Genomic DNA, 95925 nt, shown 5'->3' on the forward strand with positions numbered 1-95925 from the left:
TCCGCCACGCCGACGCCGGCTACGACCGCGCCCTCGAAGTCGCCAACGAACGAGGCGTCCGCATCCCCATGAACGAGGGCTCCCTGAAAGCAAGCCAATGAGCGTTTCCACCAGCACCGCACGGGTGCACGCCTCAACAGACCCCGATTCGTCGGCAGTCAAGATGGAGCGGCCGGACTCGGTCCCGCAGGAACGGATTCCGGTCCGGCCCCCCAAGGTTTGGAATCCCGTCCGTATTGCGCCTGAAACCGACTAGCTGGCAGGTGTGGTGGTTGTCGAACAGCCACCACACCTGCCAGCCATTGGCGAGTACAACGTCGGCCCCGGATGAAAGGATCGCTCAATGATTGAGATCGACGGCCGGAACCTGGCCTTGGCAGATATTGCAGCCGTTGCCGACGGCGCTTCAGTTCACCTCTCACCCGGTGCGTTGATTCGTATGGCCGCCTCGCAGGAGTCAGCCGTTGCGACAGCCTCAAAGCGGCCCGTCTACGGCCGTTCAACCGGAGTTGGCGCGAATCGGACCGTGGCTTTGGCCGAGGCCGGCGGGAGTGACACCCACGGGCTCAAACTGTTGCGGAGCCATGCCGTCGATGCTGGCAGGCCGCTGGATCGCCGGACAGTCCGCGCAATGATGGTGGTCAGGCTGTCACAGTTGGCAGCCGGTGGATCGGGGATCGACCCCGGCATCGCAGCGGCCCTCTCTGACCTGATCAACGCGAATGTCGTCCCTGAAATCCGGGAGTTCGGCGGCATCGGCACGGCGGATCTGCAGGCCCTGGCCGGTACTGCGCTCACGATGCTCGGGGAGCGCGAGCCCTTGGGCGGGGGAGGGGCGCGACGCAGCGTGGACGGTTGGGCCACCGCGGACGCCCTGCCCTTCATCAGTTCCAGCGCGCTGACCATTGCGCAAGCTGTTCTTGCTCATCAGGAATTGTCGGGTCTCTTGAAAAACGCAGAGTCGGTGGCCGCGTTGTCCTTCGTGGCGATGTCCGGCAATGCGGAGGCGCTCAGCCCGGCGGTGGCTGCGGCGGCGGATACTCCTGCCGTGGCAGAAGCTGCGAACACCTTCCATGGCTTGGTTCAAGGAAGCGGTGAGCCCTCGCGGATTCAGGACCCCTACTGCTTGCGGACCCTGCCACAGATCTTCGGATCCCAGACAGAGGAGCTGCAGGCTCTGGGCGCTTTGTTGAGCCGTCTGGTGACAGCCGGCAACGAGAATCCACTGGTCCATGGGTCGGCGTCCGATGGCTCGCACGACGTTGCGCACCACGGGCTTTTCCAGATGACCAACCTGGCCCGCCGCGTGGATACCTTGCAGCTGGCTATAGGTGCAGCCTGCGCGACGCATCTTCGAAGGGTTGATCTCCTCTGCGACCCCACCTACACCGGCTTGCATCCCTTCCTGGCTGAAGATGGGACAGGACAGTCCGGCGTCATGATGCTGGAGTACGTGGCTGCTGCCGCGGTGGGGCGGATCCGCGCCAATGGTCAACCGGCAAGCTTGCAGACAGTCGTGTTGTCGTTGGGCGCGGAGGAAGACGCAAGCTTCGCCAGCCTGGCCACGGCCCAGTTGCAGTCCACCGTCGAAGCCTTGGCGACTGTCACCGCCGTCGAACTTGTTTGTGCCTCGCGCGCCCTGCGATTGCAGGGCCGGCGGCCCGAAGAGTTAGGCAGCACCAGGTTGCGCGCCATGCTGGAGGCCGGCCTGACGTTGCCGTACGACGTCACTGACCGCGACCTGCGTGGCGACCTCGAGCAAGCACAGCAGCTGGTTCGGGCTTTGCACTAAAGTCCGTGCAACAGCACAAGAACGGCAGGCGGTCCGAAGGCCGCCTGCCGTTCCTGGGTGTTGCGTGAACTAAAGCCCGACGCGTGAATCTAGTGCGCGGGGACCGATTCCTTGGCTGCTGCCTGGGGATCCGTGAGCTTCTTGTTGGGCAACGCGAAGCTGATCAGGAATGCAATGAGCATCAGCCCCGCAGCCGTGAGCATGACGATGTCGATTGCCTGGGCGAAGCCCTCTGTTATCGGCCTGGTGAGCGTGCTGTTGGCCGTGTGAAGCCAGCTGGTGTCGTTCAGGGACTCGTTGTTGGCGCCGTTCTTGAAGAAGTCGAAGAGCTTGGCGTTTGCGGGATCGGAAGCCACAGCCGGGTCCTTCATGACTGCTTGGTAATCCGGGCTGGAGGCAGCAGTTTTCATGCCCTCGGCGATCTTGTCGGCCGCCGTGCTGAACAGCATGGAGATGAACACTGCCGTGCCCACCGCTCCGCCCATGGAACGGAAGAACGCAGCAGTAGAGGTGCCGACGCCCATGTCCTTGGGCGGGACGGAAACCTGCATGGCGAGCGTGAGCGGCTGCATGCAGAAGCCCAGTCCGACGCCGAAGAACACTGCTATCAGGCCGGGAACCCACAGTCCGGTATCGACGCCGAGGACGAAGCCCATGACGGTGGCTGCAGCAGCCAGCACAGCCGTACCCATGATCGGGAAGATCCGGTACACGCCTGATGAGGAGATGGTTCGGCCGGCAGAGATCGAGCCGAAGAGGATGCCCACAGTGAAGGTGATCATCATCAGGCCAGCCTCCGTAGGAGTCAGCCCCTTCACGAGTTGCAGGTACATGGGCAGCATTGCAATGGCTCCGAACATGCCGATGCCGATGATGAAGTTCAACAGCGATGACAAACCGAACGTCATGTTCTTGAACAAGCGCAACGGAATCAGCGCGTAGTCTCCAGCACGTTTCTCAGCGAGCAGGAATGCCACGATACCGATCACGCCAAGTCCGTAGCAGAGCCAGGATGCGCCCGAGGCCCAGCCCCAGGTGCGGCCCTGTTCTGCAACCAGCAGCAGAGGAACAATCGCCAGGGTGATCGCGGCGGCGCCCCAGTAGTCGATCTTTTGCTTCACATGCCGCGCCGGAAGGTGCAGGTACATGAACACCACCACAAGGGCAGCGAGCCCTATGGGGAGGTTGATGAAGAAGACCCAGCGCCAGCCGTCAAAGCCCAGGATGTTGGCCGAGCCTGCGAAGGCACCGCCAATCACCGGACCGAGGACGGAAGAAATACCGAAGACGGACATGAAGTAGCCCTGGTATTTTGCCCTGTCCTTCAGCGCCACGATGTCGCCGATGATGGTCAGCGCCAACGCCAGCAGGCCACCGGCGCCGAGGCCCTGGATGCCGCGGGCAATGGCCAGCTCCGTCATGGAGTGGACTGATCCCGCGTAGAGGGAACCCACCAAAAAGATCACGATCGCCACGAGGTACAGCGGGCGGCGCCCGAAGATGTCACTGAGCTTGCCGTAGAGCGGGGTGCTCACAGTTGAGGTGATGAGATACGCCGTGGTGGCCCACGCTTGCAGCGACAGGCCATCGAGATCGTTGGCGATTGTGTAGATGGACGTGGACACGATGGTCTGGTCCAGCGAGGACAGGAACATGCCGAGCATGAGTCCCACCATGACGGTGAGGGTCTGACGATGGGTCAGGACCTCGCCGGCGGCCCGAACGGGCGCGGTTTTGGACATATCTTCTCCAGAGGTGGCAGAAAAGGGGAATAAGCAGGATAGTTGCTTTCAGTAACTATCTTACTGCCCGGTTGATTCCCGTTGGGAGAATGTTTCTTCCGCTCTTCTTCTAAGACGACGCCCCCGGAAGGACTAGCGCTCTATCAAGATGCCGTCAGCGTCGCAGAAAATCATCACGCCGGGCTGGATCCGGACGCGATCGATCACCAGCTGAACATCTACTTCGCCCACGCCTGTCTTGGCGCTCTTCTTCGGGTTGCTGCCGAGTGCCTTGACGCCCAGGGGCAAGCGGGCGATGGCTTCGCGGTCGCGAATGGCACCGTTGATGACTACGCCAGCCCAGCCGTTGGCTACGGCACTTTCCGCGATCATGTCTCCCATGAGTGCGGTCCTCAGTGACCCCTGCCCATCGATGACCAGAACGGCTCCGTCCCCAGGGGTGCTGAGGACAGTCTTCACCAGCGCGTTGTCCTCGAAGCACCGGATAGTGCGGACTGGCCCGCTGAAGTGTGTATGCCCACCCAGGTTTTGAAACTGGATGGCAATGGATTCCAGTTCCTCGCCGCGGTCGTCGTAAAGATCGGCGGTATTTACTCGCTCACTCACAGTGCTGCTCCTCTATCGCTTTGAGGCCACACTAACGCGCGCGTCGGCGCTGTGGCAGGACATGCTTCGGCCTATGTGGATAAAAAGCCCGACGGCGGTTCAGTGTCGCTCCGCCGCGCTAGGCTGAATCCAAACATTGAATGAGGGGGAACCTGCTATGAGCTTGTCCGATCTACCGGGCCCGGTGCCGGATCCAGCCGTAGTCCGCGGTGGAACCACCACGGCGCTGGCTGAGCCTGTTGCCCGGGTCCGGCCGATCTGGGTCACGGGCGTGGTGCTGGTTAACCTGGGCATCAACGCAGCGTTCTTTGGCCCCCTCCAAGTACTCCTGGGCCTGCAGGCAGCTCACTTTGACGAAGGTCAGAAGGAAGCGATCCTTGCTTTAGTCACGGGCTGCGGTGCAGCCGTTTCCATGGTGGCAAACCCGCTCTTCGGGGCATTCAGTGACCGCACTACGTCCCGGTTTGGCCGCCGTGTTCCCTGGGTCCTGATGGGCGCCGTCCTTGGAGCTGTTGCGCTCGTAGCTTTGGCCGGTGCTCCCAACGTTGCAGCAATGACTTTGCTGTGGTGCCTTGTTCAGGCCGGAGCCAACGCCATGTACGCCGCTATCACGGCCGCTATACCTGACCGTGTCCCGGTTCTTCAGCGCGGAACTGTAGGTGGACTTGCCGCCATGGGGCAGACTGTCGGAATTCTCATCGGAGCCGTGATCGCTGCGGTTGTTGTTGGAAACTTTGCCGCAGGTTACTGGCTGTGCGCAGCAGCCTTGCTCGCCGGCGTCGTGCTTTACCTCTTCAAGAATGACGATCAGCAGCTTCCACCAACAGAACGTCCGCCCTTCAACTTGGCGGACTTCCTCAAAGGCTTCTGGGTTTCGCCTAAACGCTATCCGGATTTCGCGTGGGCTTGGTTGACTCGCCTGCTGGTAAGCACCGGTAACCACATGGTCACGCTCTACTTGTTGTTCTTCCTCAGCGATGCTGTGCGTCTCAAGGAAACTGAGGGAATCGAGCCGTCGTTTGGTGTCCTCATTCTTACCGGGCTGTATGCGGTCTCGGTCATCATCACCAGCGTGCTCGGGGGCAGACTGAGCGACAGGATGGGCAAACGGAAGCCTCTTGTGATCGCTTCGTCGGTCATCATTGCGCTGGCGTCGCTGATTCTTGCCTTTGCACCGACGTGGATTGGCGGGCTCGCCGGTGCGGTGGTACTGGGGATCGGCTTTGGAGCGTATCTCGCCGTTGACTTCGCGCTCATCACGCAGGTCCTTCCAACGGGGATGGACCGCGGCCGGGATCTGGGCGTTATCAACATTGCCAATTCCTTGCCGCAGGTGATCGCCCCCTTGATCGCCTCCCCGTTTGTACTTTTCTGGGGCGGCTACGTCTCGCTGTACGTAGCCGCCGCAGTCATTGGGCTCTTGGGCGCCGTGTTCGTGGTGAAGATCAAGAGCGTGGCTTAGGCCTAAAACACCGCGTTCATGACGTTCCAGCCGCTACCGACAACCGGCTGGCCCTTCCATTTGAAGCCGTAGATGCCCCATGAGCTGAAGCCTGAAGGGTCGGCGAGGTACATTGTCAGCTGACCGTTTGGACTAATGCCGTAAACGTCGTTGTAGCCGTCTCCGTTGAAGTCACCGGCCACCCCAAAGCGACTGAGGACCTCCCAGCCTCTGCCGAGGGTTCCGTCGTAAATGTCGGGATGGCCGTAATCATAGAAATAGCCGTTGCGCGTAGAGGAGCGGGCCTGTAAGTCGCCCCACCAGGTGCGGCTCAGGACGACAGCCTCGGAAGTGCCATAGAAATGCCCCGCTCCGGCAGAATCCAATCCCTGCCAGCCCGTAGTGACCTTGCTCGGTGCCAGCCAACCGCCCCGTCCGTTGCCGGGGTAAAGGAAGACGTTACCCGCAGCATCCTGGGCAAGGATGTCGTTGGTGCCGTCACCGTTGAAGTCGCCGGGTGCGATGAGGTTGACGAACCCCTGCCATCCCTGACCAATCTGGAAGGCTTGTTTCCAAGCCCCGGCGCCATTTCCTTGGTACAGAAAGAGCCGTCCATAGCCATCGCGGCCCATGACGTCTACTGTTCCATCGCCGTCGAAGTCTCCTGGCGAAACCAAGAGGTTGTAAATGTGCCAGCCGTTACCGATCACTTGCGGTGCCCGCCAGTTGCCTCTGCCGTCAGTGGGGTAGAGCAGCAGACGGCCGGCTGCGTCGCGGGCGAACAGATCGAAGGTGCCATCGCCATCGAAACCCCTTGAGCGCGGGGCTGCTTCAATGGGAAGGCCCTGGGCGGTTTCCTTGCCGGGCACCGCATCTTTTGTGAGGGAGGCCGTAGTGTCCACCGCTTCATCGGCGGCGGAAGCAGGGACAGCCGAGACCAGGAGGCAAGTGGCTAAAGCCGGAGCAGTGATGAGTGCAAGAAGTCGTCGAGGACTGCGGCGGCGCGCAGGCGCGCGAAGGGCAGAGGTGAAGCCCAAGGATTCCCCCAGAGAAATAAGGCGGCACAGAGTTGGCCGAAGAGATCAATTGGGATGACACTACTGCCTGCCGAACCGCTGGCAAATAGCTGGTCCTTTTATTGCGAGAACCCCGTCCGGATCGCTCCGAACGGGGTTCTCAACAACGAACAAGCAAGCCGAGTTAGAACAGGTCCGTGAACCCGCTCCAGCCCCAGCCGACAACAGCGGCTCCAGCCCAGCCGGCGTTGCCGTTGCCGTAGTAGGCGCGCAGTTGGCCTGAGCCGTCCACAGCGAAGACGTCGTGGTGGCCGTCGGCGTTGATGTCGCCGGCGCTGCCGATCTTGCTCATGCCGGTCCAGCCCTGGCCAACAACGGTCATTCCGTTCCAGCCGCCGGAACCGTCGCCACTGTAGAGCCGCAAGAACCCGGAAGAATCGCGAGCCAAGACGTCAACGTTGGTGTCGCCGTCGAAATCGCCGGGGGTGATGATCGCGTTCAGTGCGTTCCAGCCCTGGCCCGCCACGGACCTGGGCAACCATCCGCCCTCACCGTCGCCGGGGTAAAGGTAGAGGATCCCGTTGGCATCGCGGGCCAGGATGTCGTTGGTGCCATCGCTGTTGAAGTCCCCGGGGGCTACCAGCGACGTGAAGATGTTCCAGCCGATGCCCACTCTCTGCGGGCCGTTCCAGCCGCCTGAACCGTTACCGCTGTAGAGGTATAAACCGCCGGACGAGTCCCTGCCCAGGACATCGTTGATGCCGTCGCCGTCGAAGTCGCCAGGGGAGAGCACGGTGGGGAAGATGTTCCAGCCTGCCCCGACGGTCTTCGCTGGTTCCCAAGTGTTCTGAACCCGCGGGTACATGAGCAGCGCGCCGTCGGAACGGCGGGCCAAGAGCTCAAATGCGCCGCGGCCGGTGAATCCATTCGGCCGGTTGGAGGCGGAAATCGGCGCGGTTTCTTCGCTGGCGACTTCCAGGCCTTCGCAGGGATGGTTGGCCACAAGGTGCGCGGCTATGGTTTTACCGCGGTCCTCTTCAGTGAGGACATAGTTGGGCCATGTGGGGTGGTCTGTTGCTACCTCGCCGTCCCGCGTCCAGTAGATGCGGGTATCCGGACCCGATGCCTGCGCGCAGCCCTTGTACGCATAGGGGTCCCAGGTAACCGTGAGCGTGGAACCAACGTATGGCGCGCCGGTAATCACTGGAGGTTCGGGGTCCATGGTGGCCATGGCGGGGGCGGGGGCCAGAACAACTGCCGCAAAGATCGCAGCCCCGATTCCGGCAATTGCCCGGCGCACGCCAGACGCAGGGCGTGATGAAGCAAACATTGTGTCCTCCCCAGACTTTATGCGGTTAATGGTACCGCGTCTGGGATCTTCCTAGAAGATTGCTGTGAACCATCCGAATCCGGCTCCAACAGCTTCGGAACCTTTCCAGCCGGTTTTCCCGTCGCTGTAGTAGGCAATCAGGCGGCCCTGTTGGTCCACACCATAAACATCGGGGAAGCCGTCGCTGTTGAAGTCGCCGGCAGCGCCTACGAATTTGAGGGCGTTCCAGCCGACGCCGATCATCCAGGACCGTGACCAGCCGCCTGCGCCGTTGCCCCCGTAAAAGTACAGGTAGCCGCTGCGGTCGCGCGCCAGGATGTCCACATTTCCGTCGCCATTGAAGTCGCCGGGCGTCACCATGGAGTCCATGACGTTCCAGCCCGTCCCGACGGCGGTTCGCGCCAACCAGCCCCCGGCACCATTGCCCGGGTAGAGATAAAGGGCTCCGCCGGGTTCCCTGGCGAGGACGTCGTTGTGGCCGTCGCCGTTGAAGTCGCCCGGACTGACGATGGAGTCGAATACGTTCCAACCGTTGCCGATGGACTTGGCGGGCTTCCAACCACCGGCGCCATCTCCACCGAAGAGGTAGAGTCCTCCGACGGAGTCGCGCACCATCATGTCGCTTTTGCCATCACCATCGAAGTCACCGGGGGAGAACACGGTATTGAAGATGTTGAACCCATAACCCACGGTTCGGGCAGGATCCCAGGCGCTGCCATTTCGGCCGTACAGCACCAATGAGCCGTCATTGGCGCGGGTTAAAAGCTCCAAGCTGCGGCCGGTGAAACCAGCCGCCCGATTCACGGCACCCACCGGCTTGGTTTCGTTGCTGTGCAGGGACTCTCCGCCGCAGGCCGTTTTGCTGGCAGTGACGTGCACTGCCATCCGCGCTCCGGTGTCATCCTGCTCCAGCACGTAACTGCGCGCTGTCTCCCCGGCCACCAAGAAGCCATCCCGGGTCCAGTAGACCGTGAAGTCGGGGCCTTTGCCGCCTCCGCAGCCGTAGAACGTGTACGGGCCGATGTCAGCGGTCAGCTTTTCGCCAACAAACGCTTCGCCGTTGAGGATGGGGTCCGGCCCGTTGCTGGGTGCGGCCGACGCCGGCAGGGGATTAAGTGCCATGGCCGCCGCGGTGACGGTCAGCAGCGCCGCTGCCATCCGGCGTCGTAATGTCCCCATGTGTGTTCCTCCCGGTTGGGTTCCAAGCCTGCATGAAGTGTATGTGGGCGGAACCCTCAGGCGGGAACAGCCTTGGTTCAGGGCGCAGGGCGAGCTCTCAGGAAACGGTCATTTTGCTCCCGTATCATTGATGCGATCGGCCAGCCGCGGTCCTTGACCCAGCCGGCCGTTTCCTTGTCAGCCTGCCAAGAGATCGCCGGAAATGCCCGCATCAAACTCACTGGAACCCTACTCCCTTGACCTGACCACGGGACTGCCCCGTATGGCTGCCGCGCCAACCACCCCGCGGCAGCAGCTGCGCTATGCCCGCATCCTGAAGACCGCCGCCGGCTTTGCCCAGCGACAGTTTGATACCTTGAGTCTTTCCGACGTTGCGGCCCGGGCTGACATCCCGCTCGGCACGCTCTACCGCTACTTTCCCTCCACAGCCCACCTCATGCTGGCCGTCTATCGTCAGCAGCTGCGGGAACTCCGTGATGGTGTCCGGCTGCGTGAAGGCAAAGGGCATGCCCTCGCGGGTTTGATGATGGAAATCTTCCACTTGCGGGTCATGCAGCCGGGCGTAGAGCACTGCCTCATCCGGCCGGCGGGCAAGGACGATGACACTGCCCAGCTGTTGCGAGAAATCGATGCATTGTCCGAGGAAGTGGTTGGTTCGCTGAGCAAGGACTCCGGGAGGGATACCGTCAGGGCCAGGATCTTGTTGCACCTGGTGAGCGGCTTGGTGCAGGCGGTTCGTTGTCGCCGATTGTCGTTGTTCGAGGCAGAGAAGGATCTTAAGAGAGCCTGCACGCTGCTCACGGGTGAGTAGGGAGCCGCTGGTCTAGACCGGAAGGCCCCCAGAACACGTTTTTTGGCATGACGTGAATCACATTTGGGCTTGGTTGAACGTTTTACTCTCGAATCGTCTCTCTTGGTATTGAATCTTGTACCTTCACCGTTTCCCTAGGCTGGAGACACCGAAGCGGCTAGCAGCCCCCTATCTGCAGAAGCAATGCCGGACCAGTCACCCTTGGCCCGCACCAGCAGTTCTGTTCCTGCCCGAAACGTGCCGTGGGTTCACGGCTAGCCTGAGGAGACAAAGACGTGTCCATTGAGACAATTGCAACTGATAACGACGCCCTGGTACTGACCGAAGAAGAGATCTTCGCAGCCCACGAAGGCGGCAAGCTGACCATCTCCAGCACCGTTCCCCTGAACGACAAGCGCGATCTCTCCATCGCCTACACCCCCGGAGTTGCGCAGGTCAGCCGCGCAATCCACGCAAACCCCGAGCTTGCCCGCACACACACCTGGGCCGAGCGCCTGGTTGTTGTGGTCAGCGATGGCACCGCCGTTCTGGGTCTCGGCAACATTGGCCCGAGCGCCTCCTTGCCGGTTATGGAGGGCAAGTCGGCCCTCTTCAAGTCCTTCGGCGACCTTGACTCCATCCCGCTGGTGCTCAACACCACGGACGTGGATGAAATCATCGAAACCCTGGTCCGCCTCCGCCCGAGCTTCGGCGCCGTGAACCTTGAGGACATCTCGGCTCCGCGTTGCTTCGAACTCGAAGAGCGGCTCATTGAGGCCCTCGACTGCCCCGTCATGCACGATGACCAGCACGGCACAGCCGTCGTGGTTCTCGCAGCCCTGACCAACGCTGCCAAGGTGACACAGCGCGAACTGGCGGGCCTCAAGGTTGTTGTGTCCGGCGCTGGTGCCGCAGGCATTGCCATCGCCGAGATTCTTCTTGCCGTTGGCATCAAGGACGTCATCCTGCTCGACTCCAAGGGTGTAGTCAACGCTGAGCGTGCCGATCTTGCGGCCGATCCCGGCAGCGTCAAGGCTCGCATGGCCCAGCGCACCAACCCCCGCGGCATCACAGGTGGTCCGGGCGAAGGCCTGACGGGTGCCGACGTCTTTGTGGGCGTCTCCTCTTCCAAGCTGGACGAAGAGCACCTGAAGCTCATGAACGATCAGTCAATCGTGTTCGCCCTGTCCAACCCGGACCCGGAAGTTCTGCCCGAGGTTGCCCAGAAGTACGCAGCTGTTGTGGCCACCGGCCGCAGCGACTTCCCGAACCAGATCAACAATGTGTTGGCCTTCCCCGGCATCTTCCGCGGCGCGCTCGATGCCAAGGCCCGCCGCATCACGCCCGCCATGAAGATCGCCGCTGCCAACGCCATCGCTGAACTGGCCGCAGAAGACCTGTCCGCCGACTACATCGTGCCGAGCCCGCTGGACGCCCGCGTCGCGCCGGCCGTCACCGCGGCAGTTGCTGCAGCCGTCACCGAGTAGCGGTTACTAACGCAAGACCGACGACGGCGACGCCTCCCGTGCTGGGGAGCGTCGCCGTCGTTCTTTGCTTAAGGCGCGTGACTGATTAGCGGTCCAGAGTTACCTGGTCCACCGTCCAGAAGGCGCTGTTGGTGCCGGTGTAACGGAAGCTGATCTTTGCCTTCTTGGCCCCCTTGGGGACCTCCAGTGCCAAGGATTCGAAGCCGTTGAAGTTGGCGGTGTAAGACTTCGCCAGCTGCGGGGTGCCGCCGTCGTAGCTGACGAACACCTCGCCGCTTTGGGGCCCATCAATCCTGTAGTTGGAAGCGAAGGAGAGAGTTGCGGTCTTGCCGCCCTTCACCTTGAACTCTGGGCTGACAAGCGTTGAGTCGAACTGTCCGGCAGCATGCGCCTTGTCATCCCATTCATCCGAGTCGGCAACTGCGAAGACGTTTCGGTTGCGGACGGAGGTTTCACGGCCCTGGTTGCGGTCCACGTTGGTCCAGAACTCATCCGTGGCAAAGGACCAACCCCGCCATTCGGTGACGCCCCCGGCGGGCATCGCGGAGTTGTCTATGCTCCAGCCTTCGGGAGCCGTGGTGGTCCAGCCCTTCACATCGGCGGCGGGGGCTGTTTCGTCACCGCGCGTCTTCAGGCTGGTCCGGAGGGAATCGAAGGCGTCCGCTTCGATGTCCGGGAACGCCTGCCCGTCCAGGTTCCAGGCCGCCTCAGGCGTGATGCCTTCATGCTTCAAAACAGACGGGGCGATGTCAGTGATCTTGACGTCGTTTCTGATGCTGCCGGACTCGATGCCCTTGCCTTGGGCGATGACGAAGGTCTGACGCTCGGCGGCAGTGCTCCCGCCGTGGCCGCCGGTGGGGGTGTGGCCGTGGTCCGAGGTGAGGACCACGAGCCAGTCCTCGGACGTATAGCCGGGGCGGTTCTTCACAGCGTTGAGGATCTCACCCACCTGGCCGTCCACCCTGCGCAGGGCGGCAAGGTATTCCTCGCGCTCGGTGCCGTAGGAGTGTCCGGCCCCGTCCACTTCATCCAGGTGGATGAAAGTGCTGTCCGGGTTGCCGTTGGCCAGGTATTCCACTGCCTTCGCCGTGGTGCCGGCATCGTTGCCGCCGGCGATCCTCAGGTCCACTTTCTCGCCGAACACTTTTTGGGGGATAGGGGACCAGGTGCCCACCACCAGTGTGGACGCTTTCGGCTGCGACGTTTCGAGGCGGCTCAGGTAGTCCGGGTACTGGCCGTAGTTGGGTGCCGCGAAGTTGTTGTCCACCACGTTGTGCTTGTCCGGCCACACTCCCGTGGCAATGCTCGACCATCCTGCACCTGACACCGTGGGGGCCATCGGGTTGGCGAACAGGTTGCTTGTGGCGGTCATGCCGCCGTCCATGAGGCCCTGCACGTTGGGCATGCCGGCGGTGCCGAATTTGGCGATCGCTGCTCCGTCGAGGCCGATCACCAGAGTCTTTTTGCGCTTGCTGCCGTCGGGGAGACCGGCGTAGCTGGCGTTCGTTGAGTTGCCGGTTGCGGCATCGTTCGGTGTTTCGGGTGCAGCTACCGCGGCGGACGGGAGTACGACTGCGGCCGCCAGGGTTAGTGCGGCCGTTGCCAAAGCTGCGCGGAAGGGACGGGCGTTGTCCAAGGGTTTCTCCATTTTCGGGTCCGAATGAAAGCTGCCGACCACTGGTTGCCGACAGCCTGACCCTTCAACCCTGCCGCTTTGGCCTAAGCCAAAACAAGGCTAATCGCTAGTTGTATAGACAAGTTATCCTGCCGTTAAGATACTGTTTTCCAACCCATACTCATCATTCGAGGACTCCAATTCAGCTCCAAGGGTCCAGTTGTTCATACAGCCATCCGTTCTCGGAGCGCCGTCGTGGTGGACGCCAACTGTTGACGCACCACACCTAGACTGAGGGTCATGAACGCCGAACTTATCGTGACCATCCTCTGCGGCCTGGCCATAGCAGTCGGCGTGGCCGGAACCATCATCCCCGTCCTTCCGGGCAGTATCCTCATCGGCGCGAGCCTGCTGGCCTGGGCCATTTGGGGAGGTGCAGGTCCACTCGGCTGGGTGATCTTCGCCGTCGGAATGGTGTTTGTGGTGGCTGGAATGGCCGCCAGCGCCGTCCTCACCGGACGCAAGCTCAAGCAGCACGGCATTCCCAACCGGTCCGTGCTGATAGGCGTCGTGCTGGGTGTTGTGGGAATGTTCGTCATTCCCGTGGTGGGGCTCTTTGTCGGCTTCGCTGTGGGGCTCCTTCTCAGCGAAGTGCAGCGAACCCGTGACTTCCGCACGGCCGTCCGGTCCAGCGGTGCTGCACTGAAAGCGACCGGCATCGGCATTCTGGTGGAGTTCGGTCTAGCCTGCGCGGCAGCCAGTACGTGGATCATCGGCGTGTGGATCAACGCGGTGAACGGCTAAGCCCTTAAATGCCAATTCGATGGTTCCCTGCACACACCGCCGTTCGCCACAGCGTAAGCGCCAAGGAACCATCGAAATGGGTGCTTGCAAGCCCTACTTCAACACGATCGTCCTGTTCCCATTCAGGATGATCCGTCCCTCGCAGTGCCAGCGAACGGCGTTGCTGAGGGCCTTGCATTCTGTGTCCCGACCGGCGGCTACGAGATCGTCCGGTCCGAACGTGTGGTCCACTTCCACTACCTGCTGGGCGATGATGGGACCTTCGTCCAACTCGCCGTTCACGTAGTGGGCTGTGGCGCCCACAGTTTTCACACCACGCGCGTAGGCCTGGTGGTAGGGCTTGGCACCCTTGAAACTTGGCAGGAACGAGTGGTGGATGTTGATGGCGCGGCCGTCCAGCTTGCGGGCCAGGTCGTCACTGAGTACCTGCATGTAACGCGCCAACACAATGAGTTCCACGTCCAGTTCGTCGATGATTTCCAGCAAGCGCCCCTCGGCTGCAGGCTTGGTGGCAGCGGTGACGGGGACATGGAAGAACGGAATCCCGTGCCACTCCGCCAAACCCTGGTGATCGGTGTGGTTGGACACAACACCCACCACGTCGATGGGCAGCTCACCGATCCTGGCGCGGAACAGCAGGTCGTTGAGGCAGTGCCCAAACTTGGAGACCATGATCAGCACGCGGCGTTTGTAGCCCTGACGCTCAAGCTGCCAGTTCATGCTGTATTTCTCCCCTACGGGGGCGAAGGCGTTCCGCAGCTGATCAACAGTGGAGTCATCGCCGTCGGACGCGAAATGCACCCGCATGAAGAAGTGGCCTTCGGCACGATCACCGAACTGCTTGTTGTCGATGATGTCGCAGCCGTGGTCCAACAGGAACCCGGACACAGCATGCACAATTCCGGGACCTTCGGGGCAGTCGAGGGTAAGGACGTGTTCCACAGTGGTCTCCGCGGAGGAGGCGGCAGTGGTTTCGGTTTGGATGGCAGTCATGGCTAGCACTCCACTACGTTGACGGCGAGGCCCCCACGGGAGGTCTCCTTGTACTTGGATTTCATGTCTGCGCCTGTCTCGCGCATGGTTTTGATGGCTTTGTCGAGGGAAACTTTGTGGCTGCCATCGCCGTGCAGGGCAAGACGGGCGGCGTTGATGGCTTTGACGCTGGCGATCGCGTTGCGTTCGATGCAGGGGATCTGCACCAGCCCGCCCACGGGATCGCAAGTGAGGCCCAGGTTGTGTTCAATGCCAACTTCGGCGGCATTTTCCACTTGCTCGGGCGTTCCACCCAGGACTTCGCAGAGGCCGGCCGCCGCCATGGAGCAGGCGGAACCCACTTCACCCTGGCAGCCCACCTCGGCACCGGAAATGGACGCGTTGATTTTGAACAGGATTCCGACGGCGGCCGCCGCCAGCAGGAACCGCACGACACCGTCGTCGTTGGCTCCTGGAACAAACTTTGTGTAATAGTGCAGCACTGCCGGGACAATTCCGGCGGCACCATTGGTTGGGGCGGTGACGATCCTGCCGCCCGCGGCGTTTTCCTCGTTCACGGCCAAGGCGAACAGGTTCACCCATTCCATGGCGAGGAGCGGATCGGCAGAGTGCGCACCATTCAGGTCCGCGTCGGTTTCGGAAAGCTTTTTGAACAACGACGGCGCCCGTCGCCTGACCTTCATGCCTCCCGGCAGGATTCCCTCGGCAGAGCAGCCGTTGTCCACGCATTCCTGCATGACAGCCCAGATGCCCAGCAATTTCTCACGCAGTTCCTCCTCGGAGCGCCACACGAGTTCGTTGGCCAGCATGATGTCCGAGATCGACTTGCCTTCGCGGAGGCAGATGGCAAGGAGCTCGTCTGCAGTGGTGAAGGGGTAGGGCAGAACGGTGTCGTCGGCTACCACTTTGTCTGCGCCGGAGACGTCACCGTCCACCACGAAGCCGCCACCGATGGAGTAGTAGCTGCGTTCCCGGAGCACGCCGCCCGTGTGGTCCAACGCGCGGAACGTCATGCCGTTGGGGTGTGCAGGCAGCGACTTGCGACGGTGCAGGACCACGTCCTCGTCCCAGTTGAAGTCCACCCGGTGGTTGCCGCCCAGGCGCAGTTCGGCGTCGAGTGCCGCCGCCGCTACTTGGTCGTCGGCCGTTGTGGTGTCCACAGTCTCGGGGGAGTGGCCTTGCAGCCCCAGCACCACGGCTTTGTCTGAGCCGTGGCCCCGGCCGGTGGCGCCCAGGGAGCCGAAAAGCTCAGCCTGGACGCGCACCGTAGCCGGAAGCTGGCCGGACGATTCGAGACCGTCCGTGAACTGCTTTGCCGCGCGCATGGGGCCAACCGTGTGTGAAGACGACGGCCCGATGCCAACAGAAAACAGATCAAGCACACTCAGTGCCATTAGGGGACCTCAGGTGAGGCGTACTCCCGCATGGCGTCCAGGAGCCAACGTCCCAGGAAATCGGCAAACGAGGCCCGGGGAAAGATCTTGTAGGACTCCTCCGAGGTCTTCCAGAGCATCACCGGGATGTGGGCGAGTTCCGTGGACACAGCCGTGCCTGCCTTGAAGACGCGCGGGTGCAAGTCCAAAGCGCAGGTCTTCTCCAGCACTGCGCGGGCGTGGCTTCCGGAGAGTTCGAACGTGGTGCGGTTGGCGGACAGGTCCACCACCTGGCCTGCGTCGCCGCCGAGAGCTGTGGTCAGGTCGCTGACTAGGGATCCGCCCAGTGAATCGTGGGCCTCCTCCGGCGCTACCACCATGAACTCGGTGGGGCCCAGCCACAGGGTGTTGACGGAATCCTTGCCGGGTACCGCACTGCCCGTCACTTCACCGCAAGCGGCAGGCAAGCCGCCGGTTACGGACGCAACGCGGGCACCGGCGTCGGACGTTCGGTCAACCCGAACCCCCACCATGGCTTGGTACGGGATTTCGGTGAGCGTCACCGTGCCCGGCACGGAGCCGGAGGTGAAGGCATCAGCCAGGTGCTCGGCCGGGCTGCGGCGGGCACCCCGGACGCGATCGACGTGTGCGGTTTCTGCTGGTGTTGCTGTTTCAGCCATCTTTGCGGGTCCCTTCAGCATCGAAAAGTACGGTTTCGCCAACAACCACGTCCACCAATTGGTCTCCCAGTGAGGCCACCAGGGTCTCGCCGATGCGGTTGCGGCCGTTTTGAATGAGAGCCAGGGCGAAGGAGCGGCCCAGCGCGGCGCTGTGGTAGCTGGAGGTCACGAAGCCCTCCATGGGGACGGGTCCGTTGGCCGGGTTGACCGGGATGCCCTTTTCCACCAGCTGCGTGCCTTCCGGCAACCGCAGCGAGTGGTCCACGGGAAGGACGCTCACCAAGTGCTTGCGGTCCTCGCGGCTTGCGTCCTGGCGGAGGTAGGAACGCTTGCCGATGAAGTCTTTGGCCTTGGAAACGATCCAATCCATGCCTGCGTCCTGCGGGGTGACCGTGCCGTCGGTGTCCTGCCCGACAATCGGGTAGCCCTTCTCGGCGCGGAGCACGTGCATGGTTTCCGTGCCGTACGGGGTGATGTTGAACTCGGCACCCGCGGCAGCAACTGCTTCCCAGGTGTTGAGGCCGTACCAGGACGGGATGTTGATTTCGTAGGCCAGTTCGCCGGAGAAGGAGATACGGCAAATGCGGGCCTGAACTCCGGACGCCAACGTGGTTTCGCGGAATGTCATGAAGGGGAACGCTTCAGCATCCAGCCCGCCGTTTTCGGCCAGTTCCGGAGCTACCTTGGCGATCACGGCGCGGGACTTCGGGCCGACAACGGCGATGGTGCTCCACTGCTCGGTCACGGACGTGCAGACCACGTCGAGTTCCGGCCACTCCGTCTGGTGCCACTCTTCCAGCCAGTCCAACACCTTGGCAGCGCCGCCGGTGGTGGTGGTCATGAAGTAGCGGTCATCATCCAAGCGGAGGGTCACGCCGTCGTCGAAGATCATGCCGTCCAAGGTGCACATCACGCCGTAGCGGGCGGACCCCGGCGCGAGCTTCTTGAACGCGTTGGTGTACACGCGGTTCAGGAATTCGCCGGCATCCTTGCCACGGATTTCGATCTTGCCCAGCGTGGTGGCGTCCATGAAACCCACGGAATCGCGGACCGCAGCGCATTCACGCAGGACGGCCGTGTCCATGTCTTCACTGCCCTGCGGGTAGTACCAGGGACGCTTCCACTGTCCAACATCTTCGAACAGTGCGCCCTGGGCAACGTGCCACGGGTGGATGGAGGTCACGCGGGCGGGGTCGAACAGCTCGCCGCGCTGGCGGCCGGCCAGGGCTGCGAAAGCTACGGGCGTGAACGGAGCGCGGTACGCCGTTGTTCCGATCTCGCCGACGCCGGGAATGCTCTCTGCGCCGCCGAACTTCAGCGCAGCGGCAATGACGCCGATCGCGTTGACACCGGACGTCTTGCCCTGATCGTTGGCCGTGCTGATGGAGGTGTACCGCTTGACGTGCTCCACGGAACGCATGCCCGCTCCGGTGGAGCGGAGGACGTCGGCCACGGACTGGTCGCGCTGGAAGTCCACGAAGTGGTGGTGCCACTCGCCGGGCTCACCGGTCTGGCCGGGAACCAGCCAAAGCTGGCGGCTCGGAGCGCTCGCCACAGGAGCCTGCAGTTCCGCCGGGGTGGTTGCGGACTCGAAGCCAGCAGCGATGGACGCTGCCGCTCCCGCCGAGATGCCCTCTGCCAGGCAGTCCTGGAGTTCGTAGCTGCCACGGCCTGCGCCAACAACCTGCTGGTCGCGGACAGGCTTGGTGGGGATGAAGGCAGCGAGCTCGTCGTCCCAACGCAGCTTGCCCTGGCGCTGGCTGTGGAGGTGGACCACCGGGCTCCAACCACCGGAAACTGCCAGCAGATCGGCAGCCAACTGTTCGACGCCCGAGGTGAGTTCGCCGTCGTCGTTAATGCTGCGGACGGTGACACCGCTCAGGCGGCCATTCTCATCTGCGGAGGTGTCCGCCACGGCGCTGCCAACGAGTACCCGGATACCGGACTCGACGGCGGCAGCGGCCTTCGCGCTGATCTGCGGACGGGCATCGACGACGGCGGCAACCGCCACGCCTGCTGCCTTTAGGTCCGCGGCAAGAGCGTAAGCGGAATCGTTGGTGGTGCTGATGACCACGCGGGATCCTGCTGCCACGGCGTAGCGGTTCAGGTAGGTACGGGCGGCCGAAGCGAGCATGATGCCCGGACGGTCGTTGTTCTCGAAGACCAGCGGACGCTCGTGGGCGCCCGGAGCCAGGACAACCTGCTTGGCACGGATGTGCCAAATACGCTGGCGGGAGACACCCGATGCTGCCGGAACGCTCAAGTGGTCCGTGCGGTTCTGGGCCGCGATGAAGTAGTTGGAGTCGTAGGAGCCGAAAGCCGTGGTGCGGTTCAGCACCGTGCATTCTGCAGCGGAAACCAGCTCGGCTTCCACATCAGCAACCCATTCAAGGGCCGGCTTGCCTTCAATCTGCTCGGCGAGGCCCTCGGCGGTTGAACCGGAGAGCAAGGAGCCACCAAGTTCGGGCTGGTCGTCGATCAGGATGACGCGGGCACCGGTGCGGACAGCTTCGCGGGCCGCTGCCAGGCCGGCGATGCCGCCGCCGACAATCAGTACATCCGTGTGGACGTACTTCTTGTCGTACTCGGCCTTGTCCTCGTTCGGGTCAAGCTTGCCCAGGCCGGACAGGAGCTCAATGTTCATGCCGTCCACCAAGGAAACAGCGGTGGCGGGAAGCATGGATTCAGCAACGTGTCCGCGGAAGCGGGGAGCGATCTTGACCAAGGCGTTGGACTCTTCCACGCCGGCGGCCATGATGCCGCGGGGTCGGTCCTCGTACAGGGAGTTGCCGGCGTTGATGTGGCCGTTCGCCAGCAGTGCCGAGGCGATGGTGTCTCCGGGGTGACCGGTGAATTCCTGGCCGTCCACGGTGAAGCGCCAAGAGATGCTGCGATCGATGCGTCCGCCGGTGGCGAGGCGTGCGTTCTTGCTGGTCACTTCTAGACTCCTTCCGAGGAGATGGGGGTGGTGGCCGTGGGGGAGGCGGCGCCGGGGGCGAGGCCGGGTTCGCCCGCTTGGCCGAAGTCACCGGCCTGGGTGAACTCACCCGGCTGGGTGGGTTCGCTGCTTTGGCCGGAGGTGTTCAGGTCCGGCCGGGGCTGGCCCATCGCGTAGATCGAGTGGATGTCGTAGCTCACGGTGTCGCGGAGCATGTTGAACCACTGCCGGCATCCGGTGCTGTGAACCCAGCGCTCGGCGAAGGTGCCCTTGGTGTTCTCGCGGTAGAACAGGTATTCAGCCCATTCACGGTCCGTGAGGTCGTTGGGGCTCTCCGGGTAGGCGATGTGCGCCTGGCCGCCGTAGTGAAATTCGGTTTCGTCGCGTGGCCCGCAGTTGGGGCATGAAATGAGGAGCATGTCTTTCCTGTCCTGGCTAGTGGGCCACGGCTGCGGCGCCGTGTTCGTCGATCAAGGCACCGGTCTCGAAGCGTTCCAGTGCGAACGGCTTGTTAAGCTTGTGCGGTGCGCCGGTGGCAATGGTGTGCGCGAACGTCAGGCCGGCCGCGGGAGTGCCCTTGAAGCCGCCGGTGCCCCAACCACAGTTGACGAACATGTTCTCCACCGGGGAGAGGCCCACAATCGGGGAAGCATCCAGCGTGGTGTCCACAATGCCGCCCCAGGTCCGGAGCACGTGTGCCCGGGCGAAGATCGGGAAGAGCTCAACGGCTGCTGCCATCTGCTCCTCGATCACGTGGAACGAGCCGCGCTGGCCATAGCCGTTGTAGGAGTCCACGCCGGCGCCCATCACCAGTTCGCCCTTGTGCGCTTGGGAGACGTACACGTGGACGTGGTTGGACATGACCACCGTGGGGTGGACCGGCTCGTGCAGTTCGGACACCAGAGCCTGTAGCGGGTGGCTCTGGATCGGCAGGCGGAAGCCGGCCATTTCTGCCAGGACTGAGCTGTGGCCGGCGGCGCACAGGCCCACCTTTTCGGTGTTGATGGTGCCGCGGGTGGTCTGGACGCCGGTCACCCGGTTGCCGTCCTTGATGAAACCCGTGACTTCGCAGTTCTGGATGATGTCCACGCCCAGTTCATCGCACTTGCGGGCGAAGGCCCACGCCACGTGGTCGTGCTTGGCGATACCTGCACGCGGCTGGTACGTGGCGCCCATGACGGGGTAGCGGATGTTGTCGCTGATGTTCAGGATGGGGCAAAGTTCCTTAACCTGCTGCGGGTCCAGCCACTCGGCGTCCACGCCGTTGAGGCGGTTGGCGCCCACACGGCGAACGCTCTCGCGGACATCGCCCAGGGTGTGGGCCAGGTTCATGACACCGCGTTGGCTGAACAGGAAGTCGTACTCCAGCTCTTCCGGGAGGATTTCCCAGAGCTTGAGCGCGTGCTCGTAAATGGCAGCGCTCTCGTCCCAGAGGTAGTTGGAACGGATGATGGTGGTGTTGCGGGCCATGTTGCCACCGGCCAGCCAGCCCTTTTCCAGGATGGCGATGTTGGTCATGCCGTGGTTCTTCGCAAGGAAGTACGCGGTGGCCAGGCCGTGCCCGCCGCCGCCCACAATCACGGCGTCATAGCTCTTCTTCGGATCCGGGTTGCGCCAGAGGAAGTCCGGGTGCTCGGGGAGGTGGTCTGCACTCACTGGGCTGCTCCAATCAGTTCTGCTTCGGTTGCGGCGCCATTGCCGTTGTTGTTCAGGTGGGGATAGAGGGGGAACTTCTCCGCCAGCGCGGTCACGCGGCGGCGGAGCTCGACGGCGGTGGCGTCGTCCAGGGCGACGTCACCTTCGGTGCCTGCTTCGGTGCCACTGTTCGCTGCGGCGATCAACGCCGTCGCAATGATGTCCGAGACTTCGGTGAAGTCCTCGGCGCCGAAGCCGCGGGCGGCGAGGGCTGGTGTGCCGATGCGCAGTCCGGACGAGACCATCGGCGGGCGGGGGTCGAAGGGGACCGCGTTCCGGTTGACCGTGATGCCGATGCGGTGCAGGGTGTCTTCGGCCTGCTGACCGTTAAGTACTGAGTGGCGGAGGTCGGCGAGGACCAGGTGGACGTCGGTTCCACCGCTGACCACGGAGATGCCGGCTGCGGCAACATCGTCCTGCAGGAGGCGCTGGGCCAGAATCTTGGAGCCCTCGAGGACGCGGACCTGGCGTTCCTGGAATTCCGGCTCCGCTGCCATCTTGAACGCGACAGCCTTGGCTGCGATGACGTGCTCCAGCGGACCACCCTGCTGACCGGGAAAGACGGCGGAGTTAACCTTCTTGGCGATGTCGGCGTCGTTGGTCAGGATCACGCCGCCGCGGGGACCGCCGAGGGTCTTGTGGGTTGTGCTGGTGACGATGTGGGCGTGCGGCACCGGGCTGGGGTGAAGTCCTGCCGCGACGAGACCTGCGAAGTGGGCCATGTCCACCATGAGGTAGGCGCCTACCAGGTCCGCGATGCGGCGGAATTCAGCGAAGTCCAGCTGGCGGGAGTACGCGGACCAGCCGGCGACAATCAGCTGCGGCTTGCTCTCGAGGGCCAGGCGTTCAACTTCCGCCATGTCTACGGTGTGGGTGTCCTCGCGGACACCGTACGGGACAACCTTGTACAACTTGCCGGAGAAGTTGATCCGCATGCCGTGGGTCAGGTGGCCGCCGTGGGCCAGGTTCAGGCCCATGATCGTGTCGCCGGGAGTGATCAGTGCGTGCATGGCCGAAGCGTTTGCCTGTGCTCCGGAGTGGGGCTGAACGTTGGCGAATTCCGCGCCGAACAAGGACTTCAGACGGTCAATGGCAAGCTGTTCGATCACATCAACGTGTTCGCAGCCGCCATAGTACCGCTTGCCCGGGTAGCCCTCGGCGTACTTGTTGGTCAGCACCGATCCCTGGGCTTCCATGACGGCCGTGGGGGCGAAGTTCTCAGAGGCGATCATTTCCAGCGTGGACTGCTGGCGGATGAGTTCCTGGGCGATCGCCTGATCGACCTCCGGGTCCGCCTGTGCGAGCGGGCGGATCAGCGGTTCAACCATGGTGTTCTCCTTCTGAAGTACTTGAAGCGGCCATCTGTTAGGCAACTGATATATTAGAACTATTGCCATAGTATGTTGGAGATCACATAGTCGTCAACAGGTCTTCGGTAACTCATCCAACAGACTGGGATTACGACAACGGGAGAGAGCAATGAGCGCAGCATTGGAAGCACTGGAAACAGCTCCGCAGGGCACGTCCCTCGCGGAGAACGCATACCTGCTGCTGCGTGACAGGCTCATCATGCTGGATATCAAACCCGGCGATCCCATCAACGACGGTCAGATCGCCAGCGAACTTGGCATAGGGCGCACTCCCGTCCGCGAAGCCATCAAACGCCTGGAGAGTGACCACCTGGTGGTCTCCTACCCCCGGCGCGGAACGTTCGCCACCGGTGTGGACATCACCCAGCTCGCCGAGGTCTCCGAAATCCGCGAGCTCCTGGAACCTTTGGCCTCCAGGAAAGCTGCCCGCATGGCCAGCCCGGCCATGCGTTCGGAACTCCGCACTGTGGCTGCTGCCATTCGTGACCTTGAAGGCCAGGACAACTCCTCCCAAGAACTCATGCGCTACGACATCCAAGTGCACCGGCTCATCTACAAGGCCTCCGCCAACGCGCACCTGGAAGACGTTCTGATCCGGTACGACAACCTCGCCACCCGCATCTGGTGCCACATGCTCGAGAAGATGCCCTCCGTGTCCGGGCATATCTCCGAACACGCCGACCTCCTCACGGCCATTGCCGACGGTGACGAAGACCGCGCCGCCGAGCTCGCCCTGCACCACGTAGTCAGCTTCGAAGAGACCATCCGCAAGGTCCTGTGACCCTCTCTCACATCCCTCGTGTTTGAGCCCAACGCTCTCTCACATCCCGCGTGCTTGAGCCGTGCCGCCTTCCGGTGGCGGTGTTATCCCCTGCGCGCTCGCTCGATCCTCGCTTAGATGCGCGCTGCCGGATAACCCCACCCCTCCCGACCCTCTCTCATATCCCTCGGGTTTGAGGCGGACCCTCTCTCACGTCCCTCGCGGTTGGGGTGGACCCTCTCTCACGTCCCGCATTGTTCTTCTGGATGCAGTCCCCCTCGGGCCCATGGGGCCAATCTGCTCCGACCCTTCGGCTCCCGTCGCCTGACCGAGGGAGCGTACGCAGCCGCTAAGGGTGGAAGGCTCGACGTCGATGCCGACTTGAGTGCCGACGTCGCCTCCACTTCACCTTGCTGAGAGAGCGTTCGTGATGTGGGGGTGGGATGTGAGAGAGCGTTCGTGATGTGGGTGTGGGATGTGAGAGAGCGTCGGTGGGTGTAGGGGCGGCCTCGTTGGCCGCTACTTCCCATTTGATGCAACCGGGTTGGAGCTGACGCAACAATTTCGTTTCGCGCCGCTAGCTCGCGCGGCCCCTTGCCGAAGCAGTCATGCTGGTCGTTGATCCAAAAAATTAACTCTTGACCGTGACGTCACTCACACATATCCTGTTGCAACAGCGTTGCGTTCAATGCAACCCCAAAAGATTTTGGTGGACACATGAGCAATGAATCCTCTGTGGCAGCCGAGCAAGGCCTTTCATCAGCCGCCGGCTCCGACCACGCTCCAAGCCTCAACAACAAAGTCAGCAAGGACACTCGACGGCGAGTGGTCACTGCCAGCTTCATCGGCAACTTTGTGGAATGGTTCGACTACGCCGTTTACGGCTACCTGGCTGGCATCATCTCGACTGTTTTCTTCCCCGAGTCCGACCGGCAAACCGCCCTGCTGGCGACGTTCGGCGTCTTCGCGATCTCCTTCTTCGTGAGGCCTCTCGGTGGTTTCATCTGGGGCCATATCGGTGATCGTCTTGGACGGAAGCAGGCACTCTCCCTCTCGATTGTGCTGATGTCAGTGGCCACGTTCTGCATCGCCTTGATTCCCGGCTACGCCACCATCGGCGTGATGGCCCCCATCCTGCTCTTGGTCGTAAGAGTTGTCCAAGGCTTCTCCGCAGCAGGTGAGTACGCAGGGGCGTCCGCCTTCCTGGTGGAATATGCGCCGGCGAATCGCCGCGGACTCTACGCCGCCGTCGTGCCTGCCAGTACCGCAGCGGGACTGCTGCTGGGATCCTTGCTTGCCGCCCTGCTGAGTTCAGTCCTGACCGCGGAGCAGCTCAACGAATGGGGCTGGCGTCTGCCCTTCCTGCTGGCCGCGCCTATGGGCTTGATCGGCCGGTACATCCGCACCAAGCTCGAGGACACACCGGCATTCCGGGAATTGGCCGAAAAGGACAATGCGGTGAAGGCTCCGGCGTTCGCAATGTTCCGGACCTATCGGAAGCAGCTCGTCATCGCCACGGGTGCGGTGCTGCTCAATGCGGTGGGCTTCTACGTCATCCTCAGTTATATGCCCACGTACTTATCGGAGGAGCTGGGCTTTGGTGCAACAGAGTCGTTCCTGGCCACCACCATTGCCTTGGCCAGCTACATAGGCTTCATCTTCCTGACGGGCATCGCCTCGGACAAGTTCGGTCGCAAGCGCATGCTTATCACCGCGTCAGTCCTTTTCATTCTGCTGACAGTGCCTGCGTTCATGCTTCTGGACACCCGCAATTTCCTGGTGATCGTGCTGGTTCAGATCCTGCTGGGCGGCATGCTCACCCTCAACGACGGCACCCTACCGAGTTTCCTCGCCGAACTCTTTCCCACGAAGGTCCGGTACACCGGTTTTGCTGTCAGCTTCAACCTTTCCAACGCCTTGTTCGGCGGCACGGCGCCGTTCATGGCCACGCTCCTGATCGGTATGACGGCCAGCAAACTGGCCCCCGGCTGGTACCTCGTGGCCGCCGCCGTAGTTTCCCTCATCGCAGTCCTGTTCGCCGCCGAGACTTCCAAGAAGCCTCTGCTTCAGGACTAGACAACCAAACCCATTGAAAGGAACCGCATGACCATCACCCAGAACGAGTCCGTCAACGATGTCGCCAAGCTCGAGCGCACCAAGGTCCTCAACAACGGCGAAAAAGTATCGCTGACCTTCTCCGATGCTGAGTTCGAGCGCCGCCTCGCCGGCCTACGCCGCATCATGGCCGAGAAAGACCTGGACGCCGTCATCCTCACCAGCTACCACTCCATCAAGTACTACTCCGACTTCCTCTTCACCTACTTCGGCCGCTCCTACGGCATGGTGGTCACCAAGGATGACACGGTCACCATTACGGCGAATATCGACGCCGGTATGCCTTGGCGCCGCAGCTACGGGGACAACCTGGTGTACACGGACTGGCGCCGTGACAACTACATCCACGCAATCCAGGAAGTCCTACGCACCCGCGGTATCAACCCGCGCCGCATCGGCGTCGAAGACGACTCGCTGCCGCTGGACAACCGCAACAAGATCCAAGCCGCGTTCTCCGGTGCGACTCTGGTGGATGTCGCACAGGCGGCAATGCGCCAGCGCATGATCAAATCGGACGAGGAAATCGCAGTCATCAAGCATGGCGCCCGCATTGGCGACCTCGGTGGTGAGGCCATCCGCAACGCCATCACGGCCGGCATCACCGAATACGAGGTTGCCCTGATCGGCACCGAGGCCATGGTCCACGAGATCGCCCGCACTTTCCCGGACTCGGAAATTCGCGATACTTGGGTGTGGTTCCAGTCCGGCATCAACACCGACGGCGCCCACAACTGGGCCACCACCCGGAAGATCCAAGAACACGACATCCTGTCCCTGAACTGTTTCCCCATGACCAGCGGTTACTACACGGCCCTGGAACGTACCTTGTTCTACGGCGAACCTGATGCCCGGTCCCTTGAGCTGTGGAACATCAACGTTGAGGTGCACAAGCGCGGCCTCGAGCTGATCAAACCCGGTGCCGTCTGCAAGGACATCGCCGCAGAGCTCAATGAGATCTACATCAGCCACGGTTTGCTGGCCAATCGCACGTTCGGATACGGCCACTCGTTCGGTGTCCTGAGCCACTACTACGGACGCGAAGCGGGCCTCGAACTTCGCGAAGACATCGATACAGTGCTTGAACCCGGCATGGTGGTCTCCATGGAACCCATGATCACAGTGCTGGACGGCCAGCCGGGTGCCGGCGGATACCGCGAGCACGACATCCTTGTGGTCGGCGAAGACAGCGCGGAGAACATCACCAAGTTCCCGTTCGGGCCCGAGTACAACATCATCGGAGCCTAGGCGGCTCGGCCGGTGGGTGCCCGGTGCGGTGTCCACCGGCCGCGTCCGGTCCGGCGAGCTGGCCGCCGTCGAAATATAGTGAACCCATGACTCCCTCGGAATCCAGCGACGCTTCCAGCAATGGCGACAACAAAAGCACCTCGGTCATCGTTAACGCCATCGCAGTGCTGCGGAGCTTCACGGCTGACGAACCACTTCTGGGAGTCACCGAAATCGCGGGCCGAATCGGCCTTCACAAGAGCACGGTCTCCCGGATCCTCGCGACCCTGGAACAGGAAAACCTTGTAGAGCGCGACGTCGATTCACGCAGGTTCCGCTTGGGGCTGGGAATGATCGCCATGGCGGGCCCGCTCCTGGCGGAACTCGAAGAGCGCCGCGTTGCCTACCCGGTGCTGCGTGAACTCACCGAGCGGACAGGGGAGACGAGTGCGCTCATGGTGTGGAACGGTAACGAATCCATGTGCGTGGAACAGATCCCCAGCCGGCATCAGGTAAAACACCTCACTCCGCTGGGTGCGCGGTACAACGAGGCCCTGAGTTCGTCAGTGCAGGTGTTCCTTGGCGCAGAGAATGAGGATAGGGTGCGTCAGCTGCTGCGTAGCGGTTCAATCACCCTTCCTGGTCTGGACGAGGAGGCAATTGAGGCCTATCTGGCCCGGGTGGGGGAGTCCATTAAGCGCGGCTGGGCAGTGAATTTCGGGGAGACGTCCATTGAGGAAGTCGGTGTGGCCTCGCCCGTTTACGACCATCGTGGCGACATCGTGGCGTCCGTCCTGATTCCGGCGCCGAAATTCCGTGTCTCACAAGACACCTTGGACAGCCTCGGTGAAGCCTGCGCAGCAGCCGCGGCCAAGGTCACCACACGGCTGGGTGGCCGCGCGCCGCGCTGAGCCGCAAACCGCCGTCGAGTTGGCATGTGATGACAATCCCGGGCGCGAACATTGTCATCAAGTGGCATCTCGGCGTCATCCGTGCCTCCCAAGGGATGAATCTGCTGGCTTCGAGGTGGAGATCACCCACGCCGAGGACTTATCGCCCGATTCCGATATGAGCCGTGGATAGTCTGGCTGGCATGGAACGAACACTGAGAGTTGTCCGGCATTGGGGCGCCCCCGCGGCGGCTGCCATCTTCTGTGTGCTGTGGTGCGTAGGGGAAGCGGGTCGGATGGGGCCTTGGCCCGGGTTCTACTGGCCGGGTCTCATACCTCTGCTCGTGATGACGGCAGTGATCGCAACTGCGACGTGGAAACCTTACCTTTCCTTGGGGCTGACGGCTGCCTTGCTGATCGGACAGCTTGTGCACGTCGTGCCCGCCATGTTGGCTAACCACTGGGCCATCTACCTGGGGTCCTTCATCTCCCTGGGATTCATCATGTGGACTGGCAATAAGAGGCAGAGGATGTGGACGGTCGCCTCTAATGTGGTCTTCGCGATGTTGATGACGTTCATGATGATCTCCTGGCGCTACGGCAATGGAGTTGGCTGGTTCATGCCGCTTTATAACGGAGACTCATTTGCATTTCGGATTTATGGTTGGCAGCTGCTGAGCACCCTGCTGCTGGTGGCCGCGGCTTGTGGAACACTGGGTATTTTGGCGGCTCTCTATGAAGATCGAAGGTTCCAGTCGAAGGCCCGCGCCCAGGCGCAAGCCAGCCTTAAGGAAACAGAAATCGAACTGATCGTTGAGCAGGAACGGACCAGGATCGCCCGGGACCTGCATGATGTTCTTGCCCATTCCTTGGCCGTCATCGCTGCACAAGCAGACGGTACGAGGTATATGAGCAGCGGTCAGCCGAAACCCGTTCTCAATGCCCTGGAGAACATCGCAGTATCTGCCAGGCATGCGTTGGTTGATGCGCAACGTGTCATCGAAGGCGTCCGGGAAGATGGCCTGATGACACCTCAGCCCCTGATCGGCGACATCGAACCGCTCATGGAGCGAATGCGGCAGGGCAGCCTGGAGATTGAGCACAGCGAAAGCGGAGCTCCTGTTGACTTGGGAGCGGGTCAGCAACTCGCAGTATTCAGGATTGTCCAGGAGTGCCTCACCAACGCACTGAAACACGGTGGCCGAGGCACAGCCGTCCGGGTGCATTTCGATTGGAGCGGCCCAGGTCTGACACTGCATGCTTCCTCCGCGCTGCCGGCGTCCGTTCCATTGGGGGAAACGGACGCCGGGCTGGCCCGAGATCGCGGTGGGCGAGGCATACCTGGCATGCGTGAACGCGCGCATCTGGCTGGTGGCTGGTTGACGGTGGGCCCTGACGGTGAGCAGTTCCGGGTGACTGCATTCCTTCCCTATGGAGCAACCACCGGGAGCGTGGAGGTCAGCCGTCAGCCTTCCGGGGAATTGGTGGACTTGGGAGAACGGGCCCCGGCAGAAGGGGCGGCTGACCTTGGCTGATTCTTCGGCGCACATTTCTGTGGCCCTGGTTGATGACCAGCCCTTGTTCCGGGCCGGTATCCGGATGCTGGTAGAGAGTCAGCCTGACATGCTGCTGGCGTGGGAGGCTGACGAAGGCATCCAAGCGGTCGGGCTCGCGGCAGCACAGCCGCCGGACGTCATCTTGATGGATCTCCGTATGCCCGTCATGGATGGCGTAACTGCCACCAGGCAAATCTGGGATGCGGCCGTGCGGGACGGTGTTGAAAAACCGAAGATCATCGCCTTGACCACCTTCAACCGCGACCAGGCTGTAGTGGAGGCCGTCCAGGCGGGAGCAAGCGGATATTTGCTCAAAAGTGCAGAGCCGGAGTTTCTGTTGGCGGCAATCAGGACAGTACACTCCGGGTACTCGGTCATCGCACCCGGATCAGTGCATGACCTGTTTCAGCACGCTGCACGGACAGTCCCGGTCGCAGGTCCGGATCTTTCGGTACTGGAGCCGTTGTCTGCCCGGGAACGGGATGTCTTCTTGTTGGCGTCCAAGGGGTTGAGCAACAGTGCCATGGCCGAAAGCCTGTTCGTGTCCGAAGCAACCGTCAAGACGCATCTGCGCAGTGTCCTCACGAAGTTGGGTGTCGGGACGCGTCTTCAGCTCGTGTCGTTCGCGTACGAGCACCGGCTGCTCGGATAGCGGCGGAGGGGGACGCCGAAGAAAAACGGCGACCGTCCCCTCAAAGGGGACAGCCGCCGTCGTTGTTCTGCACGACGTGCCTAAGGGCGTTACATCTTCCGTCGCTCTGTGGTTGTTTCGTCCATGGCATCCCTGCCCAGCCAGGCGCCCAAGCCGATCATGGCAACGCCGAGGATCAGGTGCAGCCAGTTGTCAGCCGTGTTGAACGGGACAAAGTTGGCAGCTGTTTCCTGGTTGATGACCAGGCCGTAGATCCAAAGAACGATGTACACGGCGCCGCCGCCCAAGAGGAACAGGCGGGCCATGCGTGCGTTCCGAGCCATGGCCAAGCCGGCCACGCCAAACAGCAGGTGAACGATGTTATGGAGTATGGACACTTGGAAGACTCCAAGCAGCATGGCGCCTGACTCATGTCCAGCAAAGGTCATGGCGCCGAAATTGGTGGTGATTCCCGGGATGAACCCCAGGACGCCTACCAGCAGAAATACAATGCCAACGCCCATGGCGGTGTTGCGAAGCGTCAACCCCATCATGTGGTGGTGTTCGGCGGGGTGCGAAGCGGTGGTCATCAAGTCCTCCCTTTCACGCGGTTACCCGGCTCTTCTCATGGAGAGCCGACCTGCGGCAAGGGGTGTGGCAAAACCTTGCCGACGCCGCCATAATACTCCTGAAATGCCTCCGATAGCAGGGGATGTGCCCAGTTCAGCGGCGGTTAGCATGGATTTATGAGCCAAGCTCCGAATGGACGTGTGCACACGATCTTCCATGACACCCGTGACCTCACGCCCTTCCGCGAGGGTTACGTCCGTACCCCGGTCCGTGGCCTGGCCGACGGTGTGAACGATGTACTCTCCGGCGTCCTCAGTGGCCGCGACCACGCGAGGCTGACAGTTGTGGGAAATGTCCCAAGGCTGAAGATGCTGTCCTCCAAGACGGCGAAGGCAATGCATGAGGCCGTTTTCACGTCCACGGAGCCGGATCGGCTCCTCGCTTTTGGCCGCATGAACCCGGGATGGGCCGGCCTGTGCCACGTCATGGCCGGTCTGCTCGCGTACAAACATGGCGGGTTCTTGAGGGCGAGCGAGCTGCTGCAGCGCGGTTTGACAACAAGGATCGACGACGACGCCAGCCAGTTCTCGGCTACGTACCTCGGGCAGGTGGTCACCAAAGTTGAGGTCGCCGAACGCATTGAGGTTCCGGTCCTGTTCAGCGAGGAATCCGTGTTTCTGGCCTTGTCTCACTGTCTCCGGGAAATGGGGATGACCGAGTCGGCGTTGGAAGCAGTGGTGAGTTTGCCGCCGTCGTTGCCTTCTGCGTTGGCGCGCTGCACGGCGGCGTACTCGCTGGAACGCCACCGCGACGTGGTGCTGTGGACTGAAGGTTTGCTGAACACGGACGACCTCTCGGCCGCGCTCTTGCTGATCCGGGCGCGGTCGCAGCGGGCGAGGGGCGATTTCGAGTCGGCCCAGGCTGCATTGAAAGAAGTCCTTCGCCGCAGGAAGACTAATCTGGCCTTGAAGAATGATGCGGTGACAGACAGGGCACTGCTCGCGGTCGATCAAGGCCGCCGCACCCTCACCCCGCGATCCAAGCGGCCGGCCCCTCCCGCGGAGCTTGAGACCATGGAAGTCATCCGCAAGGATGCTGAGATGCGTCGCCTGTGGGAGAACGATTTCAGGCAGCTGGGCGGCGAGTAAAAAACCATTGTGCCTTCCGGGGCAGAAGCGTAGTCTTGTAATCAACCAAAGAGTTGATCAATGATTTGGTTGATTATGGGGTGGCTGATGACGAAAGGTTGATGCGGCAATGGAAGAAGACGCTCTCGACAGGGCCTTCATGGCCCTGGCGGATCCGGTGAGGCGGGCCATGGTGGCCCGGTTGTCCCGGGGAGACGCCACTGTCAACGAGCTCGCGGAACCATTTGCCATCACCAAGCAGGCGGTTTCCAAACATATTCAGGTCTTGGAGCACGCAGGCTTGGTAACCCGTTCCCGCGATGCCCAACGGAGGCCGGTTCATTTGGACGCAGCAGCCTTGGAGCGATTGACCGCCTGGATTGACCGGTACCGGCTGATCGCCGAGTCCCGTTTCCGGCAGCTGGACGAGCTGCTTGGTGCCGGCGTCTCCCACCAACAACAAGAAAACACACCAGCAAAGAAGAAAGAGGAACTGAAATGAGCAATCCAACAACAATCACCGCTGATCCTGGCGTGCCGTTCATTGATACGGTCCGCGAATTCGATGCCCCGGTCAGTGCAGTTTTCAAAGCCCACGTTGACCCGGATCTCTTGGCCAAATGGCTGGGCCCACGCAGCACGGTGACCAAAATTACCGAGTACAACGCCACCACCGGCGGTAGCTGGCGCTACGAAAGTGGCGACGACAGCGGGACGTATGGCTTCCGCGGCGTCTTCCACACCGTCGAAGCCGACTCGTTGATCATCCAGACAGTCGAGTTCGAAGGCGCACCCAACCAAGTAGTCATCAGCACCACCGCCTTCGAGGAAATCGACGGCAGGACCCGGATGTCCGCGCACGAGGTCTACCCTTCCGTGGAAGCCCGTGACATGGCCCTGTCCACCGGCATGGACTACGGCGTGATCGAAGGATACGAGCGCCTGGATGAGCTGCTTGCCGGCTAGATGCTTGGGCGTCCAGCAATACTGGCACTGACGTCAATGCCAGTATTGCTGTCAGTCTTGCCCTTGTAACGTCAGATTCCGATCATTTGGCAGTGTTTGTAGGAATCGGCTCCGGTCACCATTGACGTGCTGGTTGCCCAGCCGATGGTGCGCCCGGTCCGAGGTCCATAAGTGTCACCTACTTCGATGCGGGGAGCGTGACGTGCTTGAGTCGCTCGCAGGGCGGCTAGAGTCCTAGGCCCAAAGTCGCCGTCTTCCTCAATGTTCTGGCCGTGGCACTTGTTCATTGCACGCTGGAGAAAGCGGACGGCAATGCCTTTGTCTCCTTGAGTCAGGAGACAGCTCCTTGTGTAGATCCCGTTCCCCTTATAGACGGGAAAGTACAGCTGCTGGCCGTTCGGGTATTGGTAGGTCTCGCCCGTGTTGCAGTGCTGGATCGTCAGGGCAACAGCTGACGCTGCTGTCGTGGGGGGCGGTGCCGCATTGGCGGCTGTGCCCATTGTGGCCAAGCTGAGCCCCAGAGTCAGGGCCGTGGCTAATGAACGTGAGAAGCGCATGTCAATCTCCTATCTGCAGGTACCAGTCGGAGCTTCGCCCCCACTGCTTCTGTGGAGGACGTCCTCAAAGCCGCTGCAGGCTACAGGTCCCGGAGCCGCTTGATGCCGCCGCCACAATGATGAAGTGAGCCTCGACGGGGATCCATGACGCTCATCTCAGAAATTGGGAAAGCAAACTGCCAGCGCCTGTGGGGAGGAACTAGTTGCTTGCCGACTGAATCTCCGGCAGGAGCGGAAGGAGTTGCTCCGATAGCAGCACTGTCCCCAGCCCGATCATGATGATCCCACTGACCAGCGTCACCACCCGGGCGGCACCCGGCCGGGAGGCCAGCAGCTTCCGTGAGGTCAACGCGACGCCGGTGTAAACCATCCCGGCGAGGATCACGAAGGTTAGGCCCAGTAAGCCCGACTGGACCGGAACGGGCAGTGCTGCCTCGGGGCTGACAAACTGCGGAACCAATGCCACGAAGAAGAGCAGGCCCTTCGGGTTGATGCCGCTGGTGCCCATGCCCTGAAGGAAGGTGCGGAGCTGGTTTCCGGACTGCGCGGTGCCGCCTTCCGCGCTGAAGCTCGCGCCTCGCCACGAGCGGATGGTAGCGACGCCGAGCCACAGCAAGTAAGCGGCGCCGGCAATGGTCAGCCATCCCAGCAGCCCCGGAACACCGGCCAGAAGGGCCGCCAAGCCTGCGGCCATCAGCAGTGTGTGGATGACGTAACCGCTGCACAGGCCAGCAACGGCCGGGACGAAGCTGCGTTGCTTGAGGCCTGCCGATATTGAGTACGCCCAGTCGACGCCGGGTGTGCACGCCAGGCTGACGGCGACGAGCATGAAGGCGAGGAACAGCTGCGGATTCACGGGTCTCTCCAGAGTTAGGTGGTAGGAAAACTCTAGGGAAAGTCAGCCCATAAGTGTTCCCATTTTTAGCCCCGCGGGACCCGTTCTGGGTAAGATAATTGCGTGATTGATGGAATCGATAGAAGTATTTTGCGCCACCTCAAAGATGATGGCCGAATGACTGCCACTGCCCTTGCTTCGAAGGTGGGTTTGACCGTGGCTCCCTGCCATCGGCGGCTCCGCGATTTGGAGTCAACGGGGGTGATACGCGGCTACCGTGCAGACATCGATCCTGCCGCGGTGGGCCTGGGCTTTGAAGCGATTGTTTTTGTCACGCTCAAGCAGGTGGAACGCACCATCATGGCGGAGTTCGAAGAGCGCGTGACTGCCAGCCCCAACATTGTGGAGGCTCAGCGACTCTTCGGATCCCCTGATTACCTGCTCAAGGTCATTGCCGCTGACCTGCCCGCGTATCAGCGCTTCTACGACGACGAACTCGCGGCCCTTCCCGCGGTGGAACGCCTCACGTCAACGCTGGTCATGAAGAACCTGAAAACCAACATAGGACCGCCGGTCTAGCCTTGCTTACTCCGCCAGCAAGCCCGTGGTCCGGTACGGAATAACTTCACGGAGGAACATGCTGGTGGACGTGCGCACAATTCCGGGACACAGGCGAATTTCTTCGGATACCCGGTAGAGATCATCGGGGCTCTTCGCCACCACCCTGATGATGAGGTCCGTATCACCGGCGGGAGCGTGGCATTCAAGGACTTCAGGGATCTCCCTCAGTGCAGCGATGGCCTCGTTCAAATGGCTTTGATCGAGTTCGGCACTAACTGCGGCAGCCACGCCACGTCCCAAAGCCGACGGCAGGACGCGGCTGCTGTTGGCTCGGAGGGCCCCGGACGCCGTCATCCGCTCCAGGCGCGACTGAACTGTCCCGCGGGCGAGGTGCAACTTCTGGGCCAACACCATGATGGGCACGCGGGGGTCGTCATCCAAAGCGGCGAGGATCCGGCGGTCCGTGGCGTCGAGTTCCTGCAAAGTGACCACTCCCTGACTAAGTTTTCGCAACAGACTGGTCAGATCGACCAATCATTATGATGTCCGTTGCACCAACTGTACGTCTCCTGCTGAAATGGTGACAACGAAACAGGGCGAGGCTACCGCCGAACCCCGCAGGCACCAGGACCCCGGAACACCACCCGGAGCCCTGCACAGGTTTCCCGCAAGGAAACAGCCGCTGATTGACTCTTGTTCACAGCATTGTCATTCCGCACCCGCCCTATCACCCGGGCGCCACAGCAAGAGCCCCTGAGCTACCGGATCGTTGCGGTAGCTGAGGGGCTCTTGTGGTTGGCTTGGATCATGACTTCTGCTGGCCGCTTCGCCCCGAGCCCCTCCGGCGAACTGCACGTCGGCAACCTTCGCACCGCAATTCTCGCTTGGCTGTTCGCTAAGTCCAGCGGCCGGAATTTTCTGCTGCGCGTCGAGGATCTGGACCGCGCCCGCTCCGGCGCTGAAGAGGAGCAGCTCCGCGACCTGCAGGCCGTAGGCGTTGGTTGGGACGCCGCCGTCGTACGCCAGACTGAGCGCGCGGAGCTGTACCACCAGGCGATTGGAAGCCTAACGGCCGAAGGCCGGACCTATGAATGCTTCTGCACGCGACGCGAAATCCAAGAGGCGCCGTCCGCGCCGCACGCGCCGCAGGGCGCCTACCCGGGGACATGCAGGCGGCTTTCGCACGCCGAACGCGAGATCAGGCGTGCGACGCGGCCTGCTTCCATTCGCTTGCGGGCAGAGGTCTCGGAATGGGGTGTTGAGGACCAGTTGCACGGACACTATGTGGGTGTTGTGGATGACTTTGTGCTTCGCCGCAACGACGGGGTCACCGCTTACAACCTCGCGGTAGTTGTTGACGACGCCCAGCAGGGAATCGACCAAGTAGTGCGCGGCGACGACCTCCTCTCATCCACCCCGCGGCAGGCGTATCTGGCGACGCTCCTGGGGCTGCCCGTGCCCGAATACGCCCACGTTCCGCTGGTGGTAAACCACGACGGCGTCAGGCTGGCGAAGCGCGACGGTGCGGTCACGCTGGGCGACCTCGCCGCCGTCGGAATTCCTGCCGAGCGGGTGCGCGACCTGATATTGGAGTCCCTGCAATTGCCTGCCGCGCCGTTGCTGGATGCACTGCCGCACTTCACCCCCCAGAATGTGCCGAAGACGCCTTGGGTGTGGACAACTCCCCGGGCCTGACCCGCCCACCGCGTAGGCTGTCTGGATGCATTCACAGGTGATCGCCCCAGGTTTCGAACCCGTCGCCGAACTCTTCGGCGTCTTCCTTGAGCAGGATCCGGACTACTCTGCGCAAGTGGCCGCGTATCACCGTGGCGTCAAAGTGCTGGACCTCAGCGGCGGCCCCCACATCCGCCCGGATTCAGTCACCGGCGTCTTCTCGTGTTCCAAAGGCATGGCCGGTTTGGTCATGGCGTTGCTCGTTCAGGACGGCGAACTGGACCTTGAAGCCGAGGTGGTCAAGTACTGGCCCGAGTTCGGCGTTGAAGGCAAGTCCTCCATCACGGTTGCGCAGCTGCTTTCGCACCGAGCGGGGCTCTTGGGAGTGGAAGGCGGCCTGACGCTCCACGAAGTCAACAACTCTGAGCTCGCAGCAGCCAAACTCGCCGAGCTGCCGCCCCTATGGAAGCCCGGTACCGCGTTCGGTTACCACGCGCTGACCATTGGCATCTTCATGGAAGAGCTGTGCCGGCGCATCACCGGCTCCACGCTGCAGGAGGTCTTCGAGCAGCGCATCCGTGCGGTGACTGGTGCGAACTTCTACCTTGGTTTGCCCGAGTCCGAAGAGTCCCGCTTCGCGCAGTTCCGCTGGGCGGCCGATCCGTCATGGCCTTGGGTAGACCCGGCCAGCCACTTTGGCCTGGCTGCCAACGCGGCAGTGGGCGACATCCTGGATCTGCCCAACATCCGGGAAGTCCGGGCTGCGGGCCTGAGCTCGGCGGCCGGCGTGGCCAGCGCGGAAGGCATGGCGCGGATCTACGCGGCGGCATTGACTGGCTTGGAGGGTAAATCCGCCATGCCGCCCCTCCTGACCGAGGAGACTATCCGGACGGTGTCGGCTGAGCAGGTGTTCGGAATCGATCGCGTTTTTGGTGAGACCGGATGCTTCGGCACCGTTTTCATGAAGTCCCACACCAGGATGCCGTTCGGCAGTTACCGCGCGTTCGGGCACGACGGCGCCAGCGCATCGTTGGGGTTCGCCGACCCTGTGTATGAACTCGGCTTTGGATATGTCCCGCAGACGGCTGAGCCTGGAGGGGTGGGCTGCCGTAACTTCCAGCTGAGCTCGGCAGTAAGGGAAGTTATCGCCGGTTTCGCGGCTTAGCTGAGCTGAGCGGCGCTGAGCTGCGCGGCGCTGAGCTGCGCGGCGCTGAGCTGGGCGGCGCTTAGTTGCGCTGCGCGGCCGGGACTCCGGCCGCCATGCCTGCCCACAGGGTATCGGTGGTGGCGGTGATGACGTCCTCCACTGACTTCCCGTCCAGCTGCCCGCCCGCTGCCAGAAGAGCCGCGCCGTGAAGGCTCACAAAGCACACCGTGGCCAGTTTTTCGGGGTCGCCGGCGGCCAGCGCGCCGGCTTTTTGCGCCTCGGCGATCATGGCTTGGGCCAGGTGTATTCCTTGCTCGCCGGTGCTTCGCAGTTCAACGCTGGAATCGGGGTGGTGCTTGGTGGAGTACATCACGGTCAGCAGGGCGGGATGCGCCACGGCAAAGTGGACGTAGGCCTTGCCAACACTCACGAAACGGCCTCTGAGGTCATCGCCGGATTGGGCGGCATTCTGGATGAGGCGGTTCATCGACTCAAAGCCGGCCAGTGCCATGGCATCGACCAGTGCCTGCTTGTCGCGGAAGTGCTTGGCCGGGGCGCCGTGACTGACATTAACATCGCGGGCCAGTTGCCGCAGGGAGAGTCCGTCCACGCCAGCTTCTTCAATGATTTCCATGGCGCGTTCCAGGAGGGCTTCCCTGAGTTTGCCGTGGTGGTAGGGCTGGTCAGTCATGCCATCAGTCTAGGTCAATGTAGTCATTGACAACAATGTAGTCACTGCCTACCATGTAGACAGCGACTACATTAGTCCCCGCCTCAACCGATGGGATTCAGCCATGACCATGACCTACGCAGGTACCACTGCCCTCATTACGGGTGCCAGCTCCGGCCTCGGCGCTGAGTTTGCAGGACAATTTGCTGCCCGTGGCTCCAACCTTGTTCTGGTGGCAAGGCGTGGAGACCGTCTGGAGGAGTTGGCTCAGGAATTGCGTTCCCGGCACGGTGTCACAGTGACCGTGCTCCCCAAGGACCTTGGCCTTGCAGGAGTGGGACGCGAGCTCTTCGACGAACTGGCCGGCCGCGGAATCTCCGTGGACACCTTGATCAACAACGCAGGCTTTGGCACCCACGGTCCCTTGATTGAGGAAGACCCGGAGACCATTGCGTCTGAGATTTCCTTGAACGTGGCCGCCCTCGTGGACATTACCCGGGCCTTCCTGCCGGAACTGCTCGCCTCCGGGAAGGGAGCATTGGTGAACGTAGCCAGCACTGCCGCGTTCCAACCCATTCCCGGCATGGCCGTTTACGGCGCAACCAAGGCCTTCGTCCTCAGCTTCACCGAAGCCGTGGCCCACGAAACCAAAAAGTCCGGACTTAACGTCCTGGCCCTTTGCCCCGGTGCAACAAGAACAGAATTCTTCGATGTGCTCGGCGGTGACTCCGCAGCAGTGGGCAAGATGCAGACCTCTGCACAGGTTGTGGGCACTGCTCTCAAGGCCCTCGACCGCAAGGACACACCCGGCAGCGTGGTCTCGGGCTGGGTTAACCGCGTTGCGGCCGGATTCGCGCAGCGTCTGCCCAGGGCCGTCACCGTCGCCATCGCTGCACGCGCTGTACAGGACTGGTAGGACGGGCAGGAAAGGTAGCTCGGTGCCGAGGCTCCGAAACAGCGGATAGCCTGAAGGTGAGGACCGATCCCCGTCGGTCCCTCTTCAAGCCGGAGGCCAGCATGACCCAACCACGCTTTACCGTAGAGACAGCCCAGGTTTTGGCCGAGGTGGCTCACAACCGGCAGAAGGACAAGCTCAAACGACCCTATCGGGAGCACGTTCTGGCCGTGGGGGATGCGCTCGCCGACTTTGACGAAGACATCCAGATCGCTGGCTACCTTCACGACATCGCTGAAGACACGCCCATCACCCGGCAAGCCCTGCTGGAAATGGGGGTGTCCGAACGGGCGGTAGACATCATCGAACGTGTCACCCGCCGCTTCCACGAGGACCCGGACGATTACGACGCCGGCATCCGTTTCGTTGCGGAGGACCACGACGCAACGTTGGTGAAGATCGCCGACAACGCCCACAACTCGCTGCCCGAGAGGGTCAAAGCGCTGGCCGAGAAGTGGCCGGACAAGCCGCCGGTAACCCGCTACGCCGATGCCCGCCCGGTGCTGTACACGGCCGTTCCCCGCGAAGAGGTCCGGATGATCCTGGAACGGATCAACCCATACTTGCTCCGGGAACTGGACGAGATCGTCCCTGAGTAGACCTCGCAACGCAAGGGGTTGCCTCTTTAGCCAGCGGCGGTTTCCAAACGCCGGAGAGCAGCTGCGCGGCCTTTGTGCCCGCGTCGTTCGTCGTACGCGATGGACAAACCCATCACCAGCATCATGACTAGCATGCAGATCGGTACGGATGCACCTGCCGCGGCCAGCGCAATGGTCGCAGCCAGGCCAAGGACCACCAGTGCGGAACTCCAGATAAGGTCGCGATCCGGACCCAACATGATGCAGTAAAGGGTGGTGAGCGAGGCCTTGAACAGGATGACCGGGACGGCGATGGAGGCCACGGCAGCGGCCGCCGGGATATGTGTCTCATGATCGATGAAGTACGCAGCGACGTGAAGTCCCGCCCCTGTAGCCGCGATGGCTGCGAAGACCGGCATGTGGCCATAGCCAAACACCCATGAGCGATGCCGCTGGACGTGGAGCGCCGGGCCTGAGGGCAGGATGAAGTAGATCCACCACATAGCGAAGGCGAGCCCGGTTCCACTCAAGCCCACCAGGGCGGCGTCCAAGGACCAACTGTGTGTGGCAACAATCGCCCGGAGTGTTTCGATGGCACCAATCAAGCATTCACCCAAGGCGATGATGGCAAGCAGGCCGTAGCGCTCTGCGATGTGGTGCGCATGCCAGGGCGTGCGGATCTTGCGTTCCGCGAAGTAGGGAGTCGCCATCTCCAGGATGAACAGCGGAGCAGCCAGGAGGAACGTTGTGAGGACATCGGTTTCGATCACCAACGCGATGACCCAGCCAACCTGCACAATTGCCAGGTACTTCGCGTAACGGAGGCATGTCTCGCGGCGTTCCGGGTCTTGGCGGGCGGCGCGCAGCCACTGGAAGATTAGAGCTACGCGCATGATGATGTAGCCGATGAGGATGGCCACGTTGTTGACATGATCCCCTTCCACAATCGAGTGGAACATCGGCTCAATGCCCATGGCCAGGATGAGGACGCCAACCATCTGGATCATGGTGACCACCCTGAACACCCAGTCATCGGTGTCGTAGGCGCTGGCGAACCAGGTGAAGTTAATCCAGGCCCAAATCACCGCGAACATGGCGAAGCCAAAGCCCAGAAGGCCCGCCCCGAAATGCGCTTCCGCCACAGCGTGCGCGAACTGGCTGCCGGCAACACCGAAGGCAATAACGAACGTCAGGTCGAAGAACAGTTCAAGCGGGGTGGCGGTGCGGTGTTTTTCGTGGGGATCGCGGCCGCCCATGCGGGAGAGCGCATGGCGAAGGGGATTCGAGGACATGGCTCAAAGATTACCGCCGCCGCCGAGATCGCCGGAATATGTCCAGATCGACTGGAACGTTCCGGCGATCGCGCAGGGTTCCAGCGACCCCGCACGGTTCCAGCGAGTTCAGGGAAAAACTACACGCGCCCCAGCACGTCGATGTCTTCCAGGAAATCCTGGTGCACTTCGGGGCTCACCGTCGTGCGGGTGTCACCGATTGCGTCGAGGTAATCCTGGGTGACCGGCCCCTTACGCCCGTCGGACGCAAGACCGGAGCCGTCGTCGTCGTACACTGCTTTTTCCAGAGCCCGCTGGGAGGCGCTGCGGGCAGCGAACTCGATGTCCGCCGGCGAGAAGCCCTCGGTCCGTTCCACCAGCTGGGCGATATCAACCGAGTCCACCACCGTGGCGGGGATAAACCGCTGCCACATTGCTTCGCGGGCGTGCACGTCGGGGAGCCCGATGGGGATGACGTAGTCGAATCGGCCGTGGCGCAGGAACGCGGTATCCAGGGCGCGGATGAAGTTGGTGGCGCACACCAGCAACCGGCCGGGCTGTTCACGGAAGGCCGGGATGATCTTGAGGAGTTCATTGGTGACGCCCTGCAGCGGCGACGGCGGATCACCGGCACGCTGCGACGCGATCTCCTCTACTTCGTCGATGAACACCACAGCATGTTCCAGCTCGGCGATTTCCAGGAACGTTTCGCGGAGCGCACCGGCCAAGCCCTTGGGGTCGGAGGCCAATCGGGACGGGAAGACCTCCACGAACGGCCACTCCAGGCGCGACGCGATGGCCTTGGCGAAGGTGGTTTTGCCGGTGCCCGGAGGACCGAAAAGTACCACGGCCCTGGGCGGTACAACTCCGTATTCGTCGGCGAGGTCGGCCTCAGCCAGCGGGAGAACCAGCCGCCGTTCCAGCAGCTCCTTCTCACGACGCATGCCGGCCACGTTCTCCCATAGATCCCGAGCCAGGATGCGCCCGCCCAACAGCCCCAATGCGCCAAGCTCCTGCCGCTGCACGGGGATGGTCCGCTCAAAGTAGCGGAGGTTCTTCTTCACCACGAACCCGCGCCCCAGGAACGCTTCCACCCTCGTTTCGGTTTCCGGCATCAGTGCGGAGAGTTTGTTGAGCCCGTGTGGGGCCATGCGGTTCTCGACGGCGGACAGCAGCGAAGTGCCGATGCCGCGGCCGCGGAACTCCGTCAGCGTCGCCAGAAAAACGATCCAGCCTTGATCGTGCGCTGCTCGACCGACGGCGGCACCCACTACCTGGTCACCTTGGACCGCCACCACGGCGTGGTCCTTCTCGCAGGACGCCAGGACCTCGGACAACGCGTACACCGGTTCCACGCCGTCAGCCTTGAGTGACTCCCAGAGGTGCAGGATGCCGTCCAAGTCGGACGAGTGGAAGTCCCTGATGCGCCAGTTGGTCATGGCTGTATCTCCTGAGTCTGCTAAGTGAGTCGCCGTTGATTCCTTGGAGTTGAGCATAGGCGAACGACCGCTGCCGGACGTTGCGGGCCCGTTGCGTTACGAAGCAACGCACGACGGCGGCCTGTCGGCGCGCGCGTTCGCTCCGGCGTCGTACCTCCCACCTAAGATGAGCGCAACACCGGTTGTGGTGCACCGTGAAGGAGAGTTGTGGGCTGGTTTTCCGGGAAGTCGATGGTCACGAGCAGTGCCGCGGGGGTGCTCGCGGCAATGCTTTTGAGCACCACGCTGATGCCGTCCGCGCATGCGGTGGATGGGGAGGACTTCAGCATCCAAGGCCCGGCATTTGTGGGCTCTGGGCTGTCAGTCAAGGGTGCCTACGAGTACTTCTCCGCGTGTGACCCGAATGCGCAGCCGAGCTACTCCGTCCAGTGGCTTCGTGATGGACAGCCGGTATACCCCGAGCCGAACTTCTCGCAGTTTTATGACCTGGACATCGAAGACGTTGGGAGCCGCATCTCTGCCGTGGTGACGGGATCGAATGCCTGTGAACCTGCGCAAGTTGTTGTCCCGGAGTCCGACGTCGTCCGGAGCCAACCGATGCGTGCCGAGGGGTTCACCGGGAGGGGTGTCTTTGAGTTGCTGGGACGCCGCCATGATGGAGCCCTGCTGCTGTACCCGGGCCAGGATGGTGCACAGGGCTGGAAGCCACCACAGCTCATCGGCCCGAATTGGGGCTCGTACACGCGGATTATCGGCGGCGGGGACCTCACCAGCGACGGTAAGACCGAGCTCCTGACCACTGACGGATCAGGGAGGCTGTGGATGTTCTGGGGTCGCGGCGATGGCACGTTTCCGTCCAATGCCTATCCATCCGAGATCGGCTGGGGGTGGAATGCGATGGACAAAGTGGTGGGGCCCGGAGACTTCGACGGCGATGGATATAACGACCTCCTGGCAACCGAGCCCAACGGGAACCTCTACCTGTATCCGAAGGCCGCACGGGGTTGGACTCCCCGGGTACACGTTGGCCAGGGCTGGAACGTGATGGACCTGCTCATCACTCCAGGCGATTTCAACGGTGACGGCACAGTGGACATCCTCGCCAAGGACAAGGTAGGCAGACTGTTCCTGTACGGCGGGAACGGCAGGGGCGGGTGGCTGTCTCCCCGACTCGTTGGCCAGGGCTGGAATGCCCTGAGCAAGATCGGAAGCGCCGGGGACTTCAACCGTGATGGCTTCAATGATGTCCACGGCGTCAACAGCGCCGGTGAGCTGCTGATGTACTACGGCGATGGACGCGGTGGTTGGAAAGGCGTCGAAACCGTCGGATGGGGCTGGAACATCTTCAACGCGCTCTACTGATCCAGCCCCTCACCCGTCCCTACGGAACTGGCTCCCTACTGAACTGGCCCCCTACGGAACTGGCCCCCTACGGAACTGGCCGCAACCGCAGTCCCTGCATGCCGCCGTCGACCGCCAGCGAGGTTCCCGTCGTCGACCCGGACAGCGGGCTCGCCAGGTAGGCGACGGCGCCGGCTACTTCAGCGGGGTCCACCATCCGGCCGTGCGGTTGGCGGGCGTTGAGTGCAGCGCGCTCGCCAGCGGGGTCAACGGCTGAATCGAGCAACCGACCAACCCACGGAGTGTCTACGGTGCCGGGGTTCACGCAGTTCACGCGGATGCCCTCCCGGACGTGGTCCGCTGCCATGGCGAGTGTCAGCGACAAGACTGCACCCTTCGACGCCGAGTACAGAGCACGCTGCGGGAGTCCGGCCGTCGCCGCGATGGAACAGGTGTTCACTATCGCGGCCGCCGGAGACTCGCGGAGGTGCGGCAGTGCTGCGCGGCTGACGCGGGCGATTCCCACCACGTTGACGTTGAGGACACGCAGCCACTCGTCGTCGTCGTTCGCGGCAATGTCACCCTGCGCGCCGATGCCTGCGTTGTTGATCACGATGTCCAGACGGCCGAACTGCTGTACAACGCGCTCGACGGCGGTACGCACCGAGGCGTCGTCGGCAACGTTGCACTGCACTCCAAAGTGCGGGCTGGTTTCGGGAGCCAGGTCCAGGACCGCCACCTTCGCGCCCCCGGCCGCGAGACGGTCTGCGATGGCTGCCCCGATGCCGGAGGCACCGCCGGTAACGAGTGCTGTGAGGCCTTCGAAGTCGTTGCCCACCGAGCTCGCCATGGCTTTAGGCGTAGATGTGGGCGGTTGCACCGGTCTGCGCACCGGTCTGCGCGCGGAAGTACTCTTGCCGTTGGCGGCCGAGGCCTTCGATTTCCAGTTCAACCACATCGCCGGGCTGAATGAAGGGGAAGCGACCGGACAGTGCCACACCCTCAGGAGTGCCCGTGATGATCACGTCGCCCGGCTCCAGGACCATGTACTGGCTGAGGTGGTGCACGATCGTGGCGGGGTCGAAGATCATGTCCGAGGTACTGGAATCCTGGCGGCCCTCACCGTTGACCAAGGTCTGCAGACGAAGGTTGCCGGCCTCGATGTCCGCGGCCGGAACCAGCCACGGTCCCAAGGGAGTGGACCCGGGAAGGGATTTGCCTTTGGTCCACTGTCCCGCAGCGCCGGGGATCTGGTAGTCGCGCTCGGAAAGATCGTTGGCAACCGCGTATCCGGCGATGCACGCTTCAGCTTCGTCAACGGTGGAAAGGTATGACGCTTCCTTGCCGATCACGATTGCCAGTTCCACCTCCCAGTCGTACTTTTCAGAAGACGGCGGGATGGGGGCGGCGTCGAACGGGCCAGCGATGGTGTTGCTTGGCTTCAGGAATACGACGGGAACTTCGGGCGGCGTGGCGCCGGATTCGGCTGCGTGTGCGGTGTAGTTGAGCCCGATGGCTACCACTGCACCCGGGCGGGCGACGGGGGCGCCGATGCGCACAGCTTCGGGCGAAATTTCGGGGAGTTCCCCTTTGTTCAGGGCTTCGCGGGTGCGTTCGATGCCGTCCGAGGCGAGGAAACCGCCGTCGATGTCGTTGGTCAGGGCCGTGAGGCTGAAGTACTTCTCAGCACCGTGGGCGTCCTGGGCGATGACGGCCGGTTGTTCGTTTCCGGCCGTACCCAGCCTGGCGAATTTCAAGGTCATGGCTTCCTCCGTGCGTTCGGGACTAACATCCGAGCTCTAGTGTGATGTTTTCACCCATAATACGGAAATGTGACCCATTGACAAGGTAGACATCGGATGTTTAGGCTCGGTGGTGAATCGTGACGCACTTCAGGAGCCGCATGAGCATCATCACCGCAGTGGATACGTTTGATATCCGCTTCCCAACATCCCTTGAACTGGACGGCTCGGATGCCATGAATCCGGACCCGGACTATTCAGCTGCCTACCTGATCATCCGCACAGATGCCGGGGACGGGCATGAGGGCCACGGCTTCGTGTTCACCATAGGGCGTGGCAATGAAGTGGAAACCGCAGCACTTGATGCACTGCGTGGGCACATCCTTGGCCGGGACGTTGAGACACTGCTGGATGACATGGGCGCCACGTGGAAGCTGCTGGCCCACGACTCCCAACTCCGCTGGCTGGGTCCCGAGAAGGGCGTCATGCATATGGCTATCGGCGCCGTGGTCAATGCGCTGTGGGATTTGAAGGCCAAACGTGCGGGCCTGCCGCTGTGGGAGTTGCTCGCCGGCATGACCCCCGAAGAGCTGGTAGCGCTCGTCGACTTCCGCTACCTCACGGACGCGCTCACTCCGGACGAAGCTCTCACCATCCTTCGCACCGCTCAACCCGGAAGGGAAACCCGCGCAGCGGCACTTCGCGCTGAGGGTTACCCCGCGTACACCACGACGCCGGGGTGGCTGGGTTACAGCGACGAGAAACTGACGCGGCTGGCCAAGGAAGCTGTGGCTGACGGATTTGCCCAGATCAAGCTCAAAGTCGGTGCGTCCTTGGAGGACGACATCCGCCGCGTTCGAACTGCACGCGCTGCCGTGGGTCCCGACATCAAGATCGCGGTGGATGCCAACCAGCGCTGGGATGTCCAACAAGCCATCGACTGGATGGCCCACCTCGCCCCGTACCACATCGCCTGGATCGAAGAGCCCACCAGCCCGGACGACATCCTGGGACATGCCGCCATCGCCCGCGGAGTAGCGCCCATTCCCGTGGCCACCGGGGAACACGTCCAGAACCGGGTGGTGTTCAAACAGATGCTCCAAGCTGGTTCGCTTCAGGTCTTGCAGATTGACGCCGCCCGGGTAGCGGGGGTGAACGAGAACATCGCCATTCTTCTCCTCGCTGCCAAGTTCGGCGTGAGGGTCTGTCCGCACGCCGGTGGTGTTGGGCTGTGCGAGGCAGTGCAGCACCTGTCCATGTTCGACTACATCGCTGTATCCGGGACCAAAGAGGGCCGGACCATCGAGTTCGTGGACCACCTCCACGAACACTTCATCACGCCCGTTGTAGTCCACGACGGCGCCTACTGGCCGCCTGCCGCGCCAGGTGCAGGAAACGAAATGCTCCGTGAAACACTGGCCGCGTACAGCTTTCCGAACGGCCCCATCTGGAAGGAACCCCGTTGATCCAGCACGCACCCTGGTTTGAAGAGGCCCGTTTTGGAATGTTCGTTCATTGGGGCATCTACGCCCTGCCCGCACGGCATGAGTGGGTCATGAACATCGAGGAAACTACGGTGGAGGAGTACTCCAAGTACTTCCAGCGCTTCGATCCCGATCTATACGACCCCCGGGAATGGGCCCGTGCCGCCCGGGACGCCGGTATGAAGTACGTGGTCCTGACCACCAAGCACCATGACGGCTTCTGCCTGTGGGATTCAGCCCTCACGGACTACAAAGCCACCAACACACCCGCTGGCCGCGACCTGATCGCGCCCTATGTGGAAGCACTCCGGGCCGAGGGGCTGAAGGTCGGCTTCTATCACTCGCTCATCGACTGGCACCACCCCGACTTCACCGTTGACGGGGTACACCCGCAACGTAACGCGGACGACGTCGAAAGCTTGAACGCGGGACGCGACATGGCGCGCTACCGCGAGTACCTGCACGGTCAGGTGCGTGAACTCCTGAGCAACTACGGGACCATCGACTACCTCTTCTTCGACTTCTCTTACTCCGGGACCAGCATCACGGAATTTTGGGGCGGGAAGGGCCGCAAGGATTGGGATTCGGAGGCGTTGCTCGCAATGGTGCGCGAGCTGCAGCCCGGGATAGTGGTCAACGACCGCTTGGACATCCCGGGGGACGTAGTGACGCCTGAGCAATACCAGCCCACCGAGCCCATGATGCGCGACGGCGTTTCCGTCACCTGGGAAGCCTGCCAAACCCTCAACGGGAGCTGGGGGTATGACAGGGACAATCTGAACTACAAATCCGTGGACCTGCTCATCCGCATGCTGGTGGACGGGGTATCCAATGGAGGAAACCTGCTGCTCAATGTGGGACCCACCGGCCGAGGCAGCATCGATCCGCGTGCCCTGTCTTCCTTGGAGGGTATCGGTGCTTGGATGAAGCTACATTCCCGTGCGATTTACGGTGCAGGGGCGTCCCGGTTCACGGCGCCTCCTGACGCCCGCTACACCCAGCGCGGCGACCGGCTGTATGTGCACCTCTTCGCATGGCCGTTCGAGTACATCCATCTGCCGGACCTTGCCGGGAAGGTTGAGTACGCCCAGTTGCTGAACGACGCGTCCGAGGTGTTCCTCAAGGAAGTCGATCCGGACCAACAGGCATTCAACACCATCCCCGGAGGCCAACCGCCAGGAACCCTGACCATCAAGCTGCCAGTGCAGCGGCCGGACGTCGCCGTACCTGTGCTGGAACTGTTCCTGAAGCAGACGGCTGCGGATCCCGGGGCCGTGAATGGTTGAGAGCATCGCCCTCCACACAAGGCTCAAGCCAGGGACCGAAGAAGCATACGCTGACGCCCACGCGCACATACCGGCTGAGCTAGTGACAGCGCTCAAGGAGGCAGGCGTGCGGAACTGGCGTATCTGGCGCAGCGGGCTCGATCTCTTCCACGTAGTGGACGTCGACAATTACCAAAAAATGCGGCATGCGCTCGCCGACCATCCGGCCAACGTGCCATGGCAGGCCAGCATGGCTGAACTTTTGGAAGTCCAGGACGATTACTCAGGGGAGGATGCGGGTATCCAGAAGGTATGGGAACTGCCATGAACTCACTCAACCTCGGCAAGCTGGGCTTCGGCGGAGCAGGCATCGGAAACCTCTACCGGGCCATCCCGGACGGGGAGGCGCTCGCAACTGTCCTGGCCGCCTGGGACGCCGGCATCCGCTACTTCGACACCGCACCCCACTACGGCCTGGGCCTGTCCGAGCAGAGACTGGGGGCCGTCCTCCGGGATAAGCCCAGAGAAGAGTTCGTCATTTCCACCAAAGTAGGCCGGCTACTGGAACCCAACTCCACAGGCGGCCAGGACCCCGAGGGCTTCGACGTCCCCGCCCTCACCCAACGCGTGTGGGACTTCTCCGAGAAGGGCGTCCGGCGCAGCATCGAGGACTCCCTGGAACGGCTCGGCCTGGACCACGTGGACATCGTCTACCTCCACGATCCAGACGTCCACGATCTCCACGCCGGAATCTCCCAAGGTCTCCCGGCCTTGGAGAAGTTGCGCTCTGAGGGTGTGGTCCGGGCAATCGGTGTGGGCATCAACTCCGCCGAGGCTGCCTTGGAATGCGTCGAAGCCGCAGACCTGGACCTCGTGATGCTCGCCGGACGTTACACCCTGCTTGAGCAGCCCAGCGTCCCGCTCCTTGAACGCTGTGCGGAGCGCCGCACCGGCGTCGTCAGTGTTGGCGCCTACAACTCGGGCCTCCTGGCCCGGCCCGAAGTCCCGGACGACGCACACTACAACTATGATCAGGCGCCGCCCGACGTGCTGGAACGGGCACGGGCGCTCGCGGCGATCTGCCGCGACTTTGCTGTGGAACTTCCGACGGCGGCGCTGCAGTTCCCGCTGCGGCATCCGGCAGTGGTGAACGTGACAGCCGGGGCGACTTCTCCTGAACAGGTGGCCACCAACGCGGCCCGCATGGAGGCGCCCGTCCCGGCAGAGCTGTGGAACGCGCTGGAGGCAGCCGGCCGTGATTGATTCGCACCTGCATCTGTGGACCCTGGACACCTTCGTCACCGGCGGTGTGCGCCACTACCCGTGGCTTGGTCCGCAGCACGGTGAGCTCTACCGCAGCTTCGGCGAGGACGAGGCACGCGAGACGTTGGATGCTGCAGGGGTCAGGGGAGCCGTGCTGGTGCAGGCCGACGACACGGTTGCCGACACCGAGAGCATGTTGGCCGTCGCAGCACGGAATCCCTGGGTGTTCGGAGTGGTTGGCTGGATCAGGTTGGATGAGCCTGCTGAAGCTGCCGAACACTTGCACCGTTTCACAGCCCAGTCGGTCTTCAAGGGCGTGCGGCATCTGGTGCATGACGATCCCCGGGATGATTTCCTGGACCTTCCTCCGGTCCGGGCGTCGCTGGCGCTGGTGGCGCGGCGCGGCCTCACCTTGGACATACCGGATGCGTACCCGCGGCACCTAAGTTCTGCGGTCCGACTGGCCCGTGAGATGCCGGAACTGACAGTGGTGCTGGATCACTTGGGAAAGCCACCGCTGGCTGACCCTCAGCTCATGGAGTCGTGGCGCGCCGACTTCAGCGCGCTTGGGCGGGAACCGAACTCGGTGGCCAAGCTTTCCGGGCTGCATCTGCCAGGCACTGAATACACCGCGGATGCGTTGCGGCCGCTGTTCGAATCAGCGTTGGAGGCTTTCGGGCCGGAGCGTTTAATGATCGGCTGTGACTGGCCAGTGAGTACCCTCGGGGCACCCTATGGCCGGACACTGGATGTTCTGCTGGAACTCGTGTCTTCCTTGAGTCCCTCAGAGCAGGACCTGGTGCTCGAGGAGACTGCCATCCGGACGTACGGTTTGGCGGTTACCCCCGTGACCGAGGACTAGAGAGCCTGCCGCAGCCAGTTCTCCACGCCACTGATGTGCACGGTGACAAGGGCCCGCACCAGTTCGGCGTCACCCCTTTCCAGGGCGTCCGCGATGGCACGGTGTTCAGCCAGGGTGTGCGCCACAGCTTTCTCCTGCGTCAGCCCACGCCAGATCCGGGCACGCACAGTGCTGCTGGACAGGGCTTCCAGGAGGCTCCCGAGGTAGTCGTTTCCCGCGGCCTCGGTAATGATGCTGTGGAATTCCAGGTCATGGGCCACGAGTTCCTCGACGTCCGTGTTCTCGTCGATGCCGTCCATGGTGGCGCGGAGGGCCGACATCTCGTCCGGCGTGATTTTGCCCGCTGCCAGGTGGGCCGTTGCGGGCTCCAAAATTCGCCGAACCTCGAAGAGCTCCAGGATGGATCGGTCCTGATGCAGGTCCACCACAAACGCCACGGCTTCGTTGAGCAGTTTTGCATCGAGGCTTGTGACGTACGTGCCATCTCCGCGGCGGACGTCCAGCACGCGGATCAACTCCAAGGCCTTCACGGCTTCGCGCAACGAACTCCTTGAAAGGCCGAGCCGTTCGCTCAGTTCCTTTTCCGGCGGGAGTCGGTCGCCGGCCTTGAGTTCGCCGCGGATCAGCATGTCTTTGATCTTGCTGATCGCCTCGTCTGTGACAGCCATGGACCAATAGTAGCCACGAATGATCGGATGTCTGTTTCCGCCGCGTCCTCACCCAGGTGGGGCGTTAACCAACGACGGCGGCACCCGGGTTCCGATGGTACGGAACCCGGGTGCCGCCGTCGGGCTGTCGCTTCTGTTACTTGTCGCCGCCAGGCAAGGGGCGGTTGGCGATGACCGGTGCGCTGCCGGTGTAGCCGTCGCGGGTGGCGGCAAGCTCATGGATTTGCTTGCGGCACAGGAACCAGCCCCAGACCATAAGTCCACAGGCAATCGCGGTGACCAGCATGGTCAACGGAGATTCGATGAACACCATGATCAGCACGGCCGCCAGGAAGATCAAGGACAACCAGCCGGTGTAGGGGGCTCCGAACAAGCGGAAGGACGGTCGCTTCAGCCAGCCCTTGTCGGCCCAGCGCTTGAGCTGCATCTGGCAGAGGACGATGGTGGCCCACGTGACGATGATGCCCACGGAAGCGACGTTCAGGACGATCTCGAAGGCGTCGGACGGAACAAGGTAGTTCAGCGGAACGCCCAGGAGAGAAACGCCGGCAGTGATGGCGATGCCACCGTAGGGCACGCCTGCCTTGTTCATGCGCTGAGCGAACTTCGGGGCCGAGCCGGCCACGGACATTGAGCGTAGGATGCGGCCCGTGGAGTAGAGCCCGGCGTTCAGCGAAGACAGTGCTGCGGTGAGCACCACAAGGTTCATGATGACGTCCACGCCCTCCACACCAATGGAACCGAAGAACGTCACGAACGGGCTGACGCCCTTCTCGTAAGAGGTGTACGGCAACAGGAGGGCCAGCAGAATCACGGAGCCCACGTAGAAGAGGGCGATGCGGATGACCACGGAGTTGATGGCCTTAGGCATGATTTTCTCGGGGTTGGCGGTTTCGCCGGCTGCCGTGCCGATGAGTTCAATCGAAGCGTAAGCGAAGAGCACACCCTGCATGAGGATGATCATTGGCAGGACGCCGTTCGGGAACACCCCGCCGTTGTCCGCGATGAGGCTGAAGCCGACTTCCTGGCCCTCAACCGGGGTACCGAAGACGACGAAGTAGGTGCCCACCAGGAGGAAGGCCACCAGCGCGGCCACCTTGATCAGCGCGAACCAGAACTCCATTTCACCGAAGACCTTCACGGAAACCAGGTTGAGGCAGAGCACTACAACCAAGGCAATGAGCGCCCACGCCCACTGCGGAACGGCCCCTATCCAAGCGACGTATTTGCCGAAGAACTCCATGTAGAGCGCCGCTGCGGTGATGTCCACGATGGTGGTGGTGGCCCAGTTGATCCAGTAGAACCAGCCCGAAACGAAGGCTGCCTTTTCGCCGTAGAACTCACGGGCGTAGGAAACAAAGGAACCCGACGACGGGCGGTGCAGAACCAGTTCGCCGAGGGCGCGGAGGATCAGGAAAGCGAAGAAACCACAGATTGCGTAGGCGATAACGAGGGAGGGACCAGCTGCGTTGAGTCGGCCGCCGGCGCCCAGGAACAGGCCCGTGCCGATTGCGCCGCCGATCGCGATCATCTGGATCTGGCGCGGCTTGAGGTCCTTGTGATAGCCGGAGTCCTCCTTGTGGAGGGCTTTCTCGCTGGCGTGCGCTTGGGCCGGGACCGTGTGGTCCGTAATGGGGTTGGTCATTGGAATCCTTAGGGGTGTCCTGTTGGGGGTGTCCTGGTCGCGTCCGGTGGGGGTTCCGGGCACGCCGAACAAAGCCTCGTGGGGGTAAGCCTTATGGGGCGAGACGGCTGGTTGGAGCGTTTACAGGCCAGTTTCGGCCTATTTGCTCAGATTTGCCAGACGTTCGGGGCTAAGCAGTTCCTCAAGCTGGGCGGCGGTCAGGAGACCATGCTCCAACACGAGTTCTGCAACGCCCTTGCCCGTTGCCAGCGCTTCCTGGGCGATAGCGGTGGCGGAGGCGTAACCGATATGTGGGTTCAATGCCGTGACGAGACCGATCGACTGCTCCACGGTAAGCCGTAGCCGTTCGGTGTTTGCAGTGATGCCCCGGACGCAGCGCGCCGTAAGGGTGCGGCACGCTGCTTCCAGGTGGGAGATGCTCTTGTGCAGGCTGTGCACAATGATTGGTTCGAAGGCGTTCAGCTGAAGCTGGCCGGCCTCCGCGGCCATGGTGACGGTGACATCGTTGCCGATGACTTCATACGCCACCTGGCTGACCACTTCCGGGATCACCGGATTGATCTTGCCGGGCATGATCGACGAGCCGGACTGTACGGCCGGAAGGTTGATCTCGCCCAAACCCGCACGCGGTCCGGAGGACAGCAGGCGGAGGTCATTACAAATCTTGGAGAGTTTTACTGCCACGCGCTTCAGCACGCCGGACAAGTGAACAAACGCGCCCACATCCTGCGTGGCCTCAATGAGGTCAGCAGCGGTGAGCAGGGGAAGGCCTGTGATTTCGGCCAAGTGGCGGCAGGCAGCTTCGGCGTAACCGGCCGGAGCGTTCAAGCCCGTGCCGATAGCCGTGGCACCAAGGTTGATTTCGTGGATCAGCATGTGGGACTCGTCCAAACGCGCCCGGTCCTCGCCGATGGTCACGGCGTAGCCGCCGAACTCCTGGCCAAGGGTCATGGGGACCGCGTCCTGCAGCTGCGTCCGTCCCATCTTCACCACGGTCCGGAATTCCCGGCCCTTCTCAGCGAAAGCCACCTCGAGTTCTTCGAGGGCTTCCAGGAGTTCCTTGACGGAGAAGATCGTGGCGAGGTTCACCGCCGTCGGGTAGACATCGTTGGTGGACTGGCTCAGGTTCACGTGGTCATTCGGGTGCAGTTTGGAGTACTCGCCCTTGGGGTAGCCCAGGATCTCCAGCGCACGGTTGGCTATGACCTCGTTGGCGTTCATGTTGGAGCTGGTGCCCGCGCCGCCCTGAATCACATCAACCATGAACTGGTCATGGAGCATGCCGTCCATGATGTCCTGGCAAGCCTGCTCGATGGCACCTGCCTTTTCGGCATCCAGGAGGCCGAGCTCATGATTGGTGCGAGCGGCGGCCTGCTTTACCGCGGCCAGGCCCCTGACCAGGTGCTTGTTGGTGGAAAGGGGCTGCCCGGTAATGGGGAAGTTCTCGATAGCGCGGAGGGTATGGACGCCCCAATAGGCATCCGCGGGGACATCGCGGTCTCCCAAGAGGTCGTGTTCGGAACGGAGGGGGATCGCCTGATCGACGGTGGTCATAGCTGTCCTTGGTTTAGTTGCTGAAAATTTGGGCTGCACGGAGCTCGCCGACCGGAAGGCCGCCACCCAGCACAGGTGCGCTTTGAAGCGTGTCCAAGCTGCCGCCGTCGACGCCCAACCGGCGCAGTACCTCAACGGTGACGGGCATGCGGGCGCGATCGCCGCCGTCGGAAATCTTGACCGCCAGTCCGGTGCCATTCGGGAGGCCCACCAGCTGGAGGCCTTCGAAGCCGTCCTTCGCCAGCAAACCGGGGACCGCACGCATGAGGGCGGTGACGTCGCGGCCCTCGCCGGCCACCATCTGCGGGTATCGGCGCATGGCATGGGCAACCTGGCCCTCGTCCGTGCCTTCGTCGGCAGCGGCGAGGCGGCCGTATGCGCGCGCCATCCCACGAAGGGAGTGGGCGAACAACGGTGTCCCGCAGCCATCAGTGCTGACTGCCGCGGCTTCCTCGCCCGTCAGTTCCGTGATGGTGTCGCGGACGAGCACCTGCAGCGGGTGCTCGGGATGCAAGTACTCCTCCACAGGCCAGCCGTTGATGACGCAGACGGCCGTCATGGAAGCGTGCTTGCCGGAGCAGTTCTGGGCTATTTGGGTTGGGCCGTTACCTTGGCGGAGCCACTCTTCGCGTTCAGCCACGCCATAGGGGAGGTCCGTGCTGTTACCGAGGGCCGCTTCGGTGAGGCCGTGCAGCTTCAGGATCTCGGTGGCGCCATCCCGGTGCATTTGGGCGCCGGAATGGCTGGCCGCGGTCAATGCCAGAAGATCCTGGGGGATATCCAACCCCGCTTTGAGCAGCGCAACAGCCTGCAACGGCTTCAGGCTTGAGCGGGGATACATGGGGGCATCCGGCTCCCCGGCTTGGACTGCGGTGCTGCCATCGGCGTTGAGCGCAATCAGCGAGCCGTAATGGATGCTCTCCACCAGGCCGTCGCGGGTCACCTCTACGAGGGGGACGTGGTGGGGCGTCTTGATGTGCTGCGCCGTTGCGGGCGCGGGCGCGGCGTTGTGGGCCGGTGCTTCGGGGACGGGCATGGTGGCTGTGTCCTTTGGGTGGGTCATTTGCTGAGGATCGTGTCCAGTGCCACGCTAACGGCCTGCAGGTGAGCGGCCATCGCTTTGCTTGCGGCTTCGGAGTCGCCGGCTTCGATTGCGTTAAGCACGGCGACGTGTTCCTCGTCCGAGCGGTGTTGCCGGTCAGCGACGAGGTTCAAAGTTTCGGATTGGTGGGCCAGAGCTTCACGGATATCAGAGACGACGCTGGCGAACACCCTGTTTCCGCTGGCCCGGGCAACGGCCGAGTGGAAGCTGGCGTCCAGGTTCACCCAAGCTTCGGGATCGTTCTCGGTGAGCATTTCCTGGACGATGTCCTTGAGGTGCTCCAGTTCCTCCTCCGTGCGGCGCTGGGCGGCGAGTCCGGCTGCCGGAATCTCAATGTGCGGGCGTGCCTCGTTGAGATCCCGCGCACTGTACTGACCCAAGGTAAGGTCGTTAGCAACCTTGTTGGCCACAATGAATGTGCCCTTGCCTGTTTTGGTTACCGTAAGGCCCAAGGTGTTGCAGGACCTCAGTGCTTCCCTGATGACGGAGCGGCTTACGCCGTACTGGCCTGCCAGCGTCGCTTCGGAGCTCAGCTTGGTGCCGATATCGAACTGGCCGCCCTCAATGGCACGCCGGAGGGCCGCAAAGACCGCTTCGGCTGCGGAGATGCGTGAGATGGGCGTATGCCCACCCTGGGGTCCTTGCTGTCCGGCTGTCCGGCTGTCTGACAGGTTCACATTTTGAATATGGCACGGGTCACAAGAGCGTGTCAACGCTGAAAGGTTTGCTTCAGGCTTTGGCGTCTTTCGGCCGGTCGCCGCGTGGTCCCGCACAATGGACCATGCTCTTCACCAAAAAGTCGCTCACCGAGGAAGGGTTCACCGGCTTCCGGCCCCTCGACGAACTCGACCCCATGCGGATTCCCCAAGGACCCGGCATCTTCGTGATCCTCCGCCCCGCGGATTTCGAGCCGGCGTTACTTAACAAGAGCACTGCCGGGACGTTCAAGAAGAAGGACCCCTCGCTCAAGCGCGAAGCCCTGGAATCCGAATGGATTCCGGACGCTTCGGTGCTGTACCTCGGCAAGGCCAGCGCCGGTAGCCAAGGCAACCGGGGGCTCCGCAAGCAGATACAAGAGTTCATGGACTACGGCCGCGGGCGGCCAACCGTCGTCTGGGACGCCCGGCTCATCTGGCAACTCCGCGATGCCCTGGACCTGATCGTTGCCTGGAAAGAACTCCCGGCAACCGACGTCAATGCAGCCGAGGCTGCCTATCACGCAGATTTCGTTTCCGCTTTCGGGCGGCTTCCGTTTGCGAACCTGGTTCAGGCCCGCTCCAAGAAGTAAGAACCTGACACCCCCGCCAAAACAGGCCGACGGCGGAACTTGCTTCCCGCCGTCGGCCTGCCGCTCGCCTAAATTCCGGCGCATAATGTCATCCATGACGGCCCTCGTCCCCGCTGGAAACACACTGCATAGACCTCGGATCACGGTGGAGGTGCCTGTCCTCCGCGTCGGGGCAGGGACATCGGACTACGAAGGATTGAACCGGTTCGTCGATTCCCTCCGCAAACCGCAGAGCCTCCACATGACCCTTCTGCATGTCGGCATTTTGGACGATCTCGGCAGCGACATCGTTGCGTGGACCAAGGGTCTGTCGGCGCCAGAGAAAGTGCTTCCCGAGATCGCCAGTTGGTTGACAGAGCTGCCGGCGTTGCAGGGCTTTTTGGGGAAATCGGACAAACTCATCCCTCTGGGCGGTGGGCGCCTCATGGGTCTCGAGGTTGACGTGCCGCAGGAGGTCCACGACTACCAGGCACTCTTGGTGCAAGGGCTACACGTACTTTTCGACGACCTCGGCCTCGACAACATCGACGACTTCATCCTGAGCTCGCCCGCGCTTGGTTACAAGTCACCGCGGTGGTTGCCCCATATCGCTGTAGGCAAGGCGAGATCCCGGCACGAGTCACCTATGGACATTGCTCCTGTGGCCATCGAGTTCGGCGACTCGCGCATCCGGAACGGGGAGACGCTGCCATTGCCGTAACGCTGCGAGGCCTTTGCCGTGACATGAGGGAAGTTCTACAGCCGGTAAAATAGGGTGTGACTCCCGTTTTCTACCTGAGGACTTCCATGCAGCCCCGCACTTTGTTCCGTACCGTTGCTTTCGCCGAGGCCGTGACATGGACGCTGTTGTTGATCGGGCTGTTCCTTAAGTACGTCACGCGCACCACCGACGTTGGGGTGAGCATTGCCGGAGGCATCCACGGTTTCGTGTTCCTTTGCTACGCGGCGACAGCTGCGTTCACGTGGATCAACCAGAAGTGGTCAACTCGAACGGGCTTGCTTGCTATCGCTTCCGCCGTTATCCCCTATGCCACCATCCCCATGGAGAAGTCTCTGGACCGCCGCGGCCTCCTCGCTGGCGACTGGCGCTTGACCGCTGGAGGAGAGGCACCCCGAGGCGGATTTGAGAAAGCCCAGGCCTGGGTTCTTCGTAACCCGATTCTTGCCGTAGTTGTCACCCTGGTCGCCGTGGGCGCAGTGTTCAGCTTCCTGCTGTTCATGGGTCCTCCAGGTACCTGGTTCTCCTAAGTTTCGGCAGGCGAAAAGCATCGGTTCTTCGGAACTGATGCTTTTCTTCACTTAAGGCGAAGGATCCCTGCTTTCATGGGCCGCAACCACCCACTTTGAATCGTGGGTGGTCTCGAGGCGCCGTCTTTATGGTGTGTCGCCAGGATGCGGCGATCAAAGTGGGTGGTGGCGGTACGTGGCGCCGTCTGCCTATCTGGTTTCTGTGCCGGGGCAGCCCCAGGAGTTGGGGTTTTCTTGGCAGGTGTCGGCGACGAGTGCTTTTTCTGTTTTCCAGACGTGGATTGTTTTGGTGGGTGTGGTGATGTCCAGGGTGCCGTTGATGGGTAGTGGTGGGCCGTTGTTGACCGAGTAAGTGCCGGTGAAGCTGGTGGTGAGGGCGGCTTGGTAGTTGCCGGTGTCTGTGTAGGTGTGGCTGGTGCGGGTTTGGTTGTTGAGCCATTCGGTTTCGGGGATGGTGTAGCCGGCGGCGGGTGTGGGTCCGAGGGTGGTGCCGTCTCCGTAGGTGTAGGTGTAGCTGGTGGGTGTGGCGGTCAGGTGGACTGCTTGGCCGAGGATGGTGAGGTCGAAGGTTTGGTCTGCGGCGGTGGCGTAGAAGTTGGTGGGTCCGCCTTTGAGGGTGTGGGGGAAGGGCTGGGCTTCGAGGTTTCCGGGGTTGACGGGGAGTTGGCGGAAGTCGTTCAGGATCCGGGCGGCGATGTTGGCCAGGACGTTCTCGGGTTGGGGGTCGTAGAGGCAGGTGGGGCCGCTGACAGGGATCCAGTCGGTCCAGCCCGGGTTGGTGATGGCTTTGGGTGCCTCCTTCCAGATGACCGGAGTGCCTTCCTCGCCTGCGGGTGTGGTTGCCGGGCAGTCGAGGGCGTCGCAGCCCGGGTCTTTAGTGTCGGGGCCGTCGGCGCGGCAGTGGGTATCGGCCATGTACTGATTGGGGTCCTCGGCTGCGGTGGTTAGATTCGTGGAAGGCATACCCGTCGTTGGGTTTATGGTGAACTCTGCGCCGACCGAAATGGAGCGATCAGTAAATCCGGTGCCTGGGCTTGGTGAGTTGGCAGCCCATGAAGGCGCCGGGTAAAGCGATACCGAAACGAGTAAGATACCCACGGCTACCAATCGGGCAGATAGAGAACTCATCTAATGACCCCAAGATCTGTTGCAGACCACGCCCCATTGGCAAACTCACCAAAGAAGGCGGCCGCGTCATTAATCGCGGGCGTCGGCTCTCTACCATTCGAACCATCTGCATTTTTATACAGGATCTGGTCCTGCAGCACCTGCACTCTCGCGGTTTGCGTTAGGGCCGAGGACTCCCACAGGACTTCGATTACAGGTGTCCGATACCTTCCGCCGACAAGCCATCGGCCCTCTGTGTAGTTTGTCGCGACGTTCGACAGGAGATCTGTGCAGAGCAAGCAGCTAGACCGAGACAACTCGCTGGCTCTGGAGACATCGCCGGTTTCGTACGCGTAACTAAGCACCTGGAACCAGTACCCAATGAACGCCTCCAGCCCTGCCTCCGAGTTCTCCTTCGCCAGCTCCGGCATCACGGGAACGGGCACGTTCTGTGCTTTCCCCGTCGCGTCGGCGGGCTTGTACACAGGGGAGGCAGACGGAGTAGCCGACGCTGCCGGAACCGAGACGCTTGAGGTAGGCGCCGCCGTCGTCGGGTTGGATTCTGAAGGTGTGACGCCCGGTGTGGAGCCGCTCGCGCAGCCGCTCAGAAGCATCAGAACGCCGACTCCCACTACCCCCGTTCGGATACGAACAGAAGGAAAAGTGGCAAACGACGGTAGTGACATGGAAAGCTCCCCAGCAGCAGTTCGGCGGTGTGCCGGTCAGTCTAGGCCGGGGGCGGAGCAGGATTCATGTCAGAAAAGTCGGCCTGTGGATAAGTGCATAGAGCAGCTCATCTCTACACCTAGCCCCGCAGTTTCTCCATGTCCCGTCGGTCCTTCTTGGTGGGTCGGCCGGTGCCGCGGTCTCGCTGGGGGAGGCCGAGCTTGGGGGCTACGGGACGCGGGGGAGTGTGGTCTGTGAAGCAGTGGGAAGCGGCTTCGGCGCCGACACGTTTGGCGATGAGACGCCGTACCTCAAGGATCCGCTCCCAGCCTGACTCCCGGACCCGGATGGTGTCTCCAATGATCACGCTCTGCGACGCCTTGACCGGGTTCCCGTTGATCCGGATGTGCCCTGCTCGGCAGGCGGCCGTGGCAGCGGAACGGGTCTTATACGCGCGGATCGCCCACAGCCAAGCGTCGACTCGGACGTTGGCCGGGGACGATGACGGGATGCTCATCATTGAATTGTCGCCGATAACCGGGATGTGTGCACGGCAGACCCAGTTTTCAGGCACCAGTGGCCCTCTTGAGTGCCCGCATAGCGGGGCGTCCATCAATTTGACTTGCACAATTTGAACTTTCCTGCATCTGCAATTGTTTTGACCAGACGGCACTTGACTTGATTTCAAAATGCACTTGATATAAGGCGATAAAGTTGATTTAGAAATCCCTCTGGAGCCCTGTTTTGGGCGGAATGCGTGTGTTAGCGTGTTCACGTACTGATCAGTACGTATTGCTGGAGTTCAATCAATATCTGATTGGCAATTTTAATTGGAGGGGAATTAAATGACTGAAAAGAACTACGAGAAGAGCCCTGCTTTCTTCCGTGCGGCAACTCCGGGCATCTTCTTCGAAGAAGAATTTGGTACCGAAGCTGCGACCGAAGGTCTTGTGGCCGTTCAGTCGATTGATGCTGAACTCGAAGCTATCCTGGCCAAGTAATTTGGTGGGCCGGTTGGGTTAGCGCCCAACCGGCCCATTGCCGCCCTATTGACACGGAACGTGATGCTTAGAAAACCACCGCGCGGGTTTGCCGGACTTGCCGTCGGCGCGGACCCGCGCGACCTTGGTAGTGCCCGTGTGGCAATTCTGGGAGTGGCATCCTCAGCAGGCTCTCCACACGACGGTGCAGAAAACGGCCCGGCGTTTGTTCGGGCTGCTTCCCGCCGTTATACCTGGGGCTACCCGGATGGTTGCCTGATGAACGCGGAGACTCGTCGAACGGACTTCGCTGCCGTTGATCTGGGGGACATCGTTCCGGTCGGGTCCTCTGCCCAGGAAGTGGCGGAAGAGATCGGAAGTGTCGTCGCCGACCTCGATTCCCGTTCTGTGCCATGCGTCATCGGGGGTGACCACAGCATTACTGCCGGAGTCATCAGCGGTCTCATAGCCAGGGGAACTGCGCCCGCCCGGGTGATTCAGTTCGACCAGCACTTGGACATACAACTGTGGGAACCGGTGACATCTAAGCCCTTGGATCCACTGTTCAACACCAACGTCATCTCCCATGTGGGCGAGCAACTGGGTCGGCGGAGTGTGCTGCAGGTAGGAATCGATCCCTTTATCGCAATCAGCGCGTCGTCGTCTGCAGAAGTATCAGGGCGCCTGGACGTGAGCGCGGGCATTATTCCTGTGACCTCCCCGCTGCTGCGGGACGAACCGGGGCTGGTAGAGGCGCTCGGCTCTGAGGTGCCCACCTACGTTTCGATTGACGTTGATGTCATCCAACAGGCCCAAATGGGTTCCACGGGATACCCTGCGCACATTGGAATGGATACGGCCGACCTCATAAGGGTCCTGGATGTGGTTCTTCGCAATAATCCCATCGTCGGTTTGGACATTGTGGAGTTCAGTGCCGCCCGGGAAGCGCGGGAGCCGGCCGTCCTAGCGGATGCCATGCGCGCCGCGGACCTGCTGATGGGTGCAATTTCACGCTTGACGTCCTGAAATGAGGAGCACGCATTGATATCACGTATTAACCATGCCAAATCCATCAGCAAAGCTTTGAATATTTCCGAGATTGCCGGATGGGACCGCTGGAACTCTTTCACAGAAACAATCATCGGATTTGATTTGCCCTCGCAGCAGGACGAGATCGTGGAATTTTCCCTCGAGAACGTGGCTGCGTTCACAGCCACCGTCCCGGGCGACTACTACTATCCGATAGGGCAGGTTTTTGAGCCGGATGTTGTTCGAGAGGTGTGCGACCTCCACGGGCTCGACTACGAAGACGTGACGATGCTTCGTACTCACGGCGGTGAACGCGTGAGTGAGCTCCAGGAGCGTTTGGACCGCGTTGAGTCGATGGATGACCCTGACGTTGTGGTCCTGGCCAGTGCCCTGGTCACCCTGTCTCGGTTCGAGCTTGCAAGTAGCGTGTTGACGCGGGCAGGTGATCGTGGAGCCCGTTTCCAGTTTGAGGCCGCACTGCTTCGGTACATCATTGGAAACCGCACCCAAGGACGTGGGCTGGACGTGAACCTCATGTCAGAGGTTCGCAGGACTGCAGCATCCCAGGAGGTCCCGGCCCACCGCTTGCTCGACGCTTGCAGCATTGCCGTGGTCTGGTATTTGAAGGGTGTCGGAGTCACTAAAGAAGATTTCGAGTGGTTCGCCAGGACAGGAAACACGGTGGTTCTGGAGCACGGAAAGAAGATACCTGCCGTTTCGACGTCGGCCTGGTACCGCGGCGTGGCGATGATTCCCGCTGAGATCGGTGACGTTTCCCGCACCCGTGCACTGATGAATGAAGCCGCCGTTTCAGCTCAGAGGGCCATGGAAGACAGCGACGCTCCCTTCGCCCGGAATCTGCATAAGACTTACCTTGAGTCCTCCGTCAAAGAACATCTCTACGTCTCACGTGACGAGGAGAAGGCGCTTCAAGCCGCCAAGGACCTGGTCGCTTGGGATCCGCTATGGTCAGTCAGCGCTGGTGAGTACGCAGATGTGCTCGCAGCCTTTGGAAAGTCCGAGTTGGCAGCAGAAACCTATGATCGTGCGACCTCTCTGGGGGCTCCATACGTGACCCACCACCTACGCAAAGCAGCGCAGCAGTACGCCAAGGCAGGAATGACCCACAGAGCGATAGCCCGGTACCTGGTCCTCGCCAGCATGCTCCCGGATCCATCCGAGGTGTTGGCCACGGTAGACAACATGCTGGACAACAACACCCATGCAACGCTGATGGCTGTGCGGCAGCAGTTGGCAGCAAGCTGAGCTGATGTCACAACAGGTCAATTCAACGGAGGACACGGCAGAGTCGGGCGCGGCTTCCCACACCATACTTTCGCCACGGACGTTTGTCTCCTTGGCCGGGACCATGTTCGCAGTCGATCTCCTGAGCGCAGGAAACGGGGCCATCGACCTGGCCTTCGTGGCCCCGTTTGGGGCACTCATGGTGGCTGGCATAGGTTTAGGCGATCTGGTCACCGCACTGTTCATGGCGTTCTTTGCGGGCATCATCGACGTTTTCGCCGTGAAATTGGCCCGCGCTGAGGGCCGCAACGACGCCAGCAAGCTATTGCCCAAATTGTTTGCCGCCCTGCTTCTGGTTGCCGCCGTTTGGACTGCTGCCGGTCTGCTGGTCAGCCGGATTGTTCCCCTGATATTCGATGTTGTGGGCTCTGAGCCGGCTGTGGCTGCCATAGCAACCGATTACTTGACGGTGCGGATGCTTGGCATTCCGTTCACGTTGGCCCTGGCGGCCGTGTCGATCACCCTGCGCATCGTGGGACGACAACGCGCTTCGATAGTCCTCATCGCCACGGTGTTCGTCCTGAATGCCGCCTTCAACGCAGCCTTGGTGTATGGCCCGCTGAAAGTATTGGCAGCCAACCCGGTGATGGCAGTGGCCATCGCGACAGTGATTGCCCAGGTCTTGACTGCTGCCTGCGGTTTTGTTGTCCTCGCCCGGCATTTCTCCCGGTCCCGGGGAGAACGCGTTGCGGGCTCCGACCAACAGCGGATTATCCCGTTGACCCGGGAGATGTTTACCACGAGTCTTGGCATCGGGCTCAGGCAGATGAACAACTACGCCGCGGCTGTAGTGCCCTTCATGCTCATCAGCCGCCTGGACGTAGGCACTGTCGCGGCTGCAGCGGTCGCAACGAGGATCTGGACTCTCTACTGCCGGGTACCGCAGGCGACCCTCGGCGCCGTCGGCGTCTTTGTCGGATACTCCCGGGGGCGGAGCCAGCAAGACGCCCACGCTGTAGTGCAACGTTCGCGCAAGTACGTGGTGTGGCCCAGTTTCATCGCTGCTGCAGGCGTAGCAGCGGCCGTCCCCGTCCTTGCCAAGGTTTTGGGCGGTGACGAGGTCGACGTCGGTCTGGTCTGGCTACTGACTGCCGCGTATCTCATCGCGGTTCCCGCCTACGTCGTGGAGAATTTGTGCGGCGAAATCCTGACGGTTGAGCAGCGGGCCGCATGGCTATCCTTGCCATCAACGGTGGTCACGTATCTGGTAACCATTCCTATCGCTATCGTCGGAATTCTGGTTTGGGAATCGGCAGTGGTTGCCGTTGCATCCGCAGCCGTCGCGTCGCTTCTCCTGGCATTGAGGTACAGCATGCGGACCCGGCAGCTCGGATACCGGCTTATGGGAGGGGCCTGAATGACGCTGGACGCTGTATCAGCAATGGGTCTCCACTCGCGGCATTCCATGGGCAAGACCTCCATGGAATGCACGGCCCAAACCACCTGGCCGGGATCGCGCCGTCGGGAACCGCAGGTGGTTGCGGTCCGCACCGTCAACGAGAAAAGCCTGCTTTCGGATGACCACGTTCCGGTCGCCTTTAATGCGAGCCCCCTCCCTGTGGCGGACATAGGTGTGATCATCGGGGGCGAGGATGGTCGTGTCCGGTTCCTGGACACGACCATGCAGCGCGAGTACTGGGTTCGACGCCTGGACGCAGGAATCTACTCTTCCCCTGTTGCTATTCCGGGAGCTGCCGATTTCCTGGTTGCGAGCACGGGCGGGATGGTTGTCCGCTTCGACCTCAGGGGCCGTGCCGTGTGGACGGCTGCCCTGTCCGGCCCAGTCTTGGGCACCATCGCCTTTTCGCCCGACGGCGGGACGGCCTACGTTCCGGTTTTCGGGCACAGACTGGTGGCCCTCGATGTGGCGTCCGGAAATACGAAGTGGACCTTCGACACAGCGTCCGCAACTTACCAGAACACCTATGCTTACGACCGCGCACCCTATGCGTCACCCGTGGTTTTCGAATCCGGAGAAGTAGTGGTGGTGGACCACGACGATGTGGCCTGCCTGCAGGCGGACGGTCTGCTCCAATGGCGTGCCAGAGCCAATGGGATCATCAGATCGTCACCCACAATCTGCAAGGACATGGTGGTCTGCGCTACGACGGAGGGAGTCCTCTGCCGATGGACCCGAAGCGGAACGCAGCTGGCTGACCTGACGATGGGTGGACGGATCGATGGCAGCCTCGCATCGATTCGGGAACTCGTCATTGTTCCGGTAAGGGGACAGGGAATCTCAGCGGTGGATGCGGTAACTGGTGCCCGGGAATGGCACTGGACCGGTGGCGGGCTCTTCGAGTACACATCCCTCGTCCTGGGTGAGGAACAGACGGTGCTTTTCACCAGCGACCGGGGAACTGTTTGCTGCCTTGATGCATGCAGTGGTGCGTTCTTGTGGGAGTCTTCGCAGATTATTGGCCGGCCCGATCACCCCACCGCGGTGCACACGTCGCCCATGCCTTGCGGTGATGGCAGCCTGTACGTGGCTTCGTACGACGGCGATTGCTACCGCTTTGACCATCCCATGCTGGAAGACCCGGAAAGTGGGCAACGACCATGACGAACGTGGCGGCAATGACGGAGCCCGGCTACAAGGTTGGCCTTCGGAACTGGTTGCAAGAGCGGAACTCACGAATGTCCGCCTCCGGGGAAACCCTGGTGGATCACAACAACACCGCGTATCTGATGGCTTTCCTCGAAGCCAATGACGACCTCTTCGACCACGCTTTCCGCGCCTCACTCAACGGACAAGCGGACGGGTCACAACGCGGACCGGCTGATTCCAGGGTTGCTGTTGAGGAAGCGGCCCGGGCGCTCCGTGAAGAAGAGAGACACTGCACCTTCGGGGGCGGCGTTCCTCCCGCGGAAGATGACAGACTGCCCGCGTTTGTCGCGGTGGAGCGGTCCCTTGCGCACGCGCCAACTCGCTCTCACCGCAAAGCTGTCCGAACTGCCTGGGATGCTGCGTTGGACGTGGAATCACTGGCCGTCCAAGACCTGGCGTTAGCAGTCCGCAACCTGAGGGCGGAAGCATCGGATCCTTCATGCCGGGGCATTGCGGCAGACAATTTCGTTGGGACCTTTTCCGCATCCGTCGTCAACGCCATGTCCAGGATCTTTGGCACGGCTCCCTTGTCGCTGGTCTCCTGTGCTGAGCTGGCCATGGAGGAAACCCCGGCCAAAATGTTGGCGCTCGCGTTGCAAACCCGGGAACCGATGCTCGACGTTGACAGAGTCCTAGAAGAAATACGCCGACGGCTGGAAGCCGTCACCGGTTCGACGGCGCGTGCCTCCTTTGCCGGCGACCGATGGGAAGTGCTTTTCGGAGGTTCCGCCGACGGGAAGGTGCCCTCGTCCGGCGTCGTCATCTGGCCACTGCTTGGCCCGAATTCCGACTCCCGGGAGGCGACCGGGCGAGCCACCTCGGCGACCGGTCCCGGAGTGCCCACAGCCCATGTGGGCCTGCGCTGCTCGTCGCGTCCTGATGGGCGCCTTGTCATGCACCTTCGGGATCTGAAGGCCACTCTCCACGAGCTGGGCCATGCCGTCCATCATGCGCTCACGGCATCCCGTGAGCCCCTCAGACACGGACTCGAATCGGCCGGAGAAACCGAAATAGACCTGCTGAGTCTGTGGCTTGAATGGACCGTCTTCGACGCCGGGTGGGGCGGTTGCGTTATCCCTGCGGCTGGAAAACCGTCCGGCAAGGGCCTGGCTGAATGGCAGGGCATCCTCCAGTTGGAGGCGCTCAAGGAGTTGCCCCTGCGTGCATTGGTCATGGAACTGGACCGGAAATGGCTGATGCATCCGGAGTTTGACTACCAGGATGTGTGGCGACAGGTCACTGATTCCGACCCCGCCGGGCATGCGTCAACGTACCTGGAGGCCCTGCATAGGTTGACCTGGCCTATCCCGGCGACCCGCCCCGGTGCAGAGTATGGACTGTTTTGGGCCATGTCGGAGGTTGCCGGTACGTGGATGCAACGTCATGGGTTGGCTTCGCACGACCAGACACCGCCCGCAGCCTGGTTCGAAAGAATCCTCGGGAAGGAACCCCACCAGGCGCCGGATCCCACCGCCCTGATCACCTTCCTGGAGCAGGCTGCGGGAGCAACCAAACAAGACCCCTTAACGGCTGACGAAGGAAACCCGATGAGCTCTACGCGTGAGTATCCCTCCGACTATATTTCTGCGATGCTTCCAGCACGCGACCCGGAACTGACCAGCATGTTGCGGCAGGCGATAGTCGATGAGCAGCTTCCACCCATCCAAGTGGACGACAACGCTGCCAAGCTCCTTGAATGCCTTACCCTGCTTGCGCGGCCGCAACTGGTCATCGAAATCGGAGCACTTTTTGGATACTCAACGATCCATCTGGCGCGCGGTCTCGGAAAGGGTGGCCAGCTGATTTCCTTTGAGATCGATCCGAAGTCGGCAGAGATCGCCCGGGAAAATGTCTCGCGCTTCGGGCTCGATGACAGGGTCCGGATATCCACCGAGGATGCCGTGTCGGCACTTTCCCGCATGGCCCCGGAAAGTGCTGATCTGATCTTCATCGATGGCGCCAAGACCGAGTACGTCGAATACGTGAAGGCAGCCTTCCCACTTCTGCGGGCAGGAGGGGCGCTCCTTATCGATGATGCCTTTGCCGGTGGAACCTATGCTGTCCATGAAGGTGGCGAAGATGACCGATTGGGGGAATCAATCCGTCAAGTGGTGCGCGCCCTCGCCAGGTCGCAGCGGGTTACCGCATCATTCCTCGGCACCGAGCACGGGATGCTGCTCGCCGTGAAGCGAGGAAATGATGATGAATAACCAGGTTCTTATCATCGGTGCTTCCCGCGGTTTGGGCCTGGACCTGGCCAAGTCATTCATTCAGCACGGCAGTGCCGTCATTGGCGTGCATTCGGGCGCGTCCGCGCCTCCGTCCGTTGAGGGCATGACATGGATGGAATGTGACCTCGCGGAGAGCGGAGGGCGTCGGCAGACAGTTGAGTCCCTTGATGTGGTCCCCTCCAGGATCATCTTTGCTGCAGCTTTCGACCCCAGGTCGGACCACCCTGCTTCAGGCGAACGGGATGGTGTTACTCAGTCGCTCTTGGTCAATGGTGCTGGCGGCTACGACATTCTCAGGCTCTTGATTGAAAAGTCGGACAGTCCTCTATCCATCGCTGTCGTTGGATCGGAAGCGATCTACACGCCGGATGCAGGTTCTGCTGGTTATGCTGCGGGCAAAGCCGCACTCAAAGTTCTTACAGGAGCCCTCACCGACCTGTGCCGGACCCGCGGAGGAGCTGTCTTCGAAGTGATCTTCGGTGCGCTGAACAGCGAACAGCGTAGGGAGGAGTTCGCTGCCGCGTCAGTCAAGTACAAGGTAGGGATTGAGGAGCTCGTTTCACGAACGTTGGCGCGGGCCAACCCGGAGTCCAGGATCAGAAGGTTCATTGAACCATCGGAATGCGCCCGATTGGTTTCCTGCGGCTTCGACTTGGGCGATATTGCCAATGGTGCCTCATTCCGACTGGATGGAGGTTCCGGCGGTGCCTTCCGCTGATTCATCCCGTAAAAGCCTGTTGGCCACGGCTTATGGGTTGGACCCCTTTGCGCTTCCGGACAGGCAAACCATCGCGGAACGAATGCGGCAACTCTATGCGCTCCGTGACGTCAGGACAGGATCCCGCATCGGTTCCGACAGTGAAATAGCTGACGTCCTTGCCATCAATAACGTGGTTGAGTCCTGGTTCCTTGCCATGCGGGAAGTCCACCGGGACGCAGACCTTGCCGAACTGCAGGACGTCAGGGATCTGTTCTATTCGAATGTCAAAGATGATCTGGCGTTTATTCATTGGTTGGACAGGGCAGCGCCGGTAACTCCGACGATGGATGCTGCGCGTAGGACGTTACGGGATCAGCTCCAGCAAAAGATGGTTAACGACGCCGCTTCACCGGCTTCCAGCCCCCGCCGGACAGCTGACATCATCGCGGAAATCCGTAATCAGCAACGGAAACTGGTGACTTCGCTGGTCTCAGGGAGTGGCGCGGATGATCCCTCCGTAACTTACCGGCAGCTCCTGGCCACGCTGGATTCCAGCCTGACCAGGAAACGGTTGGTGGAGGCGTGGAGCCGGATTGCACGTGAGCATGCCGGGGATCTCCAGCGCGCCCTGAAGACAGATCGTCACCAGACCAAGCTTCCAGACCTGCAACTTCGCGAGGTCTTGGCCCAATTCCACGAGGCTGCGCTTCAAGACGTTGAACATCTCCGCGCCGGCGTTGGGCCTTCGGCTGATCTATACGCAGACGTGCCCTATGTACTGCAGCAGAAAATCCGCGGCGTAAGGTCCAGCCTTTTCTCCGTAGAAGAGGCGTTTCGGATCGCCCAGCACATTGTGGCGGTGACGGCCGGTGTCTCCCTGACAGTTGAGCCCGCCGGCTCGGATGTCTGGTTTGCCTCCCTTTCCACGGCGGCAATGCCGCTTGCCCGGATCAGGGTGGAGTTCGCAGGCACGTCGCGTAGGTTCAGGCAGAACTATACGCAGCCGGTGCGAAACCGCGTGCTTCTTGCCGATGGTTGGATTCCAGCCAGTTCTGCTATTTCCTGTGGTGTGACGCGTCAGGCAGGCGAGGCATTGAAGTTGTCGTTTCAGAACCTCCTGAGCTTGCTCCATGAACTGGGGCATGCGTTGCAGCACGCTTGGCCGAAGGAGGGGGCGGTGAACGTCGCAGGTTTGGAAGGAGTGCCTCCGGAGGCCAGCGAGACTGTCAGCCTCTTCCTGGAGAAGGGGGCTTTCACCGCCGATATTCCGGCGTTGATTGGCCGGCCTTGCATGGAAGAAGCCATCCAAACGGCGCGCACCGTGAATATGATGACACAACGAATGACCGCACCTTCCAGGGCTCAATCGGCCCGGCTGGCCTTGGCAGTTGCCACTGGGGATCAGGAAACCTATGGGCAGTTATGGCACGGCGCCTCGGAGGGTCATCCCGGGGCTATGAGTGATTTCGTGGATAACATGATTGAAGTTGCCCTGGATGAGTCTTTCCCAGGTCCTTGGCGTTATGTTCTCGGGGGCATTGAGTCGGCATCAGCCGTCAGTGTCCGCGTCGGAGCAGCCGCCCTCATGGCCACTGATCGAACGCCCTTATTCGATGTCCCCGCGTATTTCGCCTTTTATGGGGCAACCCACCGGCCAGCCGATTACAGTTCAAAGTGAGTCACTGGATCCGGTTTAGCCAGAGAGAACCGGTCCAACCGGGCCAGCCGCTGGCTGTCAGCGGGCGCTAGCTCCAGTGGCCGGGAGTCAAGGTTGGCACGCAGTTGCTCCAGGGTGCTGGCTCCGAGCACCACTTTGTGCCCTAGGCCGAGTTGCCACCCGATCAGCAACTGGGCGGGTGAACAGCCGTACTGCTGGGAAAGCTCCGAAATGAGGCGAGTCTGCATGAGCCCTGAACCTGATTCCAGGACGCGGTATGCCTGGATCCCGACCGGGACCGTCTCAGCAAAGCGGGTGAAGTCCGTCTGCCCAACGATGGGCGAGAGATGCAGCTGGTTCACAACCGGCCACTCGCCGGTCTCCGTTCTTACGGCGCGGACCATCGCTGAGGAAGCATTGCTCAGTCCAACGCCGCGAACCAGCCCCTCTGCGCGGGCGTCCAGCATCTGCGCGAAAGTGGAGGGCAACGCCCTGACCATGGGCAGGGGCCAGTGTGGAACAACCATGTCAGCGAAGCTCGTGCCGAGGGCCTCGAGACTCCGTTCGATTGCCTGATGAACGCGCGCCCGGCTCCCGTACTCATTCCCACGCACTTTCACCGTGATGAACAACTCGCGCCGATCGATGCCGGAATCGCGAATGGCACGTCCAATCGCGGCCTCCGTACCGTACAGCGCGGCCGTGTCGAAGGAACGGTAGCCCATGTCGAGTGCCCAGCCAACCAAACGGTAGACATCTGTGGGCGGGCGTAATCCGGTGCCCAGGGTTATAGCTGGAAGGGCTGTGCCTGCCGAGTGCTGGCTCAATCGCTCCTCCAAAACTATGGCCCACCTGCGGCGGCTGTAGCGCGCAGTCCATCCCAAACTACCGCACCGTCACCTCAACCACTTGCGCCATGTTGTTTCCGATGCCCTGGTAGTTCCACACCTGTTCAGTGGGCTGCAGGGCGCCGGACGTATCCATCGCCCGGCACCGCAGCACGTGCTCGCCGGGGCTGGCGACCCACACCATGGACCACCGCCGCCACGCGAAATCACCCAACGGCGGATCCACATGCGCGGGCATCCACTCGCCGTCGATCCCCACTTCGACACGTTCAACGTCGCCGTGCCCGGACCATGCGCGCCCGTGCAGCATCACGGGACCGGCATCCACTACGCGTCGCCGGGTGTAGAAGTCCGGAATGCCGGGCGGAATCATCAGGGAGCGGACGCGAATATGGGACACGGGTATGCCTGGCCCGTCTGGACCTTGGAGGTAGTGGTACGCGACGGCCTGCTGGAAACCCATGAACCGCGACGTCACAGCTTCGATCGACGTCAACCACTTCACACTGGCCATGCCATACCAACCTGGGACCAGGAGCCGTAAGGGGAAGCCGTGCTGTTTGGGCAGCGGGTTGCCGTTCATGGCGTAGACCAGCATGACTTCGGGATGCATGGCTTCCGCCACCGAAAGGCTGCGCGCGTAAGGCTCTTCGACGCCGCCCTGAATGCCGTTGTCGGCACCGGTAAAGACAAGTTCGACGGCGTCACTCGCCAATCCGGCTTCCTCCAGCAAGGGTGCGAGCGGGGTTCCGGTCCACTCCGCCGTGCCCACCGCGCCGAGAACCCAGGGTTGGCTGACGGGGCGGGGCTGCAAAAGTGACCTGCCGTTTCCTGCGCATTCCAGGGTGACGGGCATGGTGACGGCGGGCCGGGCTTTGATGTCCTCAAGGCTCAGCTCGAGGCTTCGATTAACCGCGCCACTGAGCCGCAACCGCCATGTCTCAGCGGAAACGTGGGGGATATCGAAGTGAATCAGCAGGTAATGCAGCCCGGCCGGCGTGATGTCGTCGTGTAGGGCCTCAAGGGGCATGGAGTGGTTCCGCCCGGAGAGTTGCAATTCCTCGTGCGTGAGCGGACCTTGGGTTGGCTGCCCGGGGTTGGCGGCTTTCGATGCTCTTTGTTTGACATGGTGCTTGGACATGGGGCGGCGGCGTTCTACTGGAAGCTGACGCTGCGGAGTGCCGCAGCACTTAGGTCAAGGATCACGCCGCGGCCGAACCCGCGTCAATAGCCTGTTGTGAGGCCTGCTATGCGCGCTAATGCGTACCGAGAGCGTGCAAAGCGGGCCTCACAACGGAAGGGGGCTACCGGCGTCGTAGTTCCGGGTACTCGAGGTGGGGTGCAACAGTGCCGGCGTCGCGCTCCAGGAAGTTCACGGCTGGGGCCACGATGTCGTCGATCTCGTCCAGGATGGACTCGCTCAGCACCACGTCTGCTGCTTTCAAGTAGTCCGTCAGGTGCTCTTCCGTGCGGGGGCCGATGATCACGCTGGTCACGGCAGGGTGGTTCATGGCGAACGCAACGGCAAGCTGGATGAGGGTCAAACCATGGCGGGCCGCGAGCTGCGCCAAAGCGTCGGCGGCGTGCAGCTTGCCCTGGTTGAACGGTGCGTTTACGTCGAATCTGCCGGGAAGGGCGGAGAAGCGTGAACTCTCCGGTTGGCCCCCGCCAACGCGGTAACCGCCAGCCAGCCACCCGCCGTCGAGCGGTCCGTAACTCAAAACCCCGACGCCGTACTGCTGGGTGATGGGGAAAACGTCGCGTTCGTTGGCGCGCACCAACAGCGAATAGGGAACCTGGTCCACAACGGGCGGGGTCAGGTGGTTGGTGTTCGCGATCCACTGGGCCTCAACAAGCTGGGCGGGGCTGAACACGGACGTGCCGTAGTAGAGGATCTTGCCCTGCCGAATGAGGTCGTTGAGGGCAGTGATGGTTTCCAACAAATCAGTGTTGTAGTCCGGGCGGTGCGCTTGGTAGAGGTCAATCCTGTCCGTATTCAGCCGCCGCAAGCTGTCCTCCACAGCCCGGACGATCCACCGGCGCGAGTTTCCCGCGTGCGCCGGGTTGGAACCCATCTGGCCATGGAACTTGGTGGCCAGGAAGACGTCGTCGCGACGACTGTGGATGGCTTGGCCAACCACGGTCTCGGCCTCGCCCTGCGAGTAGATATCCGCGGTATCAACGCTGGTGATCCCGGCATCGAGGGCTGCCTTGATGATGCGAATGCTTTCGGCGGGACCCGTGGGTGCGGCGCCTGTGCCGAAATTCAGGGTGCCCAATGTGAGGGGGCTGATCAGGGCGCCAGTGCGTCCAAGCGTTCGTAGCTCGTTGAGGCTCATGTCGGCTTCCTGTGGTGGGACTGTGCTGGTGGGACTGTGCTGGTGGGACTGCGCTGGTGTCCAAGCCTGCATCTGCGGCCATGGACTGGATGTTCAATCGAGGCTACACACGGCCGCCGGAGGCATAAACGCAAATGGTAGAAGTTCTTCGTTTTTCGTCTTGCGAGGTAATGGAAGAGGCCTTACTTCGCGACATTTCTTGACATGCGGCAACACAAATGTCTTTCGAATCAACAAATATTGCCGTTCCCGGAAGCAGGTGAATTATGGGAAAGGAACTCAGGCTACGCACGATTAGGGGACAGCGGAATGACACAGACCACAGTGGAAGAAACGGCGGCCATCAAGGCAGCATTTGCCCAGTTTCCGTCTGGAGTTGCGGCGTTCAGCGCGATGGTGGATTTCACGCCGGAAGCTCTGGTTGCATCGTCCTTCACGGTGGGGGTTTCACTGGAGCCGCCGTTGGTGATGTTCGCCGTGCAGAACTCTTCCACCACTTGGCCGAAGCTCCGCCAGGCGCAGCGGCTTGGCGTTTCGGTGCTCGCCGAGGGCCAGGAAGCGGCGGCGCTCCAGCTGGCGTCCAAAACGCGCGACCGTTTTGCCGGGCTGGACACCAGTGTGAGCGACTCAGGTGCAGTGCTGATCGACGGTGCGGTGCTGGGTTTCGAATGCGAAATTGTGTCCGAGACGCCGGCCGGTGATCATGCGATCGTTGTGCTGGAGGTCAAGGCCACCACCATCAATCTCGAATCCAAACCATTGATCTACCACGGTGCTGCGTTTAGGCAGTTGGCAGCCTAGGCATCTAGGAGTTGCGGCTGGCGCCGCTAAGCGAACCTTTGCGAATCGGGCTCGGAGTCTTTCCATTCTTGGAAGTGTCCGGGCCTGGTTTCTTTGCCCCATTGCCCGGGGCCGGGCTCTTGGTTGCGCCGGACTGCGTGGGTCCACTGTCCGGCCTCTTAGGCGGGAAATCCGGACGCTTGGGAGCCGGAGTTTTGCCGTTGGACGACGGCGTCGGCTCGTCAAGGTCGCGGACGGTGACCCTGATGGCCGGTGGCTGTTGCGCTTTGGCGCGTGCGGCAGCCCGTTCGTCTGCTTCTGCAACGGCGTCCGCCCAGTCCTTCGCGAGCACAGGCGGTTCCTTGGCGGCCGCAACAACGATCGGATGGTGGGCGGTCTGATGTTCCACCACTGATTTGACCTCCGCCGGTTTCGGCAGATTGCGGGGGTCGACTTTAGCCTTCCACGCGCCTTCCTTGAGGGCGGACGTGGCACCCGAGAGCCGCCGTCGGACATCTGCCAAGAGGTCGCGTTTCGGCGCGGCGGGCGCGGCAGCAGCAACTTGCGGGTTAACGGCAGCAGGTTCCGGTGCGGCAGGAGCAGCGGTCACGAAAGCAGGCTCCGGCGCCGCAGAAGGCACGGAATCGTCCTCGGCAGCCACGGGATCAGTCACATGTGCCGGGTGCTGAGGGAGGTGAACGATGGGCGTGGTGTCCTTCTTGGGGAAAATCCCAATCATCGCCAGGAGAATGATCGACAGTAGCCGCCCAACTCCGGCAATCACCAAAGTGATGATGATGATCAACCCGAGACCCAGGAACATGAGGACCGCGAGTCCGAGTGTGCCCAAATACGTCAGGTTGATGGCGAGTGTTGTCGGATCCTCCACGTTAGCCTCCCCTGGCCGTCGTTTTGTGATGCGCCCAATGCCCACCCAGCTTGCATATATAGCCTAAGGTCCAGCACCGACGGAATCACGCCCCGCCCCACCCTCTGGCGGGGTTGTTTCAAAGCTGTTATGTGGCGTGGGAAAATATGTTGCCCAGCTCTCATTTCCAGCCTCAGATTGGGACCTCGTGACCCCTGACTTAGCCCGACTCCGCAACGGCGCTTGCCCCTGCCTCTCCGGCGAACAGTACGACGATTGCTGCGGACGCTACCACCGCGGCGACGCTGACGCCCCGACGTCCGAGCAGCTCATGCGCTCCCGGTATTCGGCTTTCGTGGTGCTGGACCCGGGCTACCTCCTGCGCACCTGGCACGCCTCCACCCGTCCAGCGTCCATGGATCTCGATTCGGACATGGAGTGGCGCCGGCTGGACATCATCTCCACATCCGACGGTGGTCCTCTGGACACGACGGGAACAGTGGAGTTCGCTGCGCACTACAGGCTCGACGGCGAACGCGGCGTTCAGCGCGAAATCAGCCGTTTCGTGCGGGAGGACAAGCGTTGGTTCTATGTGGACGGGGACGTGCGCTAGTGGCGTTCCTTCCCAGTTGCCTCCATATTGCCGGGCGCCGATCACGGTAGTTCCGCGGCCTGACCTGCCAAAGTCATGGTGTTCCCCGCACTAACTGGGAAGGAACACAGCGGGAAGGCGTTACCTGTAGTTGCGGTGCAGGTTCTCCTTGGTTGAAGCGCCCGGCGAGGCATCGCCGATCCATGGGCCGGTTCCTTCGGACTGGTCCAGGACACCGGCTTCCAACCAGGCGTAATCGCCGGCGAGGACCTTACGCGAAAGGTCGTGGTCGCCGTCGTCAGTATTCCTCCACAGCTGATCGAAGTATTCGTCCACGCGCACCCGCGCCTGTTCGCAGAACGCCTCAGCCAGCTCGTACGCTGTGGCGCCTTGTTCGGGGTGGGTCCGGAGCAGCATCTCCGCCCGCGCACAGCTGGCTGCCATGGCGAACAGTTCAGCGCCGATGTCCACGATCCTGCCCAGGAACGCCTGCTTGTGCTCAAGTTTGGCCTGCCACCTGCCCATGCCGTAGAAGGTTTGCCGGGCAAGTCGCCGCGACGACCTCTCCACAAACCGAAGCTGCTTGCCTAAGCGCCCGAACTCCGCATAGGACCTGGGATCCATGCCAGCGCCAGCTACGAGTTTGGGGAGCCAGCGAGCGTAGAAGCCCGAGGCCCCGACGGCGGCCCTCGCCTTGTCCTGCAGGCTCGCATCCGCTGAGGCGAGGTCTCCCGCGGCGGCAAGGTGTGCGTCCACGGCCTCGCGAGCGATGAGGAGTTTCATGATCTCGCTGGAGCCCTCGAAGATCCGGTTAATGCGAAGGTCCCGGAGAAGTTGCTCAGCCGGGACTGCGCGTTCGCCCCGGGCTTCCAGTGAGTCGGCCGTTTCGAAGCCCCGGCCGCCGCGGATCTGCACCAGTTCGTCTGCGATCCGACAGCTCAGTTCCGTAGACCACAGTTTGGCCAGGGCGGCCTCGATCCGGATGTCTTTCAACCCGGCGTCGGCCATCTCGGCGGACAGTTCAAACACGGCCTCCAACGCGAAAGTGGTTGCGGCGATGAACGCGATCTTCTTGCCCACGGCCTCGTGTTTGCCCACGGGACGGCCCCACTGCGTCCTGGCGTTGGACCATTCGCGGGAAATTTTCAGGCTCCACTTCCCGGCGGCAACGCAGAGGCCGGGTATGGAAAGCCGTCCAGTGTTCAACGTGGTGAGGGCAATCTTGAGGCCTTGGCCTTCGCGGCCCAGCCGGTTGGCGGCGGGAACCCGGACCTGGTGGAAGCGGGTCACGCCGTTCTCGATCCCGCGCAGGCCCATGAATGCGTTGCGGTTTTCCACAGTGATGCCGGGGGAGTCCATCTCCACAACGAACGCGGAGATGCCGCCCTTGTGCTCGGTGCCGTCGGCGTCGCTGTGTGAAGGTACCCTGGCCATCACCACCACGAGTTCGGCGATCACGCCGTTGGTGGTCCACAGTTTCACGCCGTCCAAAAGGTAAGAGGCGCCGTCGTCGGACAGTACGGCAGTGGCGCCCATGCGCGCGGGGTCACTGCCGACGTCGGGCTCTGTCAGGAGGAAGGCTGTAATGGCGCCGGCTGCGCAACGCGGCAGGTATTCCTGCTTCTGCTCTGATGTGCCGAATTCCTTCACGGGCTCCGGAACCCCGATGGATTGGTGGGCGGAAATCAGGGCGCCCAGGCTCGGATGAACCGACCCAAGAAGTGCAAGTGCGCGGCCGTAATAGACCAAGGACAAGCCCAATCCGCCATATTCCCGCGGTATTTTCATGCCGAAAACACCCAGGTCCGCGAGCCCTTTCAGGTATTCGTCCGGAATTTTGGCGTCGCGCTCGATCACGCGGCCGGACATGGTTTTGGCGAAGGCGAGGAGTTCGGCCATGAACTCCTCGCCCCGCTGAACATCGTCTGTTTTGGCTTGCGGCCAAGGGTGGATCAAACTGAGGTCGAAGCTACCCAGATAGAGGCCCTTGGCGAAGCTGGGCCGGTTCCATTCTGTTTCGCGCGCGGCTTCGGCGACGGCGCGCGCTTCCTCTGCGGTGGCGTTGACGCTTGCGGCGGCGAGACTGTTGTCAGTGGCGGACGTCATGGGATAACTCCTCTAGCCGGTGTTGCCGGATGGAGCCAGGGTCCGCCTTAGGTGCGAACCTTCAGCTGTCCCTCAATGCTACCCGCGAGTAGCTACCCGTGCTAGGGGAAACCTGCGGCTGGAATTCCGCCGGAATTTCCACCTGTCCGGCGTGGTGAACCACTCGGTCCCACGCAAAGTTAATGCCGTGGATCAGGCCACCCAGCACCGCCTTAACGGAATACCAGGCAATGCCCATTGCTCCGATGAGAATAATTGTTGCCATTGCTGCGGCGGCGATAAAAGCCACCAGAATTGCAGCGAAGACCAGCGTTCCAATGAATACGTAAGTGGCTGTTTCAAGCGCAGTGAAGTCGAAATCCATGGTTCCCCCCGGGGCGACGGTGCGTGGGTTGACGCGGCGTGGCTGCGTCGATGATCTGACACTAGGGGCGGGGGTACATTCCGGCTAGTGCAGAAGCGCGCCGTGGCAGCGTTGATATGGGATCGAAACCATACCGCACGGTAGGTTACGGAATGGTTGCGGCGGGCAAGCTTCCGGCGGGCACGACGACGGCTCGTGAGGCGCGCTCGACGGCACCTTCGCCCTGCCGGTGGTCCGCGCGACGCTCTGCGTTAACCTTGTACGGGGCAGTTTTCGCTGCCAGCCAGGTTTCGCAGCAGCTGAAGGAGAGTAGTTGTCCCGTTCAGCCATGTCCTCGGCCGATGCCATTAGCGCGCGGCTCCGTGACCTCGAACAGTTGACCAGGGGCCCCGCGTGGGCCCTGACACGGTCGGCGCCGTGGGTGATCGCGGTGCTACAAGCATCCTTCACCCGCACCCGGCCGCAGCTTCCTCTGGAAGAGTTCCATGCCGACGTCGACGCTTTCCTGGAGCAGCTCCGCAGGCAGGACCCGGCGCTGGGCGGCCAGCAGAACGGCAAGCTCTTTGGCGACGAATGGACCCGGAAACAGTTCCTGACCCGGCGCAACCAATCAGGTCAGATCGTTTACGAAGTCACCGAACCCGCGGCTCGTGTGCTTGCGTTCCTGGACAGCCTCTCCAGCGAGCGTTCCACTCTGAACGGTTCCCGGCTGGGCACGCTGCTGGGCGACGTGGAGAAGCTCGCCAACGAGACCAACCCTGACCAGAGCGCACGACTGGAAGCCCTCGAAGAGGAAATCCAGGAGCGCCAGCAACTGGTGGAAGACATCAGTTCCGGCGAGTTCGACGGGCTCCTGGATGATGAGGAAGCCGTTGAAGCGGCCGGCAACATCCTTGACCTCGCGGCCAGCCTGCCTGCCGACTACAAGAAAATGCGTGACCGCATCGAAGAACTGGTGGGCGAGCTCCGCAACCAGATCATCGAAGAATCCCTGAGCAAGGGCGCCACCATGGCCCAGGTTCTGGAAGCCGACAAGCGCCTGCGGCAGAGCCCGGAAGGCCGTACCTTCCGCTCATTCACCGCTTTCCTGGAGGATCCGCAGCAGCAGTTGCGGTTCCGCTCGGCGATCGGCGAGGTACTGAGCCGGCAATTCGCGGACGACCTCAGCCACGAGGACCGCGAAACGCTGAAAAACCTGGTAGCCGAACTGCGCACCCAGCACAGCCAGATCCAGCGCATCTACGGCAAGCTTTCCGAAAGCCTGAACACTTACATCCAGAGCGACGACGTCCGGCAATCAGTCAGCCTGCGCAAGGTGCTGGCCGAAGCCGAACAAGCCATCCGATCCATGCCCTACGAACGTGACCGCCCCAGCCTGGTCCGCGGGCCCGTGCTGTTCAACGCCGGGTTCGAGTCGTTGGCCATGGTCAAACTTTTCGACCCCGACGAATTTGCCACACCCCCGCGCCTGGCCGATCCCATCGCCTTCAGCGACTCGGACCGGGTGCGGTCAGCGCGCACCGGAAAAGCAAAACCCGCGGTGGTTCGGGCAGCCATGGCCGGTGCAGCCACGCTGGGCGACGCCTGGGAAAACCTGCCCGCCGAAGAACGGCACATCAACACTGTGCGAACCCTGCTGTCCATGGCGCTGCAAACGGGCGCCGCCTTCGACAGGGCCGCATGGGAACACATCGACTTCGAACAAATCGACGGCAGCATCCGCACGGCGTACTTGCCTGTCGTCTCGCTGAATGAGGATTCTGATGACTGAGGAAATCACGACGACGGACGTCACCGAAGCGGACCAAGTCACCGAAGCGGTGGCTGAAGTCGGTGTCGAGGCTGAGCCGGCTCCCGAGGTCAGCCACGCGGATCCGTTCCGCATTACTCCGCGGGACACCTTCGTGGACGGCGCCGCGCTCTTCCCCGGCGACACTGGTGTGCTGCCCATGAAGGTGCGGCATGCACTGGTGAAACTGCTGAAGGGGCCCTACATCGACGGTGGCCGCGACGAGAAACTGTGGACCACGCTGCTGGACAACCAACTGATCCTCCGCAGCCGCCTCTCCGAGCTGTTCCTCACCCTCCAGCTCGATCACGACCGCAAAATCGCGGTCCTTCGCCCCGTGGACCCGGAAGTCATCGGCGCCAGCTCCCGCTCCAGCATCCTCAGGCAGCAGCGCGCCCTGAGCCGCGTGGAAACCATTGTGTTGCTGCGACTACGCCTCCTGCTGGACCGCCACGTCACAGCCCAAACAGACCCGACCATCACCCGCGAAGAAATCTCCGACCTCGTCGCCAACTACACACCCGCGGGCCAACAAGACGCCCTCCGCGACTCCGACGTGGTCACCCGCACCATCACCAAACTCCTGGCACGCCAACTCATCCTCCCCACCCCGCTGGACGACACGTACACCATCAGCAACGCCCTCCCGCTGGCCCTCCCGTTCGAAAACATCGGCGACATCCCGGCCCAAATAGAGGCCCTGATAGCAGTAGCAGCCGACGAATCCGGAACAGAACCGTTGCTGGATCTCGACTCCTCCGACTCCAACCAACCCAACCCCTCAGGTGATGACGTGGACGACGACCCTGAAGGTGACGACCGCGCTGACGTAAGCACCGCCGCGGACGCAACCACGACTGACGGGACACAGAAGTGACCATCGCAAGCATGCTCCCGCTCGGCGAGCTCACCAACCCCGGCCAGATGCGCCTCGCGTTGGTGCAGGTGGTCAACTGGGGCACGTTCCATGGAGCCCACACCATGCACGTGGACCGCAAGGGAACCCTCCTGACCGGTAACTCGGGCGTGGGTAAGTCGACTCTCTTTGATGCGATGCTCCGCGTTTTTGATGCTCGCCCGCGCTCCAACGAGGCCGCTGCCCAGCGTTCCGGCGGTGCTGTGGAGGACAAGAGGACCACGTTCACGTACATGCGCGGCAAGGTTGGTGATAAGGCGGTCGGAGACAGCTCGGCGAGTGCCTTCCAGCGTCCGGGCGCCACGTGGTCCGCCGTCGCGTTGACGTTTGATAATGCGGCCGGCACGAAGGTGACGGTGTCGGCGCTGTTCGACTTGCCGAAGAATGGCACGGAGTCGAGTGTCGGGCGTTTTTATGTGATCGACAGCAAGCCGTTGGACCTTGAAGCGATCGAGGGGATTGCGCAGAAGCGGTTCACCAAGGGCGCGCTGGAGTCGATCTTCCCGGACGGGCAGGTCTTCGATGTGCACAAGGCGTTCGCGGAGCGCTTCCGTCGCTTGCTCGGGATCAACTCGGACCAGGCACTTCCTTTGCTTCGCGTGATCCAGGCCGGTAAGGGCTTGGGCGGCAGCGTGAATACGTTCTTCCGCGATCAGGTGCTCGACGCTCCGGCCACGTTGGCTGCCGCTGATGATGTGGTGGAAGAGTTCAGCAACCTGATGTCCATCCGGCAGAGATTGGAAGACGTTCGGCAGCAGCGTGACCAGTTGGCTCCGGTTCCCGGGTTGAACAAGGAGTACGCGCAGGCGTTGCTGGACGCGAACCGCCTCCGGGAGCTGGCCGGGGAGGAATTTGAGGCCTACAAGCAGCAGCTTGCGGTCACAGTCCACGCCAAGACGTTGGCCCGTTTCAAGGAGTTGGCCCAGTCCAAGGCCCAGGAATTGGCGGCTGAGCGCACTGTGCGGGACGCCTTGTCCAAAGACCTCCGTGACCTTGAACTGGATTACAACAACCGCGGCGGCAACGCGATTTCGGCGATTGAGCAGTCGTTGGAGAACGCCAAGGTTGGCCTGAAGCTGCGCCAGCAGGTTGAGGATTCGGCCAAGAAGGCGTTGGCCGACGCCGGACTTAACCTTGAATGGTCGGCCGAGGGCTGGGATCAGGCGCATGAGCAGGCAGCTGCCCGCTCGGCCGAGTTGAAGGACGATTCGGAAGCGCTCAAGGAGCTTCGTTTCGAGGCGTTCGACGGCCATGCCACGAAGAAACGAGAGCTTGCGGCGGCTCAGCAGGAGCTGTTGTCGTTGCGATCGCGCAAGTCCCTGCTGCCGCCGTCGAGTATTGAAAACCGCGCCGCCATCGCAGCCGCAACAGGCGTCCCGGAAGAGCGGATGCCGTTTGGCGGTGAGCTGATCGACCTCGCCGAAGGGCAGGATCAGTGGCGTCCCGCTGCCGAACGGGCGTTGCGCAACCTCGCTACCACTTTGCTGGTTCCCGGCGAGCACTTCGCGGCGGTCACCCGTTACTTGAACGACAACACCGTCCGGGGCGCGCTGCGCGCTGTTGATGTTTCCAAGCCACTCGCCGGCGGTGCGCTGGCTGTGGAGGACGTGTCCGACGGCGATCTCTTGACTAAGTTGAGCATCCTTACCTCGGGTGCCAATGCCGACGCCGGTGAGTGGATCCGCGAGCGGATCGCCTTGGACTTCGCCTACCCGTGTGTCGAGGATCCGGATGAGCTTGCCTCGATGGACAAGGGCCTGAGCCTGGGTGGCGTGGTCAAACGCAACAGGCACACTGTGGAGAAGGACGACCGGTTCACGAGCCGGCAGGATTACGTCCTCGGTTTCGACAACGCCTCCAAGCTTGAACTGGTCGCCGCGCGAGTGGGGGAGCTGGAAAACGAGCTCGTCAAGGCCGCGGAACTTGCACAAAGCCGCGAGGATTCGCACCAAGGCATGGCCCGGCAGCTCGAAGCTCTGCGTCGCGTCGCTGAAGACGAACGGCCCTGGGAACAAGTGTCCGCAGCCGTGGCCGCGGACGAACTTGCTCGAATCGAACAACGCCTGACAGATGCTTTGGCCGCGCAGGCGGACCTTGAGCCGTTGCGTGCCAACATCGAAGCCGTGCGCGAAAAGCACCAGTCCTCCACAGGCGCCGCCGCTGTGCTCCAGAGCGAGTACAAAGCGCTGGACCACAAGATGACAACCGCTGACGGCCTGCTCGATGCGGCGAGGCTGAAGCTTGAGCAGACACCGCCGTCGGCTTCCACCGTCACCGCGCTGGAACCGTACTTCGTCGGTGCCGCTGAGGTTTCCGAGCTGTACGAACTCGACAACTTGGCCAACAGTGTCCGCAACAAGCTGCTCGACGAGCTGCACGCCGCGGAATCGCGCGGCCAGGCCACAGCCGAACGATTGACCCGTATGTTCGAAGCATTCGTTCGCGACTGGGGAAGCGCCATCAGCGCGGACCACGGAACGTCGATCGGCGCGGCCGGGGACTTCGAATCCCGCTACCACGCGATCGTGAGTGACGGCCTACCCGCCCAAGAGGCCGAGTTCCGGTTGTTCTTCAACCAGCGCACGCACGAGTCGTTCAGCACGCTCCTGCATTTGCTGGATGAGGAGCGCCGCAGCATCACCAGCCGCATCCTGCCGCTCAACGGCATCCTGTCCCAGGTGAACTTCCATGAGGGCAGCTTCCTGGAACTGGACATCAAGCAGACGCTCCCGGCCACGGCCAAGCAGTTCAAGGATGCGATCCAAAACGCCCTGAAGGCGAAGCACACCAGGCCCTCGCGTGCCGCCGCCGCTGGTTCAACGGCAGAAATCGACGACGACGCCGAGCTCACTGCACGCTATAAATCGTTGGAGACCCTGGTGAAGCGGCTCGGATCCCAGACGCCGGAGGATCGGCGCTGGCGGGCTGAGGTGCTGGACGTCCGCGGGCACCTGTTCATTCAGTGCAAGGAACACCGCGAGGTAGCCCCGAAATCGGGCAAAGCCGGTGGCTCCGGCAAAGCAGGCAAGAAGAAGACCGATGTCTTCATGCACGCCGATACCGGGTCCATGTCCGGCGGTGAGCGCCAGCGTTTCACGGCGTTCATCATGGCCGCTGCGCTGAGCTACCAGTTGGGCATCGCCGAGCAAGGATTCACCACTTACGGCACGGTGATGATGGACGAGGCGTTCGTGCTGGCTTCCGAAGAATTCGCCGGCGCCGGCATCAAAGCACTTCACGAGTTCGGGTTCCAGTTGCTGCTGGCCGCTCCGGAGAACGTCATTGACCTGTCGAGGCACCTTGGCTCCGTCACTGAAATCCTCCGGGACAAGCGCACCAACCGCTCGGGAGTGCTCACGGCTCCAGTCATTGCCGGGCCAGGCGAGCCCGGGGCGTGGCGGTCGGAGGCAAACCCCGTGGACATCGTCCTGCGGTAGGGTCCGTGGCACCCAACTGACTGGCAGTAGTGGTTGTTCTGAGCCCTCATAACAACCACTACTGCCAGCTACATTGGCCTACTTGGCGCGGACGCGGTCCAGGAACTGTTCGGTCCTGGACTCCAGTCCTGCGATGTGTCGAACGACGACGGCGGCCGGGTCCGGGTTGATCTCGTTGACGGGTGGTTCCTTGCGCACGTTGGCGCTGCAGCCGAACTCGGCGCAGATCAGTGTCCCCACTGTGTTCCCGTCCTTGCCGGATTGTCCGGCCTTCTTGGCGACCCACAGGTAAACGTCGTCCTTGGAGAACACGTCGCGGCACAGTTCGCAGAGGACTACGCGCCTCTTCCCGGACCCGCCTTCAGGAGCACGGAGCATGATCCCGGTGAGCTTGCCCCGGTGCGTATACACGATGTAGCCGCGCTGGGGCATTTTCTCGTCGCGCCAACCGAGGAACTCCAAGTTGTCCCAGTCCAGGGAGTCGAAGTCGCGGGGGAGGTTCAGCTTGGAGGCCTCGGAACGACTGGCGTTAATGAAGGACGAACGGATCTGTTGGGCAGTGATTTTCTGCATGGCAAAGCTTCTTTCGGAAATGGTCGACGTCCGCAGGCTGATGATGGGCGTGCGGGAAATGGCTGAAGGCGTCGGTCATCCGAGGAAGGAAAGCGGCACAGCTTTGAGGCCCTCAATAAGGGGCGGGTGCCTGGAAACCTAAAAAGATGCCGACGCGCGGGGGAGTGCCAAGCAGGCCAAAACGGCCACCTCGCCAACCATGGCTGCGGCAACTGGAACAGTGCGCACGCTCATCCCCTCGTCATTATCCAAAGAAGCGGTAGTCCGCTGCCGCCAATACTTTCAAAACTTTCGGGCAGATGTCCACTGAGAGAGGGTCCGGCTGAAGGGCGTGGGATGTGAGAGAGGGTCCGGCTGAAGGGCGTGGGATGTGAGAGAGGGTCCGGCTGAAGGGCGTGGGATGTGAGCGAGGGTGTGACCTGCGTCATGCTGGACGGTTATCCGCCCCAGTGGGAGGATTACGTGACGCAAACGTTTCTTAATTATCGGCAGGCTAGGCTAGCCTTACTTAGGTTCGCATCACTTACTTAAGGAGTCCCGTGGCTTCCCTTCTCCCACGCCGCGCCCTGCTGAAAACAGCAGGAACCGCGACGGCCGCCCTGGCCGCCGTCGCTCTTTCCCTCACTGGCTGCTCCACCGGCCCCTCCACCTCGGCTCCAGCCTCTTCCGAGGCAGCATCCGCGGCTTTCCCCGTGACCATCAAGAATGTTTTTGGTGAGACCACCATCAAGGAACAGCCCAAGCGCGTAGTTACCGTCTCGTGGGTCAATGATGACGTCGCGATCGCCTTGGGCGTTGTCCCCGTTGGTGTTCCGAAGAACGAGTGGGGCAACAACGACAAGGGCTCAACACCTTGGAAGGACGCAGCACTGGAGAAGCTCGGCGCCGGTTTTGGCACCGACAAGGCTCCGGTCCAGTTCTCCGAGGCTGACGGCATCAACTTCACCGAGATCGCAAAGCTCAGCCCGGACGTTATCCTGGCCGCATACTCGGGCCTGGAAGAGGCTGATTACAAGAAGCTCAGCGAAATCGCCCCCGTTGTGGCACAGCCGGAGCTCGCTTTTGGTACGCCGTGGCAGGAAAGCACCACCATTATTGGCAAGGCCCTCGGCAAGGAAGCCGAGGCCAAGAAGCTGATCGAGGACACCGAGGCCACCATCCAGGACAAGGTCTCCAAGTACCCGCAGATCAAGGACAAGACCTTCATCTACGGCAACCTCGATCCAGTGACGCCTGCCTCCACCGGCTTCTACACGGCCATCGACAACCGCCCGCGCTTCCTCTCCGAAATCGGCATGAAGCTCGCTCCCGTGGTTACGCAGAACATCAAGACGTCCACGGACTTCTTCATCCCGTGGTCCGCCGAGAAGGCCAACGAGCTCGATTCCGATGTCTTCATCACCTGGGTCGCGGACACTGCCACCGCCGACACCATCAAGGCTGACCCGCTCTTCAGCCAGATTCCTGCCGTCAAGAAGGGCTCCTTCATCGCTGACACGAACTCGAGCCTTACCTTGTCGCTCTCCGCTTCATCGCCGCTGAGCCTGCCGTGGGCATTGGACACGTTCCTGCCGCAGCTGGGCGCAGCAGCAGACGCAGCCGGCAAGTAACTGCAATGAAACTGAGTACGACGACGGCAGTCCAGGGGCGGGGCAACGGCACTTCGGTGTCGGCTGGCCCGGGAGGCATCACCCCTGGCGTCATGGGAACCGGAAGGGGAACCGGTTCCCGAGGCACGGCAGGCAAGCGCACCGCTTGGCTGCTGGCCGCCGTCGTCGTACTCGCAGCAGTTTGCGTCGCATCCTTGGCGGTCGGCGCACGGGGGCTGCCCCTTAGTGCCGTTTGGGAAGCACTCACCAACTTCAATCCGGCAGATGGTAACCACGCGGTGGTCATCGCCCGGATTCCCCGCACCGTGCTGGGTCTGCTCGCCGGCGCCGCACTAGGCTTGGCGGGCGCAGCAATGCAGGGCGTGGCCCGTAACCCACTGGCCGATCCCGGCATCCTGGGACTCAATGCCGGTGCTGCCCTTGCTGTCGTCGTGGGGATCTACGTTTTCGGCATCGGCTCGCTGTCCGGCTACATCTGGTTCGCTTTCATCGGCGCCGCAGCGGCCGCCGTCGTGGTTTATGCCATCGCATCCAGGGGACGCGACGGTGCGACGCCGGTCAAGCTCGCCTTGGCGGGTGCGGCCCTGAGCGCCGGCCTGTTCTCCCTGATGAACGTCATCCTGGTCTCCAGCCAGGACACCTTTGACCGTTTCCGGTTCTGGCAGGTGGGCACCGTTGGCGGACGTGACTGGTCCGTCCTCCTACCCGCGCTGCCGTTCCTCGCAGTCGGGGCCGTGATTGTCCTGGCCGGCGGTCGCATTTTGAACAGCCTGGCCCTGGGCGACGACATTGCCCGCGGCCTCGGCCAAAACGTCACCCTGGCCCGCAGCATCACCGGGCTGGGAATCGTGCTGCTCTGTGGATCCGCCACTGCCGTGGCCGGACCCATCGCCTTCCTCGGCTTGGTCATTCCCCACGCTGTCCGCTCGCTGACCGGGCCGGACTACCGCTGGATCCTGCCGTTCTCCGCCGTTGCGGCCCCCATCCTGCTGATTACCGCCGACATCATCGGCCGCGTGATCCTTCTCCCGGGCGAAGTCCCTGCAGGCATCATGACCGCGATCATTGGGGCCCCGGTCTTCGTCTGGCTCATCCGCCGCGGAAAGGGGGCTGGACTGTGACGACTGTTCACAAACTCCCCACCGAGTTGGCACTTAATGCCAATGATGCGGGCAAACATGGTCATCTATTGTCACTTCGGCGCGTGCTGAGCCCAACGTTTTTCCTCGGGCTCGCCGTCATCGTCATGTTCGCGGTCTACGTGCTCCTGGGCAGCTACACCGTGACCATCCCGGACTTCTTCACCATCGTCATCAACCACCTGACCGGCGGCGAGAAAATCCCCGGCGCCAGCTTCATCGTGATGGAACACAAGCTGCCCCGGGCAGTCGTTGGAACCATGATCGGCATCGCCTTCGGCCTGGCCGGCGCCCTGTTCCAGACCATGCTGCGCAACCCGCTGGCCAGCCCGGACATCATCGGCATCAGCTACGGCGCCAGCGCGGCGGCCGTAACGGCAATCGTGATCTTCGGTGCCTCCGGAGCGGTAGTTTCCTGGGCCGCCCTTGGCGGAGCGCTCGGCGTCGCGGCCATCATCTACGCGATCTCCCGCAGCGGCTCGGGCGCGGGCGGAGGCAGCCGGGGCAACGCCGCAGGCAACCGCCTGATCCTTGCAGGCGTTGGCATCGCTGCTGCACTGCACGCAGTGGTCAACTTCCTTATGACTCGTGCGGACATCCGCACCGCAGCCGACGCCCTCATCTGGCTCAACGGCTCCCTGAACTCCTCCAACTGGGAGCGCGCAGGCGTCCTCGGAGTCTCCTTGCTGGTCCTGCTCCCCGCCGTCATTGCCCTCGCCGGCCCGCTGCGCATCCTCGAACTCGGAGACGACGCAGCCGCGGGCCTTGGCATCAAGGTCAACGCCGCCCGGCTGGGACTGGTGCTGACCGCCGTCGGGCTTGCCGCCGTCGCAACTGCTGCCGCCGGTCCGGTGGCGTTCGTTGCTTTCCTCGCCGGCCCGATTGCCCGCCGCATCGTCCGCAAACCCAGCCTCCCGGCGTCGGCCCTCACCGGTGCGCTGATCGTGCTGATGGCCGACTTCTTCGCCTCCAACATCGCCCCCGTCATCCTCGACGGAACCGTCCTCCCGGTCGGCGTCATCACCGGCGCCCTCGGTGCACCCTTCCTGCTGTGGCTGCTGGTCACGTCGAACCGAAAGGAAGCCTGACATGGCCATCCTTAATGCCCAGGACCTGACGCTCCAATTCGAGGCACGCAAGGTTGTGGAGGGACTCTCCACCGAAATCCCCGAAGGCAAAGTGACCATGATCGTGGGCGCCAACGCCTGCGGCAAGTCCACCCTGCTGCGCGGTCTTTCGCGGCTGCTCAAGCCCGCCCGCGGCACGGTGACCTTGGACGGCAAAGACATCCACACCCGGCCCGCCCGCGAACTCGCCCGGACACTCGGCCTCCTGCCGCAGCACCCCACCGCTCCTGACGGCATCACCGTCCGGGACCTCGTAGGCCGCGGCCGCTACCCCCACCAAGGCTTCTTCCGCAGCTGGAGCGCAGCCGACGACGCCGCAGTGCAGCGCGCGCTCGACGCCACCGCCACGCTTGAACTCGCTGAGCGGAGCATCGACGAACTGTCAGGCGGGCAACGCCAACGGGTCTGGATCGCCATGGCTCTGGCACAGGAAACCGACGTCCTTCTCTTGGACGAACCCACCACATACCTTGACCTGGCACATCAGGTGGAAGTCCTGGACCTGATCACGGACCTCAACCGAAGCCGCGGCACCACGGTGGCGATCGTGCTCCACGACCTCAACCTCGCCGCACGCTACGCAGACCATGTCATCGCCATGAAAGGCGGGTGCATCGTGGCCGAAGGTCCGGCGCCGGTGGTGGTCACAGAGGAACTGGTCTTCAACGTTTTCGGCCTGGAATCCCGAGTGGTTCCGGATCCCATCTCAGGCACACCGCTCATCGTCCCCATCGGACGCCACCACGCACGCCCCGCTTCAACCAACGAACTGGAGATCGCCTCATGAGTGCACAACCAACACAGGCCAAAGCAAGTGCCGCCGTGGAGCCCATGACCCTCGCCTTCGACGTCACAGTGACGGCCGTGCAGGAGCTCAGCCCCAACTTCCGCCGGATCACGTTTGGTGGCTACTCACTGCGAGACTTCGGCGTTGCAGGGGACACTTTGGACCTCCGCGTGAAGCTGATGATCCCGTCCTTCGACGCCTCCGGCCAGCAGATCCCGCTGCCTCCGTTCAAGATGGAAGAAGCCGGTTGGTACCAGGAATGGTTGGCCATGGACCCGTCCGTCCGTGGTGACATGCGCACCTACACCGTGCGCTCTGAGCGTCTCGACGCCGTCTACCCCGAGATCGACATCGACTTCGTCATGCACTTCGACGACGCCGGCCACGGTGGACCCGCCGCCAACTGGGCCAAAGCAGCCAAGCCCGGCGACGCCCTGACCATCATCGGCCCCAACAACCGCGCAGCCCAGTGCACCACGGCCGGTGCCTACGGCGGTATCGAATGGCGTCCGGGCCTCGCCCAGCGCATACTCCTGGCCGGCGACGAAACCGCCGTCCCCGCCATCAGCGCCATCCTCGAAAGCCTCCCCGCCGACATGACCGGGCACGCCTTCCTTGAGGTACCAGAAGCCGGCGACTTCCAAGACATCTCCACCGAAGCCGACATCGAAATCACCTGGCTCGCACGCGGAGCTGCCATCGGACGCTCCCGTCCCCACGGCGAACTGCTCAAAGAAGCCGTAACCAAGGCAGTTCCTGTGCCCGGCTGGGTAGGCATCAAGGGCGACGGGACCGCCGCCGGACCCGAACCCGAAGACGTCAACGTGGACCAGGACATCCTCTGGGAAACCCCGCAGCGCATGGACACCGCAGCCATCGAAGCCAGCAAAAACCCCACCCTTCCCGCCGGCGCCCTGCCGTTCTACGCGTGGATCGCCGGAGAAGCGTTCGTGATCAAGGAAATGCGGCGGTACCTGGTGCGGGACGTTGGTATTGACCGCAAGCAGGTTGCGTTCATGGGTTACTGGCGACGAGGCAAAGCGGAGGGCTAAGCCCTTCCCGCTGAGTCGCCGCAGTTTGACGGCCGGGTGGCGCCCATCCTCGGCGTGCTGCTCCTTCGTCGCTTTGACGCACGCTGCCGGATGCCCGCCACCCGGCCTTCGGACGCTCTCTCACTTCCCTCGGGTTTGGGGCGGACGCTCTCTCACTTCCCTCGGGTTTGGGGCGGACGCTCTCTCACTTCCCGTTTTGCTTGTTCACTTTGGGTTGGCTCCGGTGTAACCGGGGGCGGGTAGCGTCGTTGGGGTGCGGGAGGAATTCGGGGGCGGGAGTAAAGCACGACGGCGGTATGTCGCCATCGGTGATTCCTTCACCGAAGGCGTGGGGGACCCGAGCAAGGTCCTGCCGAACGGGGTCCGCGGATGGGCCGACCGGGTTGCCGAAAAGTTGGCCAAGGCCCAGCCGGGCTGGGAGTACGCCAACCTGGCAGTGCGCAGCAAGAGGCTCCGGCACGTCATCGACGAACAACTCGAGCCCGCCATGGCCATGGAACCAACGCTCATTACGCTCTACGCAGGCGGTAACGACATCCTCGATTTCGGTACCGATATGGATGCTCTCCTCAAAGACTACGAATTGCTCGTCGCGCGCCTGAGCGAAACCGGGGCAACCTTGGTCCTGTTTACCGGGTTCGACGTGAAGGTGTCGGCCGTCTTGGAACCCTTCAAGAAACGCAACACCCTCTACAACCAGAGAGTCCGCGACATCGCCGCCAAATATGGCGCAATCCTGGTGGACTACTGGTGCTTCGATGCCTATAAGGACTCCCGGATGTGGGCACCGGACCGGCTCCACATGTCCAAGGCGGGCCACAAGTACTTGGCCGCCCAGGTGCTGGACCACCTCAACGTCCCGCACAAGATCTCCCCGAAGGAATGGGACCCGCCCACGCGCATGTCCATGCGCGAATGGGAGCGCCGGCAGCGCCGCTGGGTCAACGACTGGGTGGTCCCGCTGTTCGGACGCAAACTTCGCGGTGTCACGCTGGGGGATTCCATCAGCCCGCGCTGGCCGGAACCCGTGAAAGTTCCACGCAAGGGTGGCCTGAAAAAGCTCATGGAGGACCGGGAGACAACGCAGTGAAACACCAGATCCGGTTCGTGGCGCTTGGCGACTCCTTCACTGAGGGCGTCGGCGACAACGATCTCCGGCTCCCCAACAACTGCCGGGGTTGGGCGGACCGGGTGGCCGAAGAACTGGCAAGGGACAACCACACCACCCGATACGCCAACCTGGCCATTCGCGGGCGGCGTCTCCATCGGATCATTGATGAACAAATCGAGCCGGCCCTCGCCATGAATCCCACGCTGGTCAGCTTCTACGCAGGCGGGAACGACCTCCTCATGGCAAAACTCAACATGAACAAGCTCATCAGGGACTACGAGGATGCCGTGCGGCGCCTCAAAGCCAGCGGAGCCACGGTCCTGCTCTTCACCGGTTACAACGTTCCGCTGTCTCCCCTGCTGGAACCACTCAAAGTGCGTACTGCCATCTACAACCGCCAGATTCGGCGTATTGCAGCGACGTATCAGACGCTGCTGGTGGACTATTGGTGCTTTGAGAAGTTCCAGGACCCGCGACTGTGGGCCCCCGATCGCCTGCACATGTCCAGTCCCGGGCACAGCTACATGGCCAAGAAAGTCCTTGAAGTCCTCGGGGCTCCGCACTCGCTCCAATCACCAACGCTCGCCGCGCCCCGTCCGCGGACCCGCGCCGAAAACATCGCCGACGACGTCGCCTGGCTGAGGCGCGACGTCGGGCCTTGGCTGTCGCGTCGGTTCCGCGGCGTCTCGAGCGGCGACCGTCTGGGGGCGCGCTGGCCGGAGCTCATGCCGGTGGTGCTGCCGGAACGGCTGGGAACAAGCCGCGCAATTCAGCTATCGAGCAGGTTTTCGTAACCCTCGGCCACGCTGGTAGCCGTGAATTCAATGATCTCGAACTCCGCCACGCCGTTGCTGTAGAACGGGTCCTTGGCCAGCGAGGCATCCAACGTGGCCCGGTCCACTTTGGACAGCAGCATGCCTCCCGTGGCTGGGACGCGACGTCCGGACGCAAGGAAGATGCCGCCGTCGAACGCGTCCTTAAGCCAGGCCATGTGGCCCGGGCGGTGGAAATCGACAATTTCGTCGGGAACTTTGTAGGTCAATGAGACGACAAACATGCCGCCAGCCTATCGCCTGAGCCGGGGCCGCGACCTAAGGAAGTAGCGAATTCTCATAAGATGGAGGCATGACTCAACCCCGCTGGCTGAATGCCGACGAACGCCGTGCTTGGCTGGCCCTGCTGAGCATCAACACCTTGCTCCCCTCGGCGTTGGACACCCAGCTTCAGTCGGCCGGCAAACTGTCCCTGTTCGACTACAACGTACTCGCTATGCTCTCCGAAACCGAGGGCCGGTACCTCCCCATGAGTGAGCTCGCTGCGCGCACAAGTGCCTCCTTGTCGCGCCTTTCCCACGTGGTCACCAAACTGCAGAAGCGCGGCTGGGTGGAAAGGCAGGCGCACCCCGGCGACGCCCGCGTAACCGTTGCCCACCTGACGGACGCCGGCATGTCCACCATCGTGTCCCTCGCCCCGGGCCACGTGGAATCCGTGCGCACCTTGATGCTCGATTCGCTCAGTCCCGAGGACGTAGCCGACCTTGCGCGCATCGGCGAAAAAATCGTTGCCCGTTTGGACAACAACCACTGGATCCTGCGCGACTCCTAGCCCGCCCGTCGCGGGCTTTGTGGCCTCGAGTGTTGAAGTGGCAGACTGGCGGCATGGATTTTTCTGCCCGCTATGTTGCCCTTGGGGACTCGTTTACTGAGGGTGTCGGAGACGACGATCCCGCCCGCCCCAACGGCGTCCGGGGTTGGGCCGACATCGTCGCGGGGCAACTCGCGCACAGCAACGCGGACTTTGGCTACGCCAACCTGGCCATCCGAGGCCGGAAGCTGCGGCAGATCATGGCTGAGCAGGTTGATGCCGCCGTCGCCATGAATCCAACCCTGGTCACGCTGTACGCGGGGGCGAACGACATCCTGCGGCCCAAGATCGATATTGACTCGCTTTTGGAGGAGTACGACGCCGGCATCGCCAAGTTGAGCGCGTCGGGAGCCACCGTGGTCCTGTTCACCGGCTTTGATGCGAAGGGCTCGAAGGTTTTCAGCGCCATGCGCGGCCGCACGGCGATCTACAACGAACTGGTGCGCGAAATCGCCGAAAACCACGGTGCCCTGCTGGTGGACTATTGGCGGTTCGACGAGTACGACGACTGGCGCCTCTGGGGTGAGGATCGCATGCATATGTCCACAGCGGGCCACGTCAATATGGCGAAGCGCGTCTTGGATGTCCTTGAGCACGAGCATGTCATTGAGATTCCTGAACTGGCGCCGGTCCGTCTGATGAATCGTGTTGAAGCATTGAAAGCCAACGCGCGATGGTTCCGGGAATCCGCGGCACCCTGGGTGGCCCGCCGTGTGCGGGGCGTCTCTTCCGGCGACGGTTTGAGCCCGAAATATCCTGAACTGATCCGCCCCCTTTAAATACGTTCCGCCACACTCATCCGGGCTGTCCTGCTTGTGGGCTTCTTGGGCGTATGATGCCGGATTGGTCTTAATTTGGCCTGGCCCGTAGAATAGTTAGGCGCTAGGTAGTGCGGATCGTGTGCAATTGCTCCGGTTAGTGGTGACTGTTGGTTTTACTGACATCCCGGTGGCCGGTAGTTAGGGGCTCAAGTTGCGTGCATTCCTGTATTCGCCCGGTATCCCAGGATCTGTTCCAGTGATTTTCACTGCCCGGTCCTGAGGCCAACCTTCTTCGCCGCACTTGCTGCGGAAACCATCGAAATGGTTTGGACCCGGATGCGGACGCTGCCTGTCGCACGGCAACGCAGGAACATCTGCACGCCGTTACATTCAATCTTTGGAGGAGAGTCATGGCAGCACACTGCCAAGTGACCGGAGCCGAGCCGGGCTTTGGACACAGCATTTCGCACTCGCACCGTCGCAACAAGCGTCGGTTCGACCCGAACATTCAGAAGAAGCGCTACTGGGTTCCGTCCCTGCGCCGTAACGTCACGCTGACCCTGTCAGCCCGTGGCATCAAGACAATCGACGTACGCGGCATCGACTCAGTCGTCGCCGACATCCTGGCACGAGGAGTAAAGCTCTAATGGCAAAGGACAAGGACGTACGTCCGATCATCAAGCTGAAGTCCACCGCGGGCACCGGTTACACCTACGTAACCCGCAAGAACCGTCGTAACGATCCTGACCGTCTGGTCTTGAAGAAGTACGACCCCAAGATCCGCCAGCACGTCGAATTCCGAGAGGAGCGCTAAACACATGGCAAAGAAGTCCAAGATTGCTCGCAACGAGCAGCGCAAGGTCATTGTTGAGCGTTACGCTGCCAAGCGTCTCGAACTGAAGAAGACCCTGGTTGACCCCAACGCGACTGACGAAGCACGCGAAGCTGCACGCCTCGGCCTGCAGAAGCTGCCCCGCAACGCCTCCCCGATCCGTCTGCGTAACCGCGACCAGATCGACGGCCGTCCCCGCGGCACGCTCCAGAAGTTCGGTATCTCCCGTGTTCGCTTCCGCGACATGGCTCACCGTGGTGAGCTCCCGGGCATCACCAAGTCTTCCTGGTAATCACGAAGCTCTGAAAGGGCCGGCAACCGTTATGGTTGCCGGCCCTTTTTGCGTTTAAGCGTGCTTACTCTTGCCGGCGTTGGGTGGTGTGGCTGGGGGTGGGCTGGTGTGGTTGGCGCGGAGGCGGTGGTTGGTGCGGAGGGTGTGGTTGGTGCGGAGGCGGCGGTCATCCTCGGCGCGCTCGCTCCTTCGTCGCTTGGACGCGCGCTGCCGGATAACCGCCGCCACCTTCCGACGCTCTCTCACATCCCTCGGGTTTGGAGCCGTCGCTCTCTCAGGTCCCTCGGGTTTGGGGGTGTCGCTCTCTCAGGTCCCTCGGGTTTGGGGGTGTCGCTCTCTCAGGTCCCTCGGGTTTGGGCTGGTGTTCGACGGCGGTGGTCGGGTTGGGACGGCGGCCGTGTGGCTGGTGGGTGGTTGGGCTTTGTGACGGGCTTCACTGAGGTTGTTTTTCTCGGGTTTTTACTGGTTTGGGGTCTTGATGAGTGTGTTGGGCCCGTGTTTGCGGGGTTTTGGGGTCGGTTTCGGGTGATTTGTGCCGGGGCCCGTGGGCGTGTAATGTCTTCTGAGTCGCCGCGAGTGAGACAGCCTGGAGCTGAGAGCCGCGGAGGCCAACCCCCTTGATGACAGCCTGAAAAATGGCACGCTTTTGAGCGTGCTTGTGACGGGTGGGGCCGAGGCCTGGATCGGGAATCGCGGAAACGTTGATTTGCAAAGATTTGGTTGATCGGGTAAGTTTGAAAAGTTGCTCCGGAGCGATCCAGCTGAGGCTGGTGGTACTGCTTTGGATTAGCGACCTGTTGTTTGAGAACTCAATAGTGTGCCAAGTTTGTTGATAC

General features: G+C 62.3%; 92 protein-coding genes. 53 read left to right on the forward strand and 39 right to left on the reverse strand.

Annotation, left to right across the window (positions count from 1 at the left end):
* Positions 1–343: 343 nt before the first annotated feature.
* Positions 344–1792 carry an aromatic amino acid lyase gene (locus tag AC1RJY_RS22765; RefSeq protein ID WP_498603598.1) on the forward strand — a complete coding sequence of 483 codons (1449 nt, stop codon included), beginning with the start codon at positions 344–346 and terminating at the stop codon, positions 1790–1792.
* An 89-nt stretch (positions 1793–1881) separates the two neighbouring features.
* Here the strand turns inward: AC1RJY_RS22765 and AC1RJY_RS22770 are convergent, their stop codons facing one another.
* A complete protein-coding gene (locus AC1RJY_RS22770) occupies positions 1882–3534 on the reverse strand; it encodes an MDR family MFS transporter (RefSeq protein WP_210065579.1) in 1653 nt (550 codons plus the stop codon).
* A 132-nt stretch (positions 3535–3666) separates the two neighbouring features.
* The gene (rraA, locus tag AC1RJY_RS22775) at positions 3667–4140 is read right to left on the reverse strand and encodes a ribonuclease E activity regulator RraA (RefSeq protein ID WP_014923063.1); all 474 of its coding nucleotides are present in this window, start codon (positions 4138–4140) and stop codon (positions 3667–3669) included.
* A 157-nt stretch (positions 4141–4297) separates the two neighbouring features.
* Here rraA and AC1RJY_RS22780 point away from each other — a divergent pair, with 157 nt between their 5' ends.
* On the forward strand, positions 4298–5602 hold the full coding sequence (locus tag AC1RJY_RS22780) for an MFS transporter (protein ID WP_011776444.1): 1305 nt from the start codon (positions 4298–4300) through the stop codon (positions 5600–5602).
* A 2-nt stretch (positions 5603–5604) separates the two neighbouring features.
* On the opposite strand, the gene AC1RJY_RS22785 is transcribed toward AC1RJY_RS22780, so the two are convergent.
* From AC1RJY_RS22785 to AC1RJY_RS22795, 3 genes are all read right to left on the reverse strand, one after another.
* The gene (locus AC1RJY_RS22785) at positions 5605–6618 is read right to left on the reverse strand and encodes an FG-GAP repeat domain-containing protein (protein ID WP_498603599.1); all 1014 of its coding nucleotides are present in this window, start codon (positions 6616–6618) and stop codon (positions 5605–5607) included.
* Positions 6619–6781: 163 nt separating this feature from the next.
* Complete coding sequence (locus AC1RJY_RS22790) at positions 6782–7927, reverse strand: FG-GAP-like repeat-containing protein (protein WP_210065583.1); 1146 nt, start codon at positions 7925–7927, stop codon at positions 6782–6784.
* A gap of 51 nt (positions 7928–7978) precedes the next feature.
* Complete coding sequence (locus AC1RJY_RS22795; RefSeq protein WP_498603600.1) at positions 7979–9106, reverse strand: FG-GAP repeat domain-containing protein; 1128 nt, start codon at positions 9104–9106, stop codon at positions 7979–7981.
* 202 nt (positions 9107–9308) lie between these two features.
* On the opposite strand from AC1RJY_RS22795, the gene AC1RJY_RS22800 reads away from it, so the two are divergent.
* Both AC1RJY_RS22800 and AC1RJY_RS22805 read left to right on the forward strand, forming a co-directional pair.
* Positions 9309–9917, forward strand: a complete 609-nt coding sequence (locus AC1RJY_RS22800) for a TetR/AcrR family transcriptional regulator (RefSeq protein WP_014923058.1) — start codon at positions 9309–9311, stop codon at positions 9915–9917.
* 275 nt (positions 9918–10192) lie between these two features.
* Positions 10193–11383, forward strand: a complete 1191-nt coding sequence (locus AC1RJY_RS22805) for an NAD(P)-dependent malic enzyme (protein WP_014923057.1) — start codon at positions 10193–10195, stop codon at positions 11381–11383.
* An 85-nt stretch (positions 11384–11468) separates the two neighbouring features.
* Here AC1RJY_RS22805 and AC1RJY_RS22810 read toward each other — a convergent pair whose 3' ends face one another.
* Positions 11469–13031, reverse strand: a complete 1563-nt coding sequence (locus tag AC1RJY_RS22810) for an alkaline phosphatase family protein (protein ID WP_498603601.1) — start codon at positions 13029–13031, stop codon at positions 11469–11471.
* Positions 13032–13298: 267 nt separating this feature from the next.
* Here AC1RJY_RS22810 and AC1RJY_RS22815 point away from each other — a divergent pair, with 267 nt between their 5' ends.
* Positions 13299–13802, forward strand: a complete 504-nt coding sequence (locus AC1RJY_RS22815; protein WP_014923055.1) for a DUF456 domain-containing protein — start codon at positions 13299–13301, stop codon at positions 13800–13802.
* Positions 13803–13895: 93 nt separating this feature from the next.
* On the opposite strand, the gene purU is transcribed toward AC1RJY_RS22815, so the two are convergent.
* Genes purU through glyA form a run of 7 tightly spaced genes read right to left on the reverse strand, consistent with a single transcriptional unit; the run spans position 13896 to position 22809 of the window.
* The gene (purU, locus tag AC1RJY_RS22820; protein WP_498603603.1) at positions 13896–14795 is read right to left on the reverse strand and encodes a formyltetrahydrofolate deformylase; all 900 of its coding nucleotides are present in this window, start codon (positions 14793–14795) and stop codon (positions 13896–13898) included.
* A gap of 2 nt (positions 14796–14797) precedes the next feature.
* Entirely contained in the window at positions 14798–16189 is a 1392-nt protein-coding gene (locus tag AC1RJY_RS22825; RefSeq protein WP_498603604.1) for an L-serine ammonia-lyase, read from the reverse strand.
* Positions 16189–16848 carry a sarcosine oxidase subunit gamma gene (locus AC1RJY_RS22830; protein ID WP_498603606.1) on the reverse strand — a complete coding sequence of 220 codons (660 nt, stop codon included), beginning with the start codon at positions 16846–16848 and terminating at the stop codon, positions 16189–16191. The genes AC1RJY_RS22825 and AC1RJY_RS22830 overlap by 1 nt, the downstream gene beginning before the upstream one ends.
* Positions 16841–19786: a sarcosine oxidase subunit alpha family protein gene (locus AC1RJY_RS22835; RefSeq protein WP_210065599.1), complete on the reverse strand. Its 2946-nt coding sequence runs from the start codon at positions 19784–19786 to the stop codon at positions 16841–16843. The genes AC1RJY_RS22830 and AC1RJY_RS22835 overlap by 8 nt, the downstream gene beginning before the upstream one ends.
* Before the next feature lie 2 nt (positions 19787–19788).
* Positions 19789–20205 carry a sarcosine oxidase subunit delta gene (locus AC1RJY_RS22840; protein WP_210065602.1) on the reverse strand — a complete coding sequence of 139 codons (417 nt, stop codon included), beginning with the start codon at positions 20203–20205 and terminating at the stop codon, positions 19789–19791.
* Between the two features lie 16 nt (positions 20206–20221).
* Positions 20222–21442 (reverse strand): sarcosine oxidase subunit beta family protein, encoded by a 1221-nt coding sequence (locus AC1RJY_RS22845; protein ID WP_011776430.1) that lies wholly within the window; start codon positions 21440–21442, stop codon positions 20222–20224.
* The gene (gene glyA / locus AC1RJY_RS22850) at positions 21439–22809 is read right to left on the reverse strand and encodes a serine hydroxymethyltransferase (protein ID WP_210065605.1); all 1371 of its coding nucleotides are present in this window, start codon (positions 22807–22809) and stop codon (positions 21439–21441) included. The genes AC1RJY_RS22845 and glyA overlap by 4 nt, the downstream gene beginning before the upstream one ends.
* Before the next feature lie 151 nt (positions 22810–22960).
* On the opposite strand from glyA, the gene AC1RJY_RS22855 reads away from it, so the two are divergent.
* From AC1RJY_RS22855 to AC1RJY_RS22880, 6 genes are all read left to right on the forward strand, one after another.
* Complete coding sequence (locus tag AC1RJY_RS22855; RefSeq protein WP_210065607.1) at positions 22961–23632, forward strand: GntR family transcriptional regulator; 672 nt, start codon at positions 22961–22963, stop codon at positions 23630–23632.
* A gap of 696 nt (positions 23633–24328) precedes the next feature.
* The gene (locus AC1RJY_RS22860) at positions 24329–25687 is read left to right on the forward strand and encodes an MFS transporter (protein WP_014923047.1); all 1359 of its coding nucleotides are present in this window, start codon (positions 24329–24331) and stop codon (positions 25685–25687) included.
* 27 nt (positions 25688–25714) lie between these two features.
* Positions 25715–26971 carry an aminopeptidase P family protein gene (locus AC1RJY_RS22865; protein WP_498603607.1) on the forward strand — a complete coding sequence of 419 codons (1257 nt, stop codon included), beginning with the start codon at positions 25715–25717 and terminating at the stop codon, positions 26969–26971.
* A gap of 86 nt (positions 26972–27057) precedes the next feature.
* On the forward strand, positions 27058–27861 hold the full coding sequence (locus tag AC1RJY_RS22870; protein WP_498603608.1) for an IclR family transcriptional regulator: 804 nt from the start codon (positions 27058–27060) through the stop codon (positions 27859–27861).
* Positions 27862–28043: 182 nt separating this feature from the next.
* Complete coding sequence (locus tag AC1RJY_RS22875) at positions 28044–29375, forward strand: sensor histidine kinase (protein ID WP_498603609.1); 1332 nt, start codon at positions 28044–28046, stop codon at positions 29373–29375.
* Positions 29368–30048, forward strand: a complete 681-nt coding sequence (locus AC1RJY_RS22880) for a response regulator (RefSeq protein WP_043470784.1) — start codon at positions 29368–29370, stop codon at positions 30046–30048. The genes AC1RJY_RS22875 and AC1RJY_RS22880 overlap by 8 nt, the downstream gene beginning before the upstream one ends.
* A gap of 89 nt (positions 30049–30137) precedes the next feature.
* On the opposite strand, the gene AC1RJY_RS22885 is transcribed toward AC1RJY_RS22880, so the two are convergent.
* Positions 30138–30617, reverse strand: a complete 480-nt coding sequence (locus tag AC1RJY_RS22885) for a DUF4383 domain-containing protein (RefSeq protein WP_011776424.1) — start codon at positions 30615–30617, stop codon at positions 30138–30140.
* 156 nt (positions 30618–30773) lie between these two features.
* Between AC1RJY_RS22885 and AC1RJY_RS22890 the strand changes: the two genes are divergently transcribed.
* The 3 genes from AC1RJY_RS22890 to AC1RJY_RS22900 all read left to right on the forward strand — a co-directional run bounded on the left by AC1RJY_RS22890 (position 30774) and on the right by AC1RJY_RS22900 (position 32690).
* The gene (locus AC1RJY_RS22890; protein ID WP_043470781.1) at positions 30774–31745 is read left to right on the forward strand and encodes a hypothetical protein; all 972 of its coding nucleotides are present in this window, start codon (positions 30774–30776) and stop codon (positions 31743–31745) included.
* 109 nt (positions 31746–31854) lie between these two features.
* On the forward strand, positions 31855–32226 hold the full coding sequence (locus AC1RJY_RS22895) for an ArsR/SmtB family transcription factor (RefSeq protein WP_014923040.1): 372 nt from the start codon (positions 31855–31857) through the stop codon (positions 32224–32226).
* A complete protein-coding gene (locus AC1RJY_RS22900; protein WP_014923039.1) occupies positions 32223–32690 on the forward strand; it encodes an SRPBCC family protein in 468 nt (155 codons plus the stop codon). Before AC1RJY_RS22895 ends, AC1RJY_RS22900 begins: the two co-directional genes overlap by 4 nt.
* 71 nt (positions 32691–32761) lie before the next feature.
* Here AC1RJY_RS22900 and AC1RJY_RS22905 read toward each other — a convergent pair whose 3' ends face one another.
* Complete coding sequence (locus AC1RJY_RS22905; RefSeq protein ID WP_498603611.1) at positions 32762–33247, reverse strand: peptidoglycan-binding domain-containing protein; 486 nt, start codon at positions 33245–33247, stop codon at positions 32762–32764.
* Positions 33248–33446: 199 nt separating this feature from the next.
* The gene (locus AC1RJY_RS22910; protein WP_014923037.1) at positions 33447–34103 is read right to left on the reverse strand and encodes a LysE family translocator; all 657 of its coding nucleotides are present in this window, start codon (positions 34101–34103) and stop codon (positions 33447–33449) included.
* A 102-nt stretch (positions 34104–34205) separates the two neighbouring features.
* Between AC1RJY_RS22910 and AC1RJY_RS22915 the strand changes: the two genes are divergently transcribed.
* Positions 34206–34661 (forward strand): Lrp/AsnC family transcriptional regulator, encoded by a 456-nt coding sequence (locus AC1RJY_RS22915; RefSeq protein WP_014923036.1) that lies wholly within the window; start codon positions 34206–34208, stop codon positions 34659–34661.
* A gap of 6 nt (positions 34662–34667) precedes the next feature.
* Here the strand turns inward: AC1RJY_RS22915 and AC1RJY_RS22920 are convergent, their stop codons facing one another.
* On the reverse strand, positions 34668–35126 hold the full coding sequence (locus AC1RJY_RS22920) for an Lrp/AsnC family transcriptional regulator (protein WP_187329972.1): 459 nt from the start codon (positions 35124–35126) through the stop codon (positions 34668–34670).
* Positions 35127–35450: 324 nt separating this feature from the next.
* On the opposite strand from AC1RJY_RS22920, the gene gluQRS reads away from it, so the two are divergent.
* Together gluQRS and AC1RJY_RS22930 are read left to right on the forward strand one after the other, a co-directional pair.
* Positions 35451–36338, forward strand: coding sequence for a tRNA glutamyl-Q(34) synthetase GluQRS (gluQRS, locus tag AC1RJY_RS22925; RefSeq protein ID WP_043471541.1), 888 nt, complete (start codon positions 35451–35453; stop codon positions 36336–36338).
* Between the two features lie 25 nt (positions 36339–36363).
* Positions 36364–37482 (forward strand): EstA family serine hydrolase, encoded by a 1119-nt coding sequence (locus AC1RJY_RS22930; RefSeq protein ID WP_014923033.1) that lies wholly within the window; start codon positions 36364–36366, stop codon positions 37480–37482.
* Between the two features lie 61 nt (positions 37483–37543).
* Here AC1RJY_RS22930 and AC1RJY_RS22935 read toward each other — a convergent pair whose 3' ends face one another.
* Positions 37544–38155, reverse strand: coding sequence for a TetR/AcrR family transcriptional regulator (locus AC1RJY_RS22935; protein ID WP_498603612.1), 612 nt, complete (start codon positions 38153–38155; stop codon positions 37544–37546).
* Between the two features lie 103 nt (positions 38156–38258).
* On the opposite strand from AC1RJY_RS22935, the gene AC1RJY_RS22940 reads away from it, so the two are divergent.
* Both AC1RJY_RS22940 and AC1RJY_RS22945 read left to right on the forward strand, forming a co-directional pair.
* Positions 38259–39050 carry an SDR family NAD(P)-dependent oxidoreductase gene (locus AC1RJY_RS22940; RefSeq protein WP_014923031.1) on the forward strand — a complete coding sequence of 264 codons (792 nt, stop codon included), beginning with the start codon at positions 38259–38261 and terminating at the stop codon, positions 39048–39050.
* A gap of 101 nt (positions 39051–39151) precedes the next feature.
* Positions 39152–39688, forward strand: coding sequence for an HD domain-containing protein (locus AC1RJY_RS22945; RefSeq protein WP_043470773.1), 537 nt, complete (start codon positions 39152–39154; stop codon positions 39686–39688).
* 26 nt (positions 39689–39714) lie between these two features.
* On the opposite strand, the gene AC1RJY_RS22950 is transcribed toward AC1RJY_RS22945, so the two are convergent.
* Positions 39715–40959, reverse strand: coding sequence for a low temperature requirement protein A (locus AC1RJY_RS22950; RefSeq protein ID WP_210065628.1), 1245 nt, complete (start codon positions 40957–40959; stop codon positions 39715–39717).
* A gap of 119 nt (positions 40960–41078) precedes the next feature.
* Positions 41079–42377: an ATP-binding protein gene (locus AC1RJY_RS22955; RefSeq protein WP_498603614.1), complete on the reverse strand. Its 1299-nt coding sequence runs from the start codon at positions 42375–42377 to the stop codon at positions 41079–41081.
* A 207-nt stretch (positions 42378–42584) separates the two neighbouring features.
* On the opposite strand from AC1RJY_RS22955, the gene AC1RJY_RS22960 reads away from it, so the two are divergent.
* The gene (locus AC1RJY_RS22960; protein ID WP_498603615.1) at positions 42585–43739 is read left to right on the forward strand and encodes an FG-GAP repeat domain-containing protein; all 1155 of its coding nucleotides are present in this window, start codon (positions 42585–42587) and stop codon (positions 43737–43739) included.
* Positions 43740–43806: 67 nt separating this feature from the next.
* Here AC1RJY_RS22960 and AC1RJY_RS22965 read toward each other — a convergent pair whose 3' ends face one another.
* Together AC1RJY_RS22965 and AC1RJY_RS22970 are read right to left on the reverse strand one after the other, a co-directional pair.
* Positions 43807–44568: an SDR family NAD(P)-dependent oxidoreductase gene (locus tag AC1RJY_RS22965; protein ID WP_498603617.1), complete on the reverse strand. Its 762-nt coding sequence runs from the start codon at positions 44566–44568 to the stop codon at positions 43807–43809.
* 4 nt (positions 44569–44572) lie between these two features.
* Complete coding sequence (locus AC1RJY_RS22970) at positions 44573–45481, reverse strand: fumarylacetoacetate hydrolase family protein (RefSeq protein ID WP_498603619.1); 909 nt, start codon at positions 45479–45481, stop codon at positions 44573–44575.
* 140 nt (positions 45482–45621) lie between these two features.
* Here AC1RJY_RS22970 and AC1RJY_RS22975 point away from each other — a divergent pair, with 140 nt between their 5' ends.
* Genes AC1RJY_RS22975 through AC1RJY_RS22995 form a run of 5 tightly spaced genes read left to right on the forward strand, consistent with a single transcriptional unit; the run spans position 45622 to position 50334 of the window.
* Positions 45622–46926 (forward strand): L-fuconate dehydratase, encoded by a 1305-nt coding sequence (locus AC1RJY_RS22975; RefSeq protein ID WP_014923024.1) that lies wholly within the window; start codon positions 45622–45624, stop codon positions 46924–46926.
* The gene (locus tag AC1RJY_RS22980) at positions 46923–48230 is read left to right on the forward strand and encodes an alpha-L-fucosidase (RefSeq protein WP_011776405.1); all 1308 of its coding nucleotides are present in this window, start codon (positions 46923–46925) and stop codon (positions 48228–48230) included. The genes AC1RJY_RS22975 and AC1RJY_RS22980 overlap by 4 nt, the downstream gene beginning before the upstream one ends.
* Positions 48223–48537 carry an L-rhamnose mutarotase gene (locus AC1RJY_RS22985; RefSeq protein ID WP_011776404.1) on the forward strand — a complete coding sequence of 105 codons (315 nt, stop codon included), beginning with the start codon at positions 48223–48225 and terminating at the stop codon, positions 48535–48537. The genes AC1RJY_RS22980 and AC1RJY_RS22985 overlap by 8 nt, the downstream gene beginning before the upstream one ends.
* A complete protein-coding gene (locus tag AC1RJY_RS22990; protein WP_498603620.1) occupies positions 48534–49472 on the forward strand; it encodes an aldo/keto reductase in 939 nt (312 codons plus the stop codon). Before AC1RJY_RS22985 ends, AC1RJY_RS22990 begins: the two co-directional genes overlap by 4 nt.
* On the forward strand, positions 49465–50334 hold the full coding sequence (locus tag AC1RJY_RS22995; protein WP_498603621.1) for an amidohydrolase family protein: 870 nt from the start codon (positions 49465–49467) through the stop codon (positions 50332–50334). Before AC1RJY_RS22990 ends, AC1RJY_RS22995 begins: the two co-directional genes overlap by 8 nt.
* Here AC1RJY_RS22995 and AC1RJY_RS23000 read toward each other — a convergent pair.
* The 5 genes from AC1RJY_RS23000 to AC1RJY_RS23020 form a co-directional block, all read right to left on the reverse strand.
* The gene (locus AC1RJY_RS23000; protein ID WP_011776401.1) at positions 50331–51002 is read right to left on the reverse strand and encodes a FadR/GntR family transcriptional regulator; all 672 of its coding nucleotides are present in this window, start codon (positions 51000–51002) and stop codon (positions 50331–50333) included. The genes AC1RJY_RS22995 and AC1RJY_RS23000 overlap by 4 nt on opposite strands.
* 136 nt (positions 51003–51138) lie before the next feature.
* The gene (locus AC1RJY_RS23005; protein ID WP_011776400.1) at positions 51139–52647 is read right to left on the reverse strand and encodes an amino acid permease; all 1509 of its coding nucleotides are present in this window, start codon (positions 52645–52647) and stop codon (positions 51139–51141) included.
* A gap of 138 nt (positions 52648–52785) precedes the next feature.
* Entirely contained in the window at positions 52786–54201 is a 1416-nt protein-coding gene (locus AC1RJY_RS23010) for an aspartate ammonia-lyase (protein ID WP_011776399.1), read from the reverse strand.
* Between the two features lie 13 nt (positions 54202–54214).
* A complete protein-coding gene (locus AC1RJY_RS23015; protein ID WP_085939264.1) occupies positions 54215–55264 on the reverse strand; it encodes an asparaginase in 1050 nt (349 codons plus the stop codon).
* On the reverse strand, positions 55261–55980 hold the full coding sequence (locus AC1RJY_RS23020) for a FadR/GntR family transcriptional regulator (RefSeq protein WP_014923019.1): 720 nt from the start codon (positions 55978–55980) through the stop codon (positions 55261–55263). Before AC1RJY_RS23020 ends, AC1RJY_RS23015 begins: the two co-directional genes overlap by 4 nt.
* Before the next feature lie 104 nt (positions 55981–56084).
* Between AC1RJY_RS23020 and AC1RJY_RS23025 the strand changes: the two genes are divergently transcribed.
* The 3 genes from AC1RJY_RS23025 to AC1RJY_RS23035 all read left to right on the forward strand — a co-directional run bounded on the left by AC1RJY_RS23025 (position 56085) and on the right by AC1RJY_RS23035 (position 57839).
* The gene (locus AC1RJY_RS23025) at positions 56085–56591 is read left to right on the forward strand and encodes a hypothetical protein (RefSeq protein WP_498603622.1); all 507 of its coding nucleotides are present in this window, start codon (positions 56085–56087) and stop codon (positions 56589–56591) included.
* Between the two features lie 94 nt (positions 56592–56685).
* Entirely contained in the window at positions 56686–57291 is a 606-nt protein-coding gene (locus AC1RJY_RS23030) for a hypothetical protein (RefSeq protein WP_498603623.1), read from the forward strand.
* 56 nt (positions 57292–57347) lie between these two features.
* Positions 57348–57839, forward strand: coding sequence for a DUF3817 domain-containing protein (locus AC1RJY_RS23035; protein WP_011776394.1), 492 nt, complete (start codon positions 57348–57350; stop codon positions 57837–57839).
* A 189-nt stretch (positions 57840–58028) separates the two neighbouring features.
* On the opposite strand, the gene AC1RJY_RS23040 is transcribed toward AC1RJY_RS23035, so the two are convergent.
* From AC1RJY_RS23040 to AC1RJY_RS23050, 3 genes are all read right to left on the reverse strand, one after another.
* A complete protein-coding gene (locus AC1RJY_RS23040; protein ID WP_498603624.1) occupies positions 58029–58802 on the reverse strand; it encodes a hypothetical protein in 774 nt (257 codons plus the stop codon).
* A gap of 161 nt (positions 58803–58963) precedes the next feature.
* On the reverse strand, positions 58964–59632 hold the full coding sequence (locus tag AC1RJY_RS23045; RefSeq protein WP_498603626.1) for a DUF6318 family protein: 669 nt from the start codon (positions 59630–59632) through the stop codon (positions 58964–58966).
* 119 nt (positions 59633–59751) lie between these two features.
* Positions 59752–60132, reverse strand: coding sequence for an RNA-binding S4 domain-containing protein (locus AC1RJY_RS23050; RefSeq protein ID WP_250821396.1), 381 nt, complete (start codon positions 60130–60132; stop codon positions 59752–59754).
* A gap of 325 nt (positions 60133–60457) precedes the next feature.
* Here AC1RJY_RS23050 and AC1RJY_RS23055 point away from each other — a divergent pair, with 325 nt between their 5' ends.
* The 8 genes from AC1RJY_RS23055 to AC1RJY_RS23090 all read left to right on the forward strand — a co-directional run bounded on the left by AC1RJY_RS23055 (position 60458) and on the right by AC1RJY_RS23090 (position 70143).
* Positions 60458–60613 (forward strand): hypothetical protein, encoded by a 156-nt coding sequence (locus AC1RJY_RS23055; RefSeq protein WP_011776391.1) that lies wholly within the window; start codon positions 60458–60460, stop codon positions 60611–60613.
* Positions 60614–60751: 138 nt separating this feature from the next.
* Positions 60752–61618 carry an arginase family protein gene (locus tag AC1RJY_RS23060; RefSeq protein ID WP_498603657.1) on the forward strand — a complete coding sequence of 289 codons (867 nt, stop codon included), beginning with the start codon at positions 60752–60754 and terminating at the stop codon, positions 61616–61618.
* Positions 61619–61633: 15 nt separating this feature from the next.
* Entirely contained in the window at positions 61634–62887 is a 1254-nt protein-coding gene (locus tag AC1RJY_RS23065) for a hypothetical protein (RefSeq protein WP_498603628.1), read from the forward strand.
* A gap of 4 nt (positions 62888–62891) precedes the next feature.
* Positions 62892–64283: an MATE family efflux transporter gene (locus AC1RJY_RS23070; protein WP_498603630.1), complete on the forward strand. Its 1392-nt coding sequence runs from the start codon at positions 62892–62894 to the stop codon at positions 64281–64283.
* Entirely contained in the window at positions 64284–65489 is a 1206-nt protein-coding gene (locus AC1RJY_RS23075; RefSeq protein WP_498603632.1) for an outer membrane protein assembly factor BamB family protein, read from the forward strand.
* Positions 65486–67744 (forward strand): O-methyltransferase, encoded by a 2259-nt coding sequence (locus AC1RJY_RS23080; protein WP_498603634.1) that lies wholly within the window; start codon positions 65486–65488, stop codon positions 67742–67744. The genes AC1RJY_RS23075 and AC1RJY_RS23080 overlap by 4 nt, the downstream gene beginning before the upstream one ends.
* The gene (locus AC1RJY_RS23085) at positions 67737–68483 is read left to right on the forward strand and encodes an SDR family NAD(P)-dependent oxidoreductase (protein ID WP_498603636.1); all 747 of its coding nucleotides are present in this window, start codon (positions 67737–67739) and stop codon (positions 68481–68483) included. The genes AC1RJY_RS23080 and AC1RJY_RS23085 overlap by 8 nt, the downstream gene beginning before the upstream one ends.
* Positions 68470–70143 carry a hypothetical protein gene (locus AC1RJY_RS23090; RefSeq protein ID WP_498603638.1) on the forward strand — a complete coding sequence of 558 codons (1674 nt, stop codon included), beginning with the start codon at positions 68470–68472 and terminating at the stop codon, positions 70141–70143. The genes AC1RJY_RS23085 and AC1RJY_RS23090 overlap by 14 nt, the downstream gene beginning before the upstream one ends.
* On the opposite strand, the gene AC1RJY_RS23095 is transcribed toward AC1RJY_RS23090, so the two are convergent.
* From AC1RJY_RS23095 to AC1RJY_RS23105, 3 genes are all read right to left on the reverse strand, one after another.
* Entirely contained in the window at positions 70128–70949 is an 822-nt protein-coding gene (locus AC1RJY_RS23095; RefSeq protein WP_498603640.1) for an aldo/keto reductase, read from the reverse strand. The two genes, AC1RJY_RS23090 and AC1RJY_RS23095, sit on opposite strands and share 16 nt — an antisense overlap.
* Positions 70950–71007: 58 nt before the next feature.
* Positions 71008–72111, reverse strand: a complete 1104-nt coding sequence (locus AC1RJY_RS23100) for a sulfite oxidase (RefSeq protein WP_011776382.1) — start codon at positions 72109–72111, stop codon at positions 71008–71010.
* A 163-nt stretch (positions 72112–72274) separates the two neighbouring features.
* Complete coding sequence (locus AC1RJY_RS23105) at positions 72275–73309, reverse strand: aldo/keto reductase (RefSeq protein WP_011776381.1); 1035 nt, start codon at positions 73307–73309, stop codon at positions 72275–72277.
* A gap of 309 nt (positions 73310–73618) precedes the next feature.
* On the opposite strand from AC1RJY_RS23105, the gene AC1RJY_RS23110 reads away from it, so the two are divergent.
* Positions 73619–74110, forward strand: coding sequence for a flavin reductase family protein (locus AC1RJY_RS23110; protein ID WP_011776380.1), 492 nt, complete (start codon positions 73619–73621; stop codon positions 74108–74110).
* A 4-nt stretch (positions 74111–74114) separates the two neighbouring features.
* Here the strand turns inward: AC1RJY_RS23110 and AC1RJY_RS23115 are convergent, their stop codons facing one another.
* Positions 74115–74978 carry a hypothetical protein gene (locus AC1RJY_RS23115; RefSeq protein ID WP_011776379.1) on the reverse strand — a complete coding sequence of 288 codons (864 nt, stop codon included), beginning with the start codon at positions 74976–74978 and terminating at the stop codon, positions 74115–74117.
* Between the two features lie 136 nt (positions 74979–75114).
* Here AC1RJY_RS23115 and AC1RJY_RS23120 point away from each other — a divergent pair, with 136 nt between their 5' ends.
* A complete protein-coding gene (locus AC1RJY_RS23120) occupies positions 75115–75570 on the forward strand; it encodes a YchJ family protein (protein WP_498603641.1) in 456 nt (151 codons plus the stop codon).
* 120 nt (positions 75571–75690) lie between these two features.
* Here AC1RJY_RS23120 and AC1RJY_RS23125 read toward each other — a convergent pair whose 3' ends face one another.
* Both AC1RJY_RS23125 and AC1RJY_RS23130 read right to left on the reverse strand, forming a co-directional pair.
* Positions 75691–77655 carry an acyl-CoA dehydrogenase family protein gene (locus AC1RJY_RS23125; RefSeq protein ID WP_011776377.1) on the reverse strand — a complete coding sequence of 655 codons (1965 nt, stop codon included), beginning with the start codon at positions 77653–77655 and terminating at the stop codon, positions 75691–75693.
* A gap of 61 nt (positions 77656–77716) precedes the next feature.
* Entirely contained in the window at positions 77717–78019 is a 303-nt protein-coding gene (locus AC1RJY_RS23130) for a hypothetical protein (protein ID WP_498603642.1), read from the reverse strand.
* Between the two features lie 313 nt (positions 78020–78332).
* On the opposite strand from AC1RJY_RS23130, the gene AC1RJY_RS23135 reads away from it, so the two are divergent.
* Genes AC1RJY_RS23135 through AC1RJY_RS23145 form a run of 3 tightly spaced genes read left to right on the forward strand, consistent with a single transcriptional unit; the run spans position 78333 to position 84161 of the window.
* Positions 78333–79790: a DUF3375 family protein gene (locus AC1RJY_RS23135; RefSeq protein WP_498603643.1), complete on the forward strand. Its 1458-nt coding sequence runs from the start codon at positions 78333–78335 to the stop codon at positions 79788–79790.
* Positions 79783–80685 carry a DUF4194 domain-containing protein gene (locus AC1RJY_RS23140; RefSeq protein WP_498603644.1) on the forward strand — a complete coding sequence of 301 codons (903 nt, stop codon included), beginning with the start codon at positions 79783–79785 and terminating at the stop codon, positions 80683–80685. The genes AC1RJY_RS23135 and AC1RJY_RS23140 overlap by 8 nt, the downstream gene beginning before the upstream one ends.
* The gene (locus AC1RJY_RS23145) at positions 80682–84161 is read left to right on the forward strand and encodes an ATP-binding protein (protein WP_498603645.1); all 3480 of its coding nucleotides are present in this window, start codon (positions 80682–80684) and stop codon (positions 84159–84161) included. The genes AC1RJY_RS23140 and AC1RJY_RS23145 overlap by 4 nt, the downstream gene beginning before the upstream one ends.
* Before the next feature lie 78 nt (positions 84162–84239).
* Here the strand turns inward: AC1RJY_RS23145 and AC1RJY_RS23150 are convergent, their stop codons facing one another.
* Entirely contained in the window at positions 84240–84734 is a 495-nt protein-coding gene (locus tag AC1RJY_RS23150; RefSeq protein WP_014923001.1) for an FBP domain-containing protein, read from the reverse strand.
* 539 nt (positions 84735–85273) lie between these two features.
* On the opposite strand from AC1RJY_RS23150, the gene AC1RJY_RS23155 reads away from it, so the two are divergent.
* The 7 genes from AC1RJY_RS23155 (at position 85274) to AC1RJY_RS23185 (ending at position 92354) form a co-directional block, all read left to right on the forward strand.
* Complete coding sequence (locus AC1RJY_RS23155) at positions 85274–86344, forward strand: iron-siderophore ABC transporter substrate-binding protein (protein ID WP_498603647.1); 1071 nt, start codon at positions 85274–85276, stop codon at positions 86342–86344.
* A 5-nt stretch (positions 86345–86349) separates the two neighbouring features.
* Positions 86350–87465, forward strand: coding sequence for a FecCD family ABC transporter permease (locus tag AC1RJY_RS23160; RefSeq protein WP_498603648.1), 1116 nt, complete (start codon positions 86350–86352; stop codon positions 87463–87465).
* Positions 87462–88571: a FecCD family ABC transporter permease gene (locus AC1RJY_RS23165; protein ID WP_498603649.1), complete on the forward strand. Its 1110-nt coding sequence runs from the start codon at positions 87462–87464 to the stop codon at positions 88569–88571. Before AC1RJY_RS23160 ends, AC1RJY_RS23165 begins: the two co-directional genes overlap by 4 nt.
* A 1-nt stretch (position 88572) precedes the next feature.
* On the forward strand, positions 88573–89397 hold the full coding sequence (locus tag AC1RJY_RS23170) for an ABC transporter ATP-binding protein (protein WP_498603650.1): 825 nt from the start codon (positions 88573–88575) through the stop codon (positions 89395–89397).
* Positions 89394–90449 carry a siderophore-interacting protein gene (locus AC1RJY_RS23175; RefSeq protein WP_011776367.1) on the forward strand — a complete coding sequence of 352 codons (1056 nt, stop codon included), beginning with the start codon at positions 89394–89396 and terminating at the stop codon, positions 90447–90449. The genes AC1RJY_RS23170 and AC1RJY_RS23175 overlap by 4 nt, the downstream gene beginning before the upstream one ends.
* A gap of 253 nt (positions 90450–90702) precedes the next feature.
* Complete coding sequence (locus tag AC1RJY_RS23180; protein WP_014922996.1) at positions 90703–91539, forward strand: SGNH/GDSL hydrolase family protein; 837 nt, start codon at positions 90703–90705, stop codon at positions 91537–91539.
* The gene (locus AC1RJY_RS23185; protein ID WP_498603652.1) at positions 91536–92354 is read left to right on the forward strand and encodes an SGNH/GDSL hydrolase family protein; all 819 of its coding nucleotides are present in this window, start codon (positions 91536–91538) and stop codon (positions 92352–92354) included. The genes AC1RJY_RS23180 and AC1RJY_RS23185 overlap by 4 nt, the downstream gene beginning before the upstream one ends.
* On the opposite strand, the gene AC1RJY_RS23190 is transcribed toward AC1RJY_RS23185, so the two are convergent.
* Positions 92330–92617, reverse strand: coding sequence for a YciI family protein (locus tag AC1RJY_RS23190; RefSeq protein WP_498603654.1), 288 nt, complete (start codon positions 92615–92617; stop codon positions 92330–92332). The two genes, AC1RJY_RS23185 and AC1RJY_RS23190, sit on opposite strands and share 25 nt — an antisense overlap.
* A gap of 68 nt (positions 92618–92685) precedes the next feature.
* On the opposite strand from AC1RJY_RS23190, the gene AC1RJY_RS23195 reads away from it, so the two are divergent.
* The 5 genes from AC1RJY_RS23195 to rpsN all read left to right on the forward strand — a co-directional run bounded on the left by AC1RJY_RS23195 (position 92686) and on the right by rpsN (position 95089).
* The gene (locus AC1RJY_RS23195) at positions 92686–93165 is read left to right on the forward strand and encodes a MarR family winged helix-turn-helix transcriptional regulator (RefSeq protein WP_011776363.1); all 480 of its coding nucleotides are present in this window, start codon (positions 92686–92688) and stop codon (positions 93163–93165) included.
* A 53-nt stretch (positions 93166–93218) separates the two neighbouring features.
* Complete coding sequence (locus AC1RJY_RS23200; protein ID WP_011776362.1) at positions 93219–93983, forward strand: SGNH/GDSL hydrolase family protein; 765 nt, start codon at positions 93219–93221, stop codon at positions 93981–93983.
* A gap of 392 nt (positions 93984–94375) precedes the next feature.
* The gene (gene rpmB / locus AC1RJY_RS23205) at positions 94376–94612 is read left to right on the forward strand and encodes a 50S ribosomal protein L28 (protein WP_011776361.1); all 237 of its coding nucleotides are present in this window, start codon (positions 94376–94378) and stop codon (positions 94610–94612) included.
* The gene (gene rpmG, locus AC1RJY_RS23210) at positions 94612–94779 is read left to right on the forward strand and encodes a 50S ribosomal protein L33 (protein ID WP_003798558.1); all 168 of its coding nucleotides are present in this window, start codon (positions 94612–94614) and stop codon (positions 94777–94779) included. Before rpmB ends, rpmG begins: the two co-directional genes overlap by 1 nt.
* 4 nt (positions 94780–94783) lie before the next feature.
* Positions 94784–95089, forward strand: coding sequence for a 30S ribosomal protein S14 (rpsN, locus tag AC1RJY_RS23215; protein ID WP_011776360.1), 306 nt, complete (start codon positions 94784–94786; stop codon positions 95087–95089).
* A 54-nt stretch (positions 95090–95143) separates the two neighbouring features.
* Here rpsN and AC1RJY_RS23220 read toward each other — a convergent pair whose 3' ends face one another.
* On the reverse strand, positions 95144–95317 hold the full coding sequence (locus AC1RJY_RS23220) for a hypothetical protein (protein ID WP_498603655.1): 174 nt from the start codon (positions 95315–95317) through the stop codon (positions 95144–95146).
* Positions 95318–95925: the final 608 nt, after the last annotated feature.

This window comes from Arthrobacter sp. GW822-FHT05G07 (assembly GCF_058799755.1).

Bases quoted from the DNA above. Each gene is read 5' to 3' on its own strand.
- AC1RJY_RS22765 (WP_498603598.1), top strand. From the start codon at position 344: ATGATTGAGATCGACGGCCGGAACCTGGCCTTGGCAGATATTGCAGCC.
- AC1RJY_RS22770 (WP_210065579.1), bottom strand. From the start codon at position 3,534: ATGTCCAAAACCGCGCCCGTTCGGGCCGCCGGCGAGGTCCTGACCCAT.
- AC1RJY_RS22780 (WP_011776444.1), top strand. From the start codon at position 4,298: ATGAGCTTGTCCGATCTACCGGGCCCGGTGCCGGATCCAGCCGTAGTC.
- AC1RJY_RS22790 (WP_210065583.1), bottom strand. From the start codon at position 7,927: ATGTTTGCTTCATCACGCCCTGCGTCTGGCGTGCGCCGGGCAATTGCC.
- AC1RJY_RS22795 (WP_498603600.1), bottom strand. From the start codon at position 9,106: ATGGGGACATTACGACGCCGGATGGCAGCGGCGCTGCTGACCGTCACC.
- AC1RJY_RS22800 (WP_014923058.1), top strand. From the start codon at position 9,309: ATGCCCGCATCAAACTCACTGGAACCCTACTCCCTTGACCTGACCACG.
- AC1RJY_RS22810 (WP_498603601.1), bottom strand. From the start codon at position 13,031: ATGGAGAAACCCTTGGACAACGCCCGTCCCTTCCGCGCAGCTTTGGCA.
- AC1RJY_RS22815 (WP_014923055.1), top strand. From the start codon at position 13,299: ATGAACGCCGAACTTATCGTGACCATCCTCTGCGGCCTGGCCATAGCA.
- purU (WP_498603603.1), bottom strand. From the start codon at position 14,795: ATGACTGCCATCCAAACCGAAACCACTGCCGCCTCCTCCGCGGAGACC.
- AC1RJY_RS22825 (WP_498603604.1), bottom strand. From the start codon at position 16,189: ATGGCACTGAGTGTGCTTGATCTGTTTTCTGTTGGCATCGGGCCGTCG.
- AC1RJY_RS22830 (WP_498603606.1), bottom strand. From the start codon at position 16,848: ATGGCTGAAACAGCAACACCAGCAGAAACCGCACACGTCGATCGCGTC.
- AC1RJY_RS22840 (WP_210065602.1), bottom strand. From the start codon at position 20,205: ATGCTCCTCATTTCATGCCCCAACTGCGGGCCACGCGACGAAACCGAA.
- glyA (WP_210065605.1), bottom strand. From the start codon at position 22,809: ATGGTTGAACCGCTGATCCGCCCGCTCGCACAGGCGGACCCGGAGGTC.
- AC1RJY_RS22855 (WP_210065607.1), top strand. From the start codon at position 22,961: ATGAGCGCAGCATTGGAAGCACTGGAAACAGCTCCGCAGGGCACGTCC.
- AC1RJY_RS22860 (WP_014923047.1), top strand. From the start codon at position 24,329: ATGAGCAATGAATCCTCTGTGGCAGCCGAGCAAGGCCTTTCATCAGCC.
- AC1RJY_RS22865 (WP_498603607.1), top strand. From the start codon at position 25,715: ATGACCATCACCCAGAACGAGTCCGTCAACGATGTCGCCAAGCTCGAG.
- AC1RJY_RS22870 (WP_498603608.1), top strand. From the start codon at position 27,058: ATGACTCCCTCGGAATCCAGCGACGCTTCCAGCAATGGCGACAACAAA.
- AC1RJY_RS22875 (WP_498603609.1), top strand. From the start codon at position 28,044: ATGGAACGAACACTGAGAGTTGTCCGGCATTGGGGCGCCCCCGCGGCG.
- AC1RJY_RS22885 (WP_011776424.1), bottom strand. From the start codon at position 30,617: ATGACCACCGCTTCGCACCCCGCCGAACACCACCACATGATGGGGTTG.
- AC1RJY_RS22890 (WP_043470781.1), top strand. From the start codon at position 30,774: ATGAGCCAAGCTCCGAATGGACGTGTGCACACGATCTTCCATGACACC.
- AC1RJY_RS22895 (WP_014923040.1), top strand. From the start codon at position 31,855: ATGGAAGAAGACGCTCTCGACAGGGCCTTCATGGCCCTGGCGGATCCG.
- AC1RJY_RS22900 (WP_014923039.1), top strand. From the start codon at position 32,223: ATGAGCAATCCAACAACAATCACCGCTGATCCTGGCGTGCCGTTCATT.
- AC1RJY_RS22905 (WP_498603611.1), bottom strand. From the start codon at position 33,247: ATGCGCTTCTCACGTTCATTAGCCACGGCCCTGACTCTGGGGCTCAGC.
- gluQRS (WP_043471541.1), top strand. From the start codon at position 35,451: ATGACTTCTGCTGGCCGCTTCGCCCCGAGCCCCTCCGGCGAACTGCAC.
- AC1RJY_RS22930 (WP_014923033.1), top strand. From the start codon at position 36,364: ATGCATTCACAGGTGATCGCCCCAGGTTTCGAACCCGTCGCCGAACTC.
- AC1RJY_RS22935 (WP_498603612.1), bottom strand. From the start codon at position 38,155: ATGACTGACCAGCCCTACCACCACGGCAAACTCAGGGAAGCCCTCCTG.
- AC1RJY_RS22940 (WP_014923031.1), top strand. From the start codon at position 38,259: ATGACCATGACCTACGCAGGTACCACTGCCCTCATTACGGGTGCCAGC.
- AC1RJY_RS22945 (WP_043470773.1), top strand. From the start codon at position 39,152: ATGACCCAACCACGCTTTACCGTAGAGACAGCCCAGGTTTTGGCCGAG.
- AC1RJY_RS22950 (WP_210065628.1), bottom strand. From the start codon at position 40,959: ATGTCCTCGAATCCCCTTCGCCATGCGCTCTCCCGCATGGGCGGCCGC.
- AC1RJY_RS22955 (WP_498603614.1), bottom strand. From the start codon at position 42,377: ATGACCAACTGGCGCATCAGGGACTTCCACTCGTCCGACTTGGACGGC.
- AC1RJY_RS22965 (WP_498603617.1), bottom strand. From the start codon at position 44,568: ATGGCGAGCTCGGTGGGCAACGACTTCGAAGGCCTCACAGCACTCGTT.
- AC1RJY_RS22970 (WP_498603619.1), bottom strand. From the start codon at position 45,481: ATGACCTTGAAATTCGCCAGGCTGGGTACGGCCGGAAACGAACAACCG.
- AC1RJY_RS22975 (WP_014923024.1), top strand. From the start codon at position 45,622: ATGAGCATCATCACCGCAGTGGATACGTTTGATATCCGCTTCCCAACA.
- AC1RJY_RS22985 (WP_011776404.1), top strand. From the start codon at position 48,223: ATGGTTGAGAGCATCGCCCTCCACACAAGGCTCAAGCCAGGGACCGAA.
- AC1RJY_RS22990 (WP_498603620.1), top strand. From the start codon at position 48,534: ATGAACTCACTCAACCTCGGCAAGCTGGGCTTCGGCGGAGCAGGCATC.
- AC1RJY_RS23000 (WP_011776401.1), bottom strand. From the start codon at position 51,002: ATGGCTGTCACAGACGAGGCGATCAGCAAGATCAAAGACATGCTGATC.
- AC1RJY_RS23005 (WP_011776400.1), bottom strand. From the start codon at position 52,647: ATGACCAACCCCATTACGGACCACACGGTCCCGGCCCAAGCGCACGCC.
- AC1RJY_RS23010 (WP_011776399.1), bottom strand. From the start codon at position 54,201: ATGACCACCGTCGATCAGGCGATCCCCCTCCGTTCCGAACACGACCTC.
- AC1RJY_RS23015 (WP_085939264.1), bottom strand. From the start codon at position 55,264: ATGACCCACCCAAAGGACACAGCCACCATGCCCGTCCCCGAAGCACCG.
- AC1RJY_RS23025 (WP_498603622.1), top strand. From the start codon at position 56,085: ATGCTCTTCACCAAAAAGTCGCTCACCGAGGAAGGGTTCACCGGCTTC.
- AC1RJY_RS23030 (WP_498603623.1), top strand. From the start codon at position 56,686: ATGACGGCCCTCGTCCCCGCTGGAAACACACTGCATAGACCTCGGATC.
- AC1RJY_RS23040 (WP_498603624.1), bottom strand. From the start codon at position 58,802: ATGCCTTCCACGAATCTAACCACCGCAGCCGAGGACCCCAATCAGTAC.
- AC1RJY_RS23045 (WP_498603626.1), bottom strand. From the start codon at position 59,632: ATGTCACTACCGTCGTTTGCCACTTTTCCTTCTGTTCGTATCCGAACG.
- AC1RJY_RS23050 (WP_250821396.1), bottom strand. From the start codon at position 60,132: ATGATGAGCATCCCGTCATCGTCCCCGGCCAACGTCCGAGTCGACGCT.
- AC1RJY_RS23055 (WP_011776391.1), top strand. From the start codon at position 60,458: ATGACTGAAAAGAACTACGAGAAGAGCCCTGCTTTCTTCCGTGCGGCA.
- AC1RJY_RS23070 (WP_498603630.1), top strand. From the start codon at position 62,892: ATGTCACAACAGGTCAATTCAACGGAGGACACGGCAGAGTCGGGCGCG.
- AC1RJY_RS23075 (WP_498603632.1), top strand. From the start codon at position 64,284: ATGACGCTGGACGCTGTATCAGCAATGGGTCTCCACTCGCGGCATTCC.
- AC1RJY_RS23080 (WP_498603634.1), top strand. From the start codon at position 65,486: ATGACGAACGTGGCGGCAATGACGGAGCCCGGCTACAAGGTTGGCCTT.
- AC1RJY_RS23085 (WP_498603636.1), top strand. From the start codon at position 67,737: ATGAATAACCAGGTTCTTATCATCGGTGCTTCCCGCGGTTTGGGCCTG.
- AC1RJY_RS23100 (WP_011776382.1), bottom strand. From the start codon at position 72,111: ATGTCCAAGCACCATGTCAAACAAAGAGCATCGAAAGCCGCCAACCCC.
- AC1RJY_RS23105 (WP_011776381.1), bottom strand. From the start codon at position 73,309: ATGAGCCTCAACGAGCTACGAACGCTTGGACGCACTGGCGCCCTGATC.
- AC1RJY_RS23110 (WP_011776380.1), top strand. From the start codon at position 73,619: ATGACACAGACCACAGTGGAAGAAACGGCGGCCATCAAGGCAGCATTT.
- AC1RJY_RS23125 (WP_011776377.1), bottom strand. From the start codon at position 77,655: ATGACGTCCGCCACTGACAACAGTCTCGCCGCCGCAAGCGTCAACGCC.
- AC1RJY_RS23130 (WP_498603642.1), bottom strand. From the start codon at position 78,019: ATGGATTTCGACTTCACTGCGCTTGAAACAGCCACTTACGTATTCATT.
- AC1RJY_RS23140 (WP_498603644.1), top strand. From the start codon at position 79,783: ATGACTGAGGAAATCACGACGACGGACGTCACCGAAGCGGACCAAGTC.
- AC1RJY_RS23150 (WP_014923001.1), bottom strand. From the start codon at position 84,734: ATGCAGAAAATCACTGCCCAACAGATCCGTTCGTCCTTCATTAACGCC.
- AC1RJY_RS23160 (WP_498603648.1), top strand. From the start codon at position 86,350: ATGAAACTGAGTACGACGACGGCAGTCCAGGGGCGGGGCAACGGCACT.
- AC1RJY_RS23170 (WP_498603650.1), top strand. From the start codon at position 88,573: ATGGCCATCCTTAATGCCCAGGACCTGACGCTCCAATTCGAGGCACGC.
- AC1RJY_RS23175 (WP_011776367.1), top strand. From the start codon at position 89,394: ATGAGTGCACAACCAACACAGGCCAAAGCAAGTGCCGCCGTGGAGCCC.
- AC1RJY_RS23190 (WP_498603654.1), bottom strand. From the start codon at position 92,617: ATGTTTGTCGTCTCATTGACCTACAAAGTTCCCGACGAAATTGTCGAT.
- AC1RJY_RS23195 (WP_011776363.1), top strand. From the start codon at position 92,686: ATGACTCAACCCCGCTGGCTGAATGCCGACGAACGCCGTGCTTGGCTG.
- AC1RJY_RS23200 (WP_011776362.1), top strand. From the start codon at position 93,219: ATGGATTTTTCTGCCCGCTATGTTGCCCTTGGGGACTCGTTTACTGAG.
- rpmB (WP_011776361.1), top strand. From the start codon at position 94,376: ATGGCAGCACACTGCCAAGTGACCGGAGCCGAGCCGGGCTTTGGACAC.
- rpmG (WP_003798558.1), top strand. From the start codon at position 94,612: ATGGCAAAGGACAAGGACGTACGTCCGATCATCAAGCTGAAGTCCACC.
- rpsN (WP_011776360.1), top strand. From the start codon at position 94,784: ATGGCAAAGAAGTCCAAGATTGCTCGCAACGAGCAGCGCAAGGTCATT.